At 64.8% G+C, this 94,295-nt stretch carries 91 protein-coding genes and 1 pseudogene (1 of these 92 cut by a window edge); 37 read left to right on the forward strand and 55 right to left on the reverse strand.

Annotation, left to right across the window (positions count from 1 at the left end; genetic code table 11):
- The 3 genes from EN869_RS18500 to EN869_RS18510 form a co-directional block, all read left to right on the forward strand.
- On the forward strand, window positions 1-572 hold the end of the coding sequence (locus EN869_RS18500; protein WP_127226993.1) for a sarcosine oxidase subunit alpha. 2,422 nt of this gene lie to the left of the window's left edge; only the last 572 of its 2,994 coding nucleotides appear in the window; the start codon falls outside the window, past its left edge; the stop codon is at window positions 570-572.
- Between the two features lie 7 nt (window positions 573-579).
- Complete coding sequence (locus tag EN869_RS18505; protein WP_127227241.1) at window positions 580-1,167, forward strand: sarcosine oxidase subunit gamma; 588 nt, start codon at window positions 580-582, stop codon at window positions 1,165-1,167.
- Between the two features lie 218 nt (window positions 1,168-1,385).
- Window positions 1,386-2,768 carry an MFS transporter gene (locus EN869_RS18510; protein ID WP_245489328.1) on the forward strand — a complete coding sequence of 461 codons (1,383 nt, stop codon included), beginning with the start codon at window positions 1,386-1,388 and terminating at the stop codon, window positions 2,766-2,768.
- Between the two features lie 27 nt (window positions 2,769-2,795).
- Here the strand turns inward: EN869_RS18510 and EN869_RS18515 are convergent, their stop codons facing one another.
- Entirely contained in the window at window positions 2,796-3,500 is a 705-nt protein-coding gene (locus EN869_RS18515; protein ID WP_127226991.1) for a nitroreductase, read from the reverse strand.
- A gap of 235 nt (window positions 3,501-3,735) precedes the next feature.
- Between EN869_RS18515 and EN869_RS18520 the strand changes: the two genes are divergently transcribed.
- The 5 genes from EN869_RS18520 to EN869_RS18540 are packed head-to-tail and all read left to right on the forward strand — an operon-like array spanning window position 3,736 to window position 11,317.
- Window positions 3,736-4,323 carry an XRE family transcriptional regulator gene (locus EN869_RS18520; RefSeq protein ID WP_245489327.1) on the forward strand — a complete coding sequence of 196 codons (588 nt, stop codon included), beginning with the start codon at window positions 3,736-3,738 and terminating at the stop codon, window positions 4,321-4,323.
- A 19-nt stretch (window positions 4,324-4,342) separates the two neighbouring features.
- A complete protein-coding gene (locus EN869_RS18525) occupies window positions 4,343-6,796 on the forward strand; it encodes an FAD-dependent oxidoreductase (protein WP_127226990.1) in 2,454 nt (817 codons plus the stop codon).
- A complete protein-coding gene (locus EN869_RS18530; protein WP_127226989.1) occupies window positions 6,793-7,692 on the forward strand; it encodes a homocysteine S-methyltransferase family protein in 900 nt (299 codons plus the stop codon). Before EN869_RS18525 ends, EN869_RS18530 begins: the two co-directional genes overlap by 4 nt.
- A complete protein-coding gene (locus EN869_RS18535) occupies window positions 7,692-8,873 on the forward strand; it encodes a pyridoxal phosphate-dependent aminotransferase (RefSeq protein ID WP_127226988.1) in 1,182 nt (393 codons plus the stop codon). The genes EN869_RS18530 and EN869_RS18535 overlap by 1 nt, the downstream gene beginning before the upstream one ends.
- Window positions 8,870-11,317: an FAD-dependent oxidoreductase gene (locus tag EN869_RS18540; protein ID WP_127226987.1), complete on the forward strand. Its 2,448-nt coding sequence runs from the start codon at window positions 8,870-8,872 to the stop codon at window positions 11,315-11,317. Before EN869_RS18535 ends, EN869_RS18540 begins: the two co-directional genes overlap by 4 nt.
- Window positions 11,318-11,460: 143 nt before the next feature.
- Here EN869_RS18540 and EN869_RS18545 read toward each other — a convergent pair whose 3' ends face one another.
- From EN869_RS18545 to EN869_RS18575, 7 genes are read right to left on the reverse strand one after another with little or no spacing between them, the layout of a single operon-like run.
- Complete coding sequence (locus EN869_RS18545; protein WP_127226986.1) at window positions 11,461-12,048, reverse strand: NAD(P)H-dependent oxidoreductase; 588 nt, start codon at window positions 12,046-12,048, stop codon at window positions 11,461-11,463.
- Window positions 12,048-12,629 (reverse strand): NAD(P)H-dependent oxidoreductase, encoded by a 582-nt coding sequence (locus EN869_RS18550; protein ID WP_167506920.1) that lies wholly within the window; start codon window positions 12,627-12,629, stop codon window positions 12,048-12,050. Before EN869_RS18550 ends, EN869_RS18545 begins: the two co-directional genes overlap by 1 nt.
- Entirely contained in the window at window positions 12,629-14,026 is a 1,398-nt protein-coding gene (locus tag EN869_RS18555) for an FAD-binding oxidoreductase (protein ID WP_127227239.1), read from the reverse strand. Before EN869_RS18555 ends, EN869_RS18550 begins: the two co-directional genes overlap by 1 nt.
- Window positions 14,026-15,327, reverse strand: a complete 1,302-nt coding sequence (locus EN869_RS18560; protein ID WP_127226984.1) for a cytosine deaminase — start codon at window positions 15,325-15,327, stop codon at window positions 14,026-14,028. The genes EN869_RS18555 and EN869_RS18560 overlap by 1 nt, the downstream gene beginning before the upstream one ends.
- A 36-nt stretch (window positions 15,328-15,363) precedes the next feature.
- The gene (locus tag EN869_RS18565) at window positions 15,364-16,215 is read right to left on the reverse strand and encodes an ABC transporter permease (protein ID WP_127226983.1); all 852 of its coding nucleotides are present in this window, start codon (window positions 16,213-16,215) and stop codon (window positions 15,364-15,366) included.
- Window positions 16,202-17,020 (reverse strand): ABC transporter ATP-binding protein, encoded by an 819-nt coding sequence (locus EN869_RS18570; RefSeq protein WP_127226982.1) that lies wholly within the window; start codon window positions 17,018-17,020, stop codon window positions 16,202-16,204. Before EN869_RS18570 ends, EN869_RS18565 begins: the two co-directional genes overlap by 14 nt.
- A gap of 15 nt (window positions 17,021-17,035) precedes the next feature.
- Window positions 17,036-18,040: an ABC transporter substrate-binding protein gene (locus EN869_RS18575; protein WP_127226981.1), complete on the reverse strand. Its 1,005-nt coding sequence runs from the start codon at window positions 18,038-18,040 to the stop codon at window positions 17,036-17,038.
- 252 nt (window positions 18,041-18,292) lie between these two features.
- Here EN869_RS18575 and EN869_RS18580 point away from each other — a divergent pair, with 252 nt between their 5' ends.
- Complete coding sequence (locus EN869_RS18580; RefSeq protein WP_127226980.1) at window positions 18,293-18,676, forward strand: RidA family protein; 384 nt, start codon at window positions 18,293-18,295, stop codon at window positions 18,674-18,676.
- Between the two features lie 60 nt (window positions 18,677-18,736).
- Window positions 18,737-19,534, forward strand: coding sequence for a creatininase family protein (locus EN869_RS18585; RefSeq protein WP_127226979.1), 798 nt, complete (start codon window positions 18,737-18,739; stop codon window positions 19,532-19,534).
- A gap of 18 nt (window positions 19,535-19,552) precedes the next feature.
- Here EN869_RS18585 and EN869_RS18590 read toward each other — a convergent pair whose 3' ends face one another.
- Together EN869_RS18590 and cobD are read right to left on the reverse strand one after the other, a co-directional pair.
- Window positions 19,553-20,062 carry a tyrosine phosphatase family protein gene (locus tag EN869_RS18590; RefSeq protein ID WP_127226978.1) on the reverse strand — a complete coding sequence of 170 codons (510 nt, stop codon included), beginning with the start codon at window positions 20,060-20,062 and terminating at the stop codon, window positions 19,553-19,555.
- Window positions 20,059-21,114 carry a threonine-phosphate decarboxylase CobD gene (gene cobD, locus EN869_RS18595; RefSeq protein ID WP_127226977.1) on the reverse strand — a complete coding sequence of 352 codons (1,056 nt, stop codon included), beginning with the start codon at window positions 21,112-21,114 and terminating at the stop codon, window positions 20,059-20,061. Before cobD ends, EN869_RS18590 begins: the two co-directional genes overlap by 4 nt.
- Between cobD and cbiB the strand changes: the two genes are divergently transcribed.
- Window positions 21,113-22,102 carry an adenosylcobinamide-phosphate synthase CbiB gene (gene cbiB / locus EN869_RS18600; RefSeq protein ID WP_127226976.1) on the forward strand — a complete coding sequence of 330 codons (990 nt, stop codon included), beginning with the start codon at window positions 21,113-21,115 and terminating at the stop codon, window positions 22,100-22,102. The genes cobD and cbiB overlap by 2 nt on opposite strands.
- 6 nt (window positions 22,103-22,108) lie before the next feature.
- On the opposite strand, the gene cobO is transcribed toward cbiB, so the two are convergent.
- The 3 genes from cobO to EN869_RS18615 form a co-directional block, all read right to left on the reverse strand.
- Window positions 22,109-22,723: a cob(I)yrinic acid a,c-diamide adenosyltransferase gene (gene cobO / locus EN869_RS18605; RefSeq protein WP_127226975.1), complete on the reverse strand. Its 615-nt coding sequence runs from the start codon at window positions 22,721-22,723 to the stop codon at window positions 22,109-22,111.
- Between the two features lies 1 nt (window position 22,724).
- Entirely contained in the window at window positions 22,725-23,270 is a 546-nt protein-coding gene (gene cobU / locus EN869_RS18610) for a bifunctional adenosylcobinamide kinase/adenosylcobinamide-phosphate guanylyltransferase (protein ID WP_127226974.1), read from the reverse strand.
- A gap of 131 nt (window positions 23,271-23,401) precedes the next feature.
- Entirely contained in the window at window positions 23,402-24,088 is a 687-nt protein-coding gene (locus tag EN869_RS18615; protein WP_127226973.1) for a gamma-glutamylcyclotransferase, read from the reverse strand.
- 103 nt (window positions 24,089-24,191) lie between these two features.
- Between EN869_RS18615 and EN869_RS18620 the strand changes: the two genes are divergently transcribed.
- On the forward strand, window positions 24,192-25,382 hold the full coding sequence (locus tag EN869_RS18620) for an aromatic ring-hydroxylating dioxygenase subunit alpha (RefSeq protein WP_127227238.1): 1,191 nt from the start codon (window positions 24,192-24,194) through the stop codon (window positions 25,380-25,382).
- On the opposite strand, the gene EN869_RS18625 is transcribed toward EN869_RS18620, so the two are convergent.
- On the reverse strand, window positions 25,351-26,550 hold the full coding sequence (locus EN869_RS18625; RefSeq protein ID WP_127226972.1) for an MFS transporter: 1,200 nt from the start codon (window positions 26,548-26,550) through the stop codon (window positions 25,351-25,353). The genes EN869_RS18620 and EN869_RS18625 overlap by 32 nt on opposite strands.
- 227 nt (window positions 26,551-26,777) lie before the next feature.
- Here EN869_RS18625 and EN869_RS18630 point away from each other — a divergent pair, with 227 nt between their 5' ends.
- Both EN869_RS18630 and EN869_RS18635 read left to right on the forward strand, forming a co-directional pair.
- A complete protein-coding gene (locus EN869_RS18630; RefSeq protein ID WP_127226971.1) occupies window positions 26,778-27,779 on the forward strand; it encodes a DUF1624 domain-containing protein in 1,002 nt (333 codons plus the stop codon).
- Complete coding sequence (locus EN869_RS18635) at window positions 27,776-28,255, forward strand: isoprenylcysteine carboxylmethyltransferase family protein (protein ID WP_127226970.1); 480 nt, start codon at window positions 27,776-27,778, stop codon at window positions 28,253-28,255. Before EN869_RS18630 ends, EN869_RS18635 begins: the two co-directional genes overlap by 4 nt.
- A 100-nt stretch (window positions 28,256-28,355) precedes the next feature.
- Here the strand turns inward: EN869_RS18635 and EN869_RS18640 are convergent, their stop codons facing one another.
- The 3 genes from EN869_RS18640 to EN869_RS18650 form a co-directional block, all read right to left on the reverse strand.
- On the reverse strand, window positions 28,356-28,907 hold the full coding sequence (locus EN869_RS18640; protein WP_127226969.1) for an isochorismatase family protein: 552 nt from the start codon (window positions 28,905-28,907) through the stop codon (window positions 28,356-28,358).
- Window positions 28,908-28,992: 85 nt separating this feature from the next.
- The gene (locus EN869_RS18645; RefSeq protein ID WP_127226968.1) at window positions 28,993-30,996 is read right to left on the reverse strand and encodes an amidase; all 2,004 of its coding nucleotides are present in this window, start codon (window positions 30,994-30,996) and stop codon (window positions 28,993-28,995) included.
- A gap of 6 nt (window positions 30,997-31,002) precedes the next feature.
- Window positions 31,003-31,650 carry a hypothetical protein gene (locus EN869_RS18650; protein WP_127226967.1) on the reverse strand — a complete coding sequence of 216 codons (648 nt, stop codon included), beginning with the start codon at window positions 31,648-31,650 and terminating at the stop codon, window positions 31,003-31,005.
- Here EN869_RS18650 and EN869_RS35090 point away from each other — a divergent pair.
- Window positions 31,649-32,041, forward strand: coding sequence for a hypothetical protein (locus EN869_RS35090; RefSeq protein WP_245489326.1), 393 nt, complete (start codon window positions 31,649-31,651; stop codon window positions 32,039-32,041). The two genes, EN869_RS18650 and EN869_RS35090, sit on opposite strands and share 2 nt — an antisense overlap.
- Before the next feature lie 60 nt (window positions 32,042-32,101).
- Here EN869_RS35090 and xth read toward each other — a convergent pair whose 3' ends face one another.
- The 9 genes from xth to EN869_RS18700 form a co-directional block, all read right to left on the reverse strand.
- Complete coding sequence (gene xth, locus EN869_RS18660) at window positions 32,102-32,875, reverse strand: exodeoxyribonuclease III (RefSeq protein ID WP_127226966.1); 774 nt, start codon at window positions 32,873-32,875, stop codon at window positions 32,102-32,104.
- Window positions 32,876-33,048: 173 nt separating this feature from the next.
- A complete protein-coding gene (locus tag EN869_RS18665) occupies window positions 33,049-33,702 on the reverse strand; it encodes an alpha/beta fold hydrolase (RefSeq protein ID WP_127226965.1) in 654 nt (217 codons plus the stop codon).
- Between the two features lie 210 nt (window positions 33,703-33,912).
- A complete protein-coding gene (locus EN869_RS18670) occupies window positions 33,913-35,037 on the reverse strand; it encodes a tetratricopeptide repeat protein (protein WP_245489325.1) in 1,125 nt (374 codons plus the stop codon).
- Window positions 35,034-35,942: a Ku protein gene (locus EN869_RS18675; RefSeq protein ID WP_127226964.1), complete on the reverse strand. Its 909-nt coding sequence runs from the start codon at window positions 35,940-35,942 to the stop codon at window positions 35,034-35,036. Before EN869_RS18675 ends, EN869_RS18670 begins: the two co-directional genes overlap by 4 nt.
- A gap of 273 nt (window positions 35,943-36,215) precedes the next feature.
- The gene (gene ligD / locus EN869_RS18680) at window positions 36,216-38,708 is read right to left on the reverse strand and encodes a DNA ligase D (protein WP_127226963.1); all 2,493 of its coding nucleotides are present in this window, start codon (window positions 38,706-38,708) and stop codon (window positions 36,216-36,218) included.
- A 265-nt stretch (window positions 38,709-38,973) separates the two neighbouring features.
- Window positions 38,974-39,198: a hypothetical protein gene (locus EN869_RS18685; RefSeq protein ID WP_127226962.1), complete on the reverse strand. Its 225-nt coding sequence runs from the start codon at window positions 39,196-39,198 to the stop codon at window positions 38,974-38,976.
- A gap of 94 nt (window positions 39,199-39,292) precedes the next feature.
- Complete coding sequence (locus tag EN869_RS18690) at window positions 39,293-40,510, reverse strand: GNAT family N-acetyltransferase (RefSeq protein ID WP_245489324.1); 1,218 nt, start codon at window positions 40,508-40,510, stop codon at window positions 39,293-39,295.
- A 9-nt stretch (window positions 40,511-40,519) separates the two neighbouring features.
- Window positions 40,520-41,827 carry a hypothetical protein gene (locus tag EN869_RS18695; protein WP_127226961.1) on the reverse strand — a complete coding sequence of 436 codons (1,308 nt, stop codon included), beginning with the start codon at window positions 41,825-41,827 and terminating at the stop codon, window positions 40,520-40,522.
- Complete coding sequence (locus EN869_RS18700; protein WP_127226960.1) at window positions 41,824-43,008, reverse strand: glycosyltransferase family 4 protein; 1,185 nt, start codon at window positions 43,006-43,008, stop codon at window positions 41,824-41,826. Before EN869_RS18700 ends, EN869_RS18695 begins: the two co-directional genes overlap by 4 nt.
- Before the next feature lie 377 nt (window positions 43,009-43,385).
- Between EN869_RS18700 and EN869_RS18705 the strand changes: the two genes are divergently transcribed.
- Both EN869_RS18705 and EN869_RS18710 read left to right on the forward strand, forming a co-directional pair.
- A complete protein-coding gene (locus tag EN869_RS18705; RefSeq protein WP_127227234.1) occupies window positions 43,386-44,552 on the forward strand; it encodes a DUF1972 domain-containing protein in 1,167 nt (388 codons plus the stop codon).
- Complete coding sequence (locus EN869_RS18710) at window positions 44,549-45,823, forward strand: cellulase family glycosylhydrolase (RefSeq protein WP_127226959.1); 1,275 nt, start codon at window positions 44,549-44,551, stop codon at window positions 45,821-45,823. The genes EN869_RS18705 and EN869_RS18710 overlap by 4 nt, the downstream gene beginning before the upstream one ends.
- Window positions 45,824-45,914: 91 nt before the next feature.
- Here the strand turns inward: EN869_RS18710 and EN869_RS18715 are convergent, their stop codons facing one another.
- Window positions 45,915-46,553, reverse strand: a complete 639-nt coding sequence (locus EN869_RS18715) for a TetR/AcrR family transcriptional regulator (protein ID WP_127226958.1) — start codon at window positions 46,551-46,553, stop codon at window positions 45,915-45,917.
- Window positions 46,554-46,734: 181 nt separating this feature from the next.
- Between EN869_RS18715 and EN869_RS18720 the strand changes: the two genes are divergently transcribed.
- Window positions 46,735-47,934 (forward strand): TCR/Tet family MFS transporter, encoded by a 1,200-nt coding sequence (locus tag EN869_RS18720; protein WP_127226957.1) that lies wholly within the window; start codon window positions 46,735-46,737, stop codon window positions 47,932-47,934.
- Here EN869_RS18720 and EN869_RS18725 read toward each other — a convergent pair.
- Together EN869_RS18725 and EN869_RS18730 are read right to left on the reverse strand one after the other, a co-directional pair.
- A complete protein-coding gene (locus tag EN869_RS18725; protein ID WP_210235021.1) occupies window positions 47,864-49,273 on the reverse strand; it encodes a VpsF family polysaccharide biosynthesis protein in 1,410 nt (469 codons plus the stop codon). The genes EN869_RS18720 and EN869_RS18725 overlap by 71 nt on opposite strands.
- Before the next feature lies 1 nt (window position 49,274).
- Window positions 49,275-51,365: a GNVR domain-containing protein gene (locus EN869_RS18730; protein WP_127226956.1), complete on the reverse strand. Its 2,091-nt coding sequence runs from the start codon at window positions 51,363-51,365 to the stop codon at window positions 49,275-49,277.
- 246 nt (window positions 51,366-51,611) lie between these two features.
- On the opposite strand from EN869_RS18730, the gene EN869_RS18735 reads away from it, so the two are divergent.
- The 4 genes from EN869_RS18735 (at window position 51,612) to EN869_RS18750 (ending at window position 56,388) form a co-directional block, all read left to right on the forward strand.
- Window positions 51,612-53,141, forward strand: coding sequence for a formyl transferase (locus EN869_RS18735; RefSeq protein ID WP_127227233.1), 1,530 nt, complete (start codon window positions 51,612-51,614; stop codon window positions 53,139-53,141).
- On the forward strand, window positions 53,138-54,346 hold the full coding sequence (locus EN869_RS18740) for an NAD(P)/FAD-dependent oxidoreductase (RefSeq protein WP_127226955.1): 1,209 nt from the start codon (window positions 53,138-53,140) through the stop codon (window positions 54,344-54,346). Before EN869_RS18735 ends, EN869_RS18740 begins: the two co-directional genes overlap by 4 nt.
- A 153-nt stretch (window positions 54,347-54,499) precedes the next feature.
- On the forward strand, window positions 54,500-55,708 hold the full coding sequence (locus EN869_RS18745; RefSeq protein ID WP_127226954.1) for an NAD(P)/FAD-dependent oxidoreductase: 1,209 nt from the start codon (window positions 54,500-54,502) through the stop codon (window positions 55,706-55,708).
- A 182-nt stretch (window positions 55,709-55,890) separates the two neighbouring features.
- Window positions 55,891-56,388, forward strand: coding sequence for an N-acetyltransferase (locus tag EN869_RS18750; protein WP_127226953.1), 498 nt, complete (start codon window positions 55,891-55,893; stop codon window positions 56,386-56,388).
- A gap of 64 nt (window positions 56,389-56,452) precedes the next feature.
- Here the strand turns inward: EN869_RS18750 and EN869_RS18755 are convergent, their stop codons facing one another.
- Window positions 56,453-57,190, reverse strand: coding sequence for an ABC transporter ATP-binding protein (locus EN869_RS18755; RefSeq protein WP_127226952.1), 738 nt, complete (start codon window positions 57,188-57,190; stop codon window positions 56,453-56,455).
- A complete protein-coding gene (locus tag EN869_RS18760) occupies window positions 57,183-58,334 on the reverse strand; it encodes a hypothetical protein (protein WP_127226951.1) in 1,152 nt (383 codons plus the stop codon). Before EN869_RS18760 ends, EN869_RS18755 begins: the two co-directional genes overlap by 8 nt.
- A gap of 378 nt (window positions 58,335-58,712) precedes the next feature.
- Between EN869_RS18760 and EN869_RS18765 the strand changes: the two genes are divergently transcribed.
- The gene (locus EN869_RS18765) at window positions 58,713-59,714 is read left to right on the forward strand and encodes an aldo/keto reductase (protein ID WP_127226950.1); all 1,002 of its coding nucleotides are present in this window, start codon (window positions 58,713-58,715) and stop codon (window positions 59,712-59,714) included.
- A gap of 15 nt (window positions 59,715-59,729) precedes the next feature.
- Here the strand turns inward: EN869_RS18765 and EN869_RS18770 are convergent, their stop codons facing one another.
- From EN869_RS18770 to EN869_RS18785, 3 genes are all read right to left on the reverse strand, one after another.
- Window positions 59,730-59,957 carry a hypothetical protein gene (locus tag EN869_RS18770; protein ID WP_127226949.1) on the reverse strand — a complete coding sequence of 76 codons (228 nt, stop codon included), beginning with the start codon at window positions 59,955-59,957 and terminating at the stop codon, window positions 59,730-59,732.
- Between the two features lie 109 nt (window positions 59,958-60,066).
- Window positions 60,067-60,696, reverse strand: coding sequence for a glutathione S-transferase family protein (locus tag EN869_RS18775; RefSeq protein ID WP_127226948.1), 630 nt, complete (start codon window positions 60,694-60,696; stop codon window positions 60,067-60,069).
- 299 nt (window positions 60,697-60,995) lie between these two features.
- The gene (locus tag EN869_RS18785) at window positions 60,996-62,093 is read right to left on the reverse strand and encodes an NAD(P)/FAD-dependent oxidoreductase (protein ID WP_127226947.1); all 1,098 of its coding nucleotides are present in this window, start codon (window positions 62,091-62,093) and stop codon (window positions 60,996-60,998) included.
- 244 nt (window positions 62,094-62,337) lie between these two features.
- On the opposite strand from EN869_RS18785, the gene EN869_RS18790 reads away from it, so the two are divergent.
- Window positions 62,338-62,550 (forward strand): hypothetical protein, encoded by a 213-nt coding sequence (locus tag EN869_RS18790; protein ID WP_127226946.1) that lies wholly within the window; start codon window positions 62,338-62,340, stop codon window positions 62,548-62,550.
- Between the two features lie 159 nt (window positions 62,551-62,709).
- Here the strand turns inward: EN869_RS18790 and EN869_RS34450 are convergent, their stop codons facing one another.
- From EN869_RS34450 to EN869_RS18810, 4 genes are all read right to left on the reverse strand, one after another.
- Window positions 62,710-62,862 (reverse strand): hypothetical protein, encoded by a 153-nt coding sequence (locus tag EN869_RS34450; protein WP_167498511.1) that lies wholly within the window; start codon window positions 62,860-62,862, stop codon window positions 62,710-62,712.
- Between the two features lie 1,497 nt (window positions 62,863-64,359).
- Window positions 64,360-64,779 carry a thermonuclease family protein gene (locus tag EN869_RS18800; protein ID WP_167506919.1) on the reverse strand — a complete coding sequence of 140 codons (420 nt, stop codon included), beginning with the start codon at window positions 64,777-64,779 and terminating at the stop codon, window positions 64,360-64,362.
- 30 nt (window positions 64,780-64,809) lie between these two features.
- On the reverse strand, window positions 64,810-65,781 hold the full coding sequence (locus EN869_RS18805) for an ankyrin repeat domain-containing protein (protein ID WP_245489323.1): 972 nt from the start codon (window positions 65,779-65,781) through the stop codon (window positions 64,810-64,812).
- Window positions 65,782-65,828: 47 nt separating this feature from the next.
- On the reverse strand, window positions 65,829-66,062 hold the full coding sequence (locus tag EN869_RS18810) for a hypothetical protein (protein WP_127226944.1): 234 nt from the start codon (window positions 66,060-66,062) through the stop codon (window positions 65,829-65,831).
- A 173-nt stretch (window positions 66,063-66,235) separates the two neighbouring features.
- On the opposite strand from EN869_RS18810, the gene EN869_RS18815 reads away from it, so the two are divergent.
- Window positions 66,236-66,829, forward strand: a complete 594-nt coding sequence (locus EN869_RS18815) for a DUF922 domain-containing protein (protein WP_127226943.1) — start codon at window positions 66,236-66,238, stop codon at window positions 66,827-66,829.
- A 97-nt stretch (window positions 66,830-66,926) separates the two neighbouring features.
- Here the strand turns inward: EN869_RS18815 and EN869_RS18820 are convergent, their stop codons facing one another.
- Complete coding sequence (locus tag EN869_RS18820; RefSeq protein WP_127226942.1) at window positions 66,927-68,348, reverse strand: LuxR C-terminal-related transcriptional regulator; 1,422 nt, start codon at window positions 68,346-68,348, stop codon at window positions 66,927-66,929.
- A gap of 164 nt (window positions 68,349-68,512) precedes the next feature.
- On the opposite strand from EN869_RS18820, the gene EN869_RS18825 reads away from it, so the two are divergent.
- The 3 genes from EN869_RS18825 (at window position 68,513) to EN869_RS18835 (ending at window position 70,793) form a co-directional block, all read left to right on the forward strand.
- Window positions 68,513-68,767, forward strand: a complete 255-nt coding sequence (locus EN869_RS18825) for a hypothetical protein (protein WP_127226941.1) — start codon at window positions 68,513-68,515, stop codon at window positions 68,765-68,767.
- Between the two features lie 211 nt (window positions 68,768-68,978).
- The gene (locus tag EN869_RS18830) at window positions 68,979-69,209 is read left to right on the forward strand and encodes a hypothetical protein (RefSeq protein ID WP_127226940.1); all 231 of its coding nucleotides are present in this window, start codon (window positions 68,979-68,981) and stop codon (window positions 69,207-69,209) included.
- Between the two features lie 63 nt (window positions 69,210-69,272).
- The gene (locus EN869_RS18835; protein WP_167506918.1) at window positions 69,273-70,793 is read left to right on the forward strand and encodes a winged helix-turn-helix domain-containing protein; all 1,521 of its coding nucleotides are present in this window, start codon (window positions 69,273-69,275) and stop codon (window positions 70,791-70,793) included.
- Window positions 70,794-70,804: 11 nt separating this feature from the next.
- On the opposite strand, the gene EN869_RS18840 is transcribed toward EN869_RS18835, so the two are convergent.
- Complete coding sequence (locus EN869_RS18840; protein WP_127226938.1) at window positions 70,805-71,227, reverse strand: VOC family protein; 423 nt, start codon at window positions 71,225-71,227, stop codon at window positions 70,805-70,807.
- Window positions 71,228-71,501: 274 nt separating this feature from the next.
- Between EN869_RS18840 and EN869_RS18845 the strand changes: the two genes are divergently transcribed.
- Together EN869_RS18845 and EN869_RS18850 are read left to right on the forward strand one after the other, a co-directional pair.
- Window positions 71,502-72,710: an MFS transporter gene (locus EN869_RS18845; protein ID WP_127226937.1), complete on the forward strand. Its 1,209-nt coding sequence runs from the start codon at window positions 71,502-71,504 to the stop codon at window positions 72,708-72,710.
- A gap of 162 nt (window positions 72,711-72,872) precedes the next feature.
- The gene (locus tag EN869_RS18850; RefSeq protein ID WP_127226936.1) at window positions 72,873-73,508 is read left to right on the forward strand and encodes an ankyrin repeat domain-containing protein; all 636 of its coding nucleotides are present in this window, start codon (window positions 72,873-72,875) and stop codon (window positions 73,506-73,508) included.
- Window positions 73,509-73,533: 25 nt separating this feature from the next.
- Here the strand turns inward: EN869_RS18850 and EN869_RS18855 are convergent, their stop codons facing one another.
- The 3 genes from EN869_RS18855 to EN869_RS18865 form a co-directional block, all read right to left on the reverse strand.
- A complete protein-coding gene (locus EN869_RS18855) occupies window positions 73,534-73,830 on the reverse strand; it encodes a DUF1330 domain-containing protein (RefSeq protein ID WP_127226935.1) in 297 nt (98 codons plus the stop codon).
- A gap of 62 nt (window positions 73,831-73,892) precedes the next feature.
- Entirely contained in the window at window positions 73,893-74,456 is a 564-nt protein-coding gene (locus EN869_RS18860; RefSeq protein ID WP_127226934.1) for a GNAT family N-acetyltransferase, read from the reverse strand.
- 64 nt (window positions 74,457-74,520) lie between these two features.
- On the reverse strand, window positions 74,521-76,752 hold the full coding sequence (locus EN869_RS18865) for a cation:proton antiporter (RefSeq protein WP_245489322.1): 2,232 nt from the start codon (window positions 76,750-76,752) through the stop codon (window positions 74,521-74,523).
- A 405-nt stretch (window positions 76,753-77,157) separates the two neighbouring features.
- Between EN869_RS18865 and EN869_RS18870 the strand changes: the two genes are divergently transcribed.
- On the forward strand, window positions 77,158-77,364 hold the full coding sequence (locus EN869_RS18870; RefSeq protein ID WP_127226933.1) for a hypothetical protein: 207 nt from the start codon (window positions 77,158-77,160) through the stop codon (window positions 77,362-77,364).
- A gap of 120 nt (window positions 77,365-77,484) precedes the next feature.
- Window positions 77,485-78,270, forward strand: a complete 786-nt coding sequence (locus tag EN869_RS18875) for a DUF2270 domain-containing protein (protein WP_127226932.1) — start codon at window positions 77,485-77,487, stop codon at window positions 78,268-78,270.
- A 51-nt stretch (window positions 78,271-78,321) separates the two neighbouring features.
- On the opposite strand, the gene EN869_RS18880 is transcribed toward EN869_RS18875, so the two are convergent.
- From EN869_RS18880 to EN869_RS18900, 5 genes are all read right to left on the reverse strand, one after another.
- Window positions 78,322-79,707, reverse strand: coding sequence for an amidase family protein (locus EN869_RS18880; RefSeq protein ID WP_127226931.1), 1,386 nt, complete (start codon window positions 79,705-79,707; stop codon window positions 78,322-78,324).
- 102 nt (window positions 79,708-79,809) lie between these two features.
- On the reverse strand, window positions 79,810-80,259 hold the full coding sequence (locus tag EN869_RS18885) for a carboxymuconolactone decarboxylase family protein (protein ID WP_127226930.1): 450 nt from the start codon (window positions 80,257-80,259) through the stop codon (window positions 79,810-79,812).
- Between the two features lie 110 nt (window positions 80,260-80,369).
- Window positions 80,370-81,281, reverse strand: coding sequence for an RNA polymerase sigma factor (locus EN869_RS18890; protein WP_167498508.1), 912 nt, complete (start codon window positions 81,279-81,281; stop codon window positions 80,370-80,372).
- 163 nt (window positions 81,282-81,444) lie between these two features.
- Entirely contained in the window at window positions 81,445-82,038 is a 594-nt protein-coding gene (locus EN869_RS18895) for a sulfotransferase family protein (RefSeq protein ID WP_245489321.1), read from the reverse strand.
- A gap of 46 nt (window positions 82,039-82,084) precedes the next feature.
- Complete coding sequence (locus EN869_RS18900) at window positions 82,085-82,960, reverse strand: VOC family protein (protein WP_245489320.1); 876 nt, start codon at window positions 82,958-82,960, stop codon at window positions 82,085-82,087.
- 170 nt (window positions 82,961-83,130) lie between these two features.
- Here EN869_RS18900 and EN869_RS18905 point away from each other — a divergent pair, with 170 nt between their 5' ends.
- A complete protein-coding gene (locus EN869_RS18905) occupies window positions 83,131-83,430 on the forward strand; it encodes a hypothetical protein (protein ID WP_127226926.1) in 300 nt (99 codons plus the stop codon).
- Window positions 83,431-83,472: 42 nt separating this feature from the next.
- On the opposite strand, the gene EN869_RS18910 is transcribed toward EN869_RS18905, so the two are convergent.
- From EN869_RS18910 to EN869_RS18930, 5 genes are all read right to left on the reverse strand, one after another.
- Window positions 83,473-83,787, reverse strand: a complete 315-nt coding sequence (locus tag EN869_RS18910) for a MocE family 2Fe-2S type ferredoxin (RefSeq protein WP_127226925.1) — start codon at window positions 83,785-83,787, stop codon at window positions 83,473-83,475.
- Between the two features lie 129 nt (window positions 83,788-83,916).
- Window positions 83,917-84,927 carry a sterol desaturase family protein gene (locus EN869_RS18915; RefSeq protein ID WP_127226924.1) on the reverse strand — a complete coding sequence of 337 codons (1,011 nt, stop codon included), beginning with the start codon at window positions 84,925-84,927 and terminating at the stop codon, window positions 83,917-83,919.
- A gap of 8 nt (window positions 84,928-84,935) precedes the next feature.
- A complete protein-coding gene (locus EN869_RS18920) occupies window positions 84,936-85,727 on the reverse strand; it encodes a 3-methyl-2-oxobutanoate hydroxymethyltransferase (RefSeq protein WP_127226923.1) in 792 nt (263 codons plus the stop codon).
- A 74-nt stretch (window positions 85,728-85,801) separates the two neighbouring features.
- Window positions 85,802-86,806 (reverse strand): LacI family DNA-binding transcriptional regulator, encoded by a 1,005-nt coding sequence (locus EN869_RS18925; protein ID WP_127227230.1) that lies wholly within the window; start codon window positions 86,804-86,806, stop codon window positions 85,802-85,804.
- Window positions 86,807-86,962: 156 nt separating this feature from the next.
- Window positions 86,963-87,250: a hypothetical protein gene (locus EN869_RS18930; protein ID WP_127226922.1), complete on the reverse strand. Its 288-nt coding sequence runs from the start codon at window positions 87,248-87,250 to the stop codon at window positions 86,963-86,965.
- Between the two features lie 171 nt (window positions 87,251-87,421).
- Between EN869_RS18930 and EN869_RS18935 the strand changes: the two genes are divergently transcribed.
- The 3 genes and pseudogenes from EN869_RS18935 to EN869_RS18945 all read left to right on the forward strand — a co-directional run bounded on the left by EN869_RS18935 (window position 87,422) and on the right by EN869_RS18945 (window position 91,295).
- Window positions 87,422-89,506 (forward strand): alpha/beta fold hydrolase, encoded by a 2,085-nt coding sequence (locus EN869_RS18935; protein WP_127226921.1) that lies wholly within the window; start codon window positions 87,422-87,424, stop codon window positions 89,504-89,506.
- 267 nt (window positions 89,507-89,773) lie between these two features.
- The gene (locus EN869_RS18940) at window positions 89,774-90,364 is read left to right on the forward strand and encodes a TetR/AcrR family transcriptional regulator (RefSeq protein ID WP_127226920.1); all 591 of its coding nucleotides are present in this window, start codon (window positions 89,774-89,776) and stop codon (window positions 90,362-90,364) included.
- Window positions 90,365-90,476: 112 nt separating this feature from the next.
- Window positions 90,477-91,295 (forward strand): annotated as a pseudogene (locus EN869_RS18945) (alpha/beta hydrolase).
- 270 nt (window positions 91,296-91,565) lie between these two features.
- Here the strand turns inward: EN869_RS18945 and EN869_RS18950 are convergent.
- Window positions 91,566-92,396, reverse strand: coding sequence for an aldo/keto reductase (locus EN869_RS18950; protein WP_127226919.1), 831 nt, complete (start codon window positions 92,394-92,396; stop codon window positions 91,566-91,568).
- Window positions 92,397-92,531: 135 nt separating this feature from the next.
- On the opposite strand from EN869_RS18950, the gene EN869_RS18955 reads away from it, so the two are divergent.
- Window positions 92,532-93,245, forward strand: a complete 714-nt coding sequence (locus EN869_RS18955; RefSeq protein ID WP_127226918.1) for a dihydrofolate reductase family protein — start codon at window positions 92,532-92,534, stop codon at window positions 93,243-93,245.
- A 2-nt stretch (window positions 93,246-93,247) separates the two neighbouring features.
- On the opposite strand, the gene EN869_RS18960 is transcribed toward EN869_RS18955, so the two are convergent.
- Window positions 93,248-93,850 (reverse strand): TetR/AcrR family transcriptional regulator, encoded by a 603-nt coding sequence (locus tag EN869_RS18960; protein WP_127227229.1) that lies wholly within the window; start codon window positions 93,848-93,850, stop codon window positions 93,248-93,250.
- Window positions 93,851-94,295 lie beyond the last annotated feature (445 nt).

Here is a 94,295-nt window from a genome sequence, read left to right on the forward strand (position 1 = left end):
GGCTGTCCTTCTCCGGCGAGATGGCCTTCGAGGTCTATTCCGGCGCCGGCTACGGCACCCGCGTCTGGGAAGCCTTGATCGAGGCCGGCAAGCCTTTCGGCCTTGTCACCTATGGGCTGGAGGCGCTGGGCACGATGCGCATCGAGAAGGGCCATGTCACCGGCGCCGAGATCGACGGCCGCACCACCGCGCGCGACCTCCATCTCGACTGGATGCTGTCGAAGAAGAAGCCCTTCATCGGCTCGGCCATGATGGACCGGGAAGGCCTGATCGCGTCCGACCGGCTGCAGCTCGTCGGTGTGGTTGCCCTCGACAACCGGCCGCTCAATGGCGGCGGACACGTTGTCGAGGCGCTGGACGAGGCCAATCCGCACGATTCGCTCGGACATATCACCGCCTGCTGCTATTCGCCGGCGCTGGGCAAATACATTGCGCTGGCACTGGTCAAGGGCGGCAAGGCGCGTCACGGCACCCGCGCCTTCGTCTCCGATCCGCTGCGCAACCGGTTCGGACCGATCGAGATCGTCTCCAACCATTTCTACGACCCGGACGGGAGCCGCATGCATGGCTGAGCAGCAATTGCCCGAGCGCCAGTCGCCGCTGGAGCCGGAGTATCATCCGGGCTCGCACGGCAATTTCGAACATGGCGTCGATGTCATCCTGTCCGAAACGCGGCCGGGGTCGATCCTGCAGCTCGCCGCATGGCCAGGCGAGGAGAAGCGGCTGATCGAGGCCATCCGCAAGGTCACCGGTCTTGCCCTGCCCGATGGCGCCGGCGGCGGTGTGAGCAATGGCGCCCGCGCCGTCTTCGGCTTCGCGCCTGGGAAATTCACGGTGGTCGACGAAGCAGAAGGGCTGGCCTCGACCTTCGCCGGTGTCATCACGCCGGCCATTGGTACGCTGACCGATCTTTCGCATGGCCGTACCGCGATCCGCATCGCCGGCCCGAAGGCCGAATGGGTGATGGCGAAGTTCTTTGCCATCGACTTCGCCCTGCCGGCTTTCCCGCTCGGCGCCGGCCGTTCGACCAACCATCACGACATCTTCGCCCAGATCCAGCGCAGCGGCGCCGACCAGTTCGACATCTACGTCTTCCGCTCCTTCGCACGCTCGTTTTGGAAGGCCTTGTGCCACGCCTCGGAGGAAGTCGGCTACGAGGTGCAGTGAGACGCAGCGGGACCAGGAATTGGTCCAGCCGGCATTCTGGCATTACGAACGACCACAACTGCTGCTTGAGCCTTGGGCCAGCAGCGACGATAGATAAGGAATCACGGGCTCTTGTCGGGTAGGCGCCCGTCCAGGCAATCGGTTCGACTAATCTTCCTATGACTGTAGAGACTTCGGCGACGGCCACGACCCGCTTTGCTCCGGCGGAGGGTCCCTCGATGCTGTTGCCGGCAACCGTCGCCTGCGGCGTGTTCATGACCAGCCTCGACCAGAACGTCGTGGTCACCGCGCTGCCCGGCATCGGCGAGAGCCTCGATCGTCCGCCAGGCCAGCTTGGCCTGCTGATCACCGTCTACGTCGCCAGCCTCATCGTCACCATGCCGCTCGGCGGCTGGCTGGCCGACCGCTTCGGCCTGCGCAACGTCTATTGCTTCGCGCTGCTCGTCTTCGCCAGCGCATCGGCCCTATGCGGCCTTTCGGAAAACATCTGGATGCTGGTCGGCTCGCGCGCCCTGCAGGGCTGCGGCGGCGCGCTGATGGGCACACTCGGCCAGGTCGTGATCCTGTCGAGCTTCCCGCGCGACCGCACGCTCAAGATCAACATGTACATATCGCTCGCCGGGCAGTCGGGACCGCTGGTCGGGCCTCTCGTCGGCGGCGCGCTGACCACTTATGTCTCGTGGCGCTGGATCTTTTATATCAACATCCCGATCGCGCTGACCGCGGCGCTGCTGGCCGCCTCGCTGTTTCCCACCACGACCAAGCCGGTCCGCACGCCATTCGACTTTCCGGGCTTCCTGCTCGTCGGCAGCGGCATGGGGCTGCTGGTCTTCGGCATGGATTCGCTTGCCGCCAAGGATGCCGCGAGCAGCCTCATCGGCATCGAGCTTGGCCTGGCGATCGTCATCCTGACGGTTGCCGCCTTCTACTGCTTGCGCGCCCGCAACCCGCTGCTCGACCTCAATCTGCTGCGCATCCGCACCTTCCGCATTGCCTTCCTCACCGGCGGCAGCCTCGACACGATCGGGCTGAGCTCGGTGGTCTTCCTTTTGCCGCTGATGTTCCAGCTCGGCTTCGGCATGAGCGCTGTGCAGGCCGGAACGCTGACCTTCGTCGCCGCGATCGGGTCCTTGATCATGCGCTTCTTCATGCCGCGGCTTTTGAACCGCTTCGGTTTCAGGCGCGTGCTGGTCACCAACACGCCGATCGTGGCTTCTCTGGTCGCCGGCTTTGCCCTGATGCAGGCGAGCACGCCAGCCTGGATCGTTCTGGCCTACATCTTCACCTTCGGCGTCTTCCGCTCGGTGCAATGGGCCTCGACCGGCAATCTTTCCTATTCGGACATCGCTCCGGAGCAGCTCGCCCGCTTCAGCGCGCTCTATTACATCCTGTGGCAGCTCGCGGTGGCGATCAGCGTCGGCCTCGCGGCGGCGCTGCTGTCGCTGCTGGCCGGCGGCGGCAAGGCCAGCGTCAACGACTATCGCATCCTGTTCGTCGTCGAAGGGCTGATCACGCTTTGCGCGCTGTCGGCTTACTTGCGGCTGACGGCGCGTGACGGCGCCCATGTCAGCGGGCACGACACGCATATGAGCACAGACTGACAGGCCAAACTGCGGCCTGCGCCGGCACTATTCCGCGAAGCTTACCCAGTCCTTGAGCGGCGCCCGGTCGGTGCGGAACTCGTTCTCGGGCTTCGAGGTGTCCTCGTAGCCGAGCGCCATGCCGCACACCACGATCTCCTCGTCGGGAATGTTGAGCACCGGCCGGATCTGGCGGTGATACGGCGCGAACGCCGCCTGCGGACAGGTATGCAGCCCCCTGCCTCGCGCTGCGACCATTATGTTCTGCAGAAACATGCCGTAGTCGATCCACGAGCCCTGGTTCAGCCGCCGGTCGATGGTGAAGATCATGCCCACCGGCGCGTCGAAGAAGACGAAGTTGCGGTCATGCTGCGCGCGCATCTTGTCGACCTCGCGCCGGCCGATGCCCAGCGCCCCATAAAGGCCGAAACCGTTGGCGCGCCTGCGCGTGAGGTAAGGCTCGAAGAACTGATCCGGATAGTAGCGGTACTCGTCCCACTCGGCCTTTTCGGCGCGGATGCCGGAATTGAGGATCGCGTCGCTGATGCGCTGCTTGACCTCGCCCTTGGTCACATAGACGCGCCAGGGCTGCATGTTGGTGCCCGACGGCGCGCGCGCGGCGACCGCGAGGATCGCGCGGATTGTATCATCGTCGACCATATCGGGCAGGAAGGCGCGCACCGACCGGCGCGACATGATCGCCTCATCGACGATCTCCGCATCCGACGCGATCCGGATGTTCTTCTCAAGCATGGGTCGTCCCTTTCGGCATGGCCAGAAACCCGCAACTCGGTTTCCTTGACGACCATCCGCAGACTATAAGCTAACACTGGTACCCGACCGGGCGCCCCCTCGCCGCTCGTGCGCGAGCCTTTGCATCAACCGCCGAAAACGCGCAAGCAAATCTTATGGCCTATGAAAATCTCCTTGATTTTTTCACGGTTTTACCCTCTCATGAAATTTGTCCGGATTTTTTCACGAGAAGCCCTTGAGCTCGACCACGGCCAGATCGGAGCAGGACAATGGCGACCGGCTGCTGGCCGGCGACATCCGCGCGCTGCGCAAGGCACGCGGCCTCACGCTCAGTGAAATTGCGCTGAAACTCGGCCGTTCGGTCGGCTGGGTTAGCCAGGTCGAGCGCGGCCTCTCGGTGCCTTCGGTCGGCGATTTGCGGGCCTTCGCCGACCTCTTCGATGTACCGATCAGCCTGTTCTTCAGTCATGACGTGCCGGCCGAGGAAGAGCGTGGCGTGATCGTGCGCGCCGGCCGCCGCCGCGTGCTTGGCACAAGCGAATCGGGTCTGGTGGAAGAGCTTCTGTCGCCCGATCTCGGCGGTAGTTTCGAGGTGGTGCGCTCGGTATTCGCCCCCGGCGCAGAGATGAAGGCCGCAGCACTTCGGCCGACCGAGGAGGCCGGATACATCGTCTCCGGACTGTTTGACATCGAGATAGCGGGCGTCTGGCATCGGCTTGGCGAAGGCGACTCGTTTCGCTTCGAGGGCAAGCCTTATCGCTGGCGCAATCCGGGCACCGAGCCGGCCGTCGTCATCTGGGTGGTTTCACCGCCGGTATATTGATCTATTTTGGAGGACAAAAATGGCCGGTTTGCCGACCACGGCACGCGTGGTGATCATCGGAGGCGGTGTCGTCGGCTGCTCATCGCTCTACCACCTTTGCAAGGCGGGCTGGACCGACTGCGTGCTTCTGGAAAAGAACGAGCTGACCTCCGGCTCGACCTGGCATGCCGCCGGCAACGTGCCGACCTTCTCGTCGTCCTGGTCGCTGATGAACATGCAGCGCTATTCGACCGAGCTTTACCGGGGTCTGGCCGAAGCGGTCGACTATCCGATGAACTACCACGTCACCGGCTCGCTGCGGCTCGCCCATTCCAAGGAGCGCATGCAGGAATTCCAGCGCGCCAAGAGCATGGGCCGCTACCAGGGCATGGATATCGACGTCGTCGGCCTCGACGAGATCAAGCGCCGTTACCCTTTCATCGAGACGCATGAACTGAAGGGCGCGCTCTACGATCCGAGCGACGGCGACATTGATCCGGCGCAGCTGACCCAGGCGCTTGCCAAGGGCGCGCGCGACATGGGCGCCAAGATCATCCGCTTCTGCCCGGTCACCGGCGTGCGCCGCGAGAACGGCGAATGGGTGGTCGAAACTCTGCAAGGCGAGATCCGCTGCGAGATCGTCATCAACGCCGCCGGCTACCGCGCCGCCGAGGTTGGAAAAATGTTCGGCCGCGACGTGCCGATGATGGTGATGAGCCATCAGTACATCTTGTTCGAGGAGATCCCCGAGCTCGCCGCCTGGACGAAGGAACAGGGCCACAAGCTGCCGCTGCTGCGCGACGTCGACACGTCCTATTACCTGCGCCAGGAAAAGAGCGGCATGAATCTCGGCCCCTATGAGCGCAATTGCCGCGCGCATTGGGCGACGCACAACGATCCGATGCCCGAGGATTTTTCCTTCCTCCTTTTCCCCGACGATCTCGACCGCCTCGAGCACTACCTCGCCGACGCTGTCGCGCGCGTGCCGATCCTCGGCACCGCCGGCCTCTCCAAGGTGATCAACGGGCCGATCCCTTACGCACCGGACGGCAACCCGCTGATCGGGCCGATGCCCGGCGTGCCCAACGCTTTCGAGGCCTGCGTCTTTACCTTCGGCATCGCGCAAGGGGGCGGCGCCGGCAAGGTGCTGGCCGAATGGGTGACCGAGGGCCAGACCGAATGGGACATGTGGTCCTGCGATCCGCGCCGTTTCACCAGCTTCGCCTCGGCGCCCGATTATTGCGTGGCCAAGGGCATGGAGATCTACGGCAACGAATACGCCATCCAGTTCCCGCGCCATGCCTGGCCGGAGGGCCGCAATCGCAAGCTGTCGCCGCTGCATGAGCGCATCAAGGGGCTCGGCGGCCAATTCGACGCCTACAACGGCTGGGAGCGCGCCACCTGGTATGCGAAGCCCGGCGACGACACGTCCGAGGAAGCGACGCTCACCTTCCGCCGCGACGGGCCGTGGCACCGCGCGGTGCGCGAGGAATGCCTCGCGGTGCGCGACGCAGCCGGCATCCTCGACCTGCCCGGGTTCTCGCGCTTCAACCTCGAAGGACCGGGCGCGGCCGACTGGCTGGCGCTGCAAGTGACCGGCCTCGTGCCGAAGCGCGGCCGCATCGGCCTTGTCTATTTCTCGGACGACAAAGGCCGCATCGTCACCGAAATGTCGGTCCTGCGCCACGCCGAGGACCAGATGACGCTGATCACCGCCGCGGTGGCGCAGTGGCACGACTTCGAATGGCTGAAGTCGCGCATGCCCGCCGACGCTGCCTTCACGCTGACCGACCGGACAGAGGAATACTCGACCCAGATTCTCGCCGGACCGAACTCGCGAAAAATCCTGGCGGAGGTTTGCGATGCCGATCTGACGCTGCCCTGGCTGACGCATCAGGAAACCACCATCGCCGGCCGCTGGGCAAAGCTGGTGCGCGTGTCCTTCGCCGGCGAGCTCGGCTGGGAGATCCACACCAAGATCGCCGACACACTGCCTGTGTTCGACGCCGTCTGGGCCGCCGGCCAGAATCACGGCCTGAAGCCGTTCGGCATGTATGCGCTGGATTCGCTGCGACTGGAAAAAGGCTACCGCGCCTGGAAGGGCGATCTGTCGACCGACTATTCGATCCTGCAGGGCGGCTTGGAGCGCTTCGTCAAATGGGACAAGTCGGAGTTCCGCGGCAAAGCGGCCTTGCTCAATGAGAAGCAGCAGGGTGTGAAGAAGCGCTTCGTCACGCTGGTCGTCGAGAATCCCGGCGACTGCGACGCGCCCTACATGTCGACACTCTGGCACGACGGCAAGATCGTCGGCGAAACGACGTCAGGTGGCTGGGGCCACCGTGTCGGCAAGTCGATCGCGCTCGGCATGCTGCGTACCGATCTCACCGAGCCGGGCACGGCGGTCGAGGTCGAGATTTTTGGCGATCGCTTCAAAGCCGTCGTGCAGAAGGACGAGCCGCTGTGGGATCCGAAGAATGAGAGGCTGCGGGCATGACTTCCGTTATCCTCACCGATGGCGGCATGGGCCAGGAATTGGTTCGCCGCAGCAAGTCCGAACCGACGCCGCTGTGGTCGGCCAGGGTGCTGATCGACGAGCCGGACCTGGTGCGCGACCTGCATATCGAATTCATCCAGGCGGGCGCCCGCGTCATCACCATCAACACCTATGCGGCAACACCGGAGCGCCTGGCGCGCGAGGGCGCGGAGGACCTGTTCCGGCCTTTGCAGAAGCGCGGTATCGAACTGGCGCGGCAGGCCCGTGACGAAGCGGGCGACACAGCCATAGCCGGCTGCCTGTCGCCTCTGTTCGGCAGCTATGCGCCGGCGCTGACCATATCGTTCGAGGATACGCTCGACATCTATCGCCGCATCGTCGCCGAGCAGGCCGATGGCGTCGACCTGTTCCTGTGCGAGACCATGGCTTCCGCCGAAGAGGCGCGCGCGGCCGTCACCGCAGCCTCCGAAAGTGGCAAGCCTGTATGGGTGTCCTGGACGCTCGCCGACCACGGTGCGCCGCGCCTGCGCAGCGGTGAGACGATTGCCGATGCGGTCGGCGTCCTCGGCGACCTGCCGGTCGCGGCCCGGCTGCTCAACTGCTGCCGGCCGGAAGCTATCGCCGCTGCCTTGCCGGAGCTCATCGCTCTTGGCGGGCCGGTCGGCGCCTATGCCAACGGCTTCACCTCGGTCGAGGCGCTGAAGCATGGCGGCACGGTCGATGTGCTGCACGCCCGCCACGACCTTGACCCGCAAGCCTATGCCGACCAGGCCATCGGCTGGGTCGAGGCCGGTGCCCATATCGTCGGCGGCTGCTGCGAGGTCGGCCCCGCCCATATCGCCGGCCTGCGCGACCGGCTCGCACAGGCCGGCCACCAGATTTCGGGAGTTTCCTGATGCCAAAACCATCCAAGCGCATTACCGGCATCGTGCCCTCCGGCAAGGACGGCTGGGAGGTCCATTCGGCCGCCTGGGCCCGCAAGCAGGCTGGCGAGGACATCATCATGCTGTCTGTCGGCGACCATGACTTCGACACGCCCTCGGAAACGATCGAGGCTTGCGTCAACGCCGTGCGCGGCAGCAACCATCATTATACGCCGCTGCCCGGCCTGCCGCGCCTGCGCAAGGCAATGGCGGCGGCGTCCACTGCTTGCACCGGCATCGAGACGGAACCCGACGAGATCATCGCCACGCAAGGCGGTCAGGCCGCTCTCTATGCCGCCGTGCAGACCGTGCTCGATCCCGGCGACCATGCCATTGTCGTCGCCCCCTACTACGCCACCTACCCCAACACCTTCAGCGCTGCGGGGGCGACATTCACCGTGGTCGAGACGCCTGCCGAGGACGGTTTTCAACCCCGCGCGGGCATGATCCGCGCCGCGCTGAAGCCCAACACCCGTGCCATTCTGATCAACACGCCGAACAACCCGACTGGTGCCGTCTATTCACGCGAGCGGCTGGAGGAGCTGGCCGCGATCTGCAAGGAGCACGATCTCTGGCTGCTTTCGGATGAGGTCTATTGGACGCTCGGCGGCGGCGAGCACATCTCGCCGCGCTCGCTGCCCGGCATGGCCGAGCGCACGCTGGTCATCAACTCGATGTCGAAAAGCCACGGCATGACGGGATGGCGCATGGGCTGGCTGACCGGCCCGACAGAGATGATCAGGCTGCTCACCGACCTCAATCTGGTGACGACCTACGGCCTGCCGGCCTTCATCTCGATCGCCTGCGCCGAAGCGCTCGAGAACCACTATGGCGTGAAAGAGATCGCCGAACGCTATGCGGCGCGCCGCGCCCTGATGCTGGAGGCCATACGCGGCATGAACGACGTCACCGTGCACGGCTCGGAAGGCGGCATGTATGTCATGCTCGACATCTCGTCCATCGAGCCCGATGACGAGAAATTCGCCTGGGGCCTGCTCGACAAGGAGCAGGTCGGCGTCATGCCGGGATCGAGCTTCGGCGAGGCCGCCGCCGGCCACATTCGCATCAGCCTCTGCCAGCCCGAGCCCATCCTCAAGGAAGCAGCACTTCGCCTGCGCCGCTTCGCTTCCAACTATCGCCGCGAGGCCGCATGACCAAGACTGTTCCCACGAAAGCCCGCGCCGTCATCATCGGCGGCGGCGTCTCCGGCTGCTCGGTCGCCTATCACCTGGCCAAGCTCGGCTGGACCGACATCGTGCTCCTGGAGCGCAAGCAGCTCACCTCAGGCACCACCTGGCACGCGGCCGGCCTGATCGGCCAGCTGCGCGCCTCGCAGAACATGACGCGGCTGGCGAAATATTCGGCCGACCTCTACGTCAAGCTGGAAGCCGAGACCGATGTCGGCACCGGCATGCGCCAGGTCGGCTCGATCACCGTCGCACTGACCGAGGAGCGCAAGCACGAGATCTACCGGCAGGCCTCGCTCGCCCGCGCCTTCGACGTCGACGTGCGCGAGATTTCGCCGAGCGAGGTCAAGGAGATGTATCCGCATCTCAATGTCTCGGATGTGGTCGGCGCCGTGCATCTGCCGCTCGACGGCCAGTGCGACCCGGCCAACATCGCCATGGCGCTGGCCAAGGGCGCGCGCCAGCGCGGCGCGACAATCATCGAGAACGTCAAGGTGACCAAGGTCCACACAAAGAACGGCCGCGTCTCCGGCGTCTCCTGGGCGCAGGGCGAGGAACAGGGCACGATCGAGACCGACATCGTCGTCAACTGCGCCGGCATGTGGGCGCGCGAGCTAGGCCGGCAGAACGGCGTCACCATTCCGCTGCATGCCTGCGAGCATTTCTATCTCGTCACCGAGCCGATTCCCGGCCTGTCCCGCCTGCCGGTGCTGCGCGTGCCTGACGAGTGCGCCTACTACAAGGAGGACGCCGGCAAGATGATGCTCGGCGCTTTCGAGCCGGTGGCAAAACCCTGGGGCATGGACGGCATCCGCGAGGATTTCTGCTTCGACCAGTTGCGCGAGGACATGGACCATTTCGAGCCGATCCTCGAAATGGGCGTCAACCGCATGCCGATGCTGGGCACCGCCGGCATCCACACCTTCTTCAACGGTCCCGAGAGTTTCACACCCGACGACCGCTACTATCTCGGCGAAGCGCCGGAACTGGCCGGATACTGGATGGCGACCGGCTACAATTCGATCGGCATCGTCTCCTCCGGCGGCGCCGGCATGGCGCTGGCGCAGTGGATCAATGACGGCGAAGCGCCCTTCGACCTCTGGGAGGTGGATATCCGCCGCGCCCAGCCCTTCCAGAAGAACCGCCGCTACCTCAAGGAGCGCGTCTCTGAAACGCTCGGCCTGCTTTATGCCGATCATTTCCCCTATCGCCAGATGGCGACCTCGCGCGGCGTGCGCCGCTCGCCTTTGCATGAGCACCTGAAGGTGCGTGGCGCCGTCTTCGGCGAAGTCGCCGGCTGGGAGCGTGCCAACTGGTTCGCTAGGCCCGGCCAGGAGCGCGAATACCGCTATTCCTGGAAGCGGCAGAACTGGTTCGACAACCAGCGCGAGGAGCACCTCGCCGTCCGCAACGGCGTCGGTCTGTTCGACATGACCTCCTTCGGCAAGATCCGCGTCGAAGGCCGCGACGCCTGCGCCTTCCTGCAAAGGCTTTGCGCCAACGACATGGACGTTGCGCCGGGCAGGATCGTCTACACGCAGATGCTCAACGCCAAGGGCGGCATCGAGAGCGACCTCACCGTGACGCGGCTTTCGGGGACCGCCTATTTCCTCGTCGTGCCGGGTGCCACGCTGCAGCGCGACCTTGCCTGGCTGAGAAAGCATGTCGCGGACGAGTTCGTCGTCATCACCGACGTCACCGCGGCCGAAGCCGTCATCTGCCTGATGGGTCCGGAAGCGCGAAAACTGATCCGGAAGGTCAGCCCGAACGATTTTTCCAACGAGGCCAATCCGTTCGGCACGTTCCAGGAGATCGAGATCGGCATGGGGCTGGCCCGCGCTCATCGCGTCACCTATGTCGGCGAGCTTGGCTGGGAACTCTATGTCTCGATCGAGCAGGCAGCCCATGTCTTCGAGGCGATCGCCGAAGCCGGCGCCGATGTCGGACTGAAGCTCTGCGGCCTGCACACACTGGATTCCTGCCGTATCGAAAAGGCCTTCCGCCATTTCGGCCACGACATCACGGATGAGGATAATGTGCTGGAGGCCGGCCTGGGCTTTGCCGTCAAGACGAGCAAACCCGGCTTCATCGGCCGCGACGCAGTGCTCAGGAAAAAAGAGGCCGGCCTGTCACGCCGGCTGGTGCAGTTCCGTCTGAAGGATCCTCAGCCCCTCCTCTTCCACAATGAGGCCATCCTGCGCGACGGCCGGATTGTCGGCCCGATCACGTCAGGCAATTACGGCCACCATCTCGGCGGCGCGATCGGCATGGGCTATGTGCCGTGCCACGGCGAGAGCGACGCGGATGTGCTGGCTTCATCCTACGAGGTGGAGATCGCCGGCGAGCGTTTCGCGGCGGAAGCATCGCTGAAGCCGATGTATGATCCGAAAGCGGAACGGGTGAAGATGTAGCGCCTCTTCCTTCTCCCCGTTCTACGGGGAGAAGGTGCCCGAAGGGCGGATGAGGGGCGGCGCCAGCCTCTCGTAAGTTCGCGCCGCCCCTCATCTGGCTGCCGCCATCTTCTCCCCGTGGAACGGGGAGAAGAAAGCTAACCTCAAAACCGCTCCAGCTTCGCCCTCACCTTCCCCAAAAACGCCGCCCTCGTCTTCGGCGTGGACGAATCCATCAAATAATGCGCCAGGAAAAACGTCTTGCAGCGCGTGGCGCACAGCGCCCGCATGCCGCGCAGGATCGTCTTGCGGCCGGGCTGGCCGACGACGACGCTCCACCACGTCGGCGCGCCGCAGGTGGTGATGACGCCGACCTTGGTGACATGCGTCATCAGCGACTTGATGCGGCCCTTTCCGGCCGGCAGTTGGAAGGCGATGTCGGTTGCCCACACGCGGTCGAACCAACCCTTGAGCATCGCCGGCAGTCCGTACCACCAGGTCGGGTAGATGAAGAGGATCGCCTGCGCCCATTCCAGATGTTCGAAATGCGGCTTGAGCGCCGGATCGTCGGGCGCGCGATCGTTGTAGAAGCGCCGCTCCTCGCGGCTCATCACCGGATCGAAATTCTCGGCATAGAGATCGAGCAATCGCACGTCCCAACCCTTTGCCGTCAGCACCTCGATGGCGGTGTCGCGGATCGCCGCGCAATAGCTTTCGGGAACCGGATGGCAATAGACCACCAAGACGCGCATCAGAAGGCGTCCATTGTCGCCGCGACTTTTGCCATGAACGCGTTACGCGTCGCGTCGGTCGAAACATTCATCGAATAATGCGCCAGATAGGAGACGGGAGCCCCGGGCTTGATCGTTGCGCGCAGCATGCGCTTGACGATCTTGCGCGGTGGATCGCCCATCAGCATGGCGCGAAAGCGGCTGCCGCCATAGGTGGTGATGGCCGCCATTTTGCGGATGTTGTGCAGCGTTGGCCGCACCTTTCCATCGACCAGCTTGAACGACACGCCGGGCAGGAAGACGCGGTCGAAGAAACCTTTCAGGATCGCCGGATAGCCGTAGTTCCAGACCGGAAACGACAGCACCAGCGCCTCGGCCTTGCACAGCCTTTCGACATAGCTGGCGACCGCGTCGGCCGGACTGCGCTGGTCGTGATAGCCGAGCCGCTCTGTTCGCGTCAGCCGCGGATCGAAATCCTCCGCATAGAGATCGCAATCGTCGATCGTGTGACCCGCCGCGGAGAGCCGCTCGACGATCGTCCGATGCAGGCCCGCGTTGAAGCTGGTCTTCACCGGATGGGCGTACAGCACGAGGATGTTCATCAGCCCGCCTTTTGCAGGCCCTTGAACAGGAAGGGCTTGCCCGAGCGATAATCGTAGGCGGGGTTTTCCCAGGCGATCATCTTGCCGGGGTTCAGCAGGCCTTGCGGATCGGTCTGGCGCTTGAAGGCAAGTTGCACATCGTCTGTTCGCTTCATGCCGCCCTCCTCCAGCGTGTAGCGATGCGGGTTGAAGATCCAGCAGCCATTGTCCTCGTGGATGCGGATGATCTCTTCGAGCCGCTCCTCCGTCGTGTAGCGCACCAGCGGCAGGCCGGCGGCACCGATCGCGCCGTCGAAGCGGATAAACTCCAGATGCGCCGGCACCTCGTCGCCAAACCGCTCGACCATCGCCTTGACGTGGGCGAGATGATCCGGCGACGGATAGCGGGTCTGTAGGTAGGTGATCGTCGGATCGACCCGGATGGCGCGCAGCGTCGTGTGGTTCCAGGTCAGTTCATAGGCCGGCGGCAATCCTCTGAGATCGGCCTCCTGGTCGGCCCGGAACACGATCTCGCCCTTGGTGCTGCGCACGAAGGCGACAAACGCATCCATCGCATGCGGCGCGATCATGCACACCACGATGCTCTGCTCGCGCCGGAAGAATTTCTGGTGCCGCTTGAAATAGTCGTAGGGAATGGGCGCCGCGATCGGCGTGATCAGCTTGGCCAAGATGCCGTCCTGGACGGCGAGATCGTTGCCGAAGCCGGCCGCGTCCATGAAATCGTCGAAACCGACGATGACGTCGATCCAATCGTAGGAAGCAGTCAGCGGCATCTCGACCTCGGTGATGATGCCGTTGGTGCCATAGGCGTGCATCACCTTGAGCACCTCTTCGCCGGTGAGCTCCATGACGCGCGGCTCGGCTTCCATCGTCACGGTCCGCAGGCGAATGACGTTGCCGAGGTCACGCAACCCGCCCCAGCGGATCGAGCCGACGCCGCCCGACCCGCCTGCCACGAAGCCGCCGATCGAGGCAGTATTGTAGGTCGAGGGCGACATGCGCAATTCCTGCGCCGAATGCGCCCGCGTTGCCTTGTCGATCTCGGCCAGCACGGCACCCGGTCCGGTTACCACGCGTCCCGGCGCGATCGATTTGATCGCGTTCATCTCGGCGAGATTGAGCACCACGCCCCCCGACAGCGGCATCGCCTGCCCGTAATTGCCGGTGCCGCTGCCGCGCGGCGTGACCGGCACGCCGTGCCGGTGACAGGCTGCAAGCACGCGGATCACCTCGTCCTCGTTTTTCGGCGTGACGATGAGATCGCCTTTGACATGATCGAGCTGCGCCTTCAGCACCGGGCTGTACCAGTAGAAGTCGCGGCTCTTCTGCTGGACGATGGCCGGATGGTCGTCGACCTTGATCCTGTCGAGGTCGCGCTTCAGCGCTGCGATATCCATCATCCCACCATCAATTCGTCGAGTTCGGCGTAGTCGGGCAGTTGGCGTTCGATTGCCCTGCCCTCGCGCACCACCACGCGATCCGATTCGGGCCGCGACAGCAATTCGGTCCAGTTCCGACCCTTGAACACTATGAAGTCGGCGCTGCCGCCGGTGGCAAGCGTGCCGGCGTCATCGAGACGCATCACCTCTGCCGGGGTCGCCGCAACCGCCTTCGGCCAGTCGCCGACCGGATGATCGAAATGCAGGATGCGCGTCGCCATGCGGTAGACTTCCAGCATGTCGAGATCGCCATAGGCGTAGAACGGATCGCGCGTGTTGTCGGACGCGACCGCCACCTTGATGCCGCGCGCCTTCATCTCATGCAGCAGCGTCACGCCGCGCCAGCGCGGTGTCGTTTGGTTGTTGCGGCGGTCCTGCAGATAGAGGTTGCACATCGGCAGCGACACCACGGCGAGCCGCGCCTTCGCCACCTTGTCCAGCGTGTCGAGAACCTCGAGGTCCGGCTGGCGCGCCAGCGAGCAGCAATGGCCGACCAGGATGTTGCCCTCGAAACCGTTCCAAAGCGACGCCTCGGCGATCTTCTTCAACGAGACGGCCGCGACGTCGTCGGTCTCGTCGGCATGGAAGTCGAGATCGAGCCCGTGCTTGATCGCCTGCGCGAAAACCTGGTCGAGCAGTTCCTCGAGGTCCGGCACCATATAGGTGACGACGCCGAGCACGCCCTTGGCCGCGGCGACGCGCTTCGCCAGTTTCTCGAACCAGACCTTGTCGCGCACGCCTTCGATGCCGAGCAGGCAGGCGGCCTGCAATTCGATCCGCCCGCGCCATTTTTCCCGCATCGCCTCGAACACCGGCCAGGAGATCTCCTCCTGCGGCGGCACGCTGTCGAGGTGCGTGCGCACGGCCTTGGTGCCATGCGCATAGGCCGATCGCAGCGAGAAATCCATGCGCCGCGCGACGTCCTCACCGCTCCACCGCGCGGTGCGGTCGGCGCCTGTGGCGTTGAGCGCGCCCATGAAGGTGCCGTCGGGATTGGGCTTACGCGGCCAGATATGGCCCTTGTCGATATGGGTGTGGCAGTCGACGAAGCATGGCAGCACGATCCGTCCCGCAAGATCGATCGCATCGGCCGGCGCGTTGGATTTGGCTTGGGCGACGATGCTCGCAATCTTGCCGTCGGCGACGGCCAATTCAGCGAGCGCAAAACCGTCCGCGTCGAACGGTGCTGCAAGGCCGGGCGTCAGTGACCGATGAACACGGGCATTGGCAAGCCGGTAGGAACCAGAGGCAGGTATCAAGATCTGGTCCTCTTCGCGATTTTCCCTGTTACCACCCTAGCGCTCCTGCTTGAGCGCGCTCTCGTGCCAGCGGCGCAGGATCAGATGCGACACCAGCGACAGCACCAGGAAGATCAGGATGCCGGTGAGCGAGATCAGGATCAGCGCCGCGAACAGCCTCGGTGCGTTGAGCCGGTAACCGGCCTCGATGATGCGGGAGGCGAGGCCCGACGACTGCCCTTGTGCGCCGGCGACGAATTCCGCGACCACGGCGCCGATCAGAGACAGGCCGCCGGCGATTTTCAATCCGCCGAGGAAATAGGGCATCGCCGCCGGCAGGCGCAGATAGCGCAATTGCTGCCAGCGCGTCGCGCCATTGAGCTTGAACAGGTCGCGGAGGTTTCGGTCGACCGAATTCAGCCCGAGCGTGGTGTTGGATAGGATCGGGAAAAAGGCGACGATCCAGGCGCAGAGCAGCAGTTTGACCGTCTGGTTGTTCACATAGATGTTGATCAGCGGAAAGATGGCGACGATCGGCGTAACCTGCAGCACGATGGCGAAGGGGAAGAACGACATCTCTACCCATTTCGACTGCGCGAACAGCACCGCCAGCCCGACGCCCCCGATGACGGCGAGAAGCAGGCTGAGGAAGGTGATCCTGAGCGTCACCAGGAGCGAGGAAAACAACAGGCCGGCATCACTATGCAGCGTCTGCAGCACCACGCCCGGCCGCGGCAGGATATATTGAGGGATTTCGTTCCAGACGCAGATGCGGTCCCACAGCCAGATCGCCAGCACCATGATCGCGAGCGGCAGCACCCATTTGCCGATACGTTCCAGCCGCTCCTGGCGGACGCGTCGCGCCTCTTCGGGATCGAGCTTCAACGTGGCGTCTTCAATGGCCGTCATGGTGCGGTCCGGCGGTTGAGTTGATGGCGTTGACAAGCACATCCGAGGCCTGGCGGCAAAGCGCGGCATAGTCGGGAGAGGTTCTGAAAACCTCGTCGCGCGGATAAGGCGCGTCGACGGTCAGCTCGCTGAAAACCCGGCCCGGGCGCGCGGCCATGACGACGACACGGCTGGACAGGAACACGCTTTCGAAGACGCTGTGGGTGACGAAGACCACGGTGAAGCGCTCGTCCTGCCACAGCTCCAGGAGATCGTTGTTGAGCTTGAAGCGGGTGATCTCGTCGAGCGCCGCGAATGGCTCGTCCATCAAAAGGATGCGCGGCTTGGTCACCATGGCCCGCGCGATCGAGACGCGCATCTTCATGCCGCCGGAAAGCTCGCGCGGCACGGCGTTTTCGAAACCGGTGAGATGGACGCGCGACAGCATCTCCATCACGGTGGGTTCGGCCTTGGCGCGCGCCACGCCCTTCAGCCGCAGCGGCAGCCAGACATTGTCGAAGACGCTGGCCCAGGGCAGCAGCGTCGGTTCCTGAAAGACGAAGCCGATGTTCGAGCGATCGACCGGGCCACGCCAATCGAGCTGGCCAGAGGTCTGCGTCGACAAGCCGGCGATCAGCCTGAGCGCCGTCGACTTGCCGCAGCCGGACGGCCCGAGCAGGCTGAGGAAATCGCCCTCGCGGATGGCGAGATCGACCTTGCTCAGCGCCGTCACGCCGTTGGAAAAGACCTTGCCGACATTGCGCAGCGACAGCAGCATCGGGGCCTCGCCCGATGCTGCTTTCTGCGCCACTTTCTCCTGGATCATCTCAGGCAGGCCGCCTTACTTCTTCATCTCCAGCCCGACACCCTTGTTGACGAAGGCCAGCGTGTAGGCCTTCTTGATGTCGATGCCCGGCTGCGCGACCTTGGCCTTGACCATCTTGTCGTAGAAACTCTGGATGCGCGCGTCGGTCATGGCGCCGATGCCGAGCTTTTCCGTATCGCCGGAGTCGACGACGCCGAACTTCTTCAGCTGCTCGATCGAGAAGGCGATCTGCTCATCCGTCATATCCGGATTGTCCTTCTTGATCATATCGTTGGCGGCTTTGTTGTCGCCGTAGAGATATTTGTACCAGCCCTTGGCCGAGCCATCGACGAAGCACTGGACGACCTCCGGCCGCTTGTCGATCGTATCCTGCATCACCTCGACGGTCGTCGCATAGGTATCCCAGCCATAATCGGCGAGCAGGAACTGGTTCGGCACGAAGCCGCCGGCCTTCTGCACCGCGAACGGCTCGGACGTAACATAGCCCTGCTGGATCGACTTCTTGTTGGCGATGAACGGCGCCGGATTGAAGGTGTAAGGCACGCGCTTGGCGGCATCGTAGCCGAGCTCGGTAACCATCCACTGGAAGAAGGTCTGCGCGCCTTCATCGCTGAGGATGTACTGGTCGGCGTTCTTGAGGTCTTCCCACTTGTCCAGCCCCTGCCCCGGCTGGGACATAATGACCTGCGGGTCCTTCTGGAAGTCGGCGGCGACGACGCGCAGCGGAATGCCCTGCTGCACGGCGTCGAAGGCCGACAGCAGGTTGCCGCCCATGTAGAAATCGATCTTGCCGGCCAGAAGCATCGGCCGGCCGCTGACCTGCGGGCCGCCCTGCATGATGGTGACGTCGAGACCGCAGGCAGCGTAGGTGCCGTCGGCAACGGCCTGATAGTAGCCGCCATGCTCCGGCTCGGCCAGCCAGTTGGTGCCGAACGTCACCTTCTCGTTCGCGGCCGCACCCAGCGTGCCCGCAACCAGCAAGGCAATTGAGCCTGCCAGGATCTTGCCATTTCCGATCATAAACTCACCCTCTCTTGGCTCCGGCGCGCTACGCGCTGGGCTCGACACCATTGGTTCACGAAGCAAGACACATGCCACCGCCCGGGCCGCCCGCTTGCGCGGCAGTCATTGCCGAGACCGGAAGGGTCATGCTGTACGATAGGCATCGTGCCTATTTTTTGGACGCCTGTCCACAATCGCTCGGGCGGCATGCACCGCATCTTGAAGCTTTCACGAATCGGGCCTTAGTCTGCCGGCGAACAGGAGAATGCCATGCTCAAATACCTGACGCCCAAGTCGATCAAGCCACCCTTCGCCCGCTACAGCCACGGCGTCGAAATCCCTGCCGGAAAACGGCTTGTGCTGTGCTCCGGTCAGTTGGGCATCGGGGCTGACGACCATGTTCCCGAGGACGCCGGCGCTCAGGCCGAGCTCTGCTTCAAGAACATCGCCGCAATCTTGAGCGAGGCCGGCCTGACCTTGAACGACATCGTGCGCATCAATGCCTTCGTCACCGGCCGCGAACATCTGCAATCCTATATGGATGTCCGCAACCGGCTGTTTTCCGACCCGGCGCCGGCCTCGACGCTCATGATCGTCTCCGGCTTCGCCCGTCTGGAATTCAAGGTCGAGGTGGAAGTGCTGGCTGCGGGCTGATGGTTGCCCACAAGCGCGAGGCGCTTTAGATCATCCCAACCAGGCCATCGGGAGACGACAGTGACGACAAGACGAGTGTGGTGGGGCGACTACCGGACCACCGAATATGCCTCGATCGACGCCGAAGCGACCATCGCGGTGCTGCCGGTCGCGGCGATCGAGCAGCACGGCCCGCATTTGCCGGTCTCGACCGACACCTCGATCATGATGGGCATGCTGGAGTCGGTGATCGCGCGCCTGCCCGACGATCTCGACATCCGCATTCTGCCGGTGCAGGCGGTCGGCAAATCGAACGAGCACCTGCATGCGCCGGGAACGCTCACTTTACCGGCCACCACCTTGGTCGACGCCTGGACCGAGCTTGGCCTGTCGGTCGCCCGCGCCGGGGTCAGAAAACTGATCATCGTCAATTCGCATGGCGGCAATGAAGAGATCATGGGCATCATCTCGCGCGAATTGCGTGTGCGCGCGAAGATGCTGTCGGTGAAGACGAGCTGGCAGCGCTTCGGCCGCCCGGCCGGCATGTATACCGAGCTCGAGGACCGTCACGGCATCCATGGCGGCGATGTCGAGACCTCGCTGATGCTGCACTTCCGGCCGGACCTCGTCGACATGAGCAAGGCCGACAATTTCGTCTCCAATGTCGCGCGCGCCGAAAAGGAATTCGCCCTGCTCCGCCACACCGGCACGCATGCCTTTGCCTGGATCGCCAGTGATCTCAACCCCAACGGCGTGGTCGGCGATGCCTCGATCGCCACGGCCGAGAAGGGCCGGCTCACCGCGGAGCATCAGGCAGACGGTTTTATCAGCCTGGCGAGGGATGTGCGTAAGGTGAAGCTTACCGAATGGCTGTCGTAGCGGTGTGTCTGCTGTGATCTAAGCTTCGATCCCCAATTCGAAGGGGACTCCTTCGAACGCGTCGGCACCGCGCCCGATCGCCTCGATCGCCGTAATCATGCGGCCGTCACGCTGAAGCAGCATGTCTGCAACCGCGATCAGACGTGGATTGGGCGTCGCCGTCGGCGAGAGAAAGCGCAGCGTCCTGGCTAGTTCCATTTCGTCACGCTTCGGCGCAAGCGCCGCGGCAATGATGTAGGCCGATGCGGTCGAGCGGCTGACGCCTGCATAGCAATGCACGACCAGCGGCTTCACGCGGTCCCAACGGTAAGCGAAATCGAGCAAGGCGCGGACATGCTCCTCGCCCGGCATCGTCATGCCTTCCTGCGCGACGGCGATGTCGTGCATGACCAGATGCAGGTGGTTTTCCGCCAGGATGGAGGCCGGCCGGATCACTTCCGTGCCGGCGGCGAGCAGCGACAGCAACCGCTGCGCCCCGGTCCTTGCCACGGTTTCGTCGACCTTCGACAGCGAACAGACATGGATCATTGTCCGATCTCCTTCGGCGCATCCTCGCGCCGCGCGACCCAGGCGGCAAGCGCGCTTTCAAGGCGCTGCCATTCCGCCTCGCTGCCCGGCAGACCGATGCGCAGGACCTGCGGCCGCTCGGCAAAATGGCGGACCAGAACGCCGCGTTCGCCCAGCGCCGAAAACAGGGTCGGCGCTGCAGGGAACGACAGATAGCGGAACAGGCTTGTGCCACCGGCGACCGGAACGTCGGACCGGCCAAGCAATGCGTCGAGCCGCCCAACATCCAGGGCCAGGCGTTGCCGCATGTCGGCCTGCCATTTCGTATCCGACAAGGCGCGGATGCCATATTCGAGCGCCGGACCGGCCACCGCCCAAGGCCCCAGTTGCGCATCCAGCCGCTCGGCCGTCAGCGCATCGGTCAGCGCGAAGCCGAGCCGAACACCCGCAAGGCCGAAGAACTTGCCGAACGAGCGCAGCACGACAATGCCGCCCTCGGTGACATCGCCGGCCAGGCTATGCTCGATCGGGCCGACATCCATGAAAGCCTCGTCGACGACCAGCAGCCCGCCCTTGGCGCGAAGCCGCGCAGCAAGCTCGAGCAGCCGGGCCTTTTCGATCACCCGACCGTCCGGATTGTTGGGGTTGACCAGCACCGCGAGGTCCGCCTCGACCAGCGCATCGAAATCGCTGACCTCCGCGACCGCATGGCCGGCGATGGCAGCAGCCCGGGCGTGTTCGGCATAGGTCGGGCCGAGCACCAGCGCCCTACCGGGCCGCAGCAGCGAAGCCACGCGCGGCAAGAGAATCTGCGTGCCGGGCGCCGCCGCCACATGCGCCGCCGACGGCACACCGTAGGCCGAAGCCGCAATTTCGGCCAATTCGCGCAGTTGTGCTGCCTCCGGCAATCGGGAAAGGGCGGTGGCGGGCAATTCGAAAAGCGGATAGGAGTGCGGGTTGATACCTGTCGAGAGGTCCACGAAAGGTTTTGGCGCATGAGGAAAAAGCGCGCTTGCGCGGCCGAGGCTGCCGCCATGATCCACCGCTGCAATCGCTCCGCTTAGAAGCTTCATGTCGATCCTGATCGCTTTCCTGTCACTCGCCGTCGAACGGATCCTTGGCTATCCGGACTGGCTGTTCAACGCCATCGGCCATCCGGTCACCTGGATCGGCAGGCTGATATCCTTTCTCGATCGCCGGCTCAACCGCGCCACCGATTCCGACGAAATTCGTCGCCGCCAGGGTGTTCGGGCGCTGCTTATCATCTTGCTGGTGCCGGGCCTCATCGGCCTGGCGCTGCATGTTCTGATCTGGCTCATCTTTCCGACCGGTCTCGTGTTCGCAGCCATCCTCGGTTCCACGCTGCTGTCGCAGAAAAGCCTGGCCGAGCATGTCGAGGACGTCGCCGACGCGCTGGAAACCGGCGGCCTGACGCTTGGCCGCATTGCCGTTTCGCGCATTGTCGGCCGCGACCCGGAAACGTTGGACAAGGCGGGTGTCGCCCGCGCGGCGATCGAAAGCCTGGCCGAGAATTTCTCCGACGGCATCGTCGCGCCCGTCTTCTGGACCGGCATCGGCGGCTTGGGCGGCGGCGCCGCCTACAAGGCGGCCAACACCGCCGATTCGATGATCGGCCACCGCACGCCGCAATACAAAGCCTTCGGCCGGGCGGCCGCCCGTTTCGACGACCTCATCAACCTGCCGGCATCGCGGCTCACCGGCCTGCTCATCGTGCTGGCGGCCTTTCTGGTCCCTGGCGCCGACTCGCGCGGCGCCTGGCAGGTGATGCGCCGCGACGCCAGGAAACACCGATCGCCCAATGCCGGTTGGCCGGAAGCCGCGATGGCCGGCGCGCTGGGACTCTCGCTCGCCGGACCGCGCAGCTATGGCGGGGAGGTCGTGGAGGACGCCTATATGGGCGAAGGCGGCCGCCGCGAGGCCGAAAGCACCGACATCCGCCAGGCGTTGAAGCTCTACCGCATGGCCGACTGGCTGCTGCTCGGCCTGTTCGGGGCCCTCTCGGCGATCGTGATCTACCTGACCATTCTGATCAGCGGCTAGGGCGCGTCAGAACTCGATCCCCTGCTGTGCCTTAACCCCGGCGGAGAAATGGTGCTTCGTCAGTCCCATTTCGGTGACGAGATCGGCCGCTTCGACGAGCAGCGGCTTGGCGTTGCGGCCGGTGACGATCACGTGCAGATCGTCGCGGCGCGCCTTGAGCGCCGCGACCACTTTTTCCAGGTCGAGATAATCGTAGCGCAGCGCAATGTTGAGCTCGTCGAGCACGACCAGGCTTATCGACAGATCGGCCATCAGCTCCAGCGCCTTGGCCCAGGCGGCCTCGGCGGCAGCGATATCGCGCTTGAGGTCCTGGGTTTCCCAGGTAAACCCCTCGCCCATCGCATGCCAGACGACCCGGTCGCCGAAGGCGGCAAAGGCGTCCTCCTCGCCGGTATGCCATTTGCCCTTGATGAACTGGACGACGCCGATGCGCTTGCCGTAGCCGAGCATCCTCAGCGCCAGGCCGAAGGCGGCCGTGGTCTTGCCTTTGCCCGGCCCCGTGTTGACGATGAGCAGCCCTTTCTTGATCGTCTTGCCGGCCACTTCGGCGTCCTGCACCGCCTTGCGCTTCGCCATCTTGGCGCGATGGCGCTCGGCATCCTTGTCTTCGATTTCGGCCATGTCATTTCACCTTGAGCGGCAGCCCCGCCACCATCATCAGTACATTGTCGGCAACGGCCGCTACCTGCTGGTTGAGCCGCCCGGCAGCATCGCGGAAGCGGCGCGCCAGCGCGTTGTCGGGGACGATGCCGAGCCCGACTTCGTTCGAGACCACGAACCACGGTCCGCGCGGCCGCGACAGCACGTCAGCCAGCCGCCGGCATTCGGCCTCGATGTCATGCTCGGCCAGCATGTGGTTGGTGAGCCATAGCGTCAGGCAATCGATCAGCACCGGCTGGTGGTCCGGCAGGGCCGCGATCGCGCCGACCAGATCGAGCGGCGCATCGACGGTAACCCAGCCTTCGCCGCGCCGCGACCGATGCAGCGCAATTCGCTCACGCATCTCGTCATCATAGGCCTGCGCCGTGGCGATGTAGGCCCAGGGCGACGGATGGGCGGTCGTCAGGTTCTCGGCATGCGAGCTCTTGCCCGAGCGCGCGCCGCCCAGAACGAAGGTCAGTCTCCGATCGGAAGTTTTATTGCCGCTCGCGGCTGTCACGCCGGTCATTCCCTGCCTTTTGCCTTCGGATAGATCCTGTCGCGGCCCGAAGCCGACGGCGCGCGACCTTAGCGGACCCGCTGTGGCCGGCAAACCATATTCCGCCGTGTCCAGGCGCGATTGCGGCAATGCTTTCGACGCTATGAAGCCGCAATCCGGGCGGCGACGAGCTGCTGCAACCGCCACAGATGCGCGTCATGGATGCCGCGTTGCTCCAGGTTTTTCACCGTGTTGTAGAGATAATCGGCGCCCGATCCCCAATGGCCGCAGGAGGTCGCCAACCTTTCGACAACCGCCTCCTCGCTCAACGGACCGGCATAGGTGGTACCTTGGCGGTTGATGACGAAGGCCAGCGCCCGCAGCGGACCGGCATCGCTCATCATATGGATCAGACGCGGATGATAGCTGGTCGGCTTCAGCGTCACCTCGCGCCGCAGGATCTTCTCGAGTTGCTCGCGCCGATCGCCATCGCCAAGTCGAAAGGCGACGCCCTTGCACTGACCGCCACGGTCCAGCGCCATCATAAGACCTGGACTTGCCTTGGTCCCCCGCCAGCGTGTCATGTTCATGCAGAAGGATCTGTGCCAGCCGTGCAGCAGGGCCACCCGCTCCTCGATATGCTCGATCTCGGGCTTCCAGATCAGAGAGCCGTAGCCAAACAGCCAGAGCGGTTCAGTGTCTGGAAGCTGAGCCTCCAGCTTGCGCGTCATCGCGTCATAGTCTGCGTCATCCAGATGCGCCGCGTCGGGATCGGGCCCGCTGTCCTCGACGACGCGAAAGCAGCGGGCGACAAGTTCCTCGGTAAGCGACATCGTTCTTGGCAGCATGCGCGTGACCTTAAGGTCCTCGTTCCGCCGCTACAATCGGGGAAAGCCGGCAATTGACAACAGCTTTGCCCGGGTGTCGGCTGTCGACACCCGGGAGAAGCCGATGCACCCCAATCCGAGCGGACGCGCCCCTTACAACGGCCTGACCGGCCTCCACCTGACCTTGCCGTCGGCGGCCTATTGGGATGCCGACGCCTACCGGCGCGATCTGGAGGCTATCTGGTACCGGAGCTGGCTGATGGTTTGCCGCGAGGCCGATCTCGCGGAGCCGCTTGCCTTCCGGACGGCGCGCATCGGCAGCCAGGAGATCTTGGTGCTGCGCGACGAGACCGGTGCCTTGCGCGCTTTCCACAACACCTGCCGGCATCGCGGCTCGCAGCTTTGCCAGGAAAGCGCCGGGCGGCTGAAGGCCAGGCTGCTGACCTGCCCCTACCACGCATGGTCGTATTCGCTGCGCGGCGACCTCGTGCGCGTGCCCTCGAAATCACTGCCCGAAGGCTTCGACAAGGCCGACTATCCGCTCTATCGTGTGGCCCTCTCGGTCTGGCGCGGCTTCGTCTTCGTCAACCTCGCGGAAGATGCCAGCGGTTCAGCGGAAGCTACCTTCGACCGAGGCTCCGGCGATCTTTCCAACTGGCCGCTGGAGACGCTCGTCACCGGCCACCGGCTGACCAAGGTGATGAACTGCAACTGGAAGATCTTTTGGGAAAACTTCAACGAATGCCTGCATTGCCCGGGCGTCCACAAGGATCTGTCGCGGCTGGTGCCAATCTACGGCCGCGGCCTGATGGCCAGGCATGACGATCCCGAATGGGCGCGCCACGCCGACAATGACGATCCGGAATTCTCCGGCCGCCTGCGCGCCGGGGCCGAAACCTGGTCGCGGGACGGTCACGTCCACGGCCCGGTCTTTCCGAGCCTGACCCCGGCCGAGCGCGCCGCCGGCCAGACCTACGCCACGTCGCTGCCCTCGATGTTCATCGTCGGCCATGTCGATTACATGCGCACGGTGCGGCTCGCCCCGCTTGGTCCCGAGCAAACCGAACTTACCGCCGAATGGCTGTTCGCGCCGGATGCGCTGGCTGAGACCGATATCGACAACATCGTCGCCTTCGGCACCCAGGTGCTGGAGGAAGACGCCGCGATCTGCGAGGTCAACCAGAAGGGCCTGCGCTCGATGCGCCACGAGGCCGGCGTGCTGATGCCTGAGGAATACGACCTGCACCGTTTTCACGATTGGGTGCGCGAGCGCCATGCGGCGCTCAAAACGCCTTCGGCAGATAGCGCCAGGTGATGAAGCCGCAGAAGGCGGCGAGAAGGCCGAGCGTGACGAACACCGAGCCGAGGCCGAAGAAGGTGAGCACCACCGAATAGACCAGCGGCGGCGTCAGCTCGGAAAAGTCGAGATAGGTGCGGTAGACCGCCGCCATCTGCGCCCTCTCATAAGCGCGCACCGAGCGCATGAAGGCTGTCGAGCCGAGCGCGTCGAGGGCGATGGTGAACAAGGCGCCGAACAGCAGCAGCGCGGCCGTGAGCAACGGCGCGGCCTCGCCGACGCCGCCGGCCGCACACAGCATGGCCGCCATGGCGAAATAGGCGAAGGTCATGACCCGCCGTCCGCCGAAACGCCTGCCCGCCCTGCCCCAGAAGATCGCCATGAACAAAAGCGCGTTGCCGGCCGAAACCAGCAAACCGCCGGCAAGCTTGCCCTCGCCGGTAATCACCATGAACAGCGGACCGTAGACGAAGAACGTCGTCCAGAAGCAGGAACGACCGAAGGCGATCAGCCAGGCAAGCCTCAGCCGCGGCTGCCTGACGAAGCGGCCGATATTGGCTAGCGGATTGGCCGGACGCGACTTGCCGGGCCGGATCGACTGGTTGTCGCTCAGCCGGTAGAACCAGAACAGGCAAAGCAGCGCGAACGCAAACGCGACGACCGCGCCATGCGCGGCATAGATGCCGAAATGCGTGTAGAGGAAGATGCCGAGCGTCGGCCCGCCGGTCCAGGCGAACATCGACCAGGCCATGCGCAGCGATTCCGCCTGCATGAAGTCGGTCTTGCGGATGTGGTCCATGATGTAGAGGTTGAGCGTGATCGACAGCGCGCTGGCCCCCATGACGCGACACAGCATGCCGGCAATCTGTCCCGGCAGCGTGTGGGTGACGAAGAAGGCCGAGCCGATCGCCAGAAGCACGCACCCGGCCGTGTAGACCCAGCGTCGCGCGAAGCGGCGGATGAGCACCGGCATGAACAGTGTGACCGAAAGCCCCATCAGCGACACGATGGTGTAGAGGATCGAGACGATCCGCTCATTGTGCAGGATCTCGTAGGCCTGGATCGGGATCACGCTGGAGATGGTGGCGCGGGCGAAGGATTCCACCGCATAGAGCGAGGCGAAGGTGCGCGCATCGGCCGGCCGCAGGGCCGGAAGCCAGATCGGATGGCGCACATGGGTGGACATCGGCCCTCCGGGACGTGAATCGTCGGCCAAATCTGGCCGGACCAGCCGCCGGCCAGTAGCAGGAAACCGACCCCCGGGGGCCGAAAAGCGAAGCTGTCAAAGGCTTTCCGCCGCTGGCCTAAAGCGAAATTTCATGGCTGCCATGAAACGCATTGATGGCCGCCTGCTTCAGTCGCCGGCTTGAACCGTGATAGTCGTTTGACACGACTGAATCGGATTGCCAGACGATGAGCCTTCAAACGACGAGCAAACCCGTCCAGGACGCGCCCAAACAGGGCCGCATCGCCGCCTTCGACATCCTGCGCGGCGTTGCGCTGATCGCGATGGCGAGCTACCATTTCACCTGGGACCTCGAAAATTTCGGCTACACCGCCCCGGCCCTCACCGCTTTCGGCTGGTGGAAGTTCTATGCGCGCTGCATCGCCTCGACCTTCCTGTTCCTGGTCGGCGTCAGCCTGTTCCTCGCCCATGGCAGGAAAATCCGCTGGCCGGGCTTCTGGAAACGCCTCGCCATGGTCGCCGTCGCGGCGGCGGCCATTTCCGCCGTCACTTATTTCGTCACGCCGGACGGCTTCATCTTCTTCGGCATCCTGCACGAGATCGCGCTGGCCAGCCTGCTCGGTCTGGCCTTTCTCAGGCTGCCGTGGCTGCTGACGGCAATCATTGCCGCGGCCGTCATTGCAGCACCCTATTACCTGCGGTCGGAGTTTTTCGACCATCCGGCGCTTTGGTGGGTCGGCCTCTCGGTCACCAATCCGCGTTCCAACGATTATGTGCCGCTCTTTCCCTGGTTCGGCCCCGTTTTGCTGGGGATCGCGGCGGTCAAACTTGCTTCAGCGTCAGGCCTGCTCGCCCGTCTAGGAACCTGGATACCCGGTCGCTGGTCGAACCCGCTGATCTTCATCGGCCGGCACAGCCTCGCCTTCTACCTCATCCACCAGCCGCTTCTCTTCGGCTCGGTGTGGCTGTTCTCGCAGGTCATGCCCTCCGCCCCCCAGGACAAGGAAGCCGGCTTCCTGCCGGCCTGCCAGGCGCAGTGCGAACAGCAGCGGGACAGCAAGTTCTGTTCCAGCTATTGTAGCTGCATGCTGGACACGCTGAAGGGCGAAGGGTCTCTCGACAAGCTCTTTAGCAACGACCAGTCCAGCGTCTGGAAATCGCATCTGGCCGACCTGGCGGAAACCTGCACCGCCGCGACCGAGGACCGGATGGAGGGAGGGCAGCAATGACGGGCATCGCAAAGCCCAGACACGGGATCATTCCCTGGCCGCCGGTGATCTATGTCGCGGCGATTGCGGCGAGCATCGTGCTCGGCATGCTCTACCCGCTGCCCTGGATCGGCGACATTTTTGGCGATCTCATGTTCGGTGTCGGCTGGGTGGCGCTGTTCGGCGTCGCCATGCTCTGGATCACCGCGATCCGCGTCATGTTCAAGGCCAGGACAACGCTCGACCCCAATGCCGAGCCCGACCATCTGGTGACGTCCGGTCCCTTCGGCATTACCCGCAACCCGATGTATCTCGCCAACACGCTGCTGCTGATCGGCGTCGCCTTCGTCACCGGCATCGCCTGGTTCCTGATCTTCGCCTTCCTCGCCGCCTTCGCGACGCAGAAGCTGGCGATCGAGAAGGAGGAAAAGATCCTGACAGCGAAGTTCGGCAAGAAGTACCGCGACTATGCCAAGCGAGTGCGGCGCTGGATTTGAAGCCTGCGTGACCCTGGGATCGTCACGCGCCGCCCTCTAGACTAGATGCAGCAAGAAGCGAAGCGACGCGCAGACCCGTGGGATGGCGACCGCCAGCCATTCACCCGCCAACCAGTTCCGCCGTCGTCGTCATCCGCGCGCCCTGCTTCTCGAATGCCTGGTTGTGGCGGGCGATGATGTCGGGCGCCCTTTCCTTGTCGCTGTCCAGCGTCGAATGCGCATCGGAGACCACGGTGACGCCGAGCCCTTCTGCCAAAGCGCCCTTCACGGTGGCGGCGACGCAGAAATCGGTCTGGGCGCCGATCAGCACGACGTCGCGCGCGCCCTGCCCGGCTACCCATTCGGCCAGTTCGGGGTTGGAGAAGGCGTTGCCGGCGCGCTTTCCGAAGGTCGGCTCGTCGGCGGCCTGGCCGAGCAGCGGCCACACCGGCCAGCCGGAGGCGCCAGGCGCCAGCGGATCGCCCTGCGGCCCGTCATGGCGCACGAACGCCACCTTGCGGCCGGAGTGGCGCGCCCAGTCGATCAGCGCGCGCGTGCGCTCTGCGATGGCGTCGGCGTCATGGATCGGCGGATCGAAACGGCCGTCGAACATGCCGGTCTGCAGGTCGATGACGATAAGCGGTGCAGCGGGGGACGGGGTGGTCTCTGGCATGGCGGCGAAGATAGCGTGGGTAGGGGATGGGTCAAGGCGGGAGCGCCCTCTCCTTCTCCCCTTGTTGCGGGAGAAGGGAGAGGCCTTACCCAATCCCGCCCGTCACGACATACGCGCCGGCAGTTCGCCCATCGGCCGACCTCACAATAGCCGTGACGATCGAGCCATAAGCGCCGCGCCAGACGCTATGAAAACCTTGATGCGTTGAGGCTGGCACGACGACCCGGCCAGTGTGGCGGCAGCCCTTCGCCCGCATGAGAACCGGCTCGCCGTTGACATGAACTTTGACGGTCGCCGGTTCCTTCGCGTCGACATCCAGCGTGATCGCGATTTCGTCAGTGCCGCCTGAGCGGGTCGTCTCCGCGCTCAGCGTGAAGCTGAGTGGTGCGTCGCCAGCACTGCCTGCCCTGCCCTCGAACACATCATCGGCCAGCGCCGGCGTGCGCGTCGGGACGGTGCGGCGCTTTGTGGCGCGCTCATAGTCGCCGGCGAGGCTGAGCAGCGCGACATCATCATAGGCCTTGCCTGCAAAAGTCAGGCCGACCGGCATGCCGATATCGGCCATGGTGCCCAACGGCACCGTCACCGTTGGGATGCCGAGATGGCGCCAGACGAGATTGCCGTTGGCGACCCAGGTGCCGTTGCGCCAGGCAAGCACGGCGGAAGCCTCGTTGACGTCGGCGTCAGCCGGGCCGACATCAGCGACGGCCGGCAGCACAACGGCATCGAGGCCATTGGCGTCGAGCCACGCCTCGAAATCGATGCGGCGCGTTGCCTCCAGGCCTTTCAGCCCCGCCTCGATGGCGGGAATTTCCGCGAGCGGCGCTACGCCTCGCCTGGCACGTTCGACATAGTGCGCCAGGTCGAAATCGGCATCGCCAAAGCGGTCGGGCAGCGCGCCCGGCGGCTGCGGGAAGATCTTCTTGCCATCGACGGAAGCGAGATCGGGAATGGCCGGGTCGGCATTGGCGCGCAGGAAATCATCCCACGACCAGATCGACAGCTCCCAGATCTCGCGATCGGCGAAGTCCGGCGGCACCAGCCCGCGATCGACCATCGACAGTGCGCCCGGGCGGTCGCGCTCGTAATTGGAAACGACGGGAAAATCGACCTCGACCACCTCGGCGCCGAGCGCTTCGAGGTCGCGCGGCGCCTGCTGCCAGAGCTCCAGCACCGAAGCGCGCGTCTCGATCGGCCGCTCTGCTTCGCTATCCTTCCCGATATACATTTTCGGCACACCGAGCCGCTTGCCCTCGAGCGCACCCTGCAGCGAAAGCCCTGTATAGCTCGCCGGCCTGAGCGCGGAGGCTTTCGGAATCTCGACCCAAGGCTGCACGCGCCAGAAATCGCCGCGCGCCTCCCGGTCGTCGGCAACAATGATGTCGAGCAGTTCCAGCATGTCGGGAATGCTCCGGGTATGCGGCACCACCACATCCATGGTCGGCACCAGGGGCCAGTTGCCGCGCGCCGAGATCACGCCACGCGACGGGGTGTAGGCGACCAAAGCATTGTTGGAGGCAGGCGCCCGGCCGGACGACCAGGTTTCCTCGCCGAGCCCGAAGGCGGCGAAAGACGCGGCGGTCGCCGTGCCGGAGCCGTTGGACGAGCCGGAACCGAAGGCGGCGGTAAGGAAATCCTTGTTGTACGGGCTCTCGGCGCGGCCATAGACACCGCGCTGCATGCCGCCATTGGCCATCGGCGGCATGTTGGTGAGGCCGATCAGCACCGCGCCCGCGGCGCGCAGCCGGGCGATGGTGAAAGCATCCTCGTTGGCCGTCAGATGCTCAAAGGCCGGCGAGCCGGCGGCGACCGTCAGGCCCTTCACCTTGTAACTGTCCTTGGCGGTGTAGGGGATGCCGTCCAGCGGCCCGAGCGTCTTGCCCGCGCGGCGGCGCCGGTCGGACGCTTCCGCCTCCTCGAACATTTTTGGATTGAGGACGGGGACCGCGTTCAGCGCGATGCCGTGACGGTCAAAGTGGGCGATGCGCCTGAGATAGGCTGCGACCAGTTCGACGCTGGTGACGGTGCCGCCTTCCAGCGCGAGGCGCAGGTCGGCGATCGAGGCTTCGACGAGGTGGAGTAACGTCATGGGTTTCTAAGCGGCAACCTTGCGAGCCCATTGCCAGAAAGGATCATCAGAATAATCGTCGTCTGTACCCGCTGTCTGCCCGACAATCTCTGAGGCAGTTTTCGGGATTTGAACCCCAAAGCTGGTTTCGACCCAATGCCGGAACTCGAAAGGCGGACGGTATGGATCGCTCGAATATTCCTCCGCGTAAGCGTCTTCGGGTGTAAGGTCGAAAAGATGCGGCCAGCATGTTTCCTCATAGCCGATAGCTAAAAAGCGTAGGAGATCGACGGCATCGTTCGCCAGCACACAGGCGAGCGTGGAACCGGACCCAGAGCCCATATGCACGAAGCGTTGCCGTCCGCTATCGTCCAGCCAAAGCCCCGCGAAGGATCCATCGGCACCCGTCGCGACAAATGGCGCTAGCCTGCTCGTGACTGAAGCGTCGTGATTGCCGAGCCAGTATCCCGCGTGGCTGGAATCAACCTTGGTGAAGTGGGCATATGCCGAGCGCAATGCTCGCGGCACGCTCGCAGGATAAAGTCCGCAGTAGCGAATTGCTTCCTGCTGGACAAAGCCATTTTGCTCCATCCAACGAAGTGCTGTCCTGATCTCTTCAGGAAGGGGCAGTGCAGCCGGGAGCGATCCTTCAACCTCGTCCAAGAAGCTGTTCATGGCTGCCTACCAGATGATTGATGCTCGTTGGCATTCTGCCAATCTCTGCCCTGCCGGACATTTCCCCGCAAGGGAAGATCAGCCGTCATGCCGACTTTCGTCAATCTTTAAGGTTGCGATTGCTCCGGCGCACCGGCAAACAGCACCGTCCCATCCCCGCCCGCCGCAGGCTAGTCGCGGATGGTGCGACGGCGGTTACTTCAGTAGAACGCTGTCCCCGGAAACAGAACGGCCCGTCCTGGCCGCTTACTTGACGGGAACTTGTCACATGAGATTATCGGACGGGATTTTCGAGGAGAGCAATCGCATGAAGAAGACTTACGAAAAGCCTGTTTTCGTCCGCAAGGGCAAGCTTTCTGCGATTGTGGCCGGTTCGCCGGCTCCACAGTGATCGAGAGACCCGAAGCCTGGTCTTTCAACAATCCCCGCCACGGCGGGGATTTGTGTTTTCTCACCCCAGTTCCACCCACACCGGCGCATGATCGCTGGGATTTTCCCCTCCCCGCACTTCGCGGTCGATGCCCGCCGCTTTCAGCTTTCGCACCAGCTTCTTCGACAAAAGGACGTGGTCGAGCCGCAAGCCCGCGTCGCGCGGCCAGCGGTTCCGGCGGTAGTCCCAGAAGGTGTAGAGCCTCTCCTCCTTCGGGAAGACTTTGCGCAGCGCGTCCGTCCAGCCCTGCTCGATCAGCGCTGCAAAGGCGGCGCGGCTTTGCGGCTGCACCAGCGCGTTGTCGTCATAGGAGCGGGTTTGGTAGATGTCGCGCGGCTCGGGCACGATGTTGAAGTCGCCGGCGAGCACCACCGGCAGACCGGTGTCGAGAAGCTCAGCGGCGTGCGCAGCGAAGCGTTCGTGCCAGGCGAGCTTGTAGTCGAATTTCGGCCCCGGTTGCGGGTTGCCGTTGGGCGCATAGAGGCAGGCAATGACGACGCCGTCGACCGCCGCTTCGATATAACGCGCCTGGCGGTCGGCATCATCGCCGGGCAGCGCCTCGCGCGTCAGCACGGGTTCGGCTCCCTTTGCCAGGATGGCGACGCCGTTCCAGGTCGGCTCGCCTCTCCACACCGCGCCGTAGCCGGCCTTGGCAAGCCGGGTCAATGGGAATTGGGTGTCGCGGGATTTCAGCTCCTGAAGGCAGACGACATCAGGCTTTGCCGTGGCGAGCCAGGCGAGCAGGTTTTCAAGCCGGCTGTTGATGTTGTTGATGTTGAAGGTGGCGAGTTTCATCTTCGAATGCCGAAGGCGCCTCTAGCTTCGTCGTCCTCGGGCTTGACCCGAGGATCCATTCCGTGACTGTCGCCGAGGAACGTAGCGGGCCAGAATTCTGAACCGCTGCAACGCCTTAGCGTCACGGAGTGGATTCTAGGGTCTGCGCGCGTCGCTTCGCTCCTTGCTCCGCCCTAGAATGTCGAAGCCGATGGCTGCGCGAATTTTGCCGCTATCGTCTCCGCTACCGTCTTCAAATGATCCGCCGTCGAAAAGCCCGAGATCGCCTTGCGCGGTTTCAAATCATGATCGCCATCCTCCAGCCAGACCACCTCTATCGCCGGGGACAGGCCGTAGGTGGCGACCTCGTTCTTCGTTCCGAACTCGTCGCGGGTGCCCTGGAAGATCAGCGTCGGCGTCTTCAGGTCAAGGAGATGCTTTGTCCGCAACTGCTCCGGCTTGCCCGGCGGATGGAACGGATAGCCGAGGCAGACCAGCCCCACGATCTCGCGCTTGGAGAACATCTCGTCGGCGACCATGGAGGCGACGCGGCCGCCCATCGACTTGCCGCCGATGATCAGCTTGCCGGTCACGCCCTTGGCGCGCAGATCGGCGACCGCCTTGATGTATTCGGGGTTGACCGTTTCGGCGCGCGGCGGCGGCTTGCGGTGGCCGTAGCGGCGCGCCGCCATGTAGTGGAACTCGAAGCGCGCGACCTGAAAACCGGCTGCGGCGAGCGCCTTGGCCGTTGCGGTCATCGAGGGCGAGTCCATCGACGCACCGGCGCCATGCGCGAGCAGGATGGTGACGGGGGCGGTGTCGAAGCCGTCGAAGAGGAAGTGGGTCATGGGTGCGCCAACTTCTCCTTCTCCCTTTGTGGGAGAAGGTGGCCGAGCGAAGCTCGGACGGATGAGGGGTGCTCCAGCTTGGCGGGCAAGCCCGTCGATATCCTTACTTGCGACAAGGTCACCAGCGCCTCATTCCTTCCAGCACCCCTCATCCGTCTCGGCGCTATCGCGCCGATCCACCTTCTCCCACAAGGGGAGAAGGAAGAAGCGCTACCCCGCCGTGCGCGCCATGTGCAGATCCACGAATTGGATTCCCTTCTGCGCAGTCCGCGCCCATTCGGACTCCGCGTCCAGTTCTAGATAGCGAACCCACAACCGCCGCGCTTCCATCAGATTACCCGCATCGAATTCCAGCCGGGCGAGATTGAACACCGGGTCGGCATAGGTCTTGTCGAGCGCGATCGCCTTCTGCAGATGGCGCCTTGCCGACGCAACCTTACCCTCGTCGCTCATCAGCCCAGCGAGGTTGAACCAGGCTTCGACGAAGCCGGGATCGAGCTTGATCGCCCGCGCATAGTCATGCGCGGCCTCCGCCACGCGGCCGCCGCCGCGCAGGCAGTTGGCGCGGTTGAAGGCGGCGATCGCATCCTTCGGGTCGATCGCCAGGCAGCGCTGGTAGAGGGCTGCCGCGTCGTCGTGGCACCCCTCCTCTTCCGCGCTTTCAGCCTCCGCGAACAGCTCCTCCAGCGTGTCATCTTCCGGAGTGCCGAGGTCGAACAACAACTGACCGTCGAGCTCGCTCCGGCCTTCGTCGAGATAGATCGCGTCCGGGCGGCCATGCTGCGAGCCGAGATTGAGCGACTTGGCGGTGAGCGAGGCAACCGGGCCGGAGCGGTGCACGGAGCGCGCAATGGCGCCCCAGCTGGCGCCGCTGGCAATCAGCCCGGCATATTTGCGCGCCAGGATCAGGTCGCGGAAGGAATAGGGTTCGCCGTCATGCTCGAAGGCGTCGAACAGCGACAGCATGTCAAGATCGTCACCGGAGAGCCGCGACTGGTCGATCAGCGACTGGCGGGACAGCGACGAGGCGTCGGGCGCCTTCATCAGACCGAGCAGGTGCAGAAAACCGTTCTCGCTGATGAGCTGGCGACCGGCTTCGCGCTCGGCCTTCGCGCGGCGTTCAATCTCGGCGTCGCCGGCCTTTGCCAATCCTGACTTGGCAAGCAGTACCCGGCCGAACACAACATGAGAGGTGCGGCGGGTGACGCCGCGCCTGAGCTCCGCGTGGCGGCGCTCGACCTCGCGCGCGGCGAGCCGCAAGGGAAAGGCGGCCAGCGCGCCAACGACGCCGAAGACGGCGCCGGGAACGATCACTGGCCCTGCATTTCCCGTCACTTCTTGCTCTTGCCGACGGCCTTCAACAGGTTCGCCTTCAGCGGGTTCTCAGGCGCGCCGCCGGCAGCTGCCTTCTTGGCGGGTTTTGCCGGCGCTTCCTCGGCCTTGCTCTTCGATTTGGCCGGAGGCTTGGCCTGCTGTGACAGGCTCGCCTTCAGCGCATCCATCAGGTTGATGACGTTGCCGCGCTCGGGCGCCGCCGCGATGATCGGCTTGTGGCCTTTCAGCTTCTCGCGGATCATCGCCATCAGCGCCACCTCGTAACGATCCTCATAGTTCTTCGGATCGAAGTGGGTTTCCTTCTGCTTGATCAGCGCCATGGCAAGTTCGAGCATTTCCGGATCCGGCTTGCCGGCCGGGATGTTGCCGAAATATTCAGCCGTGCCGCGCACTTCGTTGGGATTCCTCAAGGTGCAGACGAACATGCCGTTCTCGCGCGCGCCGATCGTCACCACGCGTTCGCGGCTGGAGAGCACCAGGCGGGCGATCGCCAGCTTGCCGGACTTGCGCATTGCCTCGCGCAGCACCGCGAAGGTCTCCTCCGCCATCGCGCCGTCGGGCGCCAGGTAATAGGGCGCATCCTGGTAGATGACATCGACCTCGTCCTCGTCGACGAAGGCCTCGATGTTCATCGTGTGGTTGGATTCGATCCTGACCGCGTCGAGGTCGGCGTCATCGATGATGATGTACTGCTTGTCCTCATACTCATAACCCCGCACCAGGTCCGAGCGCTCGACCAGGCCGAGTTCCGGGTCCACAGGCTTCATGTTGATGCGGTTGTGCGTCTTCTTGTGCAGCTGATTGAACGAGATGCGCTCGCTCGCACTGGTGGCCGGGTAAAGCCGGACCGGACAGCTGACGAGGCTGAGCTTGAGGTAACCTTTCCAACTTGCCCTGGGCGCCATGATGAACTCCTACGCGGCCATGCACTGACACTATATTGGAGCATGGTCTTGTCCAAAAACCGGTTCCCACTTTTTGGGACCACGCTCTTTTGCAGCGCTTCGTCCGTAGGACGATCAGCGCCGTGGAAATCCTACACCGACCCCTCACCTTACAGCGGAATTCCTAGCGAAGTGTTTTTGGAGCAGGTTGGCGCGGAGGATAATTCAAATTGTAGGAAGCGTCGATGGAGATGGCGCGGCCCTTCCTCGCCCCGCGAAAGCGGGGGAGAGCGACTAGCGCTCGAACACCGGCAGATCCCGTGCCGCCTCATCGATCTCCGCCCAGGGATCGCCCGAGGTCTCCAACAATCCCGGCAGCGAAGCATAGTTCAGGTCCTCAGGCGCGTCGATCGTCTCCAGGTCCGCCCAGCTCACCGGCGTCGAGGCCGGCAGATTGGTGCGGGCGCGCAGCGAATAAGGCGCCGAGGAGGTGTGACCCCTCGCGTTGCGGTGGAAATCGATGAAGATGCGCTTCTTGCGGTTTTCCTTGCCCATCGTGGTCGTGAAAGTATCGGGCGCGCTGGCCGCCAGCAAAGTGGAAATCGCGCTCGAAGCCTGGTGCAGTTTCTTCCAGTTCTGCTTGCGGGTCACCGGCACGGTGATGTGGATGCCTTTGCCGCCGGAGGTCTTGGCGAACGGCACAAGCCCCAGGCTCTCCAACCCGCCCTTGATGTGGACGGCGGCTTCCACCACCTCACGCCAGGAAATTCCCTCCCCAGGGTCGAGGTCGAAGACGATCTGGTCGGGCTTGTCGAGCTTTGTCCGGTGCGTGCCCCAAGTGTGGAATTCGACGACGCCGAATTGCGCAAGCGCCAGATAGCCCTTGGCGTCCTCGACCGAGAGATAGGTCTTGGTCTCGCCTTCCGAATTGACGCTCTCGAACACCGCCACCGAGGGCGGCATGCCGGTGAAGGCATGGCGCTGGAAGAAGCAGTCCTGCGGCTTGCCGGTCGGGCAGCGCACCAGCGACACTGGGCGGCCAATGATGTGCGGCAGCATGAAATCGCCGACCAGGGCGTAATAGACGGCGATGTCGAGCTTTGTCGGGCCGGTCTTGCCGAACAGCCGCCGCTCCGGATTGGTGACCCAGATGGTTGCGAGGTCGGATTCGGCGATCAGCCGCTTGCGCTTCACCGGCACCGGCGTGGTCAGCCCGCCGACATCGCGCAACCCGCGAAAGACGCCGTGGCGGATCGCATTGTCGGCGGTGCGGTTCGAATAGCGGATGCGCGCCGACAGCAGCGGCTTCACCCAGTGCATTTCGCGCATGATCTCGCGCGGCACGCCTTCGGGCGGCGTGGCGCCCGCCGTCAGCCGCTCCAGGCGGGCGAGCAGATCATTCGCCATGTCGCTGTCGAAGCCGGTGCCGACCTTGCCGCGATAGTGCAGCTCGCCATTCTCGAATTCGGCCATGCCGAGCGCCGCCAGGCCCTCCGCCCGGTCGGAGACGGTGTAGCCGGCGATCACGAAATCGTCCGTCTTTTGCGCCTTCACCTTGGTCCAGCTCTTGGTGCGGCCGCTGACATAGATGGCGTTGGCGCGCTTGGAGACGACGCCTTCCAGCCCAAGGTCCGAGGCCTGCTCGTAGAGCCCCCGCCCGTCGCCCTCGACATGGTCGCTGTATTGGATCGCGGCGTTGGCGGCCTGGCCGGCGAGCAGCTCTTCAAGCAAGGCTTTTCGCTTCTGCAGCGGCACCTTGCGCAGGTCCCAGCCGTCGAGGTGGAGCAGGTCGAAGGCATAGAAATGCAATTTCGAGCCGGCACCTTCGGCCAGCGCGTCCTGCAGCAGCGCAAAGCGCGAGATGCCCTTGTCGTCGAGCACCATGATCTCGCCGTCGACGATCGCTTGGGCAACCGGCAGGCGCGAGAAGGCCTGCGGGAGGTCGCCGTAGCGTTTCGTCCAATCGATGCCGCCGCGGGTGATCAGCCGTACGTCGCCATCCACGACATGCGCCATGGTGCGGTAGCCGTCGAATTTGATCTCGTGCAGCCAGAGCTCCCCGGTGCGCTCAGCGGGATCGTCGCCGCCCGGTGGCTTCTCGACCTGCGTGGCAAGCTGCGGCTCGATGCGGCTCGGCGGGTCGGCCCTGACCGCGCCGGGCAGCGCGCCCGGCTTCAGCGAGCCGCGTTGAGGCGGCAGCCGCCGCGGTTTCTTCGTCGGCACCGCCAGTTCCTCGATGCGGCGGCCCGACTTCACACTCTCCGGTCGCGCTTCGAGAATGTCGAGCTTGGTGTCGGCGGCGAGATCGCGCTCCTTGAAGAGCAGCCAGTTCTTCTTGTTCTCGTCTTCGCCGGGCTTGGGCTTGAGACGCGTCAGCATCCAGCCGCCGTTGAGCTTCTGCCCAGCCAGGCGGAACTTGAAGGCGCCGGTTCGGAGGCTTTTCTCGACGTCCTCCATCGGCGCCCAGGTGCCGGTGTCCCAGACGATCATCGGCCCGCCGCCATATTCACCCTCGGGGATCACGCCCTCGAAGTCGATATATTCGATGGGATGGTCCTCGGTCTCGACGGCGAGGCGCTTGTCGGCCGGGTTGAGCGACGGCCCGCGCGGAACCGCCCAGCTTTTGAGCACGCCGCCGACTTCGAGACGCAGGTCGTAGTGGTCGGCGGTGGCGTGGTGCTTGTGGACGACGAAGCGGTTGCCGCCCTCACCGGCCATGCCGCCCGCGGGCTCGGGGGTGCGGGAGAATTCGCGCTTGGCGCGGTAGGAGGTGAGCTTGGCGGGCATGAGTCAGGCGGCGAGGCGCAGAGCAGATAGTGGCAAAGGCTGCGTTCCGTCACACCCCCTTCTGTCCTGCCGGACATCTCCCCCGCAACGGGGGAGATCAGATGTCGCGTTGGCTTTCGCCATTCTCCTACGTTGCAGGATGGGCGCTGCCAAAGAAGCTGCTAATCTCCCCCCTTGCGGGGGAGATGTCCGGCAGGACAGAGGGGGGTGCTGTCCCGCCAGCATTTCGGATTTTCCTATGTCACCGCAAATCGAGAAACCGGGATCAATCGTCAATCGCCGGCGTCAATTCGAGCTCGGCGGGCGTCAGCCCTTGCCGCAGCTGGCTCAGCCGGAACTCGTCGACCCAGTAGGCTTCGCCGTCGACCAAGACGCGGGCGCTGTAGGTGCCGCCGGAAAATCGCTGCGCGGTGACATAGACCTTGTGGCGGTCGAGCGCGCTCTTCACCGCGGCGCGGCGGGAATTCTCTCTGGCGACGGGACTGGCCATGGCCTCACTCGAACACGCAGCCGCTGGAGATGCGGCTGCCGATAAGCATGGCGGAGAGCGTAAGGCGAGTCAATTTGCGAAGCCGGATGCTCATTCAGCGCGCCCGCAGTCGCCGCCAGCGCTGCATGAATTCCTGCGCGAGTTTGAACAGGCGCGGGTGATCGCGCACGAAGGCGACGCCCTGGCCGCGGTATTTGATGGCCTCGCTCGCGGCCATGCCCTTCAGCGTGATGCCATAGCAAAGTTCGGACAGCACCGCCTTCACCGCGCCCATATGTTCCTTGTAGCTCTGGTTGCCCACCGACAGGTCGAAATAGTCGAAGCCAGCGCCTCGCCCCCACCGGATCAGTTCGCCCATGACGCAAAGCCCGGGCGAAACGTTGGGCACCGCGCCCTGGTCGATCGCGACCAAAAGCGCATGCAAAGTGCCCTGATGGACCGCCAGGTATTGCACCGCGACCACGACATCGCCGGCGCGCAGACCGAAGATCCGCACCGAACCGTCCGTCAGGCCGCGATGCGCGGCGTCGCGGTAGAAATCGACGACCGCCGGCTGCGCCATGAGATCGAACCGGCCGAGCTCGCGAAAACGGCTGAGCCGCAGCTCGACCAGCTTGCCGAAGATGGAGTCGACAAGGGCCGGCGTGTCGGCTTCCACCAGGGCCAGGCCGCCATTGCGGTCAAGGCGGCGCAGGTCCTTGTTGAGCGCCTTGACGAAGGACGGGCGGCAGATGCGCTTGACGACGGTCTCGGCGTCGCCGTCCATGGCGATGCCATAGTGCGAGTGGATGGAATCGCGCGCAGCCGAAAGCAGCGCCAGCGGATTGGCGATGCCGCCGACCTCTTTCGGGATACCGACGATGTGGATGCGGTCGGCCGGCGGCAGCACGGAAAGCACAGCCGCCCAGGCGGCTTCGGCTGATTGCCTGGTCCAGGGCGCCCCGTCGGCAAGCAGCGGCGCTGCATAGTCGCACACCCCGCAGCTCAGCCACTCGATCACCCAATGGTGGAACGCACGGCGCCGCATCAGCGGCACCAGCATCACCGGTTCGCCCGTCGCGGCGTCGCGGAGCTCGACGATGGCAAGCTCGGCCTTCTGGGGCAAAAGCCGTTCGACGATGCCTTCGGCCCAGGCGAAATGCTGGTGGCCGGTGCACACGCCGCTGGTCTCAAGACGCAGCCAGAGCGGCCTGACCGCTTCAAGACTGGTGTGCAGCTGCGCCACGTAGGCGCCGCTGACGGCATGCGGTGCCGCCTCCTCCTCGGCCAGGCCGGTCGTCATCGCGGCTATCGGCATTGCCTGGCTTGCCACATCATTCTCCTATCGTCTCTGCACGGCGAGCGTCGCCGCGCGGCGCCAGGCGCCGATCACCGTGGGGCGCTGTTCGTTCGGATGCTTGAGATTCCACATGCGGTTGGCCGCGAAATACCACGAGGCCACCAGCACAAAGGTCTCGGAAACCGCCGCGCCCGCCAGCGACCATGTCGACGGCGCGATGGCCAGCAGGAGCCCGATCGTCGCCAGCCCGACAACCGCGCCGGCCAGGGTGATGAAGGCGACGATGCGGAAATCGCCGACGATCTCGAGCACCACGCGCGGCATCACATAGGCCATGATCGGCACATAGTTGGCGATGGCGAAGAGCCCGATCAGTCCGACCGAGGCGTGCTGCAGGGCCTGGGATTTGATCATTGGCAGGATGAACAGGATGCCGCCGCCATAGGCCAGGCTGCCGACCCCCATGATGACGGCCCAGACCTTGGCCTGCGTCCACACGCGCTCGAACTCGCTGTTGCGCACCAGCTTTGCGAGTTCGGGCTGCGTCATGTTGGAGAAGGCAAGGCTGATGATGCGCAGCGGCGCAAACAGCACCAGCACCGCCGCCAGCGGCGCGTAGGCGGCCGGTCCGGCGATACCCGCGACCAGCAGCGCCAGGCATTGCCCCTGGATGTTGGTGGTGGTGGCGCTGAACCCCGACCAGGAGAGCTGCCGCCATAGCTTCGCATAGCGCCGCCAGGTCGGCGCGCGGAAGGAGACGCGCAGCCTGCGGCGCGCCAGCTTCACCAGCACGGCGATGCCGACCACATTAGCCGCGGCAAGCGCATAGAAGGTGGCCTGCAGCGCGTCGGCGAAGAACCAGATCGCCGCCCCGGCGAGCACTATGCCCGCGATGGTGAACACGGCGTCGCTGATGGAAACGACGAGCTGCATGCGGCGCGCGAAAAATGCCGTGCGCATATGGCTGCGTAGTGACCAGGCGCAGACGAAGCAGGCGGCGCCGATTCCGCCGGGGTCGCCCAGCAGCCGCATCAACAGCCCGGTGCCAAGTCCCATCAGCAGCGCCACCACAAGAGCGGCCGATCCGAAGGTCACGTCATGCGCGTCGACGCCGGCCTTGTTGGTGCTCTTGTTCATCCAGATGGTGGCGGGAACGGCGGTGAGCGAGCGGATATAGGACAGGCCGACGCCGCCCATCACCATGGCCAGCGCGAAAAGGCCGTAGCCCTCCGCCGATAAAAGATGCAGCAGCGCGATGTTGAGGGCGAAATGGAAGCCGCTCTGCATCGCCTCGCCGCCGATCATCAGCATGAGGCGCCGCACCAGATGGGCCGGTAACGCGAAATTCACGGGCTGGTCTCCGCCTCGCGGGCGACACGCGCCCGCCCCCGCCGCGCCGTTGCCGCCTTCAGCTTGTCGGCCCCGATCGCCACGATCGCGGCGGCGGCGATATGTTCGCTGAACACCGCCTCATAGCGCGCCCGGCCGGCGGCGGCGAAGCCGCGCCAGAGTTCCGGCCGCAGGATGATCTCCGTGAGCTTGCTGGCAAGGGCAGCGGCGTTGCCCGGAGGCACATGCCAGCCGGTCTCGCCGTCGGCCACCACTTCCACCAGCCCGCCGATCGCCGACACCAGGGGCGGACGACCCCAACCCAACGCTTCGATGGCAACGCGGCCGAGCGATTCCGGACGCCGCGACGGCACCGCCACGATGTCGGCCCAGCGATAGTGGTCGGTCGGGTCGGAGACGAAAGGCAGCACCTCGACATGCCCGGTCAGTCCCATGCGCCTGACCAGTTCGGCTAACGCCTGCTCGCGCTCAACGCTTTCGAAGGCGCCGCCGACCAGGCGGACCTCGACGCGATCGCGCAATTCCGCGGGGAGCGAAGCGACCGCTTCGAGCAGCACCTCCTGCCCCTTGATGCGATTGACGCGGGCAAGCAGCAGGATCTTGAGCGGGCGGCTGCCGTCATAGGTCACGGGCAGCGCGGCCAACGGCCCGGTAACGCCGTTATAGACGACATGCGTGCGCCGCCCCTTGGCGTCGACGGCCGGCGGATCGCCGAAGGTGGCGCGCGTGGCGCGCGAGTTGAAGATCAGGTCGGCATTGCTCCAGCGCATCAGGGCGACGAGCACCTTGCGCAGGACGCCTTCGGGAATCTCGTGGATGTGCAGCAGCGCCTTGCGCGGCAAAAGCCGCGCGGCCAGCGCATAGTCGGCGATGATGGAGGTGTTGATATAGGTCAGGTCGTTGCCCTGCATGCGCCGCCACGCCCGCCAGAGCGCGGCCGGCAGCCGCGCCATCTCGACGGTGGCGAGCTTGAGCATCGCCTGGCGCCTCAGCACCCAGAGCGGTTCGAACACGATGCGGCTGGCATGCGGCGTAAGGATCTCGACGATCGGCCCGTCGCGTGGCAGCACGACCTCGATCTCGGCGGCCGGAAACGCGGCGCGCAGCGCAGCCACGCTCTCCGCGAAGCTGCGGTCAGAGCCATATAGCTCGTAGCCCTGGTGAACGCAGGCGATGCGCATCGCTATCTTTCCACCTTGCACTCCGAGTCCGCTCCGTGCACCGGACCCTCGAGCGCGGAAGAAACTTCATGCCAAATCCGCACGCCGCTCTACCCAGCGGTGGCCACTGCAGGCCCGGGAGCAAGGATCGTGCCGGGTCCCGAACGCCCGGCTGCGACCCCAACAACCCAACCGTGCCCCGTATCGACACAGATACGTCGCGAAAGTTGACCGATAATGAAGCAAGCCCCGCGCTCTGAAGAGAAATTTTACACCTTCGTGCGAGTATTCGTCCCGGGGGTACCCCTGGCACGGAAGTTGCTGGGCGGTCATTGACATAACAACAACCATGACCGGACCCGGGGAATCCTTCTATTTTGAAACCGGAACGACCTTCCATCCCGATCGAAAAGCCTTCGATCCTGATCCTGGGCACGCGCGGCATTCCGGCTTCGCATGGCGGCTTCGAGACTTTCGCCGAACGCCTGGCGCTTTTCCTGGCCGGGCGCGGCTGGAAGGTCGGCGTCTACTGCCAGAAGGAGGTCCAGCGCGTGGGCCAGAGGGTGACGATCGACACCTGGCGCGGCATCGAGCTGATCACCATCGAGGTCGCCGCCGAAGGTCCGCGTGCGACGCTTGAATTCGACTGGCAATGCGTGCTCGACGCCGCGCGGCGACCGGGCGTGTGCCTGGTGCTGGGCTATAATGGCGCGGTGTTCCTGACCTGGCTCAGGCTCATGCGGCGCCGGATCATCACCAATATGGACGGCATCGAGTGGCGGCGGCCGAAATGGGGACCGGCGGCGCGCAGCTGGTTCTGGCTCAACGAATGGATCGGCGCCTGGCTCTCGCATCGGCTCGTCGCCGATCACCCGGCGATCGCCGATCATCTGGCGACAAGGCGGCCGCGCAGCGCGATTGCCACCATTGCCTATGGCGCTGACCCGGTGACCTCGGCGCCGGATGAACCCATTCGCGCGCTCGGGCTCGATCCCGGCAAGTATCTGGTCTCGATCGCGCGCATCGAGCCCGACAACAACATCCTGCCGATCATCGAGGCCTTCCGCCGCCGCGAGCGCGGCGACATGAAGCTGGTCGTGCTGGGCACGCTCAACGACGACATTCCTTATCATCGCGCGGTGCGCGAGGCGGCGGGCAGCACGGTGGTCATGCCGGGCGCGATCTACGACCAGGCGGTGGTGAAGGCGCTGCGCTACCACGCGCGCGCCTATTTGCATGGACACACGGTGGGCGGCACCAATCCCTCGCTGGTCGAGGCGCTTGCCGCCGGCAACATGGTGATCGCGCATGACAACCGCTACAACCGCTGGGTCGCCGGCGAGGCGGCGATCTATTTCAGCGACGCCGACAGCCTGAGCCAGCGAATCGACGAGACGCTGGCCGATGACGCGCTGGTGGCGCGCTGCAGCAAGGCGGCGCGGGCACGGGCGCGCGAGGCCTTCCGCTGGGACGACATTCTGCTTGCCTATGAGAAGGAAGCGCTGCGGCAGCTCGGCATCAACGCCAACGTGCCGGCGAACGCTGACTACGCCCGGCACGCATGACCGGCTGGTCGCGCCGCCGGATCCTCGGCGCGGCGCTGCTCGCGGCGACGGCGCCGCTGGCGACCGCGGCTCCGCCGCTCGCGTCTACAGCCCAAGCCGCCACCGGCCAATGGCTATTCCGGCGCGGCGTCAACACCTGGCCATGGTTCGCCCTGACGCGCGAATTTCCAGCACCGCGCACCGACTATGACTGGCCGCCTTTCCAGCCGCAGCGGCCGGTGCCGACGCCGGCCGACCTTGCCCGGCTGCGCGCCAGCGGGCTCGACTTCATCCGCCTGCCGATCGATCCTGGCCCGTTCCTCGCCGCCGGGGCGGGCCAGCGCGCCAGGCTGATCACGATGCTGAGCGCGGCGGTCGAAGCGGCGCTGGGTGCCGATCTCGGCGTCATCGTCAACGTGCAGGCCAACGGCGCGACGCATTACTGGAATCCCGACCGCATGTATTCCAGCACCACCGCGCCGGAATTCGCGGGCTACCAGGTCCTCGTCGGCGAAGTGGCCGGCATGCTGGCGGACATGGCGCCCGGCAGGATCGCGCTGGAGCCAGTCAACGAACCGCCGCAGGACTGTTCTTCCGAGGTCTGGCCCAAGGTGCAGGCAGCGCTTCTGACCGCCGCGCGAGGCTCGGCGCGAAAGCTGCCGCTGCTCGCCACCGGCGGCTGCGGCTCGATGGTGCGCGGCTTGACCGCGCTCGATCCGGCGCCGCTGGCGGACTACGAACCGATCCTGTTCACCTTCCATTTCTACGAGCCCTATCTGTTCAGTCACCAGGGCGCGCCATGGATGCGCGAACCGGTCTACCGCGCGTTGAACAACGTGCCGTGGCCGGCCTCGGCCGGCACGCTGGAGCAGACGCTGGCCTCGGTCAGGGCAAGGATGGCCGGGGATATGGATCGGTCCGAAGAGGCCAAGAAGGCCGCCTATGCCGAGACCGAACGGGTGCTGAAAGTCTTTTTCGACGCCCAGCCCGACCGCCGCTTCGTCGACGGCTATCTCAGACAGGTCAGCAACTGGGCGGAGAAAAACGGCATCGCGCCTGGGCGCATCATCATGGGCGAGTTCGGCGCGCTGCGCACCGACGCCCGCTACATCGCCGCGCCCAACCCCGACCGCGCCCGCTACATCGCCGACGTGCGGCAGAGCGCCGAGGCCGCCGGCTTTCCATGGGCGTTCTGGGACCTGTTCGACGGCATGGGCATGATGGACGACACCACGCGCGCACTGGATCCGGCGATGGTCGAGGCGCTCGGGTTGAGGATGCCGAGAACTTGACCTGTTGGACCATCAAGCCGCGCTGTCGGTTTGATGCATGTCGGAGCGAGCGAGAGGCCCGTGCTTCCACTGAAGACCGAACCTGCGTTGCTCACACGTAAGGCGTGCCGGTCATCGCGGCTTTCAGGCCTGCGGCGCCCTTGTCGACGAGCGTCAGGAAAGCATCGTTCGCTTTCGCCCGGCTACGCGTTTGCCGAAAAGTGCTGTGGGCCTCGAGGAAAGCGACCGTCCAGGTCGCGAGCAGCAGGCTTGCCGCGAGCCGCGCGTCGGGATCGGCGGGATCGCGCACGACCGCTTCGGCCAGCGCCGCAGCCACCCGATCGGCCAGTTCGTCACGGATGGCCCGCGCCCGCGCCTTCAGGGTCTCGCTGCCGGCGACCGTCGGCACCAGGCGCTCGCTTCTGGCTGAAAACTCGACGACGGGACTTTTCTCCGCCACCAGCCGGTGCGCGAGCAGGCACAGCGCCTCCAGCGGCGCGATTCCGGCGGGGCGCTGCCGCACCGCTTCGCGCAGCAGCTCGCGCCCCTCCTCGTCGCGGTCGAAGAACATGTCCTCCTTGCGCGGGAAGTGGTTGAACACCGTCATGCGCCCGACATCGGCGGCCTCGGCGATCTCGTCCACCGTCACATGATCGAAGCCGCGCTCCATGAACAGGCGCGTGGCGGTGTCTGATATGGCCTTGCGGGTGGCGAGGCGTTTACGGGAGCGGCGGTCTGACGGTTCCGGCATGGCTTCTCGTAGCATGATTCCTGTACTCAGTACATATTCGTATTGACTCCGCCCTGTCAGCGCGCAACATGTGTACTAAGTACATATTGAAACTCAGTACACTAACGGTTTGACACCCTTGGCGAGAGGCGACACCCGCTCCCCGCCCGGCGGACAAGCCCTTGCTCCCGGAGCTCACTCCATGAACAAACCCCTTATCGTCATCTTTGCCGCCATCTGCCTTGACGCCGTCGGCATCGGCCTCGTCTTCCCCATCCTGCCGCGCCTTCTCGAGGAGGTGACGCACAGCCCCGACATCGTCGCCTATATCGGCATCATGACCGCGCTCTACGCCGCCATGCAGTTTCTCTTCGCGCCGGTGCTCGGCGCCTTGAGCGACAATCTAGGCCGCCGTCCGGTGCTGCTGATTTCGCTGGCGGGCGCCGCGATCAACTACCTCATCATGGCCTTCGCGCCGCAGCTCTGGATGCTGCTCATCGGCCGCGCCATCGCGGGCCTGACCAGCGCCAACATTGCCGTGGCCACGGCCTACATCACCGACATCACGCCAGAAGAGCAGCGCGCTGGCCGCTTCGGGCTGTTCAGCGCCATGTTCGGCATCGGCTTCATCATCGGTCCGGTGCTGGGCGGCGTGCTCGGCGACCACTGGGTTCGTCTGCCCTTCATTGCCGCCGCCGTGCTCAACGCCGCGAACCTGCTTCTCGCCGTCTTCGTCCTGCCGGAGTCGCGCGCACCCATTCGCCGCAAGATCGACCTCGCCGCGCTCAATCCGTTGAGGCCGCTGCGCTGGTTGTTTTCGATGAAAGGGCTGCTGCCCATCGTCCTGGTCTATTTCATCCTGTCCGGGGCCGGCGAGGCCTACGGCACCTGCTGGGCGCTCTGGGGTTTCGACACCTTCGGCTGGAACGGTCTCTGGATCGGGCTTTCGCTCGGCATGTTCGGCCTTTGCCAGACGCTGGTGCAGGCTTTCGTGCCCGGCCCGGCCGCCCGGTTGCTTGGCGAGCGCAAGGCCTTCGTTATCGGCATTGCCTTTGCCTGCGCCGCGCTCGCCGTCATGGCCTTCGCCAGCCAGGGCTGGATGGTGTTCGCCATCATGCCGGTCTTCGCGCTTTCCGGCATCGGCACGCCGGCCTTTCAGGCGCTGGCGACACGGCAGGTCGACGCGGAGCGCCAGGGCCAGTTGCAGGGCGTGCTGGCCTCGGCTGTGAGCCTCGCCACCATCGTCGCGCCGCTGGCGTTCTCGACCCTCTACTTCGCCACGCGGAAGCAGTGGCCTGGCGCCATCTGGCTGTCGGTGATCGCGATCAACCTCATCGCGGTGCCGCTGGTGTTGCTTGGGACGAGGAGGATTGAGGCGAGCGGGGTGGCTGTGCGCGCTTAACGCTCTGATGCCGGCTCCTGGTTGCGGCGGATGCTGGTCCGACCATCCCCCGCGCCGGCCTATACAGCGCCAGGGCGATCACCACGAATTTGGTCATCAGCGTCGTCTTGGAAGCCAGGCTTTCCGAGGTGTTGATGATGAGAAGCCAGCCCAGCATCGGCAGCCAGATGCCGGGATGGCACCGGCGAGCCACCTCGTGCATGAACAGCGCGAAGCCGAAGAACATCAAAAGCGTGAAGAAGGCGCCCTGATAGAGCGTCATGCGGATGATCGGGTTCTCGATGCCCTGTTCCAAGCCGCTGATGCGGCGGGTGCTTTCCAAAAGATCGATGTCGGGGCCAACGATGATGTCGCGCAGCTCCAGCCGGCTGAACAGGTCGAACATCTGGACGCGCGCGTTGGCGCTGCCATTGTCCGAGACGAACCGCTCGAGCAGGGCGTCGAAGAAGCCATAATAGCCTGCAAGCACGACCGCCAGCGGCAGTAGCGCGGCAAGCATGATCACGAGCGCCGCGGCCAGAAGGTTGACACGCCCGGTCCTGAGCTGGGCGACGCCGCGGGTCAGCATATAGACGCTGCCGAGCAGGACCGTCAGCACCATCGCCGAGCGGCCGCCGAAGGCGACCAGCGCGCAGAACTGCAGCCCGACCAGCGCCAGCCTGAGCGGCGCCGGCAGCGCGCGCGAGCCGGAGAGCAGCGACAAGACATAGATCGTGGTGACCGTGGCGTTGGACAGAGGGTGTCCCTGCAGCGCCGTCGAGCGCGGGTCGTTTACGAACAACGCACCGTCGAAGCGATAGGGAAAGACCAGCGTCCTGGAGGCGAATTCGAACAGCGCCAGCAGCGCGTTCGCCGTCATCACGGCATGGATGACGACCTGCAGCCGGGCAAAGGTCCTTTCGTCATCCTCGCTCAACACCAGGACGAACAGCGCCGGGGCGACGAAGGTGTCGATCATACCGGCCATGCCTGGGCGTTGCCTGACAATGACGACGATGAGAAGCACTATCGCGGTAATCGCCAGCAGCGCGGTAGCCGGACGCCGGTTGGTGACATTGACGACATAGCCGACCGGATTGCCAAAGGTGCAGGAGCGCCAGGCAAACACCAGGACCAGCAGATAGGTGGATGGATGGATCTTGGTCAGCGCGCTGCCCTGCAGGCCCTCGTAATTATAGCCGAGCAGCCACAGCAAGCCGCCGGACACGGCAAACAGAAGAAACACGGCAGCGACAATGCCGAGGCGGGTCAGCGCATCGACGGGAACGGCGCGCGGGCCGGCCATGCCATAGCCGGGCGCCGCGGCAGACCGGGCGGGACCAGCCAGGATCGAGGCCATGTCAGGCCGCCTCGTCGACCAGCATGGCGCCGGTCGGCAGCCGCCCCATCACCGAGACCGCCTCCGAGGTCGAGGCGACGTCGCGCATCGGCGTCGCGTTGAGCCTGGCGACGAGCAGGATTTCGTCGGCCATGGCGACCAGCGGCAGGACGTTGAGATCGTCGGCCAGCGCGCCGCCGTCGACGACGACGAGCTCGAAACTATGGTTGGCCTCGGCCAGCATGCGATGGGCGAAGTAGAGCGCCTGCGCCTCCTGGAACACCGCGGTCGGCCGGCCGCGGCCAATGAGCGCGACGGAGCTGCCGGGCGCATAGCGGCAGACCGCCTCGAGCGGATATTCGCCGCGCAGCACGTCGAGCACGCCAGGCTGCGGGTTCTTCTGGCCCTTGCCGGCATTGATGTCGATGAACAGCACGCGACGGCCCCTGGCCGCGGCCGCATTGGCGAGCTGCCATGCGACCCTCGAGCGTTGCGCCTTGTCTTCGGGCGGCGACGCCACCAGGATCGAGGGCACGAGCGGCCAGTCGGCCGGGCGCCTTGTGGTCGCGGCGATACGCTGCAGCGCCAATCCGGCCACGGCGTCGGTCTTCTGGGCGAGTGCGCCGGAGCGGCGTCCCCTGCCCGGCAGCACGCCCAGAACCGGCGCGTCGATGGCCGACTGCATCTGATTGGCGGAGAGCACGGTCGGCGAGAGATATTCGGCGATAAGCGCCATGCCGATGCCCAACGCCAGCCCGCCGAAGATGGCGCCGAAAATGAGCAGCCCCTTCGGCGGCCAACTTTTCTTCAGCGCCGGCATGGCCTGCGAGATGATGCGGGCATTGGTGCTGTTGACGCTGGTCTGCTCGCGCGTCTCCTGGGCGCGCTGCAGGTAGTTGGCATAGACCGTGCGCACCGCATCGAGATCGCGCTGCAGCTCGCGCAGCCTGACCGATGCCTGGTCGGTGTCGAGCGACTTACCCTTCAGCGACGCCACCTTGGCCTCCAGTTCCTTCTGGTTGGCCAAGGCGCGCTCATAGTCGGTCTCGGCGGCGGTGACGAGGCGGCCGAGCTCGCGGGCAATCAGCTTGCGCAGATCGCTCAACTGCTGCTGCGCCGAGATCATCGAGGGATGGCGCGGCCCGAGCTCGGTGCCGAACTGCGCGATCTGGTCGACCAGCGTCGCCTCCTGCGCCCTGAGGCTGGCGATCACCGGCGAGCGCATCGCCTCCGAAGTCGCGTCCGGCGCGCTGCCCTGCCGGCGCAATTGGTCGACCTGCGCCTTGAGCTGCGCGGTGCGGGTCTGGGCGGCGGTCAGTTGGGTGTTGAGGTCGGTCAGCTCCTGGTCGCTGACCAGATTGCCGGCCGCCATCACCATGTTGTGCTCGGCCTTGTAGGTCTCGACCGCGTTGGCTGCCTGCTCGACGCGCTTGCGCTGATCCTCCAGCCGGGCGCTGATGGCGTCGGAAGCGTCGGCTGCGGCCTTCGAACGCGCGGCCGCCTGATCGTCGAGGTAGGCCTGAGCGATGGCGTTGGCGAGCTTTGCCGCAAGGTCGGCGCTCTTGGCGGTGACGATGATGTTGAGGACCAGCACCTTGTCGTCGCGCTTCACCGCAAGGCGGCGGCGCAGCGCATCGAGCGTCTCGGCCGTCCTGTCACCGTCGTCCGGACCGAAGAGCATGCCCAGCCAGCGGTCGAGCACGCCCGACCCGTTGAACTCCGGGTTCTTGGTCAGGTCGGTCGCCGCGATGGCGCGCAGAAGGACGCTATTCGATTGCGCCACGCTCACCTGGCTTTCGACCTGGGTGATGCCGCCATCGGGCGAAATGCGGCTCGGATTGACGTCGTTGGTGACGACCTGGAGGTCTTGCGGATCGATGATGATCTGCGCCGTCGAGGAGTAGAGCGCCGGCGTCAGCATGGCATAGACAAGCGTCACTGCGGTGAGCAGCGCGGTGACGACGAAGATCAGGAAGCGGCGTCGCAACAGGATGCGGCCGAGATCGCCAAGCTCGACCGTGGCGGACGCGGGCGCGTGCGCGTAATAGGCCGGTGCCGGCGCGGCCGCCTCCGCGGCGTTCTGCTGAGGCACCATGAGCAGGGGTGGTTGCAAAGGTCGCTCCGACAACGCTCCATCGGCCGGCAAGACGAGAAATGCGGCGTTGGCCTAGCTATTCCCGGCAACGATTAAAACACTGTTAATTATGTTCATAAATTCATGCCGTACTGGCACGAAGTTTGCACTGACGCAGTAGAAATTAAGTGCAGCTGAAATGGAGACATCGTGCGCATGCGGCGCAAAGTCGACCTGGCCAGCCGGGCCGCCGGTACCGAATGTGAGCCACCCCGGGGGCCGGCGATGCGCCTGACCCTGCGCCTCAACGGCGATTGCGTGCGCGGCTTCCATGTGGCGCTGGCCGAGCGGCTGTCGCAGCTGCCCGGCATGGAGCTTGCGATCGACGCCCGTCCGGCGGCGGGCGGTGTGCCGCGCGGCGCCGAGGCGCTGTTCCAGCTTGAGACGCTGATCCATCGCCTGCCCGCCAATGGGACGGCCATGTGTGTGCCACTTTCGACGCTGGCCCGCCATGCGTGTGCGTCCGCGCCGGCCGATCTGACCATCGATCTCGTCGGCGATGTCGACCCGCAAGGCCGACGCGTCTGGCGGCTCACCTATGACGGCGTGTGCGGCGAGGAGGCCCTGCTGGGGCTGATCCTGGCCGGCCGCACGCCGCTCGCCCGGCTCGAACAGAACGGCGCGGTTGTCGCCGAGGGACGGCTCGGCACCGAATATCACGGCATTGCGCTCGCTTCCTTCCAGGACATGCTGGCGCGCAGCGCCGGCTTGACTGTCGCGGCGGTCAACGGCGCCGCGCGCTCGTCGCTGCCGACGCTGCCCGAACCGTCGTCCGAAGCGGCGCCACCCGCCATGCCGTCGGCCACGAAACTCGGCGTCCGGGCGGCCAAGGCCACGGCGCGCCGCGTCGTGCAGCAGATCTACCACCTCTGCTACAACGCCCCGCACTGGCGGGTCGGCTGGCGCGAGACGGGGGGACACGACCTCTACGCGCAGCGTGCCCATCCAAAATCGGGCTGGCGCGATCTGCCGGACGACGGCAGCCGCTTCTATGCCGACCCGTTCCCGGTGCTCCATCGCGGCCAGGTGACGCTGTTCGTCGAGGACTATATCCACCGCGCCGGCAAGGCGATCCTGTCGGCGGTGGCGTTTGGGCCGAACGGACCGGCCGGCACCCCGAAGCCGGTGCTGGAACTGCCCTACCACCTCTCCTACCCCTTCGTGTTCGAGCGCGATGGGGAAATGTGGATGGTGCCGGAAAGCTCGGCCAACCGGACGGTCGACCTCTACCGCGCCACCGCTTTTCCGGGCGGCTGGGTCAAGGAAACGACGCTCCTTTCGGACATCGTCGCCAGCGACGCCACGCTTGTCGAGCATGGCGGGCGCTGGTGGATGTTCGCCACCGTGCGCGATGGCGGCGGCGCCTTTTCGGACCAGTTGCATCTGTGGTCTGCGCCGGACTTCCGCGGGCCGTGGACGGCGCATCCGAAGAACCCCGTTTTGATCGACATCGCCACGGCGCGGCCGGCTGGCCGCATGGTGAGCCGCAACGGCCAGTTGCTGCGCCCGGTGCAGGATTGCCGCAGGAGTTATGGCGCTGCGCTGGGCATCGCGCGCGTCACGCAACTCGACGAGGCCGGCTTCGAGCAGGTCGTCGAGACGATCCTCAACCCCGGCACCGGCTGGGCCGGCCGCAAGCTGCATACGCTCAACGAAGCGGGGGGACTGGAATTCATAGATGGTTCGGCGATGGCGCCGCGCTGGAAGACCCAGCGGCACGATGCCATGCCAACCGGCCGTGGAGACGGAAAATGAGCATCGCAGAGTACCGCGAAACACTGGTCGTGCCGCCTGGCCGGTCCGAGGTCGACGTGGCGATCGTCGGCGCGGGGCTGGCCGGCACCGTGCTGGCGCTGTCGCTCGCCAAGGCGGGGCGCAGGACGGCGCTGGTCGATCCGCATCGTATCCACCATGAGGAATTCCGGGCCGAAAAGACCCGCACCGAGCAGATGGCGCTGTTCGAGAAGCTCGGCCTCGGCCCGGTTTTCAGGTCTCTCGTCACGCCGATGACCGACCTCCATGTCTTCCGCTTCGGCGAGCTGTTCGAGCGCAAGGATGGTCCGGAGTTCGCTTTTTCCTACACGCCGCTGGTCAACGGCCTGCGCGCGGCGCTGCCTGCCGAAGTGCCGCTGACGGTCGGCAAGGTCGCCGAGGTGTCGACCGGGCCGGACCGGCAGCGCCTGGTGCTCACCGACGGTTCCGTCATCGATGCCCGCCTGTTGGTGGTGGCCACCGGCTACAGCGAGGCAGTGCGGCGCGCCATCGGCGTCGAGCGCATCGAGGAATCGAAGGCGCACTCGCTGACGATCGGCTTCGACCTCGCGATCACGCCGCAGGACTTCGGTCTGAAGTCCCTCACCTTCTACGGCAGGCGGGTTGCCGATCGCATTGCCTTTATTACCATCTTCAGGATCGGCGAGCGGATGCGGGCGAACATGTTCGTCTATCGGACCGTCGCCGATCCGTGGGTGCGGGCATTCCGCGAAAACCCGCAAAAGATGCTGCTGGAACTGATGCCGGAGATTGCCTGGCGATGCGGCAATTTCGCCGTCGCCAAAGAAGTCGAAGTGAGGCAGGTCAGCCTGACGACGACGCGGGGTCATCGCCGCGACGGCGTCGTCTTCATCGGCGACGCGTTCGCCACGACCTGCCCGGCACAGGGCGATGGCATCCACCGCGTGCTTACCGACGTCGACTGCCTCGTCTCGACGCATATCCCCGCCTGGCTCGAGACGCCCGGCATGGTGGCCGACAAGATCTGTGCCTTCTACGACGATCCGATCAAGATCGCCGCCGACGCCAGAGCCATGCGCGCCAGCATTTATGCCAGGCGGATCACCACCGAGACGGGGCTCGAATGGCGCCTGCGCCGCTTGCGCAACAGCACCGCGCGGCACTTGATGGTCTTCGGCCGGCGGTTCCGGGAGGCGGGGAAACCGGTCTCGCTGCGCCCGGCCTAAGTCGAGGATCGCCGCCTCGGCTCCGTTACCCGTGCACGAAACATTAAAACGCCTCGATTAACCTAATTTTTCATTGCTACTCTGCTCGCGCCTGGGTTGCTTGAGATTGATTCCACTACTCATGATATTCGCCGCGAGGCTTGGAGCAGAAAAATGAGCACCGCGAAGGGCCGCGAAACGCCTGCCATCCAGGCGGGCTCGGCCGAAGTCGATGTGGCGATCGTTGGCGCGGGCCTTGCCGGAACCGCGCTCACGCTCGCCTTGGCCAAGACCGGCCGCAAGGTGGCGCTGGTCGATCCGCATCGCACCCATCACGACGAGTTCCGAGCCGAGAAGATCGGCATGGCGCAGATGCAGCTGTTCGAGAAGCTCGGCCTCGGTCCCGCCATCAGGCCTCTCGTGACGCCAATGACCGACATCTATGTCTTCCGCCTTGGCCAGCTCTTCCGGCGCGAGCGGAAATGGGAGTTCGGTTTTTCCTATGGCCCGCTGGTCAACGGACTGCGAGCGGCTTTGCCGCCGGAAGCGCCGCTGACGGTCGGCAAGGTTGCGGAAATCTCGACCGGACCGGACCGCCAGCGCCTGGTGCTCACCGACGGCTCGATCATCGATGCCCGCCTGCTGGTGGTCGCCACCGGCTACAGCGAGGCGATCCGGCGCGCCATCGGCATGGAACGGGTCGAGGAATCCAAGGCGCATTCGCTGTCGCTCGGCTTCGATCTTGCGGTCACGCCGCAGCAATGCCCCTATCCGGCCGTCACCTGCTATGCCGGGAACCCGGCGGACCGCATCGCTTATCTCAGCGTCTTCCCGATCGGCAACCGCATGCGCGGCAATATGTTCGGCTATCACACCGTGGCCGATGCGTGGACACGCGATTTCCGCGCGAACCCGCAAAAGATGCTGCTCGAGATGATGCCGGAGATCGCCGCGCAATGCGGCAATTTCGAAGTCGCCGGCCCGGTCGAGGTGCGGCAAGTCAGCCTGACGACCACGAGGGGGCATCGCCGCGACGGCGTGGTCGTCATCGGCGACGCTTTCTGGACGACCTGCCCGACGCCCGGCGTCGGGATCAATCGGGTGATGACCGATGTCGACCGGCTCGTCTCGACCTTCATCCCCGACTGGCTCAAAACGCCAGGAATGGCCGCCGGCAAGATCTGCGCCTTCTATGACGACCCGATCAAGATCGCCACCGACGGATCGGCGATGCGCTCGAGCATCTACGCCAAGCGGATCACCACCGAAACCGGCATGGAATGGCGGCTGCGCCGCCTGCGCAACAACACCGCGCGCCAGCTGATGATCCTCGGCCGCAAGATACGCCGTCGCGGCGAGCTGCCGGCGCCCAGCGCGGCGTAAAGCCGAGATCCGAGCCGCGGACAGGCGGGGCAGCGACCTCTGCCCTGCCGGCCTTTCGTCGCTTGGAAAGCCAAGCAACTGCCTTCCCGTTCGCGGCTCAATCGCTCCTCGATCCCCGCGAGGGGAGATTGGCTGTATCGGTCGCTTCGCCCTATCTTCAGGATGCAACAAGGATCACGATCATGACCCATATCCGGGCGATGACGCGCAACGATCTGACGGCTGTGTCACAGTTGCTCGGCCAATCCTGGCGGCGGACCTATGCGCCGATCATAGGCGACGAGACCGTGGCCCGGCTTTCCGACCAGAAGCACGCGCCTGACAAGCTCGCGGCCGAACTCGAAGACGAGAACAAGATGTCTTTCGTCGCCGAGCGCCCCGACGGCTCGATCGCCGGCTACGCCATGGCGGCGATGGACAAGAAAGGCGACGTCATGCTGGACCGGCTCCATATCGAGCCGCAGGCGTTCGGCAGCGGCCTTGCGGTCGACCTTTTGCATGCCGTGCTTGCCGCGCATGCCGGCATCCCCTCGATCGCGCTGGAGGTGATCGAGGGTAACGACCGCGCGATCGCCTTCTATCGCAAGCACGGTTTCGAGGTGGTCGAACGCCGCGACGCCGCGCATGGCGTCGGCGGGCATGCATCGCTGATCATGCGCCGCCTGCTGCCGATGGCTTAGAGCTTTGTTTTTGCCGCAATTCCAGGCGGAAAACCGCTCACACTTTTCCTGGAATTGCTCTGGATCAGGCAGCGGCTCGCATGCGCAGCGCCTGCATGACGCTGTCCTCGAACGCGCCTGGCACCCTGCCCGCTTCGGCCAGTTGCGCGGCACCCCAGCTTCGGTCCAGGCTGCCATCGGCCATCAGCACCGCTCGATTGCAAAGCGCCGGCACGGCCTCCACCACATGGGTCGACACGATCGCGGCATGGCGGCCGCTCGCGCAGAGCGCGGTGATGACGCGCTTCACCTCCCAGGCCGCGACCGGATCGAGGCCGTTCAGCGTCTCGTCGAAGATCAGAAGCGGCGGGCGGCCGAGAAGCGCCGCGAGGATCGCGACCTTGGCTCGCGTGCCAAGCGAATATTCGGCGATGGAGCGGTCGATCCAGCGGCCGAGCTCAAGACGCTCCAGGAGGTCGCCGCTCGGCAGATCATCGGGCCCGCAGCCGCGGATCGAGCCGACGAGCTCGATATACTGGCGCCCTGAAAGCGGCGCCGGCAATTCATGCGGCTCGATGGCAAGGCCGAAACCGGCCTTGGCGCGTTCCGGCGCGGCCGCGAGACCGATGCCGTCGATCGCAACGCTGCCGCCGAGCAACGGGATCTGGCCCGTGATCGCCCTGATCAGCGTTGACTTGCCCGAGCCATTGGCGCCGAGCAGGCCAAGTATGTCGCCTCGGCGGAGCGAAAGATCGATGCCGCGCACCACGGCGCGCCCGCGATAGCCGGCGCTGAGCCCGCTGACGGCGAGGACTTCATCCATTGCGATACCTCTGTCGGGTGCGATGCCACAGGAAGAACACCAGCGCCGCCAGGCCGATCAGCACGGTGCGGCCATATTCGAGCGTCTCGTAGCCGGCATAGGCGAGCGCACTGGCGAAGCTCAGCATGGCGACGAAGGGCGCGTTCAGGAAATAGGCGCCGAACACCGCATAGGCGCCGTTCAGCACCAGCAGCCAGAGCCCGCCTGCCACCGGCACGGCCCAGGCCGACGGTTCGGCCGCGAGCGCCGCGCCCGCCGGCAGCAGGAAGAAGGCGAGCGACAATTGCAGCGGCAGCCACACCAGCCGCAGCCACACGCGGGTGAAACCGATGGGCGCCGTGCGCAGCACCGGCGAGCCGAGCGGCTGACAGCGCAGGCTGAGCATGAAGACGAGAATGCCGCCCGCCAGACCCGCGACCGCAGCCGGCCCGGCCGTGCGGCCGACAAGGCTTGCCCATGCGCCAAGGATGGCCGCGATCGCGAGCAGCAGGCCGGCCGCGGCGAGCTTCCATGACGGCCGCAAATGGCCGCCCGGAAGTTTCCAGGCCCAGCTCGAAAGCCAGCGCGGGCGCGCCCGGTCGAGGCGGCGCAACCAGGGCCTCCCAACCGGCGCCGCCTCGCTTACCGCCTCATCGAAAAGAAGGCGTGGCCGCCGCAGGCGCCAAAGGGCGGCCGTTACGAAGCCCAAGGCAAACAAGATCGCCGCGCCCAGGCCCCAGGCCGCCGGCAACGGCTTTCCAATGACGGCGCATGCCAATCCCGCCGATACGGCAATCAGGACGCCCAGCGGCACGAAGATCGCCAGGATCGCCCTGCCGGCCATGTGGCGGCGCTGTCCGGGCGCAAGCGGCAGCGCCTTGAGAAACGGCGCAAAAGCCCGTTCAAGGCAGAGGGCTGACACCGTATTGCCGGCGATCGCGCCGAGCACCGCCAGCGCAAGCGGCAGGTCGAGGGACCACAGAAGCTGGTCGTGGCGCAGCCTCGCCGCAGCGGCATGTAGGCCAAGCACGATATCGGCGATCGCATAGGCCAGCAGCGCGCCGCCGCCAAGCCCGATCCAGGCCAGATCGCGGCGCCGCATCGCCCGCAGGCCGGCGACCAACTCGCGCCAAAGCAATATCAGGACAAGCCCGTCGTGCCGCATTGGTTCGTCATCATGGTTCCGACACGGGAATAGGTCACGGCAATTGTGCCGCGAGTGGGGCGATAGCTCACCCGACCGGCTTCGCAGCGTAGTCTCTGGATGGGTAAAAAGGCCGTCGCGCCGAAACGAGTTCGGGCGACGCGTTGCAGGCCTTTGTCTGATATTGCCAAACGTCGGTGTGGGTGGTTCCGGCGGGTTCCCGAGGGGTCGGTCGGAACCACCCGCCCGCATTGTGTCCTTCCCAAGACGGGCCGACTATACGGCGCCGTCTTGCGGTTTCCTTGACCTGGACCAAGCGCTGCCGGCTCGCCGCTGGACGTGTCCCGGACCCGCCCTATAGTTTCGCGAGTGCTGATTTTTCGCGGGAGACAAGGACTTATGAGCCTCGGCAAACACAAACTCGGCAGCCAGGGACTTGAAGTCTCGGCCATCGGCCTCGGCTGCATGGGCATGAGCCAGTCATACGGCCCGGCCGACGAGGCGGAATCGATCGCGACGATCCACCGGGCGATCGAGCTCGGCTGCACCTTTCTCGACACGGCCGAGGTCTACGGACCCTTCGTCAACGAGGAGCTGCTTGGCCGAGCGCTGCAGGGCCGGCGCGACCAGGTGACGATCGCGACCAAGTTCGGCTTCCGCATCGTCGACGGCAAGCAGTCCGGCACCGACAGCCGGCCCGAACACGTCCGCGAGGTGGTCGACGCTTCGCTCCAACGGCTCGCCACCGACCGCATCGACTTGCTTTACCAGCACCGCGTCGATCCAGCGGTGCCGATGGAGGATGTCGCGGGCACGGTCGGCGAATTAGTGGCTGAAGGCAAGGTGCGCTTCTTTGGCCTGTCGGAAGCGGGTATCGCCAACATCCGCCGCGCGCATGCCGTGCATCCGGTCTCGGCGCTGCAGAGCGAATATTCGTTGTGGGAGCGCAACCTCGAGCCCGAGATCATCCCGGCACTGAAGGAGCTGGGCATCGGCCTGGTGCCGTTCGCGCCGCTCGGCCGCGGCTTCCTGGCCGGCGACGTCAAGCGCGCGGAAGACTATCCCGAAGGCGATTTCCGCCGCGGCGACCCGCGCTACCAGGGCGAGAATTTCGACGCCAACGTCGCGGCGGCAGCCACGGTGCGCGACATCGCCGCGGCAAAAGGCGTGAAGCCCGGCCAGATCGCGATCGCCTGGCTGCTTGCCAAAGGCCCTGACTTCGGCATCGACATCGTGCCGATCCCCGGGACCAAGCGGCGGACCTATCTGGAGGAAAATGTCGCTGCGGCGGACATCACGCTCGATGCGACCGAGATGCTGGGGCTCGACATGGCGCTGACGCCCGATAAGGTGTCCGGGCCAAGGTATAACGAGCGCACGATGTCGCTGGTGGACCGGTAGGCGTTTATCCAGTGCCTACTTCTTCTTGCAATCCGCCCTTGCCTCCATCGCTTTCCTCGCCTCGCCCTCACTGGCATATGTCTTCTTGTCGAGATCGACGACAAGCGTGCCGTCGGGCTTCTTCGGCACGATCTCGCACTGCTTCGAGACCGCGTCCCTGGCGACCCAATATTTCTCTGCTGCCATTGCGGGCAGGCTGACGATGCCAGTGGCGAGGATTGCGATGGCGAGGGTGCGGACCATTGCCGGGGCTCCATGGCTCTGATTGGAACGCTGCGGCGGGCGCCCGGTTGAGGCGACTCCGATATGCCGCCATTGGAAAACGCCCCGCCCGCCGCTCTGTTCCGGCGGCTCACCCGCCCGAATGCGGATCGATGCTGTAAGGATATACCGGATAGCCCGGCCCGATCGCCTCGCCGACCCGCTCCACCCAGGCGCTGATCGCCGGATAATCGGCTAGCTCAAAGCCGCAATCCTCGGCGCGATGGCCGTAGGCATAGACGGCGATGTCGGCGATGGTGAGCCTATCGCCGACCAGGAAAGGCGTGTCAGCCAAGCTGCGCTCCAGCGCGCCGAGTGCCCGCACGCACGCCTCCCGCTTGCCGGCAACCAGCGCCTGGTTGCGCTCCAGCCGGCCGGTCAGCGTCCAGAAGCGCAGCGAGCCGATGACAGGCTCGACATAATATTGCTCGAAGAACAGCCATTGCATCACCTTGGCGCGGGCAAGCCGATCCGCCGGCAGATAGGGCGTACCCTCCGCAACGAGGATGAGGATCGCGTTGGACTCGGCGATCGCCTGGCCATTCTCCACCGCAAGCACCGGAACGGCGCCCGCAGGGTTGAGCTTCAGGAAAGCCTCGCTGCGACTTTCGCCCTCGAAGATCGACACCATGCGGGTTTCGTAGGCGATGCCGAGAAGGCCGAGCAGGACGCGAATTTTCCAGGCATTTTGCGACGGGAGATAATCGTAGAGCGTGAGCATGGGTGCGGTCCCTGGTGTGATGGGCATGGCTTCGCATGGGCGATGTCGAGGCACCACCCGATTCAAGCTTCGCAACCCTAAACACCCGGAGTCAGCGCGGGGCGCCCCCCTCTGTCCTGCCGGACATCTCCCCCTCAAGGGGGGAGATTAGCCGTCACGCAGGCTTTCGCCAATCACCAGCGTTGCAGAGAGATGGCCGTCGCCGAAGCTGCCAATCTCCCCCCTTGAGGGGGAGATGTCCGGCACGACAGAGAGGGGGGCTAAAGAACTCGGCCTACCAAGTGGGCCACAGACGCACCTCATCGCCCCGCAATATCCCTGGCCACCGCCCGCGCTTCGATGCCGATCTCGCGCAGCAGGCCGGTAACGGGATTGTGGAATCCGACGAGATAAACGCCGAGCTGAGAGGCCCGCGCGTTCACACCGCTCTTGCCTGGGCTGAGCTCCGCCGGCAGGAAGCCGTCATAGCCCGGACGATAACCGGTGGCGAAAATCGCCGCGTCGAATTTCTTCTCCACGCCATCGACGAATTTCACGCCGGCTCCGGTGAAGCTTGCGATGTCCGGCGCAATGCCGATCCGACCGGCCTTGATCGCCGCCACCGTGCCGATATCGATCACCGGAATGCGTCCGGCCTCGATCCCTTGCAGGATGCCTTGCGTCGGCCGCACGATGCCGTATCGCTCCAGCCGGCCCAGCGCGAGGTCGAGGATTTTCGGGAACATCCAGTCATTGAGGGACCGCGGCATGGTCCGGCTGGCGATGCCCACCATCTGGATCGGCACGCCGAAGAGCTGGCGCGGCACGATGTGGACGCCCTTGCGCACCGAGATGGTCGGGCGGGCGCCGCTCTCGGCAAGATCGAGCGCAATCTCCGCGCCCGTATTCCCCATGCCGATGACCAGCACATCCTTGCCGACATAGGGTGCGGCCTCGGTATAGGCGGCGCTGTGCAGCATTTTTCCCTTGAAGGCCTCGATACCCGGGAAGCGTGGCGTGATCGGCTCGGCATTGTTGCCGGTGGCAACGACCACCTTGCCGGCGTTGAACGGGCCGGCATCGGTCTCGACCAGGAGTTTTCCACCGTCGCGGCGGACGGATTTCACGGTGACGCCGAAGCGCGGCTCGAGGCCGAAACGCTCGGCATAGGTATCGAGATAGGCCACCACTTTTTCGCGCGGCACGTAACGGGGGTGGGTTTTTGGAAATGGCACGAAAGGCAGGGAGGAGAAGGATTTCACCGTGTGCAGATGCAGCCGCCGGTAATGCCGTCGCCAGGACGGCGCAACCTCGCCGGCCTTTTCGAGGATCAGGAAATCCACGCCAGCCTGTTTGAGGCAGGCGGCGACGGCGAGACCGGCGGGGCCGGCGCCGACAATGACGACATTGGTCTCCAAACGCCTTTCCTCCCGCCAAAGCGGCAAAAGCTATGACGGGAGGGGTTGGAGGGACAAGTAGGGAGAAGCACCTATGCTTGACCCTTGTCAGGGCTTTGTCAGGGCGCCGGCGCCTTATCTCCCCCCAGGCGGTTCGACCGAACGCACCCCAACGCGGAACTGTCGGGCCGCTTAGGGAACTGTTTCCAGCCCTCGCGAGTTTTGTCGCCGGCGGATCGCGGTAACTCCTAAATTGAGGATGGTCATGCAAGAGATCGGCGAGTCCAACAGCCCAGTTCAGCCCCTCGATGAGACGGAACAGCAAACCATCATGCGCATTGAGGAAGCTGAGGAACTTATAGAGCAGAACCGCCGACTCATTGAGCGGTCCCGAGAAATCCTTGCGAGCGCACCCGAGCTGGCTGCCGTGGCGGGCAAGGACGCGAGACATAAGGGCGCCGCTCGACGTCGCAGCTAGCCGACTCTTCGCTTACTCCGCCTATCGGCATCGCGAGCGACCCGCGCGCGATGTGGCGCGCCGCACCCCCGCCCCTACGTTGCTCTCGCATCGATCGCCTCTGGCGGGCTTCCCTTGCCAGCGCCATACCAATGTAGCGCCATGCCGCGATCCTACTCTTCAGCGCCGCGTCACCAACTGTTTGGTGCCGCGGGAGAGAAGGGTGATTTCGGCCTCGGTCAGCGTGATCTGATAGCGCTGTGTGGAATTCTTTGAGTAGATGTCGTCAGCAATAATCGAGACGGTCACATCGCCGTTCTCGTCGATCTGCACATCCTCGATCTGCAGCGGCGCTGAGTATAGGGATTTCGGTGATCCTGGCTTTCGCGCAGGCTGAGCAGACAATCGCAATGTGAAAATGTCCCTTGCTGTGCGAGCAATTCGACTGACGCAAAATTGATGCCAGCAATTCGGTCCCGAGATGAGACGTTGGGCTACTCCCACGTTCGTCCTTATGGATACGTGCCTACTATTTCGGCAAGAGCGTATAGTTTCGCCAGCCGGCGCCGCGTTCGCCACCTGACACCTAGCGCCGGTTAGGCCCGGCGGTTATCCATCAACGCTACCCAACGGAACCGCCGGGCTGCTCTTATCGGCAAGTGCCTCGCCGGCGGAATGGCGGCGATCCGCTCTGGATAGCCGATAGCCGCCACGATGCTCGCCAGCGCCGGCCTAGCGATTCTGGCTTACTACCAACGGGTGCGTGCCGATCGTCTCGGCAGAGGCGTATATTTAGGCAAGCCGGTGCCATGTTTCGTTTCTGAGTCCCCGCCGGCTAGGCCCGGCGTTTGCTGGCCTACCCCGTCAGCCTGCCGGGCCGCTCCCGGCTCAGGGACGTCCATCCCTGTGCCATGGGCGAAAAACGGTGGAATGTCATCAACCGTGATCTTTATACAGCCGCGCTAATATACCCTCTGCCACAGCCGGCTCCCCACGCGAGTCGGCTAGGCCCGGCGGTTCATCTAATGCTACCCCAACGCAGAACTGTCGGGCCGCTCTGGGGCGGTGAACGGAAAGGAGGCCGCCTCCACCCCAACCGAAGCAAGGGCGTTGGCCGCCACCTCATTCAGACTGAAGTCCCCCGCTAGCTCGCATCCATGCGGCGAAACATATAGTCCCCAAGCTCATTAGGGTTCCTAACTGACGAGTGAAGTCCCTTGATCGTCGGTTTTCGGAGATGATGCCCGCTGTACCCCCGGCGGGCATCGCTCGTTGGATGGTGTGCAGAACCCTTATGGGAAGGCGTCCAGCCCTTCCGCTGCTCCGGCGTCACTCGTGATACGTGAATTGGAGATTTCGGTCACCGCGGGCGGCGGCACATTTTGCGCTCCTGGATCTGGATCGACCGGCCCTCGCCCCGCTCGGAAGCCGGTGTTCTTTGCTTCCCGCCATGCTTGGCATAATCGCCGAGAAGCGCGCATGCGACTCTGTCTCAAATTGGTTGGTGAAGGGTCCGGTCTGCGATTTTGCCGTGACAACTCGATCGCAGACCGGTGTCCACTCCTGGGTAGAAAATGGGACGGCGCGATAGTAACGCATCGTCACCAAGGCCGCGACGTCAAATGTTGAAACCTTTAGCCGCTTTGCCCACCTGCTCTCGGTGTAAAATTGGCCTGGAACATTTTAGCGAGATTGAATGTTCCAGACTTATGAACAGCCGACATGAACTCTCCGCAGAACAGGTCAGACTCGCCCGGGCCCTCTTGAACTGGTCGCGAGTGCGACTTGCTGCCAAGGCAGCTGGACTCTCACCAGCGCGCGCGCTAGCTGCTATCGCCGCTTGATAAAGCTCCCTGCCCACAAGTTGCGTTTGGCAATTCGGGCTTCTTGCTCCTCGGCAAGGTATCGAGTGTCGGCCACCGCCAATCCGTGTTTCACCAGGTCCCGTCCGAGATCGATGCCTCCCACGAAGCAGACGCCGACGTCGTCGTTGTAACCGTCCTTGCCCTCGATGATGCATGATACATCGCCTGAGGCAATAAGATGTTGGATGTGGTCACGCGCATACTTGCCGCAGGGCCAGATCTTGTCAGCGGCATCAAAACACACCTGCGAAAGTTCGGGGGCATCAAAACCGAGCAATTGAATTCGTTTTTTGTCGTGCCACAGCGTGTCGCCGTCCTCAGCAGACCAATGCTCTGCTGCGGACACAGGGCCACAGGTGAGCACGAAGGCGAGGGTGAGGATCAACCTACACATGGCCGTGCTAAACGCACCCCCCTACGGCAGTGGTACCGGTGTGTCGGCGAGTGTTCTAAGATAGGCGATCACGTTCAACCGGTCGCCCTCATCAGGCACGCCGCGAAAGTCCATGTTGACGCCGGGCGTCGTCAGCGTGGGACCGGCCAGGAAGATGTTCAAGTCCTCGTAGGTCCAGTTTCCCTCCCAGCCCAGCAGGGTCTTGGAGTAGCGCTCGAACTTCGCCGACGCCTTGTCCCGCGCGACGACGTTCCATAGGTTCGGCCCGATGGTAGGAAGTTCCTTTGGCCGCACGACATGGCACGGGGCGCAAGTGCTTTCAAAGAACGCCCCGCCTTTGATGGGATCGCCTTTCGCAAGCCGGGCGGAAATCGGCTCCGGCTTCAAGATGACGACGCCATGCTCCAAAAGGTAGGCGGCGATGTCCTCATGATCGTCATGCTTTGCCAGATGGTAGGCCGTGATGATGCTCGGCCGTTGATTGGGATCGCCCTGGACCCAGATGGCGTTTACGTCAGCGCCGGCCTCGACCAGCACCTTCACGCAGTCGAGGCAGCCACTCGCGACCGCGAGGATCAGCATTGGCTCGCCCCGCGTCTTGTCATTGGCGTCGGCACCATGCGCCAGCAGCAGCCGGATCATATCGGCGGCGTTTTTCAGCACGGCCACGGTCATCGGCCGGCCGAGCTTCGCCTCCTTGTTGACATCGGCACCGCGTTTGATCAGCAGCGCCGCCGCCTCGACGTGGCCGCCGCGCACCGCCAGGAACAGCGGTGTTGCTCCCTTCTCCTGCTCCTCTATCTCAGCGCCTGCATCGAGCGCGGCCGCTATTGCCTTGAGGTCTCCACTCTTGGCCGCGTCGTGGAGCGCACCGCCATGCGCTGTTGTGACGGCACATAGCAAGAGTAGGAAGCTTGTGAATAAGCCCCGCATTTCGGCATCCCTCCGCCGATAGGAAGAAAGATACACCCGATAGGCGCTCGCTCCCAGCATATATTATCGATGACTAATGAATATATTGCCTTGACGACGCTAGCGCCTTAGTCCGCCGCGCGCGGCGCCTCGGGCTCGTCCTCCGGCGGTTCGAGGATCTCGATCAGTTTCGCCACGCGAGTGCCAGGCATGGGGTGCCCCTCATTCACCAACGCCTCGTCGGCGCCGATCCAGGCGAAGGCCTCGCGCAACTCCTCGAGGCTTGCGCCGGTGAGCGCAATGTCGGCGATGACGGCCTCGTCGACCGGTCCAAGCACGGAAATGATCTCGTTGCGGGTCATCTTGTCCTCCCCCATCGGTTGGGATGATTGCCCAAGGAAACGGATGACGGGCGGAGCGGGTTCCGGCGAGGCGTCTCGTAGTCGCCTTCCGCGAAGGACGGATTGCCCGCGCGCTTTGATCTCGCACGAGACAACCGCTATGCACCTCACGGACGGAACTGATCGAGTCCCTCATGAAATTCGCCATTCTGCTTTGCGCCTTGCTCCTTGCCTCTCCTGCCCGGGCAGACTGGAAGCCCATCGAGAAGATCGAGACCTATGCCGTGTCGGGCCAGAGCGCGGAGCAGCTCTATCTGTCGATCGGCGAGAAGGGTCCGGTGGTCGGCGCGGCCGGCAGCGGGCGGCGCGTCATCGCGCACACTTTCTTCAAGCTGACCTGGCAGCGCGACTACCAGCCGCAAGGCAGCGCCTGCGTGCTGAAGTCGGCGCGGCCGAAGCTTATCATCACCTACACGCTGCCGAAGCCGGCCGGAAAGCTGGACCCCGCCCTGCAGGCGCGCTGGGACAGGTTCGCCGCCGGGCTGATCGCGCATGAGAAAGTGCACGGCGCCGACATCGTCGACATGGTCGACAAGATCGTCGCCTTCAGCACCGGCCTCACCGGCGAGAACGATCCCGGCTGCCAAAAGGTCAGGGCGAAGCTGACGGCCTATCTCGACCAGCTCTCCAGGGCGCAGCGCCAGGGCAGCCGCGACTTTGACACGAAAGAGTTCGGCCACGACGGCAAGATGCTGAAGCTGATCGCGGCGTTTCTGAGCGGGGGTTAGGGCAATTCCGGGAAAAGTGTGTGACGGCTTTCCGTCCGGAAGTGCAAGAAACAAAGGGTTAGAGCGCTTCGCCGTTTCCGTGAAACGGTGAAACGCTCTAACGGATTGCCACAAGCTTCGCCGCGTCGCGGATCGCGCGAACGGCGTCCGGATTGACGACGGGATAGCCCGTTATGAAACCCTCGATCGAGAAATCCGGGAAATCGGCATTCAGCCTGGCGACGAAGCCAGCCGCCTCGGCCTCCTCGCCGGCCGCCGCATGGGCGAGCGCTTGAAACATCAGCACGTTGGTGGAATCCGGCGTGCTTCTGCGCAGCGCGGCGATGGCTTCCCGGTACCGGCCGGCCACGAACAGGATACGACCCTGCATGCCGAAATACCAAGGCGGAGCGAGCGGGTTGAGGTGCATTGCGCGCTCCATCAGCGGGATCGCCTCCGCCGGATCGCCGGCGACCAGCGCCCTGCTGCCTGCAAGCAGCGCCAGCGTGTCCGCCTGATTGGAGCCGTATTCGAAGGCGCGACGATAACACCGCTCAGCCGCCGCCAGATCTCCGAGGCAGCCCATGGCATCGCCAAGGCAAACATGCACCGCGCTGTCTGTCGGATCGAGTTGCAGGGCATTCTCGACTGCCATCCGCCATTTCTCGGCTGCCTCCTTTGGTTCACCGCCGAACCCGTTACAGGACTGGATCGAGTAGGCATAGCCGAGTTCGAGCCAGGCCTTGGCCAATGTCGGGTCGAGCTCAAGCGCGCGGGTGAACAGGCGGATGGCTTCCGCATTTCCTTCGCGGCTGAACTTGTTGTGTTGTTCCACGCCGAGCAGATAAAGGTCGTAGGCGCGCAGGCTGGCCGGCAGCTTGCGGCGGATGGCATTGCGGCCGGCCGTGGCGATGGCGCCGAAACAGCCGGCAAGCGCGTTGACAACGCTGTCGGTCAGCCCGTCCTGCAGCGCAAACAAGTTCTCGACCGGACGCTCGAAACGCTCACTCCACAGCCTGAGGCCGGAAGCCGCATCCGCGAGTTCCACGGTCAGGCGTACACGTGTGTCGTCGGCGCGCAGTTGCCCCGATACGAGGTAGGCGGCGCCCAACGCCTTGCCGTCGGCGGCGAAATCAGCGGGCTTGCTGCCCAGCGACTTCATGGCGTGGAAAGCAATGACTGGAATTCCGGCATAGCGGGCGAGATCGATCGTGATGTCAGACGACAGACCTTCGGCGAACCGACGCCAGCTTTCATCGCCGCTCAAACATTCGATGGGAAACACGGCGAGCACCGGCGAGGCGTCGGGCAAGGCTGTCGCGGGCGCCGTGTCGGCGACGGTGCTGATACACCGCGCAAGCGCGACCTTATTGCTAACGCCAAGCTTCTCATAGATCGCCGCCAAATGCGTGCGCACCGTCGACGGCGCTATGAAAAGGACCTGGCCGATCTCGCGATAGGTCATGCCGGCGGCGAACCTCTCCGCCACCGCGCGCTCGCGGTCCGACAACGCCTCCGAGCTCGTCATGATGCGGTTCATGCCCTGTCCTGCCAGCGGACATAGATGCGTTCAATCGTAGAACCATCAAAATACTACAAATGCAGGACCCAAAACACTGCATGCGGCCGATGGTTCGGCAGATCGTGAAGGTTCAGGCTCCCCCTGCCTTCACCAGGGCAGCGCTTCAAACAAGGGAGCCGACCATGAAAACGATGCTGGACACTATATCCGGAATCTACGGCGCCGTGCGGCTCGATCTCAGCGAGCCGCGGGCGGACGCCAACCTGGCCGAGCACCGGCCCGGCCTGTTCGACCTGCTGTCGGCATGGGAGGAGCGGGCGCGGTTTCGTCACGAGCTTGCGATCAGGGCGCGCGAGACACCGCATCTCATCGGCGATATCGGCCTGACGATGGACCAGGTGCGCGATGAGCTCGCCAAGCCCTTGTGGCGCCGGTAGAGCAATTCCAAGAGAAGTGTGAGCGGTTTTCCGTCCGGAATTGCGGAAAAGGAGATAGAGCGGTTCGCCGTTCCGTGAAACGGTGAAACGCTCTAGCCGGAACGGATTCAGCGAAAAATCAGGATTGTTTCAGGACAAACGGACACCCTCGGGACGATGATGGCGTTCATGGGGCGGCACATGGCGCCGACGCCAGCCACGGAGGTCGATCATGCATGCGGGGACCGACACATCATTTGCACCGATGTCGCTGTCGCGGGGTGAAGCACTGAGCATGCTTTCCGCGAGCATCGCGGGACCCTGCTGCGGCGAGGCCAACGAGATGCTGGCCTGGCTTTCCCTGCTGCCGCCCAACGAGACCGCGCCAGGCGAGACACGCGTCGAGCCGAACGCCGCGCAGCGCCGTTCGTGGCTTGGCTTGCTTAGCATCTTTCTGGCTTGACCTTGCCGGGATTTGCCCTCCCAATGAATTCTGCGCAATCAGGCGTGTCGATGGGGCAAGGGCTTGGCGCTACGGATTGGCGGCGCTGTTCTCGATCTTGACCGGGGTACGCTCCGGCGCGACGGCGAGATTGTGCCCATCCGGCCAAAAACCCTGGAGTTGCTCGCCTTCCTGACGCGCAATCCGGGACGGGTGCTGAGCAAGGACGAGCTGATGCAGGCAGTCTGGCCGGGCATCATCGTCACCGAGGATTCGCTCACCCAATCGATCCGCGACGCGCGCAAATCGATCGGCGACGAGGCGCAGGCGCTGATCCGCACGGTACCGCGGCGGGGCTATCTATTCCAGCCGGAGATCGAGGCAGCACCGGCACCCGTCGGCGCTATGCCTGCTGCCCGGGCGGAGCCGATGGTGGCTATCTTGCCGTTCCAGGTCGATCCGCTCGACGGCACCGCCAAGGCATTGTTCGACGGCGCGGTCGAGGAGATCACCAACGCGCTCTCCTACTTCAAGACCGTCGCCGTGCTGGCGCGTCATTCGGCCTTCGCTTTGGCCGAGCATTCACGCGAGGACATCCGGACGACCGCCGAGCGCTTCGGAGCCGACTACGTCGCCGAAGGCAGCGTCGTGACTTCCGAAGCGGAATACAGCGCACGCGTGGTGCTTACCGAGACGGCGTCCGGGCGACGCGTCTGGGGCCAGACCTTCACTTTCGCCAAAGGCGAGATCTTCGCGTTCCAGACGATGGTGGCGCAACGCATCGTGACGGCGCTGGTCGCCAATATCGAAAGCGCGGTGATGCGGCGCGGCCTGCCCGCGGCCGCCGCCAATGTCGAAGCCTATCTGCATTTCCTGCGGGGGAAGGAGCTGCTGCGCAGCTATGGCGAACGGGTCAACCAGGATGCGCGCGAGCATTTCCTCGAGGCGATCGAACTCGATCCTCGTTCTGGCCTGGCGAACGCCTATCTGGCGCTTGCAGATGTCATCATCGGCGGCTACGCCGATTCGCCGCGCGCCGTGCTCGACCAGGCGCGTGACCGCGCGCTGCACGCAATCGCGCTCAGCCCCGACGAGGCGCGATGCCACCGCATGCTGGCGCTAATCTTGCTCTACCGAGGCCACGACGAATACGACGCCGCGGAAAAACATTTCGCCCGAGCGCTCGATCTCAATCCCTATGACGCCGACACGCTGGCCCAAACCGGCTTCTTCCGGGCGCTGCGCGGCGACGGCGAGGCTGGGCTGGCGCTGCTCGACAAGGCCGTCCAGCTCAATCCCATGCATCCGACCTGGTATTATTACGACAGAGGCGAAGCCCTGCTGGCGCTCGGGCGGTATCAGGAAGCGGCCGCGTCCTTCTCATGTCTGCCCCGCAAGAGCGCCTGGCAATGGGCGCGGCTGGCCGCATGCCACGCATTTGCCAGCGACCACGGGAAGGCGCTGGCCTGCGTCATGGAAGGTCGCGCCCTGGAGCCAGACCTCACCATCGCCCAGATCGTCCAAGACATGCGCATGGAACGCGAAGAGGACCGCGAACGACTCCGTCGCGGGCTCGAACTCGCCGGCTGGGACACAGCCATCTAGGCATGCCCGGGCTAGAAACTGATCTCCACCGCCGCGGCGCTTCGCCTGGCGTCGCCATGGAACACCGCCTCGATGTTGTTGCCGTCGGGGTCGAGCAAGAAGCAGGCGTAGTAGCCGGGATGGTAATGGCGCTCGCCCGGCGCCCCATTGTCCTTGCCACCGGCCGCAAGGCCCGCCTGGTAAAAGGCGTCGACCATGGCGCGGTCCTTGGCCTGGAAGGCGAGATGGTGGCGGCCAGTGAGCACGCCGAGCGCCGCGCGGCTGTCGGCGCTGGAGACAAACAGCTCGTCGGCCCAGAAATAATCCCGCGCCTCGCCGCCGATCGGGATGCCCAGCACCTTGAACAGGCGCCCCCCGTAGAAACGCCGGCTGGCCGCAAGGTCGCGCACCACGAGCTGGATATGGTCGATGAGCCGGCCGCGATAGAGTTCCATGGGGGCGACGCCTCCTGCTGATTGCTGCGGCCCAATCTAGAAGGGCCCCAGCCCGGTCAATGCAGGGTTTTGCAGGCTGCTGACAGTTGGCGACGCTGGCGGGACAGCGTCCTCCAGGCGATCGGCGGTCGTTGCCCAAAAAATCTGGATAAAAAATGCAACCAGATTGTAGGATCGGTTCCCGGCCTGGCGTCCTTCGGACGCAAGCGGCACGGTGAAACTGGAAAAACCGTGCCGCATCAAACAGGATGCCTTACGGCATGGGAGAATAACCATGAACCATTCCTATCGTTGGGTCATCGTCGCGGCCGGCGCGCTGATGACCTGCGTGGCGCTCGGCGCCATGTTCTCGCTGGCGATCTTTCTGGAACCGATATCGCTCGACACCAACTGGTCGCGCACCGGCATTTCCAGCGCCATGACGTTGAACTTCCTGGTGATGGGCCTCGGCGGCTTCGCCTGGGGCTCGATCTATGACCGGGTCGGCGCGCGGCCCGTCGTGCTTGCGGGCGCCGTGCTGCTCGGCCTTTCGCTCGTGGTGGCGAGCCGCGCCACATCGCTCATCGTCTTTCAGCTCAGCTACGGCATCATTGTCGGGCTGGCCGCCAGCGCCTTCTTCGCGCCGATGATCGCGCTGACCACCGCCTGGTTCGACACCAACCGCAGCCTCGCCGTGTCGCTGGTCTCGGCCGGCATGGGCGTGGCACCGATGACCATCTCGCCCTTCGCGCGCTGGCTGATCTCGGCCTACGACTGGCGCACCGCCATGTTCGACATCGGCGTCATGGCCTGGGTGCTGCTGTTGCCCGCAGTGTTGCTGGTGCGCCAGCCGCCGGCAGCGATCGCGTCGAGCGACGGCACGCCGGCGCCCGTCACCGACGATCCCGGCATGAGCGTCGGCCAGGCGCTGCGCTCGCCGCAATTCATCGTGCTGGGCTTGACGTTCTTTGCGTGCTGCGCGGCGCATTCAGGCCCGATCTTCCACATGGTCAGCTATGCCATGTCCTGCGGCGTGGCGCCGATGGCGGCCGTATCGATCTACAGCGTCGAGGGCCTGGCCGGCCTCGGCGGGCGCGTGCTCTACGGCGTGCTCGCCGACCGGCTGGGCGTGAAGCCGGTGCTGGTCACGGGACTCGCCATCCAGGGACTGGTGATCGCCGCTTACCTCGCGGTCGGCCAGCTCGAGCAGTTCTACCTTCTGGCCGTCATCTTCGGCGCCACCTATGGCGGCGTGATGCCGCTCTATGCGGTGCTGGCGCGCGAATATTTCGGCCTGCGCATCATCGGCACCGTGCTTGGCGCGGCCACGATGCTTTCCAGCCTCGGCATGTCGCTCGGGCCGCTTGCCGGCGGCATGATCTATGACGCCACCGCCAGCTATCACTGGCTGTTCATCGGCTCGGCGCTGATCGGCCTGGGCGCGGCCGGCATCGCCATTGCCTTCCCGCCGCAGCCGAGCCGGCACAAGCTGCAGATGGCGTAGGCGCTGACGACATTCCGGCGGTCCCAGCTACGGGCCGCCGGCCCGTCGCGCGAAAATCCATTTGCCGGACGATGGCGAGTGTGGAACTCTGAGCCAAGCAAGACGCTGCATCTGAATTGCCGGCTCCATGCCGGCTCGATCCGTGGTCCGGAGGGCATCGCAGTGGCCGCAGGCCTGGAAGCCGACGACGCCAGAGGCTGGTCCGACCTGCTGGTCGCAGCCGAGAAAGGCGACGCCGAGGCCGTACGGGTCGAACTCGCGGCGGGGGCGGACATCAACCAGACCGACGAAGGCGGCTGGTCGGCGTTGCATCTTGCCGCCCATAATGCCCACATGGCGGTGCTCGAAACCTTGATCGCGCAGCCGGCTATCGACGTCAATTCCAGGAACAAATGGAAGAGCACGCCCTTGAGCCTGGCCGCGGCCAAGGGTCACTACGACTGCATCCAGGCGCTGGTGCGACATCCTCAGATCGATATCGACGCGCGCGCCGACTATTATGGCCGCACGGCTTTGATCGAAGCGGCAAGGAACGGGCATCTCGATGCCGTCAGGCTGCTGGTAGAGCATGGCGCGGACGTCAATGCGGCCGACAAGACAGGGCGAAACAGCGCCCTCATCGAAGCCATCAAGGGACGGCACTTCGCGGTTGCGCAGTATCTGCTTGAGACCAGGAAGGTGAACTTCCTCAACAAAGACATGCGGCTCAACGCGCTGATCTGGGCCGGCAGCACCCGCAACGCCGAACTCATCGAGAAACTGGACGCAGCAATCCACGCGTTTTTCGAAGGCAAGTGAACGGCAGCCGTCAGCCCTCGGACCGTCAGCCGGGCGCCACCCCTTCGAGGGCGATGATGCGTGTGTGGGCGCAGCGGAAACGGATTTGTTTCAACCTCTCATACTCCGGCGAGTTGTACCACGCGGTGAGCGCAGCCCTGTCGGGAAACTGGACTATGACCAGGCGGTGCGGCTCCCAGTCGCCTTCAAGCACCCGCGTTGCGCCGCCCCGCGCGAGATAGTGCCCGCCATGGCGAGCCTCGGTCGCCGGGACTTCGCGTCTGTACTCGTCGAACATGGCCATGTCAGTGATATCGACATCGGCAATCAGATAGGCGGCCATCGTCGCTCTCCCGTTTTATCGTCCGTTCCCGTTACATATTAGTAATTACTCATATATTAGCTTCAGCCCTGGGCCGCCACCCTCTTCTCAACCACCCAGCAGTGCTTGCCGATCTGGCGGTTGCGGCTGAAACCTTGGCGCTCGAACATCGCCAGCGTGCCGTTATGGAGGAAGGCGCCGGCGACCTTGCGGCCTGCGGTGTCCTCGGGATAGCTCTCCACCGCGCCGCCGCCGAGCCGAGCAATCTCGGCCAGCGCGCCGGCAAGCGCCGCGGCGGCAACGCCTTCGCCACGCCGCGTCTTGTCGATGAAGAAGCAGGTAATGCGCCAGTCGGGCAACTCCGCCAGCCCTTCCTCGTAAGCACGCCGGTGCTTGATGCTCGGCAATTCGTCGGTTGGCCCGAACTGGCACCAGCCGACGCAGGCCGGACCATCGTAGACGAGCGCGGCATGCGTGCGACCTTCGCGCACCCGTGCTTCCTTTGCGTCGCGGTTGCTCGCCGCGCCCGTACCCTTGGCGTGGAAGGCCATGCACCAGCAGCCGCCCCAGACGCCATTGTGCCGCTCGACCAGCGCGGCGAAATCCGGCCAGGTTGTCGTATCGAGAGGTTTTGTGCTGAAGCTCATCGGCGTCTCCTTGCGCAGCAAAGATAACCGATCCGGGCCCACTTTGAAGCGAGGGGCTCTCCCTTCACCCGGTCCCCGCCCCCGTGCGCACGGCCTCGCGCTCGCTCTCATCGCGTTGTACCCGCTCGTCGGAGATCAGCACCACCGGGCATGGGCTGCGGCGCAGGACGGCCGTTGTCGTCTCGCCGAAGATCAATTCCTCGCCCTGGCGCCGGGTCACGCCCATGACGATCAAGGACACGTTGCGGCCGGCCTGGCGGGCGATGGCGTCGGCGGCCGCGGCCCTTGAGCGGATAGCGGTCTCGATCTCGACCCCATAACGGTCGGCAAGTGTGACGATGTCCTTCAGCACCGCTTCCCGGCGACGATGCGAGACGGTGTCCCGCGGCTCCTCGCGGCCGGTGCGCGCGACATAGAGCATCTTGACCGGGGCGCCGGTGACGGCGGCTATTGCGAGCGCCAGCTCGGCGCCGCGGCGGGCAACCGCCGTGCCGTTGACCGGCACCAGTATCTTGCCCGATCCGGGACCGAGTTTCGGCATCTGCCGACCGGCGTTCGCCGGCTTCAGCACCAGGCAAAGCGGCCCGTCGAAGGCGCCGGCGACTTCGTTCAACCGGTGCGAGAAGCCGCCCTTGGCGGTGACGGCGCGGCCGAGGCCGACAAGCAGCATGCCGTAGCCCTTGCGCGCCTCCCTGGCGACCGCCTCGGCCGAAAGCTCCTCATGCTGGCGGCGGGTGACCGGCGCTTCGCGCACCGGCTCCTCGTCGCCCTCCTTGGCTGCCTCGCGGCTGTCCTCCGCGCCCTTCTCGATTTCCTCCAGATGCAGGCCCTCGGTCGGCTCGGCATCGGTCTCACCGCTGGAATGCAGCACCGTCGTCGGCTTGCCGGCGCCGATGACGCCGGCGAGATAGGCGGCGAAGCGACCGACGACGCCCTCGTCGACCACCACCAGAAGCCGCTCCAGATTGGCGACGAAGCCGCGCTGGTCGATCTCCTCGCGCTCCAGGCGCTTCTTCTCGTTGTCCCCGATCGGCAGGCGGCGCAGCGCCCAGCGCAATGTCGGCGGCATGGCCAGCGTGGTGACGACGGCCATGGTGAGGATCATGGTGAAAAGGGTGTGCGACAGCACGCCCATCGACAGGCCGATGGACGCGACGATCACCTCGGTCGAGCCACGCGCGTTCATGCCGCAGCCAACAGCGATGCCTTCGGCGCGGCTCATGCCTGCCACCTCGGCGCCGATGAAGGCACCGCCGAACTTGCCGACGCTGGCAATGACGACCAGCGCGACGGTGAGCAGCGCCAGTTGCGGATCGACCAGCACAGTGAGATCGGCCGACAGGCCGGCGACGCCGAAGAACACCGGCATGAAAAGAGCCGTGATGACACCGCGCAACTGCCCTTCGATATGGCGCGACAGGATCGGCGATTCACCCACCAATATGCCGGCGACGAAAGCGCCGAGCACGGTATGCACGCCGATCAGGTCGGTGATCAGGGCCATCACCCCCATGATGGCGAGGATGACGGTGACCACCGCATATTCCGAGCGGAAGGTGTCGTTGGTCCAGCGGATGGCGTCGAAGACGATGCGGCGGCCCACCGTGAAGGAAAACGCCATGAAGAGGGCGACGCCGGCGATGGTGAAGGCCAGGCTGGCAATCTCGATCCGCCCCTTGGTGGCGATGCCGATGGTGATGGCGACGACCACCCAGCCGATCGTGTCCTCGATGATGGCCGAGGAGACGATGATCTGGCCGAGGTCGCGGCGCATGAAGTTCATGTCGCGCACCACCATGGCGACGATCTTGACCGAGGAGATGGAGAGCGCTGTGCCGAGAAACAGCCCGGCGACGATGCGCTCGCCGCCGGCGGCAAGCAGCGTGTCGGGCATGAACTGCGCGGCGATGAAACCGAGCGCGAAGGGCATGGCGACGCCGGCCGCCGAGATGGAAAAGCAGGCGCGGCCGACACGGCGCACGAGCCTCAGATCCGTCTCCATGCCGGTGAGCAGAAGCAGCATCAGGACGCCCAGCTGGGCGATGGCGTTGATCATCGATTTCTGCGACGGATCGCCGGCGAAGATCAGGCGCTCGGCCGCCGGCCAGACCCAGCCGAGCAGCGAAGGCCCGAGCAGGATGCCGCCGATCAGCTGCCCCATCACCGCCGGCTGCCCCAGCGCCTCCAGCACCTCGCCGATGCCGCGGCCGACGACCAGGAGCAGGATCAGCTCGGCGACGAAAACGCCTTCCGAGGACATGCCGGTCTTCTCGGCGGCGAAGGCTACGGCGGGCATCAAAGCGAGCGCCACCGCTGCAAGCGCAATCCAAACCGACGGCGGCCAGCGCCGATTGAGCATGTTGGACAAGATGCCCCCTCATTCCTCGCTTCGGCATAACGGTCTGGCGGGAGGATCGGTTGCACCGGCCCATGCCGCCGATTCCCATGAAATGGGGAGAGGTGGCTCAGCGAAGCCGAGACGGAAGAGGGGAGCGCCGAACCGATTGGCGAAAGCGTCTCGAAGAAGAAGACTTCCGCCCTACGAAGCCCCCTCTCCGTCCGCTTCGCGGACACCTCTGCCCCGCATTGCGGGGGCGAGGAAACACCCCTACAATTCTAATCAAATACCACCGCCGATCTTTTCTTCCCGGTAAAGCGACTCGACGATGTTGGCCGCGAGGCGGGCAATAAGGAGAAGCTAATGAAAAGCGACTATGCCGCCGCCCACCTGCACCTCGACCGGGCGTGCCATTACCTGCGTGGCGACGATGAAACGAGCCGCGCGGCGCTTGCGGCGCTCGACCTCGTGATCGAGGCGGTGGCGGCGGCCCAGCATGCCCGGCCGATTGCCGACGTGCTGCCCTTTCCGCAGCGCGTCAATGGCGGTCTGCCACCGCTTGCATCCTGACTTATCCGCCTGAAAAGGCGGGAACATTTTGGGCCGGCCGCACGTTGTGATATATGGGTGTGGCCGGCCTGTTCGTGAATGGGGAGCGGCCGGCCATGGCGGCGGGAGGCGCATGGCACGATGTCCCAGACGAAGGCCGCAGAACACACCGACGCGGCCAGGGCCCCGAAATCCATCGAGGCGAACGCGCCGGCAACATCAACCGAAAAGGCAGCGCCGCCGCGGGCGTCCGACACGCTGGCGCTGAAGCTCAGCTCTCCCGAATTCACCTCGACGCTGTCGCATTTCCACCGCGCCGAGATCGCGCGCATGGCAGGCTGGCGCGACCGGCTCGACCGCACAAGCAACTGGGCGATTACCGTGGTGGCGGCGATGCTGTCGGTGTCGCTGTCGACCCCCTCCGCCCATCACGGCGTGCTGCTCTTCGCGATGCTTTTGATCACACTCTTGTTGTGGATCGAGGCGCGGCGCTACCGCTTCTTCGACGTCTACAGGACCAGGGTACGGCAGTTCGAGCGATACTACTTCGCACAGATCTTCTCGCCGCAGCCGGACTTCGCCTCCAACTGGCTCGCCATCCTCGGTGAAGGCCTGCGCTCGCCACGCTTCCTGATCTCGCAGCGCTCGGCGCTCATCAGGCGGCTGCGCCGCAATTACATCTTCATGTATACGATCCTGATGCTCGCCTGGGTGTTGAAGATCACGACGCCCAGCCTGGCGCGCGAGGGAGCCTCGATCGGCTTCAGCGCCTCGCTGCTCGACACGTTCCGGGTGGCGACGCTCGGGCCGATCCCGGGCGTGGCGGTGGTGTGCGGGGTCGCGGTTTTCTATCTCGCGATGCTGGCCGCATCATTCTTTATCCGCGACGAGGACGCCGAGCTTTCCTTCGGCGACGTGCATGTGTGATTGGCCGCCCGACGAGCCGTCTTACCATGCTTGATGCGAGGCGCGGCGCGATCACAATCCCGGCGGCCTGACAAATCCGTCGGTCAGCCGCGCCAGAGCCTTTGCGGCGGCGAGCAGCTTCATGTCCGAATGGCGGCGGCCGACGAGTTGGACGCCAATCGGCAGGCCTTCGCGATCGACACCGATCGGGATGACCACGGCCGGATGACCCGTCAGATTGAAGCGGCAGGCGTGGCTGAGCGCGCTCCAATAGGACGTCTCGACACCGTCGACCGGAATCGGCATCCCCATTTCCTGGTGACGGAAGGCGGTGCACATCATCGCTGGACAGACCAGCACGTCCCAGTCGTCAAAGAAGCGCTCCCACGCGTAGATGAATTCGTCGCGCTGATTGAGCGCCTCGAGATAGGCCGACAGCGTTGGAGAATTTTCCCCTGGTGCCTGGAAGGCCTGTGAAAACCAGGTGATGAAATCCGAAAACAACGCCCGCTCGGCGGCGAAATCGTGTGACGGCAGAACCTGACCGACCCGCGCGCCACCTATGTCGATCGCGCGGGCAAAGCCGGCAATCGCCTCGGCAATAGCGCGAGCGGTCGGCACGCCGGGGAATTCCGGCGCGAAGGCGACGCGCAGCCGGTCGAGCCGCGGTTCCGGCTCTTCGTCCGTCGCCACGGGCGGCACTTCGGTGTCGAGGCCGTCGGCGCCGGCGATGACGCGGTGGGCGAGGATAAGGTCGTCGACGCAGCGCGCCAGCGGCCCAATGTCGAACAGCAATCGGAAGCTGCGCGGCATGTCGGGTGGATCGGCATAGCTGCCGGTGGTGGGCACCGAGGATTGCGTCGGCTTGAAGCCATAGACGCCGCATAGATGCGCCGGCACGCGGATCGAGCCGCCGGCGTCGCTGCCGATATCTAGCGGCGCGAGCCCGGCGGCAACCGCCGCGGCTGCGCCACCGCTTGAGCCGCCCGGCGTGCGGGTCACGTCCCAGGGATTGCTGGTGCGGCCAAAGATCGGGTTGAAGGTCTGCAGGTCACGCAGCCGCGGCGGCACGTTGGTCTTGCCTATGATAATCGCGCCGGCCTTGCGCAGCCTGGCCGCGACGGTGCTGTCGGCGGTCGGAATGTAGCCGGCCCAGGCCGTCAGCCCGATCGTGGTGCGCATGCCAGCCGTGGCGTGACCGTCCTTCAGTGTTACCGGCACGCCGTGCAGCGGCCCGACCGCTTCGCCGCGCGCAATGGCTCGGTCCGCCGCCTTGGCCCTATCACGCGCGGCATTCGCGTCAAGAGTGATGATGGCATTGAGGAGCGGATTGACGGCAGCGATCCGCTCCAGTTGCGCCTCCATCGCTTCGGCCGCGCTGACCCGCCGCTCGCGGATCGCCGCCGCCAGTTGGGTCACGGTGAGGAAGGTGATGTCGGTGGCAAGTGTGGCGACCATTGCGTTTCCTCCCTGTTTTGAGGGGAGTAAGGCAAGAGGGCAGTAAGGCAATAGGGATTGGTCGTCAGCGGATTTTCCCTACTGCCTTACTCCCTTACTGCCCTACTGCCCGCCCATCTCCTTCTTGAAGGTCTCGAAGTCGACCTGCATGCCGTTGAAGATGGTGCTCCAGTGACGCGTCAGCGCCGCCATGGCGACGGCCTCCTGGATCTCCTCGTCGGTGGCGCCGGCGCGCTTAGCGTCCTGGGTGTCGGACCAGATGCAGTAGGTGCAGGGAATCTGAGCCGCGACCGCCAGCGAGATCAGCGACTTCACCTTCGGCGGCAGCGCCGTCTTGTCGCTGAGCTCGATGGCCTTGACCTCGGCCCATGCGCCGGGCAGACCGGCTTTCGGGAATTGCTTCACGAAACTCGGCACGCCGCCCATCGTCGACTGGATGTCCTTGAGGGTGGCGTCGTAATCATCGGCGTGAGCGAGCACCGGGGTGGCGAGCATCGCAAGCGAGCCGAGAACGACGGCGCGGCTCAATCTGACTGCGAAAAAGGCAGACATCGGGATACCTCCTTGCTGTGGTTGACGCGCCGGCAACCGGCCGCGTGACCCAAAAAAGGATGATCTGGCGCATCGAAAAGTTCGCCGCGCTGCCAGACTTCACGAAGATGTCATTCCTCGAGGCGCGGTGGCCGTTCTGAGGTGTGGACGCGCATCACGCGCACCTGGCGCTCGCCATGGACCAGGACGACGGCGAAGCTCGGCGGGCAATGGAAAGGATTCTCGGGCGGATTGACGAAATCCCCCTCAAGCACGGTAACATTGGCGCTGGCCAGCGCCCGCACCGGCTCGTGGCGAACGCCGGCGCCGACGTCCTCGTCAATGGCCTCGCCGAAGAGATGCCGCCCGATGCCGCGCGGCCCGCCCGCGAAGGCGATGTCGAGGTCCTTGGCATAGTGGGTAAGCACACGCTCCTTGCCGCCATGCTGCAGCAAGCGGTATTCCTCGGTGTAGAAAGCCAGGCGCTCCGACACAAGCTTCTGATGTTCCCTGTCGGGCAGGCCGGCCGATGCCAACAGCAATTCCGAAAGCCTGAGCTTGGCGTCGGACAGCCGGCTGCGCACCGTGCCCACCGGCACGCCCAGAATGGCGGCAATCTGCTCATAGCCCGGCGAACTGCCGAAATAGCGCAGCATCACCGTCGCGCGCTGCATTTCCGGCAAATGCGCCAGCGCCGCCCATACCCAGTCGCGCAGGTCGCGGCTTTCGATGCGGCTCTCGATGCGTTCCTCGTCGGCGAGCTCGCGCAAGGCACGCTCGGTTTCGGCCGGCCCGGCACGGGGACGGCGACGGCGCAGCGCCATCAGGCAGTGATTTCTCAAGATCGAATGCAGCCAGCCGCCGACGGCGGCTGGATCGCGCAGGCCGTCCAGCCGGGCAAGCGCGGTAAGGAACGTGTCGTGGACCGCGTCCTCGGCATCGCCAGTGTAACCCAGCATGGACAGGGCGATGGCATGAAGTTGCGGGCGATAGCGCTCGAACAAAACGCCGAAACCATGCGCCTCGCCAAAGCGCGCCGCCATGACCAGAGCCGCGTCAGGCTGGCCTCGCCCTTGATCAAAACCGACTTGTCCCATAGCCCAATCCCCTGCCCTCCCCGATCCCCTGCCCTGATCGTATCACGAAGGACAGGATGCGATGAGGGGCCGGAAAGTTCGGATGCCTGCGTCCATCGATTGAGCTCGCCTAATTCAACGACAGCGCCGTCCGGAACGCCTGAGTGGTGTTGCGGGCGGGATAGGGCTCGTCCGGCACGGGTACGCCAAGATGGGCGCAAAGCGGCGCCCAGCCGTCGCCGAGCTTGTGCACAAGGAGACGCTCCGCCGGCACGGTATTCAGCACTGCCTCGACATTGTCCCGGTAAACCGCGATCGCATGAGCGCGATCCTGCGGGCGACCACCGAAAACCTGCTTCGAGACGAGCGCGATGCCGAGCGACTCCTGGTCGGTGCTGGCGACGATCGCCGGCAGGATCGTCTTTTCGAAACTCTCCCACCAGCTTTCGGGCGAGCGCCAGGTGAGGATGACGCGCGCCTGCGGATAGGCTTCGATCAGCTCGCGCCAATGGAACGCCGAGGGCCAGTCGACGCAGGATTTGTATCCCGCGAAGAGTTGGTCCCAGTCTGGCGCCGCACCCCTGGCCAGCGCCCGCCACAGCCGCCTTTGCCCGGCATGCGCCATCACCTCCGACATATGATGGCAAGGGCCGAAGCCGAGCATGGTCAGCGCCTCGCGCATCGAATCCGTGCCGGTCCGGCCGAAACCGGTTCCAATCACCATCAGCGACATTTCCTCTCCTCCGTCTCTCGTTCGTCGAGCGATCGCGTCAACCTCCCTGGACCACGAGCCGCAAGCGATTGCCCTCCGGATCGGCGGTCGAGATCACACTGCCGTCCCTTTTCTCGGGCACATCGGCCGCTTCGAGCCTGCGCTCCACGGCGGCAAGCTCCTGCGCGGAGCCAAGTTCGACGGTGAAATGGTCGAGGCCGGCGGCATCCGGCGGCGGCTCGCGCAATTCGTCGCGCGCCCAGATGTTGAAGGCCACCATATGCGGGCGGCGTTCGGTGCCGCAGTCGAACATGCCGAAGGTCCTGGACTGGATATGCGGCCGGAAGCCGAGTACGCCGAGATAGAATTTCATCAGCATCTCCGGTGCGCGGGCGCGCATATGGATGTGGCCGATGAAGGCGTCCTGCGCCATTCTCTGCTCGACATGGCCGGAATTGCCGACATCGCGCACTAGGCCCTGCACATCCAGCGGCTCGAGCCCGGAATGCGCGCTGCCGTCGATGGCAATCAGAGCCACGCGGCCGTCGGGCGACACTTCGCGGCGCAAGAAGCGCTCCGGCGTGTCGAAGCAAATTTCTATACCGTTGCCGGATGGATCGGAGACATAGAGCGATTCCGAAACCAGGTGATCCTGCGCGCTGTATCGCAGGCCCGATGCCTTGAGGCGGGCTGCCGTGTGGGCGAGATCGCGGCGGCTGGTAACGTGGATGGCGACGTGGAAGAGATCGCGCGACTTCTGCGGCAGCGGCAATTGGGCGCCGGCATGGAGCACGATCAGCGTCCGGCCGCCGACGCCAAGCTCCGCCTGGGCTACGTCCTCGCCAAGCGGTGCCAACCCAAGCGTGTCGCACCAGACATTCAAGGCCGCCGGCACATCGGTTACCCTCAGATGGACCGGCCCGAGACGAGTCATCGGAGACAGCAATCCTTCGTCCATCGTCGTCTGTCCGATTGCGGCCGACGGCATATTAGCCGTGAATGAAATTCCTGTCGCGCCCCAAGTTCGGGTTGACCCCTCCCCGGCGGGCGGCGACTATCGCGACGGCCGGTTTTTCTGGAATTGGTTCAGCAGGAGGAATTCACATGGACGAGACCGAACAGTGGCGCAACATGGCGAGCGCGCCACGGGACGGCAGCCGCATCCTGGTGACGGTACGCTCCTCCGAGCAGGGACCGGCGGAGGTCGACATGGCCTACTGGTCGCGCGCCGACCAGTTCGGCGAGGAAGGCTGGCGGGCCTCGGACTCCTCGCCCGGCCGCGTCGTCGAATATGCCGAGCCGGAGCTCAGATGCTGGATGCCGCTGCCGACCGCGGGACGCCGTTCGATGCCGAGCCCCTGGGAGGGGGACGACGTGCCGCTGGTCGATGGGGAAGGGATTTAGCGCCAGCATCTCCCTTTCGCTTGTAGGAGAAGGGGCCGCTTTTCACCCTACCGCCACGATCACCTCCCCCGCTTCGACCCTCGCGGGATAGGTACGCAGATCGATACATGGCGGCAGGCGCTTGGCGGCTCCGGTTCGGTAGTCGAAGGCGCCGGCATGTTTCGGGCATTCGACCTCGTAGTCCATCACGAGACCGTCGGCGATATGCACCGCTTCATGCGTGCAGAGCCCGTCGGTACAGAAGACCTCGTCGTCGGGCGAGCGGAAGATGGCGTAAGTCTTGCCGCCATGGTCGAAGCGGCGCGCGCCTTCCTGTTCGATGTCGTCGAGGCGGCAGGCTCTCACCCAGTTGGTCATCTTCTTTTCCTTTGCTTTGCGAAGTCGCCTCACCGGAGCGCCGACTCACTCCGCCTCTGATTTTGCGGCCCTTGCGGGATCGCTTAAGTGGACGCGCAACTAGGTCCTGCGTGGCTGTCTGTGCAGGCGTCACTTCGCGGCGGCGGCATTGGCGCGCGCCTTCTTCTTCTCGTAGCGGGCATCCATGCGCGCCGCGGCTTCCTTGCTGCCGTCGTGGAAGGTGCCGAACCAACGGTCGAACGGGATGAGGCCGTCGCCGTAATTCACCTCGAAATATTTGTGATGCAGGTAGTGGATATAGGCGTGGCTATCGACCGACTTGTCCTCGGTCAGTTCCACCTTGTCGAAGCCGACATGGCCGGGAATGGCGCCGAAGCCGGCATAATGGAGCTGGTAGAGCGCCAGCAGCGGGTTCGACGGGATGATCAGGTGCCAGAAGGCGACGCCGAGATAGCCGAGCTGCTCGACGGGATGCATCGACAGCGACGACCAGGGCGACGGGTTGACCGAATTGTGGTGCACCGAATGCACCCATTTGTAGAGCGGCCCCCAATGGATGGCGCGGTGGAGCAGGAAAAAATGCGTCTCGTGGATGACCGGCACCACCAGCGCCAGCAGGAAGAGATAGACCGGGTGCTCGGCGAAGGTCAGCCACGGCACGTAGCCGTTGGCGTAGGCATAAAGGATCGCCACCTCGATGGCGGTCCAGATCGGCATGCCGGTGCCGAAGGTGCGCAGCATGTTGTCCATGTTCTGGTTCTCGAAGAAGAATGCCTTGCTCTTCTGCTCCGAGGGCCATTTGCCGTTGTATTTGAAGCGGTTGCCCTGGGCTTTCAAAATATAGAGTCGAAGCTCGAAGGCGCCGAAGAAGACCAGCAGCGCAGCGCAGTTGACGATGAAGAGCCGCAGGATCCAGCCTACGGAGAGCGTCTTCATCGTCTCGACGTCGGGCAGTGCGAAGCGCCACCAGACCACGGCCGTGAGCGCGAACAGCAAATTGTAGGGCAGGAAGTAATGCGGCAGCCATTTCAGCACCGCCAGCGGGCGCGGCGGAAAGACGAAGAGCGGCGCGGTGCCGGCCGGCTCGTTGGGCGCCCAGTCGCCCCGCTTGTTGCGCGTGCCGAATTGCAGGTCGTCCATGGTCGATCTCACAAAGACTGAGCGAGGGTGAGGAAGCGGTCATAAGCGGCATCGTCCATATCCACCTGGTGCTTCGCTTCCGGATAGGTTCCGCCGGCGACGTCGCGGCCGAAGGCGCGGAAGGCGGCGATGCGCTTTTCCTGCAGCTCGGCTTCCAAGGTGACGAAGTCGGCATAGCGCTTGGCGTGGCGCGGATAGTGACCGGCATGCGTCCCCAGCACATCGCAGGAGAACAGATACTGCGTGTCACAGGCGCTGCCGCAGCCCATGCCCATGGTGATCAGCGGCGTCGCGCGGGTGATGTGGTCGGCAAGACGAACCGGCACGACTTCCACCTCGATGCAGGCGGCGCCGGCATTCTCGAGGTCCTTTGCCGCGCGCAGCACCCTGAAGGCTTCCTCCGCCGTGCGGCCGATGGCGCGAAAATTTGTCCAGGTGGCGCGGTTCGGCACCAAGCCAATATGGCCGGTGACGGGAATGCCTTCCGCCGCCATGGCCTCGATGAAGCGCGGCGAATGCGATGAATACACCGCATCGGCGCCTCGCTTCATCATGGCGAAGCCAAGCCGCACCGCCTCCTCGGGCGAAGCGACCGCGCCATGCGGCATGCCGACGGAGAGGAATGCGTGGGGTGCCACCCGGCGGATGGCTTCCAGATTATGGTCCGGCTCGCAGGACAGGATGACGATGTCGCAGGCAACCGCGGCCGCCGCCTCGGCCGGCGTGTCGACATGCAGTTGCAGCCACTTTCTGCTGCCTTTGGCGCTCTGCAGGTCGTAGGCCGTCAGCCGTCTTGCCACCGATGATCCTCCCGTTTCGCGAGGAGATAACACCGCGTCCCGGGGGGCGCCGCTTGTTCCTTGATCAAATCAGATCAAAGGTTCTCGGCGGTGAAGGTGATGAAGCGGATCGGAGGGTTCTCGACCGGCAAGTCGTGCAAATTGAGTGCGGCGAGCACCAGGTCAATGGCGCGGCGCGCCTGCGCTTCTGGCTCCTGGTCGAGCACGACATCCATGGTGCCCTCGCGCAAGGCCTTGGTGCTGCGCTCGGTGAGTTCATGGCTGACGAAGAAGATATCGCGGCTTCTGCCGTGCTTACGCAGCACCTCGTTCAGTGCGGTGTTGCCGCCGCCGGCATTGTAGAGCCCGGCGAGGTCAGGCCAGCGCTTCAACGCCTCGTGCAACTGCTCGGCATTGCGGTCGCCGTCATCGAAGCCGAACAAAGCAGCGATCGGCTCGAAGTCCCGCCCCTCCTCTATCAGATAGTCGAAGAAGCCGCGTACGCGGTCGCGGTGGACTTGGTAGATCTGGCTGTGGCAGATGGCGACAACCTTGCCCGGCCGCCGTTGCATCTTGGCCGTCAGCAGCCCGGCCATGCGGCCGGCGGCGTAATTGTCGATGCCGACATAGGTGCTCTTGGTGAGGGAGATCTGGGTGACGATCTGCACCGTCGGGATGTTCTCCGCTTCGAGTTTCTGCAAGGCGTCGCTGACCAGCGGATGGTCGGGCACGGCGAGGATGAGCGCCGCGCGGCGCAGATCGGGTTCGAGGATGCGTTTGGCGATCGCCGCCGGATTCGCCTCGTCCAGAAAGGTACGGTGCACGGCGATCGAGCGGTCGAGCGTCGCGGCGATGCGCTCGAAGGCACTGGAAAGACGGGCGAAGAAGGTCGCGTCCGGCCTGACCAAGATCACCTCGATGCGAATGACGCCACGATGCGCCTCCGGCAGCCGGCGCGGATAGTCGAGCGAGCGCGCGGCGGCGACCACCTTTTCGACCGTCTGCGGCCGCACCCCGCCCCTGCCATTCAGCACACGCTCGACCGTCGCCGTGCCGACACCGGCGCGGCGGGCGATCTCGAGGAAGGTAGGCTTTGAGATGGGTAGGCTCCTGGGATGTCGGAACACAAGGGTAGGCAGAGGTTGTAAGTTTTCCAAGTTGAGCGTTGGCTTCACCTCGCGCCGCACCTGCCCGACATCCCCCACGGGGTAGATTGGCGGTTTCGCCGAAGGCGATATTCCTGCAACTTTCGCCAATTACCGGCGTTTGCCGCCCTTTTTGAAGGCGGCTTCAAGGCTTGAGTGTGAGAGCAGAACCTTTTGGGCACGCCGCCGTGACACTGCCGCCCCAACCCGGGCCAGCGCCGCGACAAGCCGAAGCGCGACCTCTTCAAAATCGACAATGGGCATACCTACCTGCCGATACTCGCGCTGGCGGTCCAGGTACCGCGCCAGCGCGATATCCCGCCGAAACGGCGCGCCGATGTCCTGTTCGCCAGGTTGGTCGTCGCCATACCAGATTGGCCATTCGCTTGGGCGCTGCACGGCATCCTCCTCGGATCGATGTCCAATGCAGACAATCTGCAGGAGGCCCGTGAGAGAGACGCAGCAACCGGCGTGATGAAATCGTGAAAACGACCACCAGCAAGAGATGGCGGTTGAATTAGCGACAGCTAAGCGGAAGAATTGTCTCGATCATGGTCGGGGTGGCTTCCGATGACAGCGCCGCATCTTCACCTGCTGGGTGGTTTCGACTTTACCGGTGCCGGGGCAACGGCTCCCGCCTTCAGCCGCAAGGCGCGCGGCATGATGGCCTATCTTGCGCTGCAGGCCGGCCAGGCGCAGTCGCGCGAGAAACTGGCGGCGCTGTTCTGGAGCCTCAATGGCGAGGCCCAGGCGCGGATGAGCCTGAGGCAGGCGGTGTCGTCCGTCCGCAAAGCCATGAGCCTCTCCGGCGGCGGCCGCTTCCTGACCGATGGCGCGAACATCGCGCTTCACCTCGACGATTTCGATTTCGACGTGGCGCGCTTCGAGGCGCTGGCGGCGAGTTCCGCGCCCGAGGATCTCGAACGGGCCGTCGCGGTCTATCGCGGCGACCTGCTCGACGGGCTCGGCCTGCGGGAAGAGCCGTTCGAGGAATGGCTGCGGGTCGAGCGCGAGCGCCTGCGGGGGATCGTCGTGTCCGCGCTGGGCAGGGTCATCGATCACCACATGGCTGCCGGTGATCCGGCTCCTTGCATACGGGCCGCCCTGCGCCTGGTGGCGATGGAGCCGCTGCGCGAGGACGCCCATCGTGCCCTGATGCGAAGCTATGCGGCGCAAGGGCGCGTCAATCTCGCGCTGAAGCAGTATGAGCTGTGCCGCGACGCGCTGCAGCGAGAGCTGCGGCTGATGCCTGAAGCCGAAACCCGGAACCTATATGAGGAACTGCGCGCCCGCCGCACCGCGTCCCCTGCCCGGCCCCCGGCTTCGAGCGCCGAACCCGAAGCCACGCGACCACCGACCCGCTATGTCAAATCGTCGGGCGTCAACATCGCCTATCAGGTGACCGGCGACGGGCCAGTCGACCTCGTCTATGTGCCGGGCTGGGTCTCCAATCTCGACCTTGCCTGGGGATCGCCGCGCTTCGCATATGTGCTGAAGCGGCTCGGCTCCTTCTCGCGCCTGATCCGCATCGACAAGCGCGGCACCGGCCTCTCCGACCGCAATGTCGGCCTGCCGACGCTGGAGCAGCGCATGGAAGACGTGCGCGCCGTGCTGGACGCTGTCGGCTCCAATCGCACGGTGCTGTTCGGCAGCTCGGAAGGGGGACCGATGTGCCTCCTGTTTGCCGCCACCTATCCGGAGCGCACCGCGGCCATGGTGCTCACTGGAGCTTATGCCAGAGGCACATGGTCGAAGGATTACCCCTGGGCCCGAACGGTCGATGAGGTGCAACAGGATATCGACACCGTCGAGCGGCAATGGGGCGAGCCGACCGAGATGCGCAACGCCGCGCCCAGCCTGATCGACAACATGGTCGAGCGCGAGTGGTTCGCCGCCTATCTCAGGAACTCGGCCTCGCCGGCGGACGCGATCGCGCTCTGGCGCTGGGGCACCGAGATCGACGTCCGCGACATCCTGCCGGCGATCCATGTCCCGACGCTGGTGCTGCAGAGGACCGGCGACCGGTGGGTGAAGCCGGAGGAAGGACGCTATCTGGCGGCGCATATCGAAGGCGCCAGATATGTCGAGCTTGCCGGCAGGGATCATGTGATCTGGGGCGAGGACTGCGACGGCCTGATCGACGAGATCAGGCAGTTCGTGACCGGTGCGCTGCCGGCGGCGCGCGCGGAAAGGGTGCTGATATCGGTGCTGGGGCTCGTCATCAACGACGCGGCCGACGACACGAAAGCCTCAGAGCGGGCAGACATCGTTCGCGATGAATTGCTGCTTGGCGGTGGCACGGAAATCAGGCGGTCGCGCGGCAGGCTGCTCGCGGCGTTCCAACGGCCGACGCGCTCGATCGAATGCGCGATGGCGATCGCCAATCGCCTGAAGCCATTAGGCCTCGAAGTTCGCGCGGCGATTCACATCGGCGAGTGCGAGGCGCGCGGCGGGGATTTTTCCGGCATCGCCATCGAGGTCACGTCGCGGCTGCTGGATCATGCCCAGCCGGGCCAGATCATCGCATCGCGAACGATGCGCGACCTGGTCGTCGGCTCCGGCCTGATCTTCGAGGAACAAGGCGAAATGAAAGCAAGCGGCCTGCCCGGCGCACTCCAGTATTTTGCCGTCACCGGCGCCGCGCCAGGCCCCTGACCTTCGTTTCAGGCGGCGTGGACAAATCTGAGCCAGTAACGGGCTGTGGCGAGATGGACCATTCCGAGCAAGCTGTTGGCCGGCTGGTCGTAGCGATGACCCGGTTGGTCTTGAGGTGGCCGAACATACGCTCGATACGGTCGCGCCGCTTGCATGCCTTGTCTGTCCGGTAGTTTCAGCGGCTGGAAACGCAGTTCAACTGGACAAACTGGTGCCCACCCAAAAAACCGCTTGACGATAATAAGACGACCGGTCATATATTAACCCATGCCTAGACCAGCCAATCCCGAAACGCGATCGCGCCTCCTGGAAAAAGGGGGAGACCTTGTGAGCACGCGCGGCTTCAACGCTACCGGCGTGCAGGAGATCACCGCGGCAGCCGGCGTGCCCAAGGGTTCGTTCTATAATTACTTCGACAGCAAGGAAGCCTTCGCCGTCGCGGTACTGACCGAATATTGGGAGGCGGTTGTCGCTGAGTTTGGGGCCATTTTAAATCAAGGCCAAACGCCGCCCTTGTCGCGCATCACGCGCTATTTCGCCGGGCTTGCCGAGTTTCACGAGCGCCGTCGCTATGCGGTCGGCTGCCTGATCGGGAACATGGCGCTGGAGGTCACGCCGACGAGCGAGGATGTGCGGATCAAGCTTGCGGCGATCTATCGCGAGTGGTCGGCCGCGCTCGCCTCATGCCTGCGGGAAGCGCAGGAGAAGGGGGAATTGTCGGCCGGAAAGGATCCAGGGCAGCTTGCCGTCGCGCTGATCGACACGTTCGAAGGGGCGGTCATGCGGGCCAAGGTCGAACGTAGCCGGGCGCCCTTCGACAGCTTCGAGCGCTTTGTTTTGCCCTCTTTGCTGACCTAAACATTTTGGCCAATTAATAGACGACTGGTCATCTTAATACACTGGATCATCGCTGGAACGCCGCGCCAGCGAGCGATGACTCTTATCCGCGGCCAATCGAAAGGAACTGACAATGCCTACGATCACAACTACAGACGGCGTGAACATCTTCTACAAGGACTGGGGCTCAGGTCAGCCGATCGTTTTCAGCCATGGTTGGCCGCTGTCAGCGGACGACTGGGATGCCCAGATGACGTTCTTCCTTCATCACGGGTACCGGGTGCTCGCCCACGACCGGCGCGGCCACGGCCGGTCCGACCAGCCCAGCACCGGCAACGACATGGACCACTGGGTTGCCGACCTCGCGGCCCTGACTGAACACCTCAACCTGCGCGACGCGATCCATATCGGGCACTCGACAGGTGGCGGTGAGGTGGCGCGCTATGCCGCTCGCCACCAGTAGCGCGTCGCGAAGGCGGTGCTGGTCGCTTCACTGACGCCGAATATGTACCGGAGCGAGGACAACCCGGCCGGTCAACCGCCGGAGTGGTTCGAAGCGATCCGGGCGGGCGTGCTGGCCAATCGGTCGGAGTTCTACCGTTTCGTCCCTGAGAATCCCTTCTACGGCTACAACCTAGATGGGGCCAAGCCTTCGGAGGCAATCATTGCGAACTGGTGGCGCCAAGGCATGGCTGGCGGTGCCCTCGCTCACTACGCGACTGTCGACTCTTGGCTCGAAGACTATACCGAAGATCTCAAGAAGATCACCGTGCCGGTGCTGGTGATGCACGGCGAGGCCGATCAAGTCGTCCCATTCGCAAGTTCAGTGCCGCGTGCGGTCAACCTGCTTAAGAACGGGTCGCTGAAGACTTATCCCGGCTATCCCCACGGCATGCTCACCACGCATGCGGATGTCCTCAACCCCGACCTGCTCTCGTTCATTAGGTCTTGACGACATCTCTCATCCATCACCGTCTATGGTAAACATTTCGGGTTGTGAATTGAGGAGGGTTTGGGTTTCGGCGTCGTGACGAAGGAACGAACAAGAAGCTCAAACCCTCCTCGAAAATTCGTCGGCCAAGGCCCCTACCGAGGCGGCGGCCCTGGCAGCGTTGCTCGGCCTTGAATCATATCCACTCCGCTGTCGGCCTCGCGCCTCACTCCCTGCCTGCCCGAGGGCGCTTGAATGGCAATCGTGGCATAAGGAATTTGTCCACGCCGCCTAGAACAAGAACGCGGCAGTCGCCGGATCAGGCCCGGTGCGACCGTCGGCGGAATCCATGCCACGGATGGTCTGCATGTCGTCGGCGTCCAGCTCGAAACCGAAGACGTCGAAATTGCCGGCGATGCGCTCCTGGTGGATCGACTTCGGGATGACGATCAGCCCCTCCTGCAAATGCCAGCGGATGATCACCTGCGCCACCGACTTTCCGTGCTTCTTGGCCAGCTTCTCCAGCATCGGATCGGCCAGCAGCCGGCCGCTGCCCAGCGGGCTCCAGCTCTCGATATGGATGTTATGCTTTCGGTGGAAGTCGCGCTTGTCGCGCTGCTGGAAGCGCGGGTGCAATTCGATCTGGTTGACGACGGGCGTCACGCCGGTCTCGCCGATGATGCGTTCCAGATGGTCCTGGTTGAAGTTCGACACACCGACCGATTTTATCCGGCCGGCCTTCTGCAATTCGACCAGCGTCTTCCAGGCCTCGAGATATTTGTTTTGGGCAGGCACCGGCCAGTGGATAAGGAAGAGGTCGATCCGGTCGATACCGAGTTTTTGCATCGTGTCGTCGAAGGCGCGCAGTGCGGCGTCGCGCTGATGCGCGCCATTGCGCAGCTTAGAGGTGATGAAAAGCTCCGACCTTGGCACGCCGGCGGCGCGGATCGCCTCGCCCACGCCCTCCTCGTTGCGGTAACCCTCTGCAGTATCGATGAGGCGATAGCCGGCCTCGATACCCCAGCGCACGACTTTCGCCGTGATGCTTGGCTCGACCTGCCATACGCCGAGTCCGATCTGCGGGATGGTCGAGCCGTCGTTGAGTTTGAGCTGTTCGGGCATGGAGGGGATCCTTATGCGGGGGGTGGTGCGGTCTATGTAGGCTGCAGGGCGGATAATGCGAGAGGATGTCGCCCAACACTTTACGATGCCCGCCAGATGCCTGCATTGTGCCGACCTGAACACCGGAGAAGCCGCATGCGTCCCAAAATCATCTGCCACATGGTGAGCTCGATCGACGGGCGCCTGCTGCCCGGGCGCTGGACGCCGCCTGCCGCCGGCATTGCGCCCGGTTGGGAGCATCGGCACTATGAGGCGGTGGCGGCGCGGCTCGACGCGGATGGCTGGATGGTCGGCCGCAAGTCGATGCAGGATTTCGCCAGCGGGACCGAGCGTGCCACTGTCGGCGTCGCGGGCAATTTGCGCGAAACCTATGTCGCCGACCGCAAGGGCCGCGACGTCGCCGTCGGCATCGATCCGCATGGGCGGCTGCATTACGGCCAGGACAATGCCGGCGGCGACCACATCATCGCCGTGCTCGGCCAACACGTGTCGGACGCCTATCTGGCCGAGCTGCGCGAGGACGGCGTCTCCTATCTTTTCGCCGGCAAAGACGGCACCGACCTGCACGAGGCGATGAGGGTGCTCGGCGAACCCTTCGGCATCAAGACCATCCTGCTCGAAGGCGGCGGCATCACGAACGGGACTTTTTTGAAAGCCGGGCTGATCGACGAGATCAGCCTGCTCGTTTATCCGGGCATAGACGGGCTGGCCGGGGTGCCCAGCATCTTCGAGTTCCTGGGCGCTGCAGACGACCGCCCCGCAGCCGGCAAGGCGCTTCGGCATTTCGGCACGGAGACGCTGGAAGGCGGCGTGGTGTGGCTGCGGTACAAGGTGGAGGCGGCGGCGTGAAGCTAGCCGGCCTTCGTCGCCCCGAACCGCAACCCATCCATAAGCAGCTTGACCAACCTTCCGGACCGCTCGCGCCAGTCGGGCGTGTTGGGCGCGGAGTAGATGCCGCCCAGCGCATGCATGACATCGGAAGAGTCGACGTCGGCGCGAATCTTCCCTGAGGCTGCGGCGGCCTCGACCAGGCTTCTCATGGCGCCGGAGACGCGGCCAGACGTGTCGGAGAACAGCGTCGAGTTGGTGGTGAGCAGCAAGCGCAGGCTGGTGGCGAGGCCGCGCTTGGTGGCGATGTAATCGACGAAGCGCTGCATCCAGAGTTCCAGCGCGACATCGGCCGGGTGCTCGCGCGCAAGGTCCTCGGCGGCGTGGCAGAGCCCTTCCACCTCGCGGCGGTAGACCACCTCGACCAGATGCTCCCGCGTCGGGAAATGACGGTAGAGCGTGCCGATGCCGACCCCTGCCCGCTTGGCAATCTCCTCCAGCGAGGCGTCGACGCCGTCGGCGGCAAAAGCCCGCGCCGCTACCTCGACCAGCTTTTCGCGGTTGCGCTGCGCATCGGCGCGCAGCGGCTTTTGCGCCGGCGCGTCACGCGTCGCTTCGGTGGTCATTTCCTGGTCCGGCACTTTTTTCTCCACCAAGGCAATATGGGGGGTTGAACCATGACCGGCCAGACCCCAGTTAAATAAATAAACGGAGGCGCCTCCGCTTTAGTGGAGTGCTTTTATCATATAACCAGGGGAAGCGGTATGTCACCAGATGAAGGACGGAAAGCGCACCCTGGGTGGTGGAGTGGGGCGCCGGAACTGCTGATCTCCCCCCTTGTGGGCCTGTTGCGTAATTGGCTGGTTGTGATTCTCTGAGACGGAAGCTCGGAGGGAATCGCAATGGCGGTGAAGCAGACTGGTCAGTTGAGCCTGGCGGAAGCATTTTTGGGCCAGAAGCTTGCAGGTGGATCCTCGCCGCTCGATCGACTGTCCGGTCTGGTGAAGTGGTATCGCTTCGAGAAGCTGCTCAACCCGCTACGCGATGGCGGGGCGGGCCGTGCGGCCTGGC

Source organism: Mesorhizobium sp. M2D.F.Ca.ET.226.01.1.1 (assembly GCF_004022705.2).
Classification (GTDB): Bacteria; Pseudomonadota; Alphaproteobacteria; order Rhizobiales; family Rhizobiaceae; genus Mesorhizobium.

Bases quoted from the DNA above. Each gene is read 5' to 3' on its own strand.
- EN869_RS18525 (WP_127226990.1), top strand. From the start codon at position 4,343: ATGGCCGGTTTGCCGACCACGGCACGCGTGGTGATCATCGGAGGCGGT.
- EN869_RS18735 (WP_127227233.1), top strand. From the start codon at position 51,612: ATGCGCCTGACCCTGCGCCTCAACGGCGATTGCGTGCGCGGCTTCCAT.
- EN869_RS18745 (WP_127226954.1), top strand. From the start codon at position 54,500: ATGAGCACCGCGAAGGGCCGCGAAACGCCTGCCATCCAGGCGGGCTCG.
- EN869_RS18510 (WP_245489328.1), top strand. From the start codon at position 1,386: ATGCTGTTGCCGGCAACCGTCGCCTGCGGCGTGTTCATGACCAGCCTC.
- EN869_RS18700 (WP_127226960.1), bottom strand. From the start codon at position 43,008: ATGCGCATCGCCTGCGTTCACCAGGGCTACGAGCTATATGGCTCTGAC.
- EN869_RS18755 (WP_127226952.1), bottom strand. From the start codon at position 57,190: ATGGATGAAGTCCTCGCCGTCAGCGGGCTCAGCGCCGGCTATCGCGGG.
- EN869_RS35090 (WP_245489326.1), top strand. From the start codon at position 31,649: ATGGCTGCCTACCAGATGATTGATGCTCGTTGGCATTCTGCCAATCTC.
- EN869_RS18855 (WP_127226935.1), bottom strand. From the start codon at position 73,830: ATGGCCGCCTATCTGATTGCCGATGTCGATATCACTGACATGGCCATG.
- EN869_RS18870 (WP_127226933.1), top strand. From the start codon at position 77,158: ATGAAAAGCGACTATGCCGCCGCCCACCTGCACCTCGACCGGGCGTGC.
- EN869_RS18765 (WP_127226950.1), top strand. From the start codon at position 58,713: ATGAGCCTCGGCAAACACAAACTCGGCAGCCAGGGACTTGAAGTCTCG.
- EN869_RS18935 (WP_127226921.1), top strand. From the start codon at position 87,422: ATGACAGCGCCGCATCTTCACCTGCTGGGTGGTTTCGACTTTACCGGT.
- EN869_RS18950 (WP_127226919.1), bottom strand. From the start codon at position 92,396: ATGCCCGAACAGCTCAAACTCAACGACGGCTCGACCATCCCGCAGATC.
- cbiB (WP_127226976.1), top strand. From the start codon at position 21,113: ATGTCGATCCTGATCGCTTTCCTGTCACTCGCCGTCGAACGGATCCTT.
- EN869_RS18675 (WP_127226964.1), bottom strand. From the start codon at position 35,942: ATGGCGCCCAGGGCAAGTTGGAAAGGTTACCTCAAGCTCAGCCTCGTC.
- EN869_RS18570 (WP_127226982.1), bottom strand. From the start codon at position 17,020: ATGATCCAGGAGAAAGTGGCGCAGAAAGCAGCATCGGGCGAGGCCCCG.
- EN869_RS18885 (WP_127226930.1), bottom strand. From the start codon at position 80,259: ATGTCTGCCTTTTTCGCAGTCAGATTGAGCCGCGCCGTCGTTCTCGGC.
- EN869_RS18880 (WP_127226931.1), bottom strand. From the start codon at position 79,707: ATGGTCGCCACACTTGCCACCGACATCACCTTCCTCACCGTGACCCAA.
- EN869_RS18565 (WP_127226983.1), bottom strand. From the start codon at position 16,215: ATGACGGCCATTGAAGACGCCACGTTGAAGCTCGATCCCGAAGAGGCG.
- EN869_RS18720 (WP_127226957.1), top strand. From the start codon at position 46,735: ATGAACAAACCCCTTATCGTCATCTTTGCCGCCATCTGCCTTGACGCC.
- EN869_RS18640 (WP_127226969.1), bottom strand. From the start codon at position 28,907: ATGCCAGAGACCACCCCGTCCCCCGCTGCACCGCTTATCGTCATCGAC.
- EN869_RS18715 (WP_127226958.1), bottom strand. From the start codon at position 46,553: ATGCCGGAACCGTCAGACCGCCGCTCCCGTAAACGCCTCGCCACCCGC.
- EN869_RS18750 (WP_127226953.1), top strand. From the start codon at position 55,891: ATGACCCATATCCGGGCGATGACGCGCAACGATCTGACGGCTGTGTCA.
- EN869_RS18775 (WP_127226948.1), bottom strand. From the start codon at position 60,696: ATGCTCACGCTCTACGATTATCTCCCGTCGCAAAATGCCTGGAAAATT.
- EN869_RS18860 (WP_127226934.1), bottom strand. From the start codon at position 74,456: ATGAGCTTCAGCACAAAACCTCTCGATACGACAACCTGGCCGGATTTC.
- EN869_RS18825 (WP_127226941.1), top strand. From the start codon at position 68,513: ATGAAAACGATGCTGGACACTATATCCGGAATCTACGGCGCCGTGCGG.
- EN869_RS18665 (WP_127226965.1), bottom strand. From the start codon at position 33,702: ATGACCCACTTCCTCTTCGACGGCTTCGACACCGCCCCCGTCACCATC.
- EN869_RS18840 (WP_127226938.1), bottom strand. From the start codon at position 71,227: ATGGAACTCTATCGCGGCCGGCTCATCGACCATATCCAGCTCGTGGTG.
- EN869_RS18805 (WP_245489323.1), bottom strand. From the start codon at position 65,781: ATGCTGGGAGCGAGCGCCTATCGGGTGTATCTTTCTTCCTATCGGCGG.
- EN869_RS18645 (WP_127226968.1), bottom strand. From the start codon at position 30,996: ATGACGTTACTCCACCTCGTCGAAGCCTCGATCGCCGACCTGCGCCTC.
- EN869_RS18760 (WP_127226951.1), bottom strand. From the start codon at position 58,334: ATGCGGCACGACGGGCTTGTCCTGATATTGCTTTGGCGCGAGTTGGTC.
- EN869_RS18940 (WP_127226920.1), top strand. From the start codon at position 89,774: ATGCCTAGACCAGCCAATCCCGAAACGCGATCGCGCCTCCTGGAAAAA.
- EN869_RS18905 (WP_127226926.1), top strand. From the start codon at position 83,131: ATGGACGAGACCGAACAGTGGCGCAACATGGCGAGCGCGCCACGGGAC.
- EN869_RS18910 (WP_127226925.1), bottom strand. From the start codon at position 83,787: ATGACCAACTGGGTGAGAGCCTGCCGCCTCGACGACATCGAACAGGAA.
- EN869_RS18625 (WP_127226972.1), bottom strand. From the start codon at position 26,550: ATGTCCACCCATGTGCGCCATCCGATCTGGCTTCCGGCCCTGCGGCCG.
- cobO (WP_127226975.1), bottom strand. From the start codon at position 22,723: ATGGCCGAAATCGAAGACAAGGATGCCGAGCGCCATCGCGCCAAGATG.
- cobU (WP_127226974.1), bottom strand. From the start codon at position 23,270: ATGACCGGCGTGACAGCCGCGAGCGGCAATAAAACTTCCGATCGGAGA.
- ligD (WP_127226963.1), bottom strand. From the start codon at position 38,708: ATGCCCGCCAAGCTCACCTCCTACCGCGCCAAGCGCGAATTCTCCCGC.
- EN869_RS18900 (WP_245489320.1), bottom strand. From the start codon at position 82,960: ATGACTCGTCTCGGGCCGGTCCATCTGAGGGTAACCGATGTGCCGGCG.
- EN869_RS18895 (WP_245489321.1), bottom strand. From the start codon at position 82,038: ATGGTGATTGGAACCGGTTTCGGCCGGACCGGCACGGATTCGATGCGC.
- xth (WP_127226966.1), bottom strand. From the start codon at position 32,875: ATGAAACTCGCCACCTTCAACATCAACAACATCAACAGCCGGCTTGAA.
- EN869_RS18545 (WP_127226986.1), bottom strand. From the start codon at position 12,048: ATGCGCGTCTTGGTGGTCTATTGCCATCCGGTTCCCGAAAGCTATTGC.
- EN869_RS18650 (WP_127226967.1), bottom strand. From the start codon at position 31,650: ATGAACAGCTTCTTGGACGAGGTTGAAGGATCGCTCCCGGCTGCACTG.
- EN869_RS18865 (WP_245489322.1), bottom strand. From the start codon at position 76,752: ATGCCCGCCGTAGCCTTCGCCGCCGAGAAGACCGGCATGTCCTCGGAA.
- cobD (WP_127226977.1), bottom strand. From the start codon at position 21,114: ATGAAGCTTCTAAGCGGAGCGATTGCAGCGGTGGATCATGGCGGCAGC.
- EN869_RS18845 (WP_127226937.1), top strand. From the start codon at position 71,502: ATGAACCATTCCTATCGTTGGGTCATCGTCGCGGCCGGCGCGCTGATG.
- EN869_RS18685 (WP_127226962.1), bottom strand. From the start codon at position 39,198: ATGGCCAGTCCCGTCGCCAGAGAGAATTCCCGCCGCGCCGCGGTGAAG.
- EN869_RS18875 (WP_127226932.1), top strand. From the start codon at position 77,485: ATGTCCCAGACGAAGGCCGCAGAACACACCGACGCGGCCAGGGCCCCG.
- EN869_RS18535 (WP_127226988.1), top strand. From the start codon at position 7,692: ATGCCAAAACCATCCAAGCGCATTACCGGCATCGTGCCCTCCGGCAAG.
- EN869_RS18820 (WP_127226942.1), bottom strand. From the start codon at position 68,348: ATGAACCGCATCATGACGAGCTCGGAGGCGTTGTCGGACCGCGAGCGC.
- EN869_RS18590 (WP_127226978.1), bottom strand. From the start codon at position 20,062: ATGATCCATGTCTGTTCGCTGTCGAAGGTCGACGAAACCGTGGCAAGG.
- EN869_RS18740 (WP_127226955.1), top strand. From the start codon at position 53,138: ATGAGCATCGCAGAGTACCGCGAAACACTGGTCGTGCCGCCTGGCCGG.
- EN869_RS18960 (WP_127227229.1), bottom strand. From the start codon at position 93,850: ATGACCACCGAAGCGACGCGTGACGCGCCGGCGCAAAAGCCGCTGCGC.
- EN869_RS18955 (WP_127226918.1), top strand. From the start codon at position 92,532: ATGCGTCCCAAAATCATCTGCCACATGGTGAGCTCGATCGACGGGCGC.
- EN869_RS18530 (WP_127226989.1), top strand. From the start codon at position 6,793: ATGACTTCCGTTATCCTCACCGATGGCGGCATGGGCCAGGAATTGGTT.
- EN869_RS18815 (WP_127226943.1), top strand. From the start codon at position 66,236: ATGAAATTCGCCATTCTGCTTTGCGCCTTGCTCCTTGCCTCTCCTGCC.
- EN869_RS18830 (WP_127226940.1), top strand. From the start codon at position 68,979: ATGCATGCGGGGACCGACACATCATTTGCACCGATGTCGCTGTCGCGG.
- EN869_RS18515 (WP_127226991.1), bottom strand. From the start codon at position 3,500: ATGCTTGAGAAGAACATCCGGATCGCGTCGGATGCGGAGATCGTCGAT.
- EN869_RS18710 (WP_127226959.1), top strand. From the start codon at position 44,549: ATGACCGGCTGGTCGCGCCGCCGGATCCTCGGCGCGGCGCTGCTCGCG.
- EN869_RS18770 (WP_127226949.1), bottom strand. From the start codon at position 59,957: ATGGTCCGCACCCTCGCCATCGCAATCCTCGCCACTGGCATCGTCAGC.
- EN869_RS18620 (WP_127227238.1), top strand. From the start codon at position 24,192: ATGCACCCCAATCCGAGCGGACGCGCCCCTTACAACGGCCTGACCGGC.
- EN869_RS18725 (WP_210235021.1), bottom strand. From the start codon at position 49,273: ATGGCCTCGATCCTGGCTGGTCCCGCCCGGTCTGCCGCGGCGCCCGGC.
- EN869_RS18810 (WP_127226944.1), bottom strand. From the start codon at position 66,062: ATGACCCGCAACGAGATCATTTCCGTGCTTGGACCGGTCGACGAGGCC.
- EN869_RS18575 (WP_127226981.1), bottom strand. From the start codon at position 18,040: ATGATCGGAAATGGCAAGATCCTGGCAGGCTCAATTGCCTTGCTGGTT.
- EN869_RS18580 (WP_127226980.1), top strand. From the start codon at position 18,293: ATGCTCAAATACCTGACGCCCAAGTCGATCAAGCCACCCTTCGCCCGC.
- EN869_RS18550 (WP_167506920.1), bottom strand. From the start codon at position 12,629: ATGAACATCCTCGTGCTGTACGCCCATCCGGTGAAGACCAGCTTCAAC.
- EN869_RS18790 (WP_127226946.1), top strand. From the start codon at position 62,338: ATGCAAGAGATCGGCGAGTCCAACAGCCCAGTTCAGCCCCTCGATGAG.
- EN869_RS18915 (WP_127226924.1), bottom strand. From the start codon at position 84,927: ATGGACGACCTGCAATTCGGCACGCGCAACAAGCGGGGCGACTGGGCG.
- EN869_RS18630 (WP_127226971.1), top strand. From the start codon at position 26,778: ATGAGCCTTCAAACGACGAGCAAACCCGTCCAGGACGCGCCCAAACAG.
- EN869_RS18615 (WP_127226973.1), bottom strand. From the start codon at position 24,088: ATGCTGCCAAGAACGATGTCGCTTACCGAGGAACTTGTCGCCCGCTGC.
- EN869_RS18890 (WP_167498508.1), bottom strand. From the start codon at position 81,281: ATGGCGGCGCGCTTTGGCGAGGCGCATGGTTTCGGCGTTTTGTTCGAG.
- EN869_RS18635 (WP_127226970.1), top strand. From the start codon at position 27,776: ATGACGGGCATCGCAAAGCCCAGACACGGGATCATTCCCTGGCCGCCG.
- EN869_RS18540 (WP_127226987.1), top strand. From the start codon at position 8,870: ATGACCAAGACTGTTCCCACGAAAGCCCGCGCCGTCATCATCGGCGGC.
- EN869_RS18555 (WP_127227239.1), bottom strand. From the start codon at position 14,026: ATGGATATCGCAGCGCTGAAGCGCGACCTCGACAGGATCAAGGTCGAC.